General features: G+C 70.7%; 94 protein-coding genes, 3 tRNA genes and 1 pseudogene (2 of these 98 running past the window's edge). 38 read left to right on the top strand and 60 right to left on the bottom strand.

The features are described from left to right. Together ACZ601_RS06985 and ACZ601_RS06990 are read right to left on the bottom strand one after the other, a co-directional pair. Positions 1-1,990, bottom strand: partial view of a glycoside hydrolase family 99 protein gene (locus ACZ601_RS06985; RefSeq protein ID WP_469534024.1) — the 5' portion only. The gene continues 212 nt to the left of window position 1, outside the view; 1,990 of the gene's 2,202 nt are visible here — the first part of the coding sequence; its start codon is at positions 1,988-1,990; its stop codon lies beyond the left edge, outside the window. A gap of 6 nt (positions 1,991-1,996) precedes the next feature. Beyond that, a complete protein-coding gene (locus tag ACZ601_RS06990; protein ID WP_469534026.1) occupies positions 1,997-4,459 on the bottom strand; it encodes a PQQ-dependent sugar dehydrogenase in 2,463 nt (820 codons plus the stop codon). Positions 4,460-4,769: 310 nt separating this feature from the next. Between ACZ601_RS06990 and ACZ601_RS06995 the strand changes: the two genes are divergently transcribed. From ACZ601_RS06995 to ACZ601_RS07005, 3 genes are all read left to right on the top strand, one after another. Next, on the top strand, positions 4,770-6,242 hold the full coding sequence (locus ACZ601_RS06995; RefSeq protein ID WP_469534029.1) for an acyl-CoA synthetase: 1,473 nt from the start codon (positions 4,770-4,772) through the stop codon (positions 6,240-6,242). Further along, positions 6,235-7,677 carry a carboxyl transferase domain-containing protein gene (locus tag ACZ601_RS07000; protein ID WP_469534032.1) on the top strand — a complete coding sequence of 481 codons (1,443 nt, stop codon included), beginning with the start codon at positions 6,235-6,237 and terminating at the stop codon, positions 7,675-7,677. The genes ACZ601_RS06995 and ACZ601_RS07000 overlap by 8 nt, the downstream gene beginning before the upstream one ends. Before the next feature lie 64 nt (positions 7,678-7,741). Next, positions 7,742-8,539 carry a VOC family protein gene (locus tag ACZ601_RS07005; protein ID WP_469534035.1) on the top strand — a complete coding sequence of 266 codons (798 nt, stop codon included), beginning with the start codon at positions 7,742-7,744 and terminating at the stop codon, positions 8,537-8,539. A 14-nt stretch (positions 8,540-8,553) separates the two neighbouring features. Here the strand turns inward: ACZ601_RS07005 and ACZ601_RS07010 are convergent, their stop codons facing one another. The 6 genes from ACZ601_RS07010 to ACZ601_RS07035 form a co-directional block, all read right to left on the bottom strand. Then, positions 8,554-9,825 carry an MFS transporter gene (locus ACZ601_RS07010; RefSeq protein WP_469534037.1) on the bottom strand — a complete coding sequence of 424 codons (1,272 nt, stop codon included), beginning with the start codon at positions 9,823-9,825 and terminating at the stop codon, positions 8,554-8,556. Positions 9,826-9,874: 49 nt separating this feature from the next. Continuing rightward, a complete protein-coding gene (locus tag ACZ601_RS07015; protein ID WP_469534040.1) occupies positions 9,875-10,780 on the bottom strand; it encodes a Gfo/Idh/MocA family protein in 906 nt (301 codons plus the stop codon). Positions 10,781-10,836: 56 nt separating this feature from the next. Beyond that, positions 10,837-12,057, bottom strand: a complete 1,221-nt coding sequence (locus tag ACZ601_RS07020) for an ROK family protein (protein ID WP_469534043.1) — start codon at positions 12,055-12,057, stop codon at positions 10,837-10,839. Between the two features lie 87 nt (positions 12,058-12,144). Next, a complete protein-coding gene (locus ACZ601_RS07025; protein ID WP_440574663.1) occupies positions 12,145-13,011 on the bottom strand; it encodes a carbohydrate ABC transporter permease in 867 nt (288 codons plus the stop codon). A gap of 77 nt (positions 13,012-13,088) precedes the next feature. Continuing rightward, positions 13,089-14,069 carry a carbohydrate ABC transporter permease gene (locus tag ACZ601_RS07030; RefSeq protein ID WP_440574646.1) on the bottom strand — a complete coding sequence of 327 codons (981 nt, stop codon included), beginning with the start codon at positions 14,067-14,069 and terminating at the stop codon, positions 13,089-13,091. Positions 14,070-14,107: 38 nt separating this feature from the next. Continuing rightward, on the bottom strand, positions 14,108-15,511 hold the full coding sequence (locus ACZ601_RS07035; RefSeq protein ID WP_469534047.1) for an ABC transporter substrate-binding protein: 1,404 nt from the start codon (positions 15,509-15,511) through the stop codon (positions 14,108-14,110). A gap of 138 nt (positions 15,512-15,649) precedes the next feature. Between ACZ601_RS07035 and ACZ601_RS07040 the strand changes: the two genes are divergently transcribed. The 6 genes from ACZ601_RS07040 (at position 15,650) to ACZ601_RS07065 (ending at position 23,138) form a co-directional block, all read left to right on the top strand. Further along, on the top strand, positions 15,650-16,696 hold the full coding sequence (locus ACZ601_RS07040) for a zinc-dependent alcohol dehydrogenase (RefSeq protein ID WP_440574648.1): 1,047 nt from the start codon (positions 15,650-15,652) through the stop codon (positions 16,694-16,696). Positions 16,697-16,797: 101 nt separating this feature from the next. Further along, positions 16,798-17,598, top strand: a complete 801-nt coding sequence (locus ACZ601_RS07045) for a TIM barrel protein (protein WP_469534050.1) — start codon at positions 16,798-16,800, stop codon at positions 17,596-17,598. Next, positions 17,595-18,986 carry an MGH1-like glycoside hydrolase domain-containing protein gene (locus tag ACZ601_RS07050; RefSeq protein WP_469534053.1) on the top strand — a complete coding sequence of 464 codons (1,392 nt, stop codon included), beginning with the start codon at positions 17,595-17,597 and terminating at the stop codon, positions 18,984-18,986. Before ACZ601_RS07045 ends, ACZ601_RS07050 begins: the two co-directional genes overlap by 4 nt. Then, positions 18,983-20,989, top strand: a complete 2,007-nt coding sequence (locus ACZ601_RS07055; RefSeq protein ID WP_469534056.1) for an amylo-alpha-1,6-glucosidase — start codon at positions 18,983-18,985, stop codon at positions 20,987-20,989. Before ACZ601_RS07050 ends, ACZ601_RS07055 begins: the two co-directional genes overlap by 4 nt. A gap of 248 nt (positions 20,990-21,237) precedes the next feature. Further along, positions 21,238-22,257: a glycoside hydrolase family 16 protein gene (locus ACZ601_RS07060; protein ID WP_469534058.1), complete on the top strand. Its 1,020-nt coding sequence runs from the start codon at positions 21,238-21,240 to the stop codon at positions 22,255-22,257. A 74-nt stretch (positions 22,258-22,331) separates the two neighbouring features. Continuing rightward, the gene (locus ACZ601_RS07065; RefSeq protein WP_469534061.1) at positions 22,332-23,138 is read left to right on the top strand and encodes an SAM-dependent methyltransferase; all 807 of its coding nucleotides are present in this window, start codon (positions 22,332-22,334) and stop codon (positions 23,136-23,138) included. 38 nt (positions 23,139-23,176) lie between these two features. Here ACZ601_RS07065 and ACZ601_RS07070 read toward each other — a convergent pair whose 3' ends face one another. Together ACZ601_RS07070 and ACZ601_RS07075 are read right to left on the bottom strand one after the other, a co-directional pair. Further along, the gene (locus ACZ601_RS07070; protein ID WP_469534064.1) at positions 23,177-23,836 is read right to left on the bottom strand and encodes an NAD(P)-dependent oxidoreductase; all 660 of its coding nucleotides are present in this window, start codon (positions 23,834-23,836) and stop codon (positions 23,177-23,179) included. Between the two features lie 37 nt (positions 23,837-23,873). Continuing rightward, complete coding sequence (locus ACZ601_RS07075; protein WP_469534067.1) at positions 23,874-24,797, bottom strand: EamA family transporter; 924 nt, start codon at positions 24,795-24,797, stop codon at positions 23,874-23,876. Positions 24,798-24,876: 79 nt separating this feature from the next. On the opposite strand from ACZ601_RS07075, the gene ACZ601_RS07080 reads away from it, so the two are divergent. Next, positions 24,877-25,782 carry a LysR substrate-binding domain-containing protein gene (locus ACZ601_RS07080; protein ID WP_469534070.1) on the top strand — a complete coding sequence of 302 codons (906 nt, stop codon included), beginning with the start codon at positions 24,877-24,879 and terminating at the stop codon, positions 25,780-25,782. A 29-nt stretch (positions 25,783-25,811) separates the two neighbouring features. Here the strand turns inward: ACZ601_RS07080 and ACZ601_RS07085 are convergent, their stop codons facing one another. Then, a complete protein-coding gene (locus ACZ601_RS07085; RefSeq protein WP_469534073.1) occupies positions 25,812-26,489 on the bottom strand; it encodes a TetR/AcrR family transcriptional regulator in 678 nt (225 codons plus the stop codon). Positions 26,490-26,581: 92 nt separating this feature from the next. Here ACZ601_RS07085 and ACZ601_RS07090 point away from each other — a divergent pair, with 92 nt between their 5' ends. Continuing rightward, on the top strand, positions 26,582-27,718 hold the full coding sequence (locus ACZ601_RS07090) for an FAD-dependent oxidoreductase (protein WP_469534075.1): 1,137 nt from the start codon (positions 26,582-26,584) through the stop codon (positions 27,716-27,718). A 31-nt stretch (positions 27,719-27,749) separates the two neighbouring features. On the opposite strand, the gene ACZ601_RS07095 is transcribed toward ACZ601_RS07090, so the two are convergent. Together ACZ601_RS07095 and ACZ601_RS07100 are read right to left on the bottom strand one after the other, a co-directional pair. Continuing rightward, on the bottom strand, positions 27,750-28,745 hold the full coding sequence (locus ACZ601_RS07095; RefSeq protein ID WP_469534078.1) for an amidohydrolase family protein: 996 nt from the start codon (positions 28,743-28,745) through the stop codon (positions 27,750-27,752). A gap of 67 nt (positions 28,746-28,812) precedes the next feature. Beyond that, the gene (locus tag ACZ601_RS07100) at positions 28,813-29,406 is read right to left on the bottom strand and encodes a nuclear transport factor 2 family protein (RefSeq protein ID WP_469534081.1); all 594 of its coding nucleotides are present in this window, start codon (positions 29,404-29,406) and stop codon (positions 28,813-28,815) included. A 69-nt stretch (positions 29,407-29,475) separates the two neighbouring features. Here ACZ601_RS07100 and ACZ601_RS07105 point away from each other — a divergent pair, with 69 nt between their 5' ends. Further along, positions 29,476-30,396, top strand: a complete 921-nt coding sequence (locus ACZ601_RS07105; protein WP_469534084.1) for a LysR substrate-binding domain-containing protein — start codon at positions 29,476-29,478, stop codon at positions 30,394-30,396. Positions 30,397-30,629: 233 nt separating this feature from the next. Here ACZ601_RS07105 and ACZ601_RS07110 read toward each other — a convergent pair whose 3' ends face one another. Beyond that, complete coding sequence (locus tag ACZ601_RS07110; RefSeq protein ID WP_469534087.1) at positions 30,630-33,353, bottom strand: NPCBM/NEW2 domain-containing protein; 2,724 nt, start codon at positions 33,351-33,353, stop codon at positions 30,630-30,632. Positions 33,354-33,802: 449 nt separating this feature from the next. On the opposite strand from ACZ601_RS07110, the gene ACZ601_RS07115 reads away from it, so the two are divergent. Next, positions 33,803-36,520, top strand: coding sequence for an NPCBM/NEW2 domain-containing protein (locus ACZ601_RS07115; protein WP_469534090.1), 2,718 nt, complete (start codon positions 33,803-33,805; stop codon positions 36,518-36,520). 126 nt (positions 36,521-36,646) lie between these two features. Here ACZ601_RS07115 and ACZ601_RS07120 read toward each other — a convergent pair whose 3' ends face one another. The 12 genes from ACZ601_RS07120 to ACZ601_RS07175 form a co-directional block, all read right to left on the bottom strand. After that, positions 36,647-37,870, bottom strand: a complete 1,224-nt coding sequence (locus ACZ601_RS07120; RefSeq protein ID WP_469534093.1) for an NAD(P)/FAD-dependent oxidoreductase — start codon at positions 37,868-37,870, stop codon at positions 36,647-36,649. Positions 37,871-37,972: 102 nt separating this feature from the next. Next, the gene (locus ACZ601_RS07125; RefSeq protein WP_469534097.1) at positions 37,973-38,458 is read right to left on the bottom strand and encodes an RrF2 family transcriptional regulator; all 486 of its coding nucleotides are present in this window, start codon (positions 38,456-38,458) and stop codon (positions 37,973-37,975) included. 301 nt (positions 38,459-38,759) lie between these two features. After that, positions 38,760-40,472 carry a glycoside hydrolase family 13 protein gene (locus ACZ601_RS07130; protein WP_469534099.1) on the bottom strand — a complete coding sequence of 571 codons (1,713 nt, stop codon included), beginning with the start codon at positions 40,470-40,472 and terminating at the stop codon, positions 38,760-38,762. Positions 40,473-40,727: 255 nt separating this feature from the next. Beyond that, positions 40,728-42,281, bottom strand: a complete 1,554-nt coding sequence (locus ACZ601_RS07135; protein ID WP_469534102.1) for a glycoside hydrolase family 76 protein — start codon at positions 42,279-42,281, stop codon at positions 40,728-40,730. A 75-nt stretch (positions 42,282-42,356) separates the two neighbouring features. Continuing rightward, on the bottom strand, positions 42,357-43,253 hold the full coding sequence (locus ACZ601_RS07140) for a carbohydrate ABC transporter permease (protein WP_469534105.1): 897 nt from the start codon (positions 43,251-43,253) through the stop codon (positions 42,357-42,359). A gap of 1 nt (position 43,254) precedes the next feature. Further along, entirely contained in the window at positions 43,255-44,277 is a 1,023-nt protein-coding gene (locus ACZ601_RS07145) for a carbohydrate ABC transporter permease (RefSeq protein ID WP_469534107.1), read from the bottom strand. 100 nt (positions 44,278-44,377) lie between these two features. After that, on the bottom strand, positions 44,378-45,655 hold the full coding sequence (locus ACZ601_RS07150) for an ABC transporter substrate-binding protein (RefSeq protein ID WP_469534110.1): 1,278 nt from the start codon (positions 45,653-45,655) through the stop codon (positions 44,378-44,380). 120 nt (positions 45,656-45,775) lie between these two features. Then, a complete protein-coding gene (locus ACZ601_RS07155) occupies positions 45,776-46,792 on the bottom strand; it encodes a LacI family DNA-binding transcriptional regulator (RefSeq protein ID WP_469534113.1) in 1,017 nt (338 codons plus the stop codon). A 187-nt stretch (positions 46,793-46,979) separates the two neighbouring features. After that, on the bottom strand, positions 46,980-47,432 hold the full coding sequence (locus ACZ601_RS07160; RefSeq protein WP_469534116.1) for a hypothetical protein: 453 nt from the start codon (positions 47,430-47,432) through the stop codon (positions 46,980-46,982). Positions 47,433-47,530: 98 nt separating this feature from the next. Next, positions 47,531-47,604: transfer RNA gene (locus tag ACZ601_RS07165), tRNA-Ile, on the bottom strand. A gap of 245 nt (positions 47,605-47,849) precedes the next feature. After that, positions 47,850-47,922 (bottom strand) — tRNA-Asn (locus tag ACZ601_RS07170). A 5-nt stretch (positions 47,923-47,927) separates the two neighbouring features. Further along, a tRNA-Asn gene (locus ACZ601_RS07175) sits at positions 47,928-48,000 on the bottom strand. Between the two features lie 181 nt (positions 48,001-48,181). Between ACZ601_RS07175 and ACZ601_RS07180 the strand changes: the two genes are divergently transcribed. From ACZ601_RS07180 to ACZ601_RS07195, 4 genes are all read left to right on the top strand, one after another. After that, the gene (locus ACZ601_RS07180) at positions 48,182-48,490 is read left to right on the top strand and encodes a YtxH domain-containing protein (protein WP_440576112.1); all 309 of its coding nucleotides are present in this window, start codon (positions 48,182-48,184) and stop codon (positions 48,488-48,490) included. A 93-nt stretch (positions 48,491-48,583) separates the two neighbouring features. Continuing rightward, on the top strand, positions 48,584-50,029 hold the full coding sequence (locus ACZ601_RS07185; RefSeq protein WP_469534120.1) for an FGGY family carbohydrate kinase: 1,446 nt from the start codon (positions 48,584-48,586) through the stop codon (positions 50,027-50,029). Between the two features lie 168 nt (positions 50,030-50,197). Then, positions 50,198-51,931, top strand: a complete 1,734-nt coding sequence (locus ACZ601_RS07190) for an ABC transporter ATP-binding protein (RefSeq protein WP_440576114.1) — start codon at positions 50,198-50,200, stop codon at positions 51,929-51,931. Further along, the gene (locus ACZ601_RS07195; protein ID WP_469534123.1) at positions 51,931-53,862 is read left to right on the top strand and encodes an ABC transporter ATP-binding protein; all 1,932 of its coding nucleotides are present in this window, start codon (positions 51,931-51,933) and stop codon (positions 53,860-53,862) included. Before ACZ601_RS07190 ends, ACZ601_RS07195 begins: the two co-directional genes overlap by 1 nt. Positions 53,863-53,909: 47 nt before the next feature. Here ACZ601_RS07195 and ACZ601_RS07200 read toward each other — a convergent pair whose 3' ends face one another. The 6 genes from ACZ601_RS07200 to ACZ601_RS07225 form a co-directional block, all read right to left on the bottom strand. Next, positions 53,910-55,004, bottom strand: a complete 1,095-nt coding sequence (locus tag ACZ601_RS07200; protein ID WP_469534126.1) for an RNA polymerase sigma factor — start codon at positions 55,002-55,004, stop codon at positions 53,910-53,912. A 193-nt stretch (positions 55,005-55,197) separates the two neighbouring features. Then, on the bottom strand, positions 55,198-57,117 hold the full coding sequence (gene dnaG / locus ACZ601_RS07205) for a DNA primase (protein ID WP_469534130.1): 1,920 nt from the start codon (positions 57,115-57,117) through the stop codon (positions 55,198-55,200). 541 nt (positions 57,118-57,658) lie between these two features. Next, positions 57,659-58,918: an NAD(P)/FAD-dependent oxidoreductase gene (locus ACZ601_RS07210; RefSeq protein ID WP_469534133.1), complete on the bottom strand. Its 1,260-nt coding sequence runs from the start codon at positions 58,916-58,918 to the stop codon at positions 57,659-57,661. A gap of 244 nt (positions 58,919-59,162) precedes the next feature. Next, a complete protein-coding gene (locus tag ACZ601_RS07215; protein WP_469534136.1) occupies positions 59,163-60,491 on the bottom strand; it encodes a deoxyguanosinetriphosphate triphosphohydrolase in 1,329 nt (442 codons plus the stop codon). 36 nt (positions 60,492-60,527) lie between these two features. Then, positions 60,528-61,469: a sirohydrochlorin chelatase gene (locus ACZ601_RS07220; RefSeq protein WP_469534139.1), complete on the bottom strand. Its 942-nt coding sequence runs from the start codon at positions 61,467-61,469 to the stop codon at positions 60,528-60,530. 89 nt (positions 61,470-61,558) lie between these two features. After that, entirely contained in the window at positions 61,559-62,392 is an 834-nt protein-coding gene (locus tag ACZ601_RS07225) for a Cof-type HAD-IIB family hydrolase (protein ID WP_469535241.1), read from the bottom strand. 131 nt (positions 62,393-62,523) lie between these two features. Here ACZ601_RS07225 and ACZ601_RS07230 point away from each other — a divergent pair, with 131 nt between their 5' ends. Continuing rightward, positions 62,524-63,261 (top strand): SanA/YdcF family protein, encoded by a 738-nt coding sequence (locus ACZ601_RS07230; protein WP_469534142.1) that lies wholly within the window; start codon positions 62,524-62,526, stop codon positions 63,259-63,261. 31 nt (positions 63,262-63,292) lie between these two features. Here ACZ601_RS07230 and cutA read toward each other — a convergent pair whose 3' ends face one another. Then, positions 63,293-63,682 carry a divalent-cation tolerance protein CutA gene (gene cutA, locus ACZ601_RS07235; protein WP_469534144.1) on the bottom strand — a complete coding sequence of 130 codons (390 nt, stop codon included), beginning with the start codon at positions 63,680-63,682 and terminating at the stop codon, positions 63,293-63,295. A gap of 68 nt (positions 63,683-63,750) precedes the next feature. Next, on the bottom strand, positions 63,751-64,407 hold the full coding sequence (locus tag ACZ601_RS07240) for an NADPH-dependent FMN reductase (protein ID WP_469534147.1): 657 nt from the start codon (positions 64,405-64,407) through the stop codon (positions 63,751-63,753). 87 nt (positions 64,408-64,494) lie between these two features. Here ACZ601_RS07240 and ACZ601_RS07245 point away from each other — a divergent pair, with 87 nt between their 5' ends. The 4 genes from ACZ601_RS07245 (at position 64,495) to ACZ601_RS07260 (ending at position 67,933) form a co-directional block, all read left to right on the top strand. After that, positions 64,495-65,295 (top strand): aminotransferase class IV family protein, encoded by an 801-nt coding sequence (locus ACZ601_RS07245; RefSeq protein ID WP_469534150.1) that lies wholly within the window; start codon positions 64,495-64,497, stop codon positions 65,293-65,295. 57 nt (positions 65,296-65,352) lie between these two features. Beyond that, the gene (locus ACZ601_RS07250; RefSeq protein ID WP_469534152.1) at positions 65,353-65,847 is read left to right on the top strand and encodes a DUF5990 family protein; all 495 of its coding nucleotides are present in this window, start codon (positions 65,353-65,355) and stop codon (positions 65,845-65,847) included. A 391-nt stretch (positions 65,848-66,238) separates the two neighbouring features. Next, positions 66,239-67,210, top strand: coding sequence for a hypothetical protein (locus ACZ601_RS07255; RefSeq protein WP_469534155.1), 972 nt, complete (start codon positions 66,239-66,241; stop codon positions 67,208-67,210). Between the two features lie 99 nt (positions 67,211-67,309). Next, the gene (locus tag ACZ601_RS07260) at positions 67,310-67,933 is read left to right on the top strand and encodes a class F sortase (protein WP_469534158.1); all 624 of its coding nucleotides are present in this window, start codon (positions 67,310-67,312) and stop codon (positions 67,931-67,933) included. 21 nt (positions 67,934-67,954) lie between these two features. On the opposite strand, the gene ACZ601_RS07265 is transcribed toward ACZ601_RS07260, so the two are convergent. Then, positions 67,955-68,743 (bottom strand): sulfite exporter TauE/SafE family protein, encoded by a 789-nt coding sequence (locus ACZ601_RS07265; protein ID WP_440578362.1) that lies wholly within the window; start codon positions 68,741-68,743, stop codon positions 67,955-67,957. 212 nt (positions 68,744-68,955) lie between these two features. On the opposite strand from ACZ601_RS07265, the gene nirB reads away from it, so the two are divergent. The 3 genes from nirB (at position 68,956) to ACZ601_RS07280 (ending at position 72,979) form a co-directional block, all read left to right on the top strand. Further along, the gene (gene nirB, locus ACZ601_RS07270; RefSeq protein ID WP_469535244.1) at positions 68,956-71,550 is read left to right on the top strand and encodes a nitrite reductase large subunit NirB; all 2,595 of its coding nucleotides are present in this window, start codon (positions 68,956-68,958) and stop codon (positions 71,548-71,550) included. 71 nt (positions 71,551-71,621) lie between these two features. Beyond that, positions 71,622-71,966, top strand: coding sequence for a nitrite reductase small subunit NirD (gene nirD / locus ACZ601_RS07275; RefSeq protein ID WP_469535247.1), 345 nt, complete (start codon positions 71,622-71,624; stop codon positions 71,964-71,966). Between the two features lie 83 nt (positions 71,967-72,049). Then, complete coding sequence (locus ACZ601_RS07280; protein WP_469534161.1) at positions 72,050-72,979, top strand: oxidoreductase; 930 nt, start codon at positions 72,050-72,052, stop codon at positions 72,977-72,979. Positions 72,980-72,997: 18 nt separating this feature from the next. Here ACZ601_RS07280 and ACZ601_RS07285 read toward each other — a convergent pair whose 3' ends face one another. The 3 genes from ACZ601_RS07285 to ppdK form a co-directional block, all read right to left on the bottom strand. Continuing rightward, a complete protein-coding gene (locus tag ACZ601_RS07285; RefSeq protein WP_440578360.1) occupies positions 72,998-73,408 on the bottom strand; it encodes a VOC family protein in 411 nt (136 codons plus the stop codon). Positions 73,409-73,527: 119 nt separating this feature from the next. Then, the gene (locus tag ACZ601_RS07290; RefSeq protein ID WP_469534165.1) at positions 73,528-74,547 is read right to left on the bottom strand and encodes an ArsR/SmtB family transcription factor; all 1,020 of its coding nucleotides are present in this window, start codon (positions 74,545-74,547) and stop codon (positions 73,528-73,530) included. 510 nt (positions 74,548-75,057) lie between these two features. Next, the gene (ppdK, locus tag ACZ601_RS07295) at positions 75,058-77,769 is read right to left on the bottom strand and encodes a pyruvate, phosphate dikinase (RefSeq protein ID WP_469534168.1); all 2,712 of its coding nucleotides are present in this window, start codon (positions 77,767-77,769) and stop codon (positions 75,058-75,060) included. Positions 77,770-78,343: 574 nt separating this feature from the next. Here ppdK and ACZ601_RS07300 point away from each other — a divergent pair. After that, a pseudogene (locus ACZ601_RS07300) lies at positions 78,344-78,493 on the top strand (GntR family transcriptional regulator); the annotation flags it as partial. A gap of 52 nt (positions 78,494-78,545) precedes the next feature. Here the strand turns inward: ACZ601_RS07300 and dusB are convergent. Beyond that, a complete protein-coding gene (gene dusB, locus ACZ601_RS07305) occupies positions 78,546-79,694 on the bottom strand; it encodes a tRNA dihydrouridine synthase DusB (protein WP_469534170.1) in 1,149 nt (382 codons plus the stop codon). A gap of 178 nt (positions 79,695-79,872) precedes the next feature. Here dusB and ACZ601_RS07310 point away from each other — a divergent pair, with 178 nt between their 5' ends. Continuing rightward, positions 79,873-81,417 (top strand): MFS transporter, encoded by a 1,545-nt coding sequence (locus ACZ601_RS07310; RefSeq protein WP_469534174.1) that lies wholly within the window; start codon positions 79,873-79,875, stop codon positions 81,415-81,417. On the opposite strand, the gene ACZ601_RS07315 is transcribed toward ACZ601_RS07310, so the two are convergent. Beyond that, the gene (locus tag ACZ601_RS07315; protein ID WP_469534177.1) at positions 81,351-82,388 is read right to left on the bottom strand and encodes an MmyB family transcriptional regulator; all 1,038 of its coding nucleotides are present in this window, start codon (positions 82,386-82,388) and stop codon (positions 81,351-81,353) included. The two genes, ACZ601_RS07310 and ACZ601_RS07315, sit on opposite strands and share 67 nt — an antisense overlap. Positions 82,389-82,552: 164 nt before the next feature. On the opposite strand from ACZ601_RS07315, the gene ACZ601_RS07320 reads away from it, so the two are divergent. After that, entirely contained in the window at positions 82,553-83,974 is a 1,422-nt protein-coding gene (locus tag ACZ601_RS07320) for an MFS transporter (protein ID WP_469535249.1), read from the top strand. 96 nt (positions 83,975-84,070) lie between these two features. Here the strand turns inward: ACZ601_RS07320 and ACZ601_RS07325 are convergent, their stop codons facing one another. Next, entirely contained in the window at positions 84,071-84,331 is a 261-nt protein-coding gene (locus tag ACZ601_RS07325) for a DUF6243 family protein (protein ID WP_469534180.1), read from the bottom strand. 333 nt (positions 84,332-84,664) lie between these two features. On the opposite strand from ACZ601_RS07325, the gene ACZ601_RS07330 reads away from it, so the two are divergent. Together ACZ601_RS07330 and ACZ601_RS07335 are read left to right on the top strand one after the other, a co-directional pair. Further along, a complete protein-coding gene (locus ACZ601_RS07330) occupies positions 84,665-85,678 on the top strand; it encodes an aldo/keto reductase (RefSeq protein WP_469534184.1) in 1,014 nt (337 codons plus the stop codon). Positions 85,679-85,756: 78 nt separating this feature from the next. Continuing rightward, positions 85,757-86,344, top strand: a complete 588-nt coding sequence (locus ACZ601_RS07335) for a TetR/AcrR family transcriptional regulator (protein ID WP_469534187.1) — start codon at positions 85,757-85,759, stop codon at positions 86,342-86,344. A gap of 36 nt (positions 86,345-86,380) precedes the next feature. Here the strand turns inward: ACZ601_RS07335 and ACZ601_RS07340 are convergent, their stop codons facing one another. Together ACZ601_RS07340 and ACZ601_RS07345 are read right to left on the bottom strand one after the other, a co-directional pair. Continuing rightward, complete coding sequence (locus ACZ601_RS07340) at positions 86,381-86,587, bottom strand: hypothetical protein (protein ID WP_469534190.1); 207 nt, start codon at positions 86,585-86,587, stop codon at positions 86,381-86,383. A 91-nt stretch (positions 86,588-86,678) separates the two neighbouring features. Continuing rightward, positions 86,679-88,061, bottom strand: a complete 1,383-nt coding sequence (locus tag ACZ601_RS07345; protein WP_311305783.1) for a glycine--tRNA ligase — start codon at positions 88,059-88,061, stop codon at positions 86,679-86,681. 155 nt (positions 88,062-88,216) lie between these two features. Between ACZ601_RS07345 and ACZ601_RS07350 the strand changes: the two genes are divergently transcribed. The 4 genes from ACZ601_RS07350 (at position 88,217) to ACZ601_RS07365 (ending at position 91,405) form a co-directional block, all read left to right on the top strand. Further along, positions 88,217-89,170, top strand: a complete 954-nt coding sequence (locus tag ACZ601_RS07350; RefSeq protein ID WP_469534195.1) for a metal ABC transporter substrate-binding protein — start codon at positions 88,217-88,219, stop codon at positions 89,168-89,170. 56 nt (positions 89,171-89,226) lie between these two features. After that, positions 89,227-90,009 carry a metal ABC transporter ATP-binding protein gene (locus tag ACZ601_RS07355; protein ID WP_469534198.1) on the top strand — a complete coding sequence of 261 codons (783 nt, stop codon included), beginning with the start codon at positions 89,227-89,229 and terminating at the stop codon, positions 90,007-90,009. 2 nt (positions 90,010-90,011) lie between these two features. Further along, complete coding sequence (locus ACZ601_RS07360; RefSeq protein WP_469534201.1) at positions 90,012-90,905, top strand: metal ABC transporter permease; 894 nt, start codon at positions 90,012-90,014, stop codon at positions 90,903-90,905. A 65-nt stretch (positions 90,906-90,970) separates the two neighbouring features. Next, positions 90,971-91,405: a Fur family transcriptional regulator gene (locus ACZ601_RS07365; protein WP_469534203.1), complete on the top strand. Its 435-nt coding sequence runs from the start codon at positions 90,971-90,973 to the stop codon at positions 91,403-91,405. A gap of 40 nt (positions 91,406-91,445) precedes the next feature. Here ACZ601_RS07365 and ACZ601_RS07370 read toward each other — a convergent pair whose 3' ends face one another. The 7 genes from ACZ601_RS07370 to leuA all read right to left on the bottom strand — a co-directional run bounded on the left by ACZ601_RS07370 (position 91,446) and on the right by leuA (position 100,042). Continuing rightward, a complete protein-coding gene (locus ACZ601_RS07370; RefSeq protein ID WP_401921395.1) occupies positions 91,446-92,264 on the bottom strand; it encodes an isoprenyl transferase in 819 nt (272 codons plus the stop codon). A 22-nt stretch (positions 92,265-92,286) separates the two neighbouring features. Then, positions 92,287-93,033: a DNA repair protein RecO gene (gene recO, locus ACZ601_RS07375; protein ID WP_024491646.1), complete on the bottom strand. Its 747-nt coding sequence runs from the start codon at positions 93,031-93,033 to the stop codon at positions 92,287-92,289. A gap of 58 nt (positions 93,034-93,091) precedes the next feature. Next, positions 93,092-93,775: a response regulator transcription factor gene (locus ACZ601_RS07380; RefSeq protein WP_469534206.1), complete on the bottom strand. Its 684-nt coding sequence runs from the start codon at positions 93,773-93,775 to the stop codon at positions 93,092-93,094. Then, positions 93,772-94,941, bottom strand: a complete 1,170-nt coding sequence (locus ACZ601_RS07385; protein WP_469535252.1) for a sensor histidine kinase — start codon at positions 94,939-94,941, stop codon at positions 93,772-93,774. Before ACZ601_RS07385 ends, ACZ601_RS07380 begins: the two co-directional genes overlap by 4 nt. A gap of 89 nt (positions 94,942-95,030) precedes the next feature. Next, positions 95,031-97,157 carry an MMPL family transporter gene (locus ACZ601_RS07390; protein WP_469534209.1) on the bottom strand — a complete coding sequence of 709 codons (2,127 nt, stop codon included), beginning with the start codon at positions 97,155-97,157 and terminating at the stop codon, positions 95,031-95,033. A gap of 169 nt (positions 97,158-97,326) precedes the next feature. Then, positions 97,327-98,004, bottom strand: a complete 678-nt coding sequence (locus ACZ601_RS07395; RefSeq protein ID WP_469535254.1) for a tellurite resistance TerB family protein — start codon at positions 98,002-98,004, stop codon at positions 97,327-97,329. Positions 98,005-98,245: 241 nt separating this feature from the next. After that, a complete protein-coding gene (gene leuA, locus ACZ601_RS07400) occupies positions 98,246-100,042 on the bottom strand; it encodes a 2-isopropylmalate synthase (RefSeq protein WP_469534212.1) in 1,797 nt (598 codons plus the stop codon). A gap of 322 nt (positions 100,043-100,364) precedes the next feature. On the opposite strand from leuA, the gene ACZ601_RS07405 reads away from it, so the two are divergent. Both ACZ601_RS07405 and ACZ601_RS07410 read left to right on the top strand, forming a co-directional pair. Further along, positions 100,365-101,441 (top strand): M4 family metallopeptidase, encoded by a 1,077-nt coding sequence (locus ACZ601_RS07405; protein ID WP_469534215.1) that lies wholly within the window; start codon positions 100,365-100,367, stop codon positions 101,439-101,441. A gap of 38 nt (positions 101,442-101,479) precedes the next feature. After that, entirely contained in the window at positions 101,480-101,746 is a 267-nt protein-coding gene (locus ACZ601_RS07410; protein ID WP_440576091.1) for a protealysin inhibitor emfourin, read from the top strand. 35 nt (positions 101,747-101,781) lie between these two features. On the opposite strand, the gene era is transcribed toward ACZ601_RS07410, so the two are convergent. From era to ACZ601_RS07435, 5 genes are all read right to left on the bottom strand, one after another. Next, entirely contained in the window at positions 101,782-102,756 is a 975-nt protein-coding gene (era, locus tag ACZ601_RS07415; RefSeq protein WP_199884410.1) for a GTPase Era, read from the bottom strand. A gap of 63 nt (positions 102,757-102,819) precedes the next feature. Continuing rightward, on the bottom strand, positions 102,820-103,773 hold the full coding sequence (locus ACZ601_RS07420) for a WxL protein peptidoglycan domain-containing protein (protein ID WP_469534219.1): 954 nt from the start codon (positions 103,771-103,773) through the stop codon (positions 102,820-102,822). Positions 103,774-103,910: 137 nt separating this feature from the next. Then, on the bottom strand, positions 103,911-105,275 hold the full coding sequence (locus ACZ601_RS07425) for a WxL domain-containing protein (RefSeq protein WP_469534222.1): 1,365 nt from the start codon (positions 105,273-105,275) through the stop codon (positions 103,911-103,913). 217 nt (positions 105,276-105,492) lie between these two features. Next, the gene (locus ACZ601_RS07430) at positions 105,493-105,846 is read right to left on the bottom strand and encodes a cytidine deaminase (protein WP_024491636.1); all 354 of its coding nucleotides are present in this window, start codon (positions 105,844-105,846) and stop codon (positions 105,493-105,495) included. A gap of 54 nt (positions 105,847-105,900) precedes the next feature. Next, on the bottom strand, positions 105,901-106,794 hold the full coding sequence (locus ACZ601_RS07435) for a helix-turn-helix transcriptional regulator (protein WP_469534225.1): 894 nt from the start codon (positions 106,792-106,794) through the stop codon (positions 105,901-105,903). 95 nt (positions 106,795-106,889) lie between these two features. Between ACZ601_RS07435 and ACZ601_RS07440 the strand changes: the two genes are divergently transcribed. After that, on the top strand, positions 106,890-108,383 hold the full coding sequence (locus ACZ601_RS07440; RefSeq protein ID WP_469534228.1) for an MFS transporter: 1,494 nt from the start codon (positions 106,890-106,892) through the stop codon (positions 108,381-108,383). 48 nt (positions 108,384-108,431) lie between these two features. Here ACZ601_RS07440 and ACZ601_RS07445 read toward each other — a convergent pair whose 3' ends face one another. The 5 genes from ACZ601_RS07445 to ACZ601_RS07465 form a co-directional block, all read right to left on the bottom strand. Then, positions 108,432-108,785, bottom strand: coding sequence for an MmcQ/YjbR family DNA-binding protein (locus tag ACZ601_RS07445; protein WP_440576096.1), 354 nt, complete (start codon positions 108,783-108,785; stop codon positions 108,432-108,434). Next, positions 108,782-110,077, bottom strand: a complete 1,296-nt coding sequence (locus ACZ601_RS07450) for a hemolysin family protein (protein WP_469534231.1) — start codon at positions 110,075-110,077, stop codon at positions 108,782-108,784. The genes ACZ601_RS07445 and ACZ601_RS07450 overlap by 4 nt, the downstream gene beginning before the upstream one ends. After that, positions 110,074-110,571, bottom strand: coding sequence for an rRNA maturation RNase YbeY (ybeY, locus tag ACZ601_RS07455; protein ID WP_073735968.1), 498 nt, complete (start codon positions 110,569-110,571; stop codon positions 110,074-110,076). Before ybeY ends, ACZ601_RS07450 begins: the two co-directional genes overlap by 4 nt. Positions 110,572-110,580: 9 nt before the next feature. Next, positions 110,581-111,630, bottom strand: a complete 1,050-nt coding sequence (locus ACZ601_RS07460) for a PhoH family protein (RefSeq protein ID WP_469534235.1) — start codon at positions 111,628-111,630, stop codon at positions 110,581-110,583. Between the two features lie 133 nt (positions 111,631-111,763). Then, positions 111,764-112,864 (bottom strand): carbohydrate kinase family protein, encoded by a 1,101-nt coding sequence (locus ACZ601_RS07465; protein ID WP_469534238.1) that lies wholly within the window; start codon positions 112,862-112,864, stop codon positions 111,764-111,766. 334 nt (positions 112,865-113,198) lie between these two features. Between ACZ601_RS07465 and ACZ601_RS07470 the strand changes: the two genes are divergently transcribed. Then, positions 113,199-114,216: the 5' portion of an MFS transporter gene (locus ACZ601_RS07470; RefSeq protein ID WP_440578978.1), read on the top strand. Its footprint extends 332 nt past the window's final position; 1,018 of the gene's 1,350 nt are visible here — the first part of the coding sequence; its start codon is at positions 113,199-113,201; its stop codon lies beyond the right edge, outside the window.

Here is a 114,216-nt window from a genome sequence, read left to right on the forward strand (position 1 = left end):
AGGGCGATCCGCCGATGGCCGGGTCGAGCGCGTTGCTCCACTCCAGGTCGTAGGAGGCGCCGTCCTCGCGTCCCAGGGTGGGGGTGGTGTTGCCGGGGACGGCCCGGTCGTCGATGTAGCCGGGGGCCACCGAGGGCGCCCAGACCAGGTTGTTGGCCGCCGCGTACTCCCCCGCCTGCTTCCAGCCGGGGGCGGTGGCACCGGCGATGCCGTCGTAGGTGTAGATCCCGCCGAAGTGCGCGACCTTGGTGGTGTCGGTGGTCTGGGCGAGGACGATGGCGCTGTCGCTCACCGCGTCCAGGGCCGACCAGTCCTGGATCTTCAGGCTCTCGAAGACGTAGAACGCCGGGCGGTTGCCGTGCTCGGCGTCCCGGTAGTAGGCGGGGCTGTCGCCGTACGTGTCGTTCAGATAGGCGATGTCGTCGACCACGGAGGCCGCCGTCCGGTCGCCGTACGGTTCGATGTGCCAGGCGACCTTGATGCCGTGCCGGGCGGCGGCCTCCAGGACGACCGGGGCGAGCTTGTCCTCGTAGCCGCCCTGTCCCCACCAGCTGTAGACGATGACTCCGGCGCCCGACTGCTCGATCCACTTCATGTGCTGCTCGACGGCCCCGGCGGCGTCACCGGAGTCGTACGGGCCGAGCTTCGGGTAGAGGTCGGCGCCGATGTCGTCGGGCGGGGTGTGGCCGCCCTGCTCCCAGTGGCGCCAGCTGCCGTTGGTCTCCGGGGTGCCGTACCACGGGTAGTAGAAGAGGTGCACGTTGGAGGAGCCGGCGGCCTTGGTGTCCTGCTCCCTGGCCAGAGTGAAGCTGTCGATGTCGAAGAGGGAGCCCGCTCCCCCGGTGAACCGGAGGAACAGCGGGCCGGAACCGGCTCCGGGCAGGGCGCCGGTCACCTCCGTGAAGGTCTCCCAGCCGCCGGTCGGGGCGACGTCCACCGAGCCGAGCAGCGGCCCGGTGGCCGAGCCGGAGTGCACCTCGATGGTGCCGCCCGCCCCGGCGGAGGAGACCTTCGCGGTGAAGGAGGTGGCCCCGGCGGTGTCGACGGAGGCGTAGCCCGTCCAGTCGCCGTTGTCGATGTAGCCGAGGGTGGCCCCGCCGCCCGCCCCGGCGTGCGCGGCGCTCTGCACACCGGAGGAGGAGGTGTACGACTCCGCCTCCACGGGGTCGTCACCACCGGGCTCCGTGGTGCCGGATCCGCAGTCGGCCGACACCGTGCCGGCCGCGTACTGGATGCCGCCGAGCAGCAGTTGACGGAAGTCCGGATCGCTGTACGACTCGATGGTGTGGCCGAGTCCGGTGTAGAACGACCGTCCCTCCTGCTGCGGGTGGCACCAGGTGATCGGGTGGTCGTCGCCCATCTCGCCGCCGGTGTAGCTGCTTTCGTCCAGGGTCTGGAGCACGTGGACGTCGGCGCGCGGGTTGCTGCGGTAGTTGTACAGCTCGTCGGTCCGGGTCCACTCGTCGTCCAGGTGCGAGGTCGCCGGGTGGGCGTGGTCCTCGGTGACGACCTTCGCCTCCTGGATCGCCGGGTGGCTCTTGAACCAGGCGCCGACGAGGTGCTCGTAGGATGGCCAGTCGTACTCGGTGTCGGCGGCCGCGTGGACACCGACGAATCCGCCGCCGCCGTCCACGTACGCGGACAGCGCGTCCTGCTGCGCGTCGTCCAGTACGTCGCCGGTGGTGGAGAGGAAGACCACCGCCTCGTACCCGGCGAGGTTCGCGGGGGTGAAGGCGGCGGCGTCCTCCGTGGCGGTGACGTCGAAGCCGTCCGCCGCGCCCAGTTCCTGGATCGCGGTGATGCCGGCCGGGATGGAGTCGTGCCGGAATCCGGCGGTCTTGGAGAAGACCAGCACGTGGTACGGGTCAGCGGCCGGGGCGGCTCCCGCAGGGGCGGCTCCCGCCGGGGCAGGGGCCAGGACGGCGGCGCCCAGGGCCAGGGCGGCTGCGCACGCGATATCGCGTGCGCGCCGGGCGAGTCGGCGTCTCATGTGCGCTCACTCCCCCGTCTCGAAGGTGAAGGCGTCCAGGTCGAACAGGTTCCCCTGGCCCGTGGGCCCCTTGAAGACGAGGAAGAGTTCGGTGGTGCCCGCGGGCGCGTTGCTCACGTCCGCCGAGACGTCGGTGAAGGTCTCCCAGTCTCCGGTGGGTGCGACGGTCAGGGTCGAGAGCAGGGTGCCGGTGGGGGAACCCGCGCGGACCTCAAGGGTGCCGCCGGGACCGGCGGAGGAGACCCGGGCCGAGATGCCGGTGGCGTTGGCCAGGGCGTACGGCTCGAAGGAGATCCAGTCGCCGTTGTCGGTGAAGCCGACGGTGGCGCCGCCCTCGGCCGATCCGTGCTGGGCGGGCTCGATGCCGGACTGGGCCGCGAAGTGCTCGGCCTGCCGGTGCCGGGGCTGGAGGATGTTGGCACCGTGGCCGGTGAGCCCGCCCGCGTCGGTGTACTCGGCGTCGAAGACCCCGTAGATGTTGGCGGCGCTGTCGTGCTCGCCGTCGACGGGTACGTCGATGGTGCCGGTGCAGCCGTTCTTCGAGGTGATCTGGTGGCGGTGGCTGTCGTGGCCCAGGAGGTAGGTCACCTTGACCTTCGAGCAGTCGACGGTGCCGTCCTCCGGGTCGGTGACCGTGACGGTGAAAGGCACGGAGTCACCGAAGGAGAAGAGCCCCCCGTTGGCCGGGGTGGTCAGGGTGACCGTGGGGGCGGTGTTGCCGGCCGTCACGACGAGGCTGGCGGTGCCGGTGAGCCCCTCGGGGTCGGTGACCGTGAGGGTCGGGTTGAAGGTACCGGCGGTGGTGTAGGTGTGCTTCGGGTTGGCGTCGGTGGAGGTGGCGCCGTCACCGAAGTCCCAGGCGTAGCTGAGCGCCCCGCCCTCGGGGTCCGCGCTGCCGTCCGCCGAGAAGGCGACGTCGAGCGGGGTGGGTCCGGAGGTGCGGTCCGCGGCGGCCTTGGCGACCGGGGAGCGGTTGCTGCCCGCCAGGTACTCGACGCGGTACAGCGCCTGGTTGCCGGAGCCGGTGCCGTAGTCCAGGACGTACAGCGCGCCGTCCGGGCCGAACGCGGAGTCCATCACCTGGGTCCCGGTCCACGGGAAGGAGTCGATGGTTCCGGGTGATCCGTCGGCCTTCACCTCGATCGGCTTGATCCACTTGCGGCCGTACTCGGTGGCGAAGAAGCGGCCGTCCAGGGACTCGGGGAACTTCACGCCCGAGTCGAGGTCCGCGTCGTAGTGGTAGACCGGTCCGGCCATCGGCGATTCGGAGCCGCCGCCGAACTCGGGCGGGGTGCCCGAGTCACCGCCGTACTTGATCCAGGCGGACTTCACGGAGGGCAGCTTCGGCTGGCCGGTGTTGCGGAAGGAGTTGTTGGCCGGGCCGCCCGCGCAGTCGTACTTCGCACCGGACGGGCCGTCGGGGAAGGTGTACTCGTTGTACGCCTCAGAGGTGGTGTTGGTGCCCGTGCAGTACGGCCAGCCGAAGTTGCCGGGCCCGGTGACGCGGTCGAACTCGACCTGGCCGCCGGGGCCCCGGTTGGCGTCGGTGGTCCCGGCGTCGGGGCCGTAGTCGCCCACGTAGACGGTGCCGGTCTGCTTGTCGACGGACATCCGGAACGGGTTGCGGAAGCCCATCGCGTAGATCTCCGGCCGGGTCTTCTCCGTGCCGGGGGCGAAGAGGTTGCCGGCCGGGACGGTGTAGCCGCCGTCGGCGGTCGGCTTGATCCGCAGCAGCTTGCCGCGCAGGTCGTTGGTGTTGCCGGAGGAGCGCTGGGCGTCGAACTGCGGGTTGCGCTCGGTGCGTTCGTCGATCGGCGCGTATCCGGCCGACTCGAAGGGGTTGGTGTCGTCGCCGGTGGTCAGGTAGAGGTTCCCGGCGGCGTCGAAGTCGATGTCACCGCCGACGTGGCAGCACTGGCCCCGGTCGTTGCCGACTTCGAGCAGGACCTTCTCGCTCGCGGTGTCGAGGGTGCCGTCGGCCTTCATCGTGAACCGGGAGAGGTTCAGGTGACCTTTCCACGCCTCGAAGTCGGCGGCGGTCCCGGTCACCGGGGCGTCGCCGGCCGGGGTGTCCAGTACGGGTGAGTAATAGAGGTAGAGGTAGCGGTTGGTGGCGAAGTCCGGGTCGGCCGCGACGCCCTGCAACCCCTCCTCGTCATGCGTGTAGACATTCAGCTTGGCGGCCGTCTTCGTCGTCCCGGCGGCGTCGGTCAGCCGGACCGTGCCGTCCCGGGCGGTGTGGACGACGGACTTGTCCGGGAGGACGGCGAGGGACATCGCCTCGCCCAGCTCGTCCGGGCCCAGGGCCAGTTGGACCTGCTGGTAGTCGGCGGCCGGTATATCGGCCCGGATGTGCTGCGCGGTGGGTGTGACGGGTGCGGCCACGGCGGTACCGGCGGCGAGAGAGCCGGCGGCCACCAGGGTGAGGGCCGTGAGGGCCCTGGACCACAGGGGTGGGGACAGAGGCATGAACGCTTCCTTCCTGACGGTGCGTGGGGTTGTCAGGCAAGGCGCTGTGTCGCGCTTTGCGACGTGCGTGTGCTGCCGGAGGGGCGGCGATGCGGCCAGGTTCTTACTTCGCGTTCTTACTCAGCGTTCTTACTTTGCGCCGCGCCGAGGTGCCCTGCCGGAGTGAACTTTTTGCATGCTGGCAACGCAAAATTAATTTGTCAAGGTCGTATCCAAATCCCCGCCGGATGCCCCGTACAGCCATCCGGCACGGATTCCGGATCACATTCCGAGGACGGAAGCGCTTCGCTTCTCTAGGGTTCGCAGGGTGATGCCACTCTTGCCTGCACTCCAGGACCCCGCCGGTTCGCCGGCCGCCGGTGAAGCCGACCGCGAAGCTCTCAGGTTCGGCGAACAGTCCATCGGCTACGCACAGTTGGCCGCCGCGGCGGACTCGCTCGCCACCCGGATCGCGGAGGCCGGGCGGGTAGCCGTCTGGGCCACCGCGACCCCGGAGACCGTGGTCGCGGTGGTCGCCGCGCTACGGGCCGGCGTGCCCGCCGTGCCGCTCAACCCGAAGACGGGCGAGCGGGAGCTGGCCCACATCGTCTCCGACAGCGCGCCCACGACGGTGCTGGCGGCGGCCGGTGACGTACTGCCTCCCGCCCTGGCCGCGCTGGTCCGGGTGGACGTGGACACGGCCGCCGCACCGCGGACGCGCTCCACCGGGTTCCCCGAGCCCTCCCCCGAGTCCCCCGCCCTGATCGTGTACACCTCCGGCACCACAGGGCCGCCCAAGGGCGCGGTCCTGCCGCGCCGGGCCGTCGCCGCCACCCTGGACGCGCTGGAGGACGCCTGGCAGTGGACCGGCGACGACGTCCTCGTCCACGCGCTGCCGCTGTTCCACGTGCACGGACTGATCCTCGGCGTCCTGGGCCCGCTGCGGCGGGGCGGCTCGGTCCGCCATCTCGGCCGGTTCTCCACCGAGGGCGTGGCCCGGGAGCTGGAGTCGGGCGGCACGATGCTGTTCGGCGTGCCGACGATGTACCACCGCATCGCGGAAGCGCTTGACGGGCCGGCCGCGTCCGGCGGGCTCGCGAAGGCCCTCGCGGGCGCCCGGCTGCTGGTCTCCGGCTCCGCGGCGCTGCCGGTCCACGACCACGAGCGGATCGCGGCGGCGACCGGCCGCCGGGTCATCGAGCGGTACGGCATGACGGAGACGCTCATGAACACGGGCGTACGGGCCGACGGCGAAGCCCGCCCCGGCACCGTCGGCGCCCCGCTGCGCGGCGTCGAACTCCGCCTGGTCGAGGAGGACGGCAGCGCGCTCGCGGACCCCGCGTCCATCGGTGAGATCCAGGTGCGCGGCCCGAACCTGTTCACCGGCTACCTCAACCGCCCCGAGGCAACGGCCGCCGCGCTCACCGCCGACGGCTGGTTCCGCACCGGGGACATGGCCACCCTCGACCCCGACGGTTACGTACGGATCGTCGGCCGCAAGGCCACCGACCTGATCAAGAGCGGCGGCTACAAGATCGGCGCGGGCGAGATCGAGAACGCCCTGCTGGACCACCCGGGCGTCCGCGAGGCCGCCGTCACCGGAGAACCCGACCCGGACCTGGGCGAGCGGATCGTCGCCTGGGTGGTGCCGGCGGACCCCGACTCCCCGCCCCCGGCCGACGAACTCGCCGCCCATGTCGCGGCGCAGCTCTCCCCTCACAAGCGGCCGCGCACCGTCCGCTACCTGGACGCGCTGCCGCGCAACGACCTGGGCAAGATCATGAAGCGGTCGCTCCATGGCTGACCGGCTCTCGGCCCGCGCCGCGATCGCCGCCGTCACCGCCGACTTCACCGAGTCCACCGCGCCGCGCGAGGACACCTCGGCCGACGGCCCCCTCGGCTGGACGGGATACGCGGACTCCCGGGCACGGGCCACCGCCCGTACCGGCGAGCGGGAGTCCGTGGTGCACGGCCTCGCCACCGTCGGGGGCCACCGCTGCGTGCTGGTCTCGTTCGAGTTCGGGTTCCTCGGCGGCTCGCTCGGTCAGCGCACCGGGGACCGGCTGGAGGCCGCGTACGAGGAGGCCGTGGCCCGGCGCCTCCCGCTCGTCTCGCTGATCGCCACGGGCGGCAGCCGGATGCAGGAGGGCATGATCGCGCTCACCCAGCTGCACCGGGTGGCCGCCGCCTCCGCCCGGCTGCGCGCGGCCGGCCCGGCGCAGCTCGCGGTCCTGCGCGACCCGACGACCGGCGGCGGCTGGGCGACCCTCGGCGCGGGCGCCGATGTGATCCTGGCGCTGCCCGGGGCCCAGGTCGGCTTCGCCGGCTCCCGGGTACGGCCGCCCGGCGCGGACCCGGCGGCGTATACAGCGGAGGGACAGTTGGCGGCCGGCCAGATCGACGCGATCGTGCCGCCGGAGGAGCTGGCCGCGACGGTGGGCCACTGGCTGGGGGCGCTGGCGTACCGGGGGGCGGGGGTTACGGCGGGGGCGGGGGCGACTCACCCGGCTCACCCGGCTACGGCGGGGGCGGAGGCCGCCCACCCCGCACCCGCACCCGCCCCCGTCCCGGAGGCCCTCTCCGCGAGCGGGCTGCCCCGGACCGGCTGGGACGCGGTGCTCCGGGCCAGGTCTGCGGCGCGGCCGCGCGCCGAGGCGTATCTGGACGCCTACTTCGGGATGCGGCTCCCGCTCCACGGCGACCGCTGCGGGGGCACCGACCCCGGGCTGCTCTGCGGCTTCGGGCTGCGCGAGGGGCGGCCCATCGCGTACGTCGCCCAGTGCGGCACCCCGACCCGCCCGGCCGGCTACCGCACGGCGGCCCGGGTGATCAGGCTGGCCGACCGGCTCGGCGTCCCGGTCCTCACCCTGGTCGACACCCCGGGCGCCGCCAACGACGCGGAGGCGGAACGGGCCGGTGCGGGCGCGGCCATCGCGGACGCGTTCGCGGCGATCGCGGCCGCCCGGGTCCCCGTCACGACCCTGGTGATCGGTGAGGGCGGTTCGGGCGGCGCGCTGGCCCTGGCCGCTCCGGGCCGTACCCATGTCACCGCCGACAGCTACTTCTCGGTCATCGCCCCCGAGCTCGCGGCGGCGATCCTGAAGCGCTCCCCGGACCAGGCGCACGCCACGGCGGACCAGTTGCGGCTGCGCCCGCAGGACTTGGTGGACCTGGGCGTGGCCCGCTCGGTCGTAGGGCCCGGCTCGGCGCGCAGAGGAGGCAACAGGTCGATAGCGTAATAAGGGGGACAGATCCACAGAGCTGCATCGGGATACGTCTTCGAGTGAAGAGAGAGGCCAGGTCATGGCCGCAGAATCAGAGGGCACTCCGTGCTGGGCCGACGCGACGTTCGGTGACATCGAGGGTGCGAAGCGCTTCTACGGTGAGCTGCTGGGCTGGACCTACGGCGACTCGCTGTCCGAGTACGGCAACTACACCCAGGCGTACGTGGACGGGCAGGCGGTCGCCGCCCTGATGCCTCCCCTCCCCGGCCAGGAGGTACCGGCCGCCTGGACGCTCTACCTCGCCTCGCCGGACGCGGCGGCCACCGCTGCGAAGATCCGCGAGAACAACGGCGAGCTGCTGGTGGAGCCCATGCGGGTCGGGGAGTTCGGCACGATGGTGCTGGCCCGCGACCCGGGCGGGACGGCGTTCGGCGTGTGGCAGTCCGGCAGCCACGAGGGGTTCGGCGCGCGCAACGTGCCCGGCGCCTACAGCTGGGCCGAGGTCTTCACCCGGGAACCGGAGAAGGCGGACCCCTTCTTCCGCGCCGTGTTCGGGTACGGGCTCAAGCGCATGGAGGACGACGCGGTCGACTTCGCGCTGTACGACCTGGGCGCGGACCCGGTGCTCGGCCGGATGAAGATGACGGAGGACTTCCCGCCGGAGGTGCCGCCGTACATGAACGTGTACTTCACCGTCGCGGACTGCGACGCGGCCGTGGAGAAGGCCAAGGCGCTCGGGGCGCAGCTCCGGTTCGGCCCGCTCACCATCCCGTTCGGCCGGTTCGCGGCGCTGACCGACCCGCAGGGCGCGCCGTTCTCGCTGATCGACGGGACGACGACGGGCGGCGAGCTGCCGACGCTCAAGGATGTCGCCTGACCCCGTTGTCCCTCTTACGCCTCGGGGGCGTGTGCGTCGTAGCGCGCGAACCGGGGCCACCGCAGGGCCAGCAGCAGCACGGCGGCCACGCACACGATCCCGCCCCCGGTGACGGCCGCGGTGGGCGAGGCGAGGTCGGCGACCGATCCGGCCAGGAAGTCCCCGAGCCGGGGGCCGCCCGCGACGACGACGATGAACACGCCCTGGAGCCGCCCGCGCATCTCGTCCGGCACCGCGGCCTGGAGCATCGTGTTGCGGAATACCATCGAGGTGGTGTCGGCAGCCCCCGCGAGCGCCAGGAAGACGAGCCCGAGCCAGAGCTGCCGGGTCAGCCCGAACACCGCCACGGCGGTGCCCCAGCTCGCGACCGCGAAGAGCACGGCGAGCCCGTGGCGCCGGATCCGCCCCAGCCAGCCGGAGAACACCCCGCCCAGCAGCGCGCCCAGGGCCGGGGCCGCGACCAGCAGTCCGGTGGTCTTCGCGTCGCCCCCGTACCAGAGGACGGCGACGACGGGGAAGAGTGCGCGGGGGTTGGCCAGCACCATGGCGCACATGTCGGTGAAGAAGGTCATCCGGAGGTTGGGCCGGGTCCCCAGGAACCGCAGCCCGTCCATGACGGAGGCCCGCTTCGCGGCCCCGGCGGCGCCCTCGCCCCGGTCCGGCAGCATGGCGGGCAGCCGCCACATCGCGTAGAGCGAGGCGGTGAAGGTGACGGCGTCGACGCCGTACGCGGCCCGGTAGCCCCACCAGCCGACGATGAGCCCGCCGAGCATCGGCCCGACGAGCCCGCCCGTGGTGCTGGTCATGGAGTTCAGCGCGTTGGCGGCGGGCAGCTGTTCGGCCGGCAGGAGACGGGCGATCATCGAGCTGCGGGCCGGGGAGTTGAGCGCGAAGCAGACGGCCTGGAGCGCGACGACCCCGTACAGCAGGCCCACCTGCTCCACTCCGGCGACGGTGATCGCCACCAGGGCGACGGAGAGCGCGAACGAGCCGAAGGCGCTGACCAGTCCCAGCTTGCGCCGGTCCACGGTGTCCGCGATGGCCCCGCCGTACAGTCCGAAGACGACCAGCGGGACGAACGAGCAGAACCCGATCAGTCCGACGGAGAACGCCGACCCGGTGAGGTCGTACACCTGGAGCGAGACGGCGAGTGCCGTCATGCCCTGCCCGACCCAGGAGACCGTGTTCCCGAACCAGAGCCGCCGGTAGTCGGGGGAGGTCCGCAGCGGGGTCAGGTCGGCGAGTATTCGGGTGCGGGGTACATCGGGTTCGGTCGTTTCGGTCACAGCGGATGGTAGCCAGTCGGCGGGTGAGCCGGTCCGGGGGCCCGGCTGATCAGGCCTTTCCCGCCTGGTCGAGCAGTTCCTGAAGACGCAGGCCCCGGGCCGCGTCGATGCCGGTCCCGGTCCCGGTCCGGACGGCGTCGGCGAACTCGCGCCGGAGCACCGGCCAGCACTCCTCGTGGTCGAGGTCCGCCGTGTCGTAGACGAGTTCTTCGCCGGGGCCGAAGAGTTCGATGCGGGTCCGGGCGCGCGGGAGGCTGACGCTGCCCGAGAGGGACGCCTGGCTGACCGCCCCGTTCTCGTGCTCGCAGGTCAGCTCGGTCCAGCGGCGCGGGTCGCCGGTGCCGCGTACCGAGACGATCGGTGCGACGGCGCTGTCCAGCAGATCCAGCAGATGGGGTCCGAGGTCGAGCAGCGCACCGTGCTCCAGTCGCCAGCCCGTCGCGAACTCGCCGCCGAGGAAGGCACCGTGCAGATAGCAGGACCGGGCTCCGAAAACCTCACGGGTGGCCGCCTCGGCCAGGAAGGCCCGGGTGGCCGGGTGGTAGCGCTTGGTGAGGACGAGCTGTGAGACGACGCCGTGTTCGGCGACGGCGTCCGCGACGGCACGGGCCGCCGCGAGGTCGGCGCCCAGCGGCTTCTCCATCAGCAGTGCCCGGCCGGCGGCGGCCGCCTGTACGGCCAGCCCCGCCTGGACGGCGGGCGGCACGGCGAAGGCGACCGCCTCGCAGTGGTCGAGGAGTTCCTCGAACGAACCGGCGGCCCGTGCCCCGTGGGCCCGCGCGAGCTCGGCGGCCGCTTCCGGGCGTCGGGCCCAGACCCCGGTCAGAGCCGTCTCGGGCCCTGCGGCCAGCATCCGGGCGTGCATGGCACGGGCCCAGGGGCCGGCGCCGACCAGCCCGACGCGGACCGGCGGATGGGACAGGCCGTCCGGGACAGGGGCAACGACGTGGGACATGGTGCTTCTCCGTGGATGGGGGCGGGGGCCGGTACGGGTGCGGGTACGGGTACGGCTCAGCCGGTCCCGGTGCTGCGGGCGAGTGCGAGTGCGGCGAGCCGGGCGTCGGCCCGGTCGGGCGCGTAGAGATGGTCGACGACCATGACGGCCGCCCCGAGCAGGGCGGCCCGGTCACCGAGGGTGGAGGTGGTGACCTGGAGGTGGGCGGTGGTGCGGGGCAGGGCCCGCTGGTAGAGGAGTTCGCGTACGCCGGTGAGGAAGGGTGTTCCCGCCAGGTCGCCGCCGAGCATCAGGACTCCGGGGTTGAGGAGAGTGACGACCGTGACGAGTACCTCTCCGATGCGCTGTCCTGCCTCGCGGGCGAGCCGGACCGCGTCCGGGTGTCCCGCCGCGAGGTGTTCGCGCACGTCGGAGCCGGACGCGGTGGGCACCCCGGCTGCGGTGAGCTGTTCCGCGATGGCCCGTCCGCTGGCGACGGCCGCCAGACAGCCGTAGGAGCCGCACATGCACAGGGCGTCGGGGCGGTCGTGGAGCCGGATGTGGCCGATGTCGCCGGCCCCTCCGTCGATCCCCCGGTACACCTCGCCGCCCACGACCACTCCGGCGCCGATTCCGGTGGAGGCCTTGATCAGTACGAAGGCCGAGCAGTCGGGGTGGTTCTCGCGCTGCTCGGCCAGCGCCATCAGGTTGGCGTCGTTGTCGACGAACACGGGGAGCGGGCCGCTGTCGAGGGGCGTCCCGACGTGCTCCGCGAAGGCGTCCCGCAGTCGCTCACGTACCGGGAAGCCGTCCCAGCCGGGCATGATCGGGGGCTGCACGATCCGGGCGGACTCCCAGTCGACGGGGCCCGGCACGGACAGGCCGATCCCGCAGACCCGGTCCGGTGTGGTGCCCGCCCGGTCCAGGAGCGGGCCGAACCAGCGGGCGAGCCGGTCCAGTACCGGCTCGGGGCCGTCGGCGATGACCAGTTCACCGGTGTGCTCGGCCAGCACCGTGCCGGACAGGTCCAGGACGGCGGCGCGGCCGTGCCGGGTTTCGAGGTCGGCGACGAGGACCACGGCGTGGGTGGGGTCGAACTCCAGCCGGGCGGAGGGGCGTCCGCCGGTGGACGTGCCGGTCGCGCCGCGCAGCCAGCCGGCTCCGAAGAGCTGGTCGAGGCGGTTGCCGACGGTCGACCTCGAAAGCCCGGTGGCCTGCTGCAACTCGCCGCGTGTGGTGGCCGCGCCGCTGCGGATGAGCCGTAGCAGATGCCCCGCGCTCGCCTGATTTCCTGTCATCCCCGCCGCCCTCGTCCTGTTCTCGTTCCGTGCCCGAGGCCCGTTGTGCCGCCTCCGCGCCGCCCCCGTACCGTCCCTGACCTGTGTTCAGCCCTTGTCGGCGCCGCTGGTCAGCCCTTCGGTGAGAAGCCGCTCGGCGGCGAAGAACAGCAGTACCACGGGGATGGTGAGGACCACAGACCCGGCCATGAGTACGGTCTTGGACACCTCGATGCCGTTGGCCAGCTGCTGGAGTCCCAGGGAGACGGTCCACTTGTCCGGATCGGCCGCCAGGAAGAGCAGCGCGAAGAGGAATTCGTTCCAGGCGATCATGAAGACGTAGAGCCCGGTGGCCATGAGGGTCGGCAGCGCGAGCGGCAGGATGATCCTGCGGACGGTCTGGAGGCGGGAGGCGCCGTCGATCGCGGCGGCTTCCTCGATGCTGAACGGGATGGTGACGAAGTAGTTCTTCAGCATGTAGATCGAGACGGGCACGGTCTGGGCGATGTAGACGATGGCCAGTCCCACCAGGCTGCCGGAGAGGCCCATCTTCGCGAACATCACGAAGAGTGGCACCGCCAGCAGGGTGGCCGGGAAGAGGTAGACGGCCAGGAAGAGCGCGCTGACGTGCCGGTTGCCGAAGAACTTCAGCCGGCTGACGGCGTAGGCGCCGGGCACCGCTGCGGCGAGCGTGAGCAGGACCGTCGCCACGGCGACGAGCGCCGAGTTGAGCAGCATGCCGAGGAAGCCCTGACCGCCCTCGGAGGTCGGCTTGAGGACGCTCTCGTAGGTGGCGAGGGTGAAGTCCTTCGCGGAGACCCAGAGGTTGCCGGGGTCCAGGAGGAGGGCGTCGATGGGCTTCACCGACAGCATCAGCATGTAGTAGAAGGGCACGATCGTGATCGCCGCGAGGAAGGCGATCACGACCCAGCGGAGGGTTCCGAAGAGCCGTTCCTCGAACTGGGCGCGGCTCATGGTCCGGCGGGGCCGCGCGGGCGGAGCGGTCCGGGCGGGCTCGGTCGTCCGCTCACGGGTCGCGGACGGTGCGGGGGTCATGCCGACTCCTCCTGAACCTTCTTGCCGAAGAACTTGAAGTAGATGCCCAGCAGCGCCATCAGGACGACGGCGAGCACCAGGGCCTGCGCCGACGCCGCTCCGACGTCGAAGCGCGAGGTGAGGAAGTCGTAGACGCGGACGGCGACGACGTCCGTGCCCGATCCGCCGCCGGTGAGCAGGTAGATGTCGTCGAACTTGTTGAACGTCATGATGAAGCGCAGGACGGACAGCAGGGCGATGACGGGCATCATCTGCGGCAGCAGGATGTGCCGGAAGCGCTGGGAGAGGGTCGCTCCGTCGACCTCCGCGGCCTCTTCGAGGCTGCCGGGGACGGCCTGGAGACGGGCCAGCATGAAGAGGAACGCGAACGGGAAGTAGCGCCAGGTCTCGAAGGCGATGACGGTCAGCAGCGCCAGCGGGATGTCGAAGTGGACCCCGAACAGGCCGACTTCGTAGGAGCGGGTGGACAGGAAGGCGATCGGGTCGTCCCAGCCGAAGAGCTTCTGGCCCCATTCGTTGACGATCCCGTACTGCGGGCTGAGCGCGACCTCCCAGACGAAGGAGACCGCCACGACGGGCGCGACGTACGGCAGGAGCATCGCGGCCCGCAGGACGCCCCGGCCCCGGAAGGGCTTGCGCAGGGCGAGGGCGGCGATCAGCCCGAGGATCACGGAGCCCGCGGTGGCGCCGATCGTGTAGAGCAGCGTGGTGCCGAGGCTGCTCCAGAATCCGGGCGAGCCGAAGACCTGCTCGAAGTTGTCCAGGGTCCAGCGGCCGAAGAGGCCGTTCTCCTGGATGTCGACGAGCTTGGCGTTCTGGAAGGCGAGCAGGACGGTCCACAGGATCGGCAGGATCACCACGACCAGGACGACCAGGAAGGTGGGGGTCACGAAGGCGAGGCCCGCGCGGTTCTCCCGCCTGCTGGCGGTCTGTGGCCGGCTGCGGCGCTTCGTCGCGCCGCTCTGGATTGTGCTCATGGGATCGGTTACCTCGGTGACGGATCGGCCGGGTGCGGCTACTGGAGGGACTTCTGGAGGGCGGCCACTTCGTCGTTGGCCTCCTTGGCGGCCTCGTCCGGTGAGAGCTGTCCGCTCGTCATCGCCCCGATGGCCTTGGCGACGGGCAGTTCGCCGTTGGTGGCACCGACGAGGGCGCCCTGCCCCTGGGTCAGGCCCCATCGCTTCATGTCGCTGACGCCCTTGACGAGCTGGTCGAGGAGCTCGGACGGGTAGGCCTTCTGCAGGGACTCGCGGTGGTCGACGCCCATGACGCCGGCCCGCCAGGCCCGCTGGAAGGAGCCGGGGTCCTGCGGGGTGCCGGTGCGGACCGGGATCTTGCCCTCGGGGGCCATGCCGAACCAGTCCTGGTAGCCCTTGCCCATCATGTACTCGATGAACTTCTGCGAGGCCCCGGTCTCGGCGGTCCTGGTGACGGCCCAGGAGGTGATCTCGCCGAACTGTGCGGGCTCCTTGCCGTCGGGGCCCTGGAGTGAGGTGACGACGCCGGTGTTGCGGGCGAGGAACTTCGGGTCCTTCTTGCACTCCGGGCAGCTCGGCAGCGCGTCGGAGCGCAGCCCGGCCAGCTCGTCGAGGAGGAAGGCGGACCAGACCATCATCGAGGACTTGCCCGAGAAGTAGGTGGCCCGGGTGGTGTCCACGCTCTGGGTGCCCGGGGCGCCGTGCTTGCGCGCCAGGTCGTCGTAGGCGGTGAAGGCCGCGCGGCAGGCGGGCGAGTCGAGAGCCGGTTCGCCCTTCTCGTCGACGAGCTGGCAGTCGTTGGCCAGGGCGAGGTCCTCGAAGCTCTGCTGGGTGAAGACGTCCGAGGGGTCGGTGGCCAGGGAGATGCCGTCCCGGCCGTCCTTGTCCAGGGCCGCGGCGGCCTTCAGCGCGCTGCCGTAACTCTTCGGCGGCTCAAGTCCGGCCTTCGCGAACAGGTCCTTGCGGTAGACGAGGAGCTGGAGCCAGGCGTCGGAGGGCACGGCGAGCCGTGCCCCGTGGTCCTGGGTGAGGGACAGCGCGTTGGCGTTGAACGTGCCGGGGTCGAGGTCCTTCACGATCTTGTCCGCGACCTCGGTGTTGAGCAGGCCGTTGCCGTACATCTGCCAGACCTGTCCCATCGGGACGGCGCCGATGACGTCCGGGAGCTTGCCGGCCGCGGCGGCGGACATGATCAGCTGCGGGAGCTGTGCCTCGTCGACGCCGACCAGGTCGACCTTGACGCCGGTCTCCCGTTCGAACCGGCTGATGACCTTCTTGGTCGCCGCCACGCGTGGTGGCAGGTTCTCCTGCGACCACACCGTGATCCGGTTGTCGGGCTTCTGCTCGGCACCGGAGCTGCCGCAGCCCGCGAGCAGGCCTGCGGCCAGGGTCGCGGCGAGCCCGAACAGGGTCGCCCTCGACCGGCGGGTCCTCATCACCATGCCTCTTCCTCACGCCACTTACGCACTTTCAGTACGCATCTCAGCATCACTTTTGCTTGTTGACAAGACATAACTCTGAGATATCTTCGACTTAAGTAAGCGAGCAACGCTCTTCCTCCACCAGATCCGGAGCTTCCCGTGGAACGCGTCGTCCAGTTCGTCGGCCCTCGTCAGGTCGAAGTCGCCGAGCACGAGAGCGCCCCGCTGCCGGCCGGTCATCTGCGGGTCCGCACCCGCTACTCCGGCATCTCGGCGGGCACCGAACTCACCGCCTACCGAGGCACGAACCCGTATCTGACCCGCACCTGGGACGCCGAGGCCCGGATCTTCCGCGACGGCGCCGCCGGCATCGAATATCCGGTGGCCGGCTGGGGCTACTCCGAGGTCGGTGAGGTCACCGAGGTCTCCCCCGAACTCGTCGGGACGCCGGGGATGCCGGTCACCGGCGATCTGGTGTGGGGCATCTGGGGCCACCGCAGCGAGGGCATCGTGCCGGCCGAGCGCATGGTGGGCCACACCCTGCCCGCCGGTCTTGAGCCGCTGGCCGGGGCCTTCGCCCGGGTCGGCGCCATCGCGTACAACGCCGTCCTGGCGGCGGACATCCACCTCGGGGAGGACGTCGCCGTCTTCGGGCAGGGCGTCATCGGCCTGCTCACCACGCGGCTGGCCCAGCTCAACGGCGCCCGGGTCACCGCCGTGGACGCGCTCGACGGACGCCTGACCACCGCCCGCGCGTACGGCGCGCGCCACACGCTCAACGCCCGCACCGACACCGTCGCGGAGCGCATCCGCGAGGCCACGGGCGGCACCGGCGCGGACGTCGCCATCGAGATCAGCGGGGTGTACCCGGCGCTGCACGAGGCCCTGCGCTCGGTCACCGTCGGCGGCAGGGTCGTCGCCTCCGGCTTCTACCAGGGCGACGGGGCGGGCCTGCGCCTGGGCGATGAGTTCCACCACAACCGCGTCCAGCTCATCTGCTCGCAGATCGGCGGCGTCCCCCCGCAGCTCGCCGGACGGTGGACCGTCGAACGCCTCCAGCAGACCTTCCTCTCCCTGGTCGCAGAGGGCCAGGTCGATGTGGAGTCCCTGGTCAGCCATGTCGTGCCGGTGGCGGAGGCCGCCGACGCCTATGTGCTCCTGGACGAGCGGCCCGCAGAGGCGCTCCAGATCGTCCTGGAGTTCTGAGCCTCCCCGGGGACAGCCGCCCCGCGCACCCCCCGTCCGCCGCCGTAACCCGCCCGACGACACCACCCCGAGCGCTGCCCGTCAGCGCCGAAAGGCCCCCCATGCTGAAGTCCGCCTGCCAGGAACAGCTGCTCCCCGGCGACACCCTCCAGAAGAAGTGGGCGTTCGCCCAGGACGCCGGTTACGACGCCATCGAACTGCGCTCCGCGGGCGATTTCCGCTTCCGCGACCGGCTGCCAGAACTGAAGCAGGCACACGCCGACGGTGTCGTCATGCCGACCGTGTGCGTCGAGATGCTGCACTTCTTCGCGGCCTTCGACGACGACCTCCGCCGGGACGCGCTGGAGCAGCTGAAGTCGCAGCTCAGCGTGGCGGCCGAGATCGGGGCCCTCGGTGTGCAGACCCCGGCCTCCTACGGGATGTTCTCGCGGCGGCTGCCGCCCTTCGAGCCGCCGCGCACCGAGGAGCAGGACCGCGAGGTGCTGCTCGCCGGGCTCTCCGAACTGGGCGAGCACGCCCGGCGGGAGGGCGTCACCCTCTATCTGGAACCGCTGAACCGGTACGAGGACCACATGGTCAACCGGCTGGACCAGGCCGCGGAGCTGATCCGCACCGTCGGTCTGGACTCGGTCCGCATCGGCATCGACAGCTACCACATGAACATCGAGGAGGCCGACCCCGCCGCCTCGATCCTCGCCGCGGCCCCCTACATCGGCCACGCCCAGGTCAGCGACTCCAACCGGTTCCAGCCGGGCGCCGGCCACCTGGACTGGCCGGCCTGGCTCGGCGCGCTGCACAGCATCGGCTACGAGGGCTACCTCGCCGTCGAGTGCCGGCTGACCGGCGACCCCGTCGCGGCCGTCCGCTCCATCCCCGCGTTCCTGCGGAGGTCCGGCGCATGACCTCGCTGCTCGAAACCCCCGTGCCCGCCGCCGCCGAAGCCCTGACCCTTCGGCGCGGCGCGGCACGGGTCCTGCTGGCGAACTGGACGGGCGGTTCGACGGTCCCGTCCCGCGGCCTGTATCCGCACCAGTGGAGCTGGGACTCCGCGTTCATCGCCATCGGCCTGCGCCACCTCTCGGTGCGGCGGGCCCAGCGCGAACTGGAGACCCTGCTCGGCGCCCAGTGGGCCGACGGGCGCGTCCCGCACATCGTGTTCAGTCCGGCGGTCTCGCTCGACGCCTACTTCCCCAGCCCCGACTTCTGGCGCTCCTCCCGCGCCGGCGCGGCGGCCGGCGCCCCGGCGGGCACCGAGACCTCCGGAATCGTGCAGCCGCCGGTGCACGCGCTCGCCGCCTGGCTGGTGCACTGCGCCGACCCCGAGACCTCGCGCCGTCGCGGCTTCCTCCCCCGGGTGTACGGCCGCCTCGCCGCCTGGCACGACTACCTCACCGGCCCGCGCGACCTGGGCGGCGGCGGCCTCGCGGCGATGGTGCACCCGTGGGAACCGGGGATGGACAACAGCCCGTGCTGGGACGGCCCCCTGGAGCGCGTCGAACCGGCCGCCCCCGGCTCCTACCGGCGCGCCGACCTCAATCACGGGCAGCCGGCCGAGCGCCCCACGGACCTGGACTACGGGCGCTACGTCCGCCTCGCCGCCGACTACCGCGACAGCGGGTACGCCGACGCGGGCGGCGGCCACGCCTTCGCCGTCGAGGACCCCTGCGTCAACGCCCTGCTCATCGCCTCCGAACACGCGCTCGCCCGGATCGCCGCAGAGACCGGAGGTGATCCCGCACCGCACGAGGAGCGGGCGGCACGGCTGACCGGGGCGCTCGTGGAGCGGCTGTGGTCGCCCGCCGAGGGGATGTTCCTCAGCCGCGACCTGGTCGGCGGCGACCTCATCGCCGAACGCAGTGTCGCCGGGATCATCCCGCTCATCGTTCCCGGGCTCCCCCCGGAGATCGTCGAAGCGCTGGTCGCCACGACCGGGGGCGACGCCTTCCGGCTCGGCAGGATCCCGATGGCGCCCTCGTACGACGTCACCGGCCATGCCTTCGATCCTTCCCGCTACTGGCGCGGACCGGCCTGGTTCAACACCAACTGGCTGCTGGAGCGCGGACTGCGGCAGTACGGCCGGACGGCCGCGGCGGACAGTCTGCGCGCCGCGATGCTGGCGGCCGCACAGGCCGGCGACTTCGCCGAGTACATGGACCCGTTCACCGAGCAGGCCCGGGGCGCCCGGGAGTTCGGGTGGACAGCGGCCCTCACCCTCGACCTGCTGGCCGCCGGCCGGCCGGAGGAGGACCCCGCCCGCACCGACGGCCCTTCGAACGGGGTACAGGCATGAACGGCACAGCAGGCACCACGCTGGTCCGGGACGGCATGTTCGCCGTCGTCGGTGCCGACGGCGGCATCACCGGCAGCCACGGCACCTCACCCGACGGACTGTTCCTGCGGGACGCCCGCCACCTGAGCCTGTGGTCCCTGACCGTCGGCGGCGCGGCACCCGGTGTGCTCGTCCCGTCGGCCGGCGAGGACTCCGCGCGCTGCGTGCTGACCCCGCCGGGCACCCGCGACGAGCCCCCCGCGTACACCGTCTTCCGCGAGCAGGCGCTCGTTCCCGGCGGACTCACGGAGCGGCTTCTGCTGGTCAGCAACCTTTCGGAGGCCACCACCGCGCACGTGGCCCTGAGCGTGGACTGCGACTTCGCCGATCAGTTCGAACTGCGCTCCGACGGGCGGCGGTACGGCAAGGACGGCGCCCGCCGCACCGCCCTGCTCCGGGCCGACGGAGTCGACTTCGCCTACGCGCGGGGCGACTGGCTCTCCCGTACGACGGTCGCCGCGGTGCCGCCTCCGTCGGCGGCCGGGCCGGTCGAGGCTCGGGAAACGGCGCACCGGCTGGAGTGGCGGCTGGAACTGCCCGCGCACGGCATGGCCGAACTCCTGCTGACCGCCACCGCCCACCCGCACGGCGCACCCGCCGGCCCGGCATCCGCTCCCCTGCCGTCGCAAGCCGCCGCGGACCATGCCGCCGGCTCTCGACTGCCGTCGCGAGCCGCCGCAGACCGTGCCGCGTCCATCGCGGACTTCGTCGGTGACGAACCCCTGCCCCTGCCGGTGGGCGCTCCCGAAGGACTGGCCGCCGCCTGTGCCCGGGGGCTGAGCGACCTCGCGGCGCTGCGGGTGCCCGCCGTCGGGCCGGACGGCGGGGATCTGACGGTCCCGGGCGCCGGAGTGCCGTGGTTCCTCACGCTCTTCGGCCGCGACTCCCTGCTCACCTCCCTCTTCGCGCTGCCCTACCGGCCCGAGCTCGCGGCCGGCACACTCGGCGCCCTCGCGGCGACGCAGGGCAGTCGGTACGACGGGTACAGCGGTGAGCAGCCGGGCCGTATCGTCCACGAGATCCGGCACGGCGAACTGGCCCACTTCCGCCAGGTCCCGTACGGCCGTTACTACGGGTCCGTGGACGCGACTCCCCTCTTCCTGGTGCTCCTGGACAGCTACACCCGCAGCACCGGGGACCCCGCCCTCGCCGAGGGACTGGAAACGCAGGCGCGTGCGGCCGTGGCGTGGATGTTCCGGGACGGCGGCCTGGGCGACGGCGGGTATCTGGTCTACTCGCCCGACGCCGAAGGGCTGGTCAACCAGAACTGGAAGGACTCCGCCGGAGCGATCTGCTTCCTCGACGGCACCCAGGCCGAAGGGCCGATCGCGGTGGCCGAGGCACAGGGTTACGCCTACGACGCGCTCGTGCGCACCGCGCGGCTGGCCCGCACGGTCTGGGACGACCCCGACTGGGCCGGCGAACTGGACACGGCGGCAGCCGCGTTGCGGGAGCGCTTCCTGCGGGACTTCTGGATGCCGGGGCCCGGCTTCCCGGCGCTCGCGCTGGACGGCCGGGGCCGGCAGGTCGACTCCCTGGCCTCCGACGCGGGACACCTGCTGTGGTCGGGAATCCTCGACCGTGAACACGCCCACAGGGTGGGTCGGCGCCTGCTCGAACCCGACTTCTTCTCCGGCTGGGCCATCCGCACCCTGGCCGCCGGGCAGCCGGGCTACCATCCGCTCTCGTACCACCGGGGCAGCTGCTGGCCGCACGACAACGCCGTGATCGTGCTGGGCCTCGCCCGCTGCGGGCTGATGGACGAGGCCCGCACGGTCGCCCGGGGCCTGCTGGACGCGGCTGCGCACCACGGGGACCGGCTGCCGGAGGTGATGGCGGGGTACGACCGTGCCGACCACCCGCGCCCCGTGCCCTATCCCCACTCCTGTTCCCCGCAGGCCTGGGCGGCAGCGACGCCTCTGGCCATCCTCACGGCGCTGGGGAGGGACCCGCTGGACGGCTGAGCGGGGCCTCGCGTGGACGGCTGAGCGGGGCCTCGTGGCTTGAACGCACTTCACCCACACAGGACCCTCACGGCATCGGCAGCTGAAAGACCTTGCCCCAACTGGGCTTTTTCGAGGTCCAGTTGGCTTCAGGAAGTGAACGCCGTAGGCACCTTGACGGGGTCAACCGCTGTGCCCGACAGTCGTTGGCACAGCGGTTGAGAGCGCTCTCAACCGCGTCTCCCCCCACCCCACGAAAGCAGCCCGCAATGAAGAGGATCGCTCTGCTCGGCGGATCTCCAGGCGTCTCCCCCGACACCGGAAGCCGCGCCCGACGGCGGCTGCCGGTCGCCCTCGCCGCACTCGCTCTCTGCCTGCCCCTGGCCGGCCTCATGGGTCCGGCGGGCCCCGCCGGGCTCTCCGGCACCGCCGCGGCCGCCGAACCGGACGCGACCGCCCGTACGGCCGACGCCGACTGGACCACCATGTTCAGGGACGACTTCGACGGCGCGAGCGGAACAGGCCTCAACACGGCCGACTGGCTCTACGACATCGGCACCAGCTACCCCGGCGGCGCCGCCAACTGGGGCACCGGCGAGATCGAGACGTCCACGGACTCGACGGAGAACGTCTACCAGGACGGCTCCGGCCACCTGGTGATCAAGCCCATCCGGGACGCCTCCGGCCACTGGACGTCCGGCCGGGTGGAGACCCAGCGCACCGACTTCGCCGCCCCGGCGGGCGGACAGATGCAGCTCAGCGCCTCCCTGAAACAGCCCGACCCGGCGAGCGGGCTCGGCTACTGGCCGGCCTTCTGGGCGATGGGGGCCGACGCCCGCCCGGCCGGGGCGACCAACTGGCCCCGCATCGGCGAGCTCGACATCATGGAGAACGTCAACGCCCTCAGCCAGCACTCCACCACGTTCCACTGCGGCGAGTGGGCCGGTGAGTGCCACGATCCCGACGGGATCAGCAGCGGGCTGCAGGCCTGCGACGGCTGCCAGTCCGGCTACCACACGTACTCGGTGACCGTCGACCGCCGCGACGCGGCGGCCGAGCAGCTGCGTTTCTACCTGGACGGCGTCCAGACCTTCGCGGTGAACCAGAACGAGGTGTCCGACGCGACCTGGAAGGCCGCCGTCGACCACGGGTTCTTCGCCATCTTCGATGTGGCGATCGGCGGTTCGTATCCGGACAAGGTCTGCGGCTGCACCTCGCCGGGGGCCGACATCACCTCGGGCGTGGGAATGAGCGTGGACTGGTTCTCGGCCGAGGTGAGTCAGTCATGAGCCGCTGAGCGCCCCGGCCGACGGCGGTGATCGAAGTCGTGCGGCAACACGGTGCCGTATGTGAGGCTCTGGCCATGAGTACACCTCAACAGCCCTCGGCCGAACGGCTCCAGACCGACCGGCCCCACTCGGCGCGCGTCTGGAACTACCTCCTCGGCGGCAAGGACAACTACACGGTCGACCACCGGACGGGCGACCTGATCCTGGAGATGTTCCCGGACATCGCGGACATCGCCCGGCTCCAACGGGCCTTCCTCGCCCGTTCGGTGCGCTTCCTGGCGGCGGAGGCGGGGATACGCCAGTTCCTGGACATCGGCGCCGGACTGCCCACCGCGGACAACACGCACGAGGTCGCCCAGCGGACGGCGCCGGAGTCCCGGATCGTCTATGTGGACAACGACCCGCTCGTGCTGGCCCATGCCCGCGCCCTGCTCACCAGCACCCCGGAGGGCGCCTGCGCGTACATCGACGCCGATGTGAAGAACGTCGACATGATCCTCGAAGAGGCCGCCAGGACGCTGGACTTCAGCCAACCGGTCGGCCTGACCATGCTGGGGATCATGGGTCAGCTGCCGGACGAGGACGATCCGTGGACACTCGTCGACCGGCTGACGGCACCGCTCGCACCGGGCAGCCACCTCGCCCTGAGCGACGGCACCGACACGAGCGACACGCTGAACCAGGCCATCTCGGCGTACAACGCCAACTCGGCCGGCTCGTACCACCTGCGGAGCCCGGACCGGATCGCGGACTTCTTCCACGGTCTGGAGATCCTCGAACCGGGCATCGTCAGAACATCGGCCTGGCGCCCGGACCCCGGCGTCGAAGGTGCGGACATCCTGCGGGGCCACGCGGTCTGCGGAGTGGGCCGCAAGCCCTGAGGCGGTGTGCCGCCATGACGACAGCCGGGGCGCGGCCGCTACCGCCCTAGGCTCCGCGCCACGGTGAAGTGCCGTTCCCCGCCGGGGTGTTCGATCTCATCGAGGGCGGCCACGGCGAGATCCTCCGCGCTGATGCGCGAGGTGCCGTCGGGGTCTGTGAGCAGCGTGGTCGTGCCGCGGCGGTAGGTGCCGGTGCGGGTGCCGGGTTCGAGGAGGGCCGGCGGGCTGAGGTAGGTCCAGTCGCCGTATCCGTGCTCGTGGCAGGTCCGCAACTGGGTCGTACTGGCCTCCGCGACGGCCCGCCAGTCGGCGGGGACGTGGTCCGGGTCGTCGATCACCAGCAGCCCGGGATCGCGTGGTGACCGCAGGGGGCCCGCTCCGCCGATGACCAGCAACCGGACGCCCGCCCGGCCGGCCGCGTCCAGCACGGCCGAGGTGAGCGGGGCGATCGAGTCCTCCTGACCCGGGGCGGGCCGGATGGCGAGGAGGGCGGCACCGGCCGTACCGAGAGCCGCGTCGAGAGCCGCGTCGCGCCGGGCGGCCGGGGCGCCCGCGTCAACGGTCACGGGTATGACGGCGGCGGACCGGGCCGCGTGCGGGTGTCTGGACGCGGCGGTCACCCGGTGGCCGCGCGAGAAGGCTTCGCTGACGAGACGTGAGCCGACCATTCCGGTGGCGCCGAAGACGGTGATGTTCATGAGGCGGGCCCTTTCCGGGTGCCGAAGACGGTGATGTTCACGAGGCGGGCCCTTTCCGGGTGCCGAGTGCGGGGGTGAACTGCCCGGCTGCCAGTGCCGCGAGGGCTAGGGCGAAGCCGAGGAGCTGGAGTGCGTCGAGGCTTTCGCCGGCGAGCAGCACACCGAGGGCTGCGGCGACCAGCGGCGAGAGCAGCCCGAGGAGGGCCGTCGCGGTGACCGGGAGGGCGCGCAGGCCCCTGAACCAGAGGGTGTACGCGATCAGTCCGCCGAACGTGCCCAGCCACAGGTATCCGGCCACGGCCCGGCCGTCCACCCCGCCCGGCACGCCCTCGATGAGCAGCGCGGGAGCCAGCAGCACCAGTCCGCCCGCGGTGAGCTGCCAGCCGGCGAACCCGACCGCGCTGACGCCTTCGGGCCGGCCCCAGCGTTTCGTGAGCACGACGCCTCCGGCCATCGCCGCGGCTCCGGCGAGTCCGGCGAGGATCCCGAGGGGGTCGAGGGCCGCACCGGGGCCGAGCACGACGAGCCCGACGCCCGCGACGCCGACGACGCCCCAGACCAGGCGCCAGGGGGACGGCCGTTCGGAGAGGACCGGGAGGGCGAGGACGGCCACCAGGATCGGCTGACTGGCCCCGAGGGTCGCCGCGACCCCGCCGGGGAGCCGTTCGGCGGCGATGAACAGCAGCGGGAAGAAGGCCCCGATGTTCAGGGTGCCCAGGAGCGCGGCCTTCCACCACCACACCCCGCGCGGCAGGGTGCGCGCGATGAGGAGCCCGAGCAGCCCGGCCGGGAGTGCGCGCATGAGCGCGGCGAAGAGCGGCGAGCCGGGCGGCAGCAGCCGGGTCGTGACGATGTAGGTCGTACCCCACACCGCGGGGGCGAACGCCGTGACGATCGTGAGCCCGGCCCGGCGGACCGGTGGCGCGGACGCCGTACGCGGAAGAGCTGTCGTTGTGGTCACTCGCCCACTCTCGGCCCCGGATCATTCATGAGTCCAACACATGGTTTTCATGGCAACGATCGCGGGAGAAGATAGCTGGATGGAACTCCGTCAACTGCGATACGTGCTGGCCGTGGTAGAGACCCGGAACTTCACGCGCGCCGCCGAGCGGTGCTACGTCGTCCAGTCGGCACTGAGCCACCAGATCAAGGCCCTGGAGGACGAACTAGGGGTGCGCCTGTTCGCGCGGACCAGCAGACGGGTCGAGCTGACCCCGGCGGGCGAGGCGTTCCTGCCCTCCGCCCGGATCAGCGTGGAGGCCGCCGGGCGGGCGGCCGCCGACGCCACGGCGGCCGTCGGGGAGTTGCGCGGCCCGGTCGCCCTCGGCGTCATCCCGACCGTCACCGCCCTCGACATCCCACGGGCGCTGCGGACCTTCCACCACGCCCACCCCGCCGTGCGCGTCACCCTGCGCACCGCGGGCAGCGACGAACTCGTCTCCGCCGTGGAAGCGGGCACGGTGGACCTCGCCGTGCTTGGCCTGCCGGCTTCGAGCGCCGCCCCGGCCGGTATCCGGACGCTGGAACTGGCCAGGGAACGGCTCGTCGCGGTCGTCCCCGCCGGACACCGGCTGGCCGGGCGGCGCCGGCTGCGCCTGGCCGATCTGGCTGCGGAGACGTTCGTCGACTTTCCGGCCGGCACTCCCGGGCGCGCGCAGAGCGACCTCGCGTTCGAGGCGGCGGGCATCCGGCGCGACGTGACCTTCGAGTCGATGTCCGCCGGCCTGATCCTCGACCTCGTCGGGCAGCACCTCGCGGTCGCCCTGCTGCCGCCCGCGATCCTGACCCCGGACGCGTCCACGGTGGCCGTCCCCGTGACGGACGGGCCGACGCGGATCGAGTACCTGGCCTGGAGCGCGTTCAACCCGACACCCGCCGCGACCGCGCTGCTGACGGTGCTGCGCCCCACCCCGGCCTCCGATGCCGCCGGCGGCCGGGGGCAGTGACTGCTACCCGGGCGCGACCGCCACCGCGGTCACGGTGCCGGCGCTGCGGCGCCGGCCAGGATGAGGTCGATACCGGCGAGGAACTGTTCGCGGTCGTCGTGTTCGGGCAGCTGGGGCGCGACCTTGTGCACGAAGGGGTACCGGGCCGGGTCGAGCCGCGTCCAGCGTGCGGCGGCCTGGCCGAGGAAGGCCGCCCGGTCGGTGACGCCGGGCGGGAACAGCTGGGCGTTCGCCGCGTTCTGGCCTGCGACGCCGAGGGTGTAGCTCACCAGCGCGGACGCGGAGTCGAACTGTGCGTACTCGGGGACGCCGAGCGCCTGGAGGGGTCCGCCGAACCCCTCGAACAACTGCGGCATCGCGACCAGTGACGGGGTGCGGGAGAGATGGGCGCCCAGCCACGGGTGCGCGTCGATCGCGTCGAACACCCCCAGGGCGACCGCCCGGATCGCCTCACGGGGGCCCGCGTCGGCGGCTGCCTCGGTCACGACATGGGCGATGACGTCATTGGTGGCCGCGGCGAGCAGGTCGTCCTTGTTGTCCACATGGTGGTAGATGGCCCCGCTGCCGGTGGCCAGGTGCGCCGCGAGGGCGCGGAAGGTCAACGCGCCCTCGCCGCCGGCGTCCAGGAGTTCGATCGCCGCATCGACGATGCGCCGCTTGGAGAGCGCGTCGGTGCGCCGAACGGCTCGTTGTGCCCTGGTCGCCATGCCCACCAGTTTGACATCAATGGAACGGTGTTCCAACCTGGGCGCATGGAACACCGTTCCAATCATGCTCGGAAACTCGGAAAGGAGTCGTCATGACGACCCCCGTCACGATCGTCGGGGCAGGTCTCGGCGGTCTCACCCTCGCCCGCGTCCTGCACGTCCACGGCATCCCCGCGACGGTCTACGAGGCCGACGTCTCGGCCGCGACCCGCACCCAGGGCGGCCAGCTCGACATCCACGAGGACGACGGCCAGCGCGCGCTCGCCGACGCCGGCCTGACCGACGAGTTCCACGCGATCATCCACCGGGGCGCCGACGCGGCGCGTGTGCTCGACAGGGACGGCGAGGTGCTGCTCGAAGTCCCCGGTGACTCGATGACCCGCCCCGAGGTGCTGCGCGGAGACCTGCGCCGGATCCTGCTCGACTCCCTGCCCCCGGGCACGGTCCGGTGGGGAAGCAAGGTGTCCGGCGTCCGCGCCCTGTCCGGGGGGCGGCACGAGCTGTCCTTCACCGACGGTTCGACCGTGACCGCCGACCTGTTGGTGGGGGCCGACGGCGCCTGGTCCAAGGTCCGGCCGCTGGTGTCCGACGCCACGCCCGAGTACGTCGGCACGACATTCGTCGAGACGTATCTGCACGACGTCGACGAGCGGCACGCCGCGACGGCGGAGGCGGTCGGCGCCGGCGCGATGTACGCGCTGGCCCCCGGCAAGGCGATCGTCGCGCACCGCGAGGCGGGCGACGTCCTGCACACCTACGTCGAACTGACGCGCCCCGCCGAGTGGTTCGCCGGCATCGACTTCACCGACGCAGCCGCGGCGAGCGCCCGGATCGCGGCCGAGTTCGACGGGTGGGCCCCCCACCTCACCGCGCTGATCACCGAGGGCGAGACTGCCCCGGTCGCGCGCATGCTCCACACGCTCCCCACCGGCCACCACTGGGAACGCGTGCCCGGCGTGACGCTCCTGGGCGATGCCGCGCACCTGATGCCGCCGTCCGGCGACGGGGCCAACCTGGCGATGTTCGACGGCGCCGAACTCGCCAAGGCGATCGCCACCCACCCCGGTGACACGGAAGCCGCGCTCACCGCCTACGAAGAGGCACTGTTCCCCCGCAGCGAGGCGTTCTACGCCGACGCGCACGAGATGCTGGACGTGGTCCTGGGCGACCGCACGCCGTTCGGGTTCATCGACCTCTTCACCAGCGGCCCCCAGGACGAGACGCGGTAGGGCGCCCTCAGCCCTTCGACGCGCGGGGCGGTCAGAGGCGCAGGAGACGTTCGGCGTTGCGGTGGGCGATGTCGTGCTGGGCGTCCTCGGAGAGACCGGAGCCGGTCAGGAAGGCACGAGATCCGGCATTGCCGACGAAGGGGTAGTCGACCGAGTACATCATGCGGTCGGTGCCGAGGAGATCGGTGCAGAAGCGCAGGTGGGGGGCGGTGAACATGCCGCTGGGGGTGTAGTAGGTGTTCTGCCGGACGTACTCGCCGATGGTGCGGTCCAGGCCGGTGGCCTTGCGCGGCAGGGCTTCGTCGAGACGGTCCAGGTACCAGGGGACGGCCTCGCCCCAGTGACCGAGGATGAACTGCAGCTCGGGGTAGCGGTCGAAGACGCCGCTGAGCACCAGGTGGATGAAGTGGACGCCGGACTCGTTGTGCCAGCCCCATGCCGCCGTCGCGAACCGGGTGGCGACGACCTCTTCCAGGCCCGCCTCGTAGTTGTCGGCAGCGGTGACGCGGGTCGGCGGGGCGGGGTGGAGGTAGACGGGAACGCCCAGCTCGGCGGCGGTGCCCAGGATCGGGTCGAACCGCTCGGCGGAGAGGAACTCGTCGTCGGTGCGGCCGTGGATGAGGGTGCCGACGAAGCCCAGTTCCTCCACCGCGCGCCGGAGCTCGTCCGGGGCGTGCTGGGGAGCGGTGGTGGGCAGTGACGCGAAGGCGGCGAACCGCTCCGGGTGGCGTACACAGGCCGCGGCGAGGCGGTCGTTGACGTTCCGGACCAGCTCCGGCGCCACGTCGGCGGGCAGGTACTGGGTGGTGAGGTTGGAGAGCACCTGCATGTCGATGCCGTCGGCGTCCATGGCCGCGAGCCGGCCCTCGTCCAAGTCCTCCAGCACCTCGGCCGACGGGCTGTAGGGCAGACCGCTCGCCGGGTCGTAGGACGCCCCGAAGCCGGGGCTGACCCCGGCGGTCCGGGCGGCGGACGCCCTGGCCACACCGGCGTGCAGCGTGTGTTCCTCGATCGTGATCAGTTTCATCGTGTCCTCTGCACTTCTCGTTCGCCGCACTGCTCGTTGGCCGCACTGCTCGTTGGCCGCGGGGGCATCACTTGTCGGTCTGCTCACCCAGCCAGGCGAAGGCGGACTCCTTGATGTCGCGCTCCAGGTCGCTGCCCTTGGTCGCGAAGACCCGGCTCACCGGAAATCCGCTGGCCTCCAGGAGATAGGCGAGGGCGGCGTACTCCCGCGGGTACCGGGCGACGATCTCCGCGTCGATTTCGACGATCCCGGCGGGGAAGGTGAAGGTGCCGAAGTCGTAGACGCTCTTGCGGTCGCTGATGCGCCACACCCCGTCCCGCTTCTCCAGACGGTCGATGAACCGGTTGTGGCCGTTGCAGCCGAGGCGCAGGTCGACGTTCTCGCCGATGATGACGGCATTGGTCTCGCTGACAGCGCGGTCTCCGTCGGCGGAGAAGGTCACCACGGGAGCGGTGATCAGGTGCTTGGTCCGGAAGGCGGAGGCCCCCATCCGGGCGGAGGCGTCCACGAACTCGTGCGCCCGCCCCTCGAACCAGGTGATCTCGATCCGGCCGTCGGGGTGGAAGAGGCCCTTCAGCCGGTCCCACTCGCCCAGGTCCCGGTGGATCCATCCGGTCATGAGGTCTGCGATGTCCTGTCGATCCTGAGATGTCACGTTCATGCGTCCAGCGTGCGGCCGCCTCAGCGATAGGTCCAACCGAAAGATACGATCAACCAATCGGCTGGAACGATGGACGACGGGGGGTGGACGGTGGAGCTACGGCACCTGCGCTATTTCGTCGCGGTCGCCGACGAACGGCACTTCGGCCGGGCCTCGGCCCTGCTGCACGTCACCCAGTCCACGCTCAGCGCCCAGGTCCAGGCTCTGGAGCGGGAGGTGGGCGGCCGCCTGTTCTCCCGTACCAGCCGACGCGTCGAGCTGACCGAGGCCGGTGAACTGCTGCTGCCCGAGGCCCGCAGAGCCCTGGCGCAGGCCGACCGCGCCCTCCAAGTGGCCCGGGAGTCGGTGCACGGCGAGACGGGCACGATCAGGATCGGCTTCGCCGGCGTGGCCGTCCTCCAGGGCGTCCTCTCCGCAGACCTGCGGGACTTCGGCCAGGCGCACCCACGGGTCGGCCTCGCCCTGACCGAGCTTCCGCCGGCCGCCCAGATCCAGGCGGTACGCGACGGCGCGCTCGACCTCGGCTACTGCCCCGACCTGGGCCTGGGCGACACCCACGGCCTGCATGTCATACGCCGCGCGCCCACTCCGCTGTCCGTCGCCCTGCGCTCCGACCACGCACTGGCGTCCGCGCCCTCAGTGACAACCTCCACCCTGGGCACCCACGACCTCATCGTGTACGCGAGCAGCGAGGAGGACGAGACCGTACTCTCCCGGCTCTGGCCGGGTGCCGAGGAGGACCGGTCCCGGGTCCGGCTGGTCGGCAGCACCCTCGGCGCCCTCGCCCTCGCCCTGGCCGGCGCGGGGATAGCCCTCGTCCCCACCGCCACGGAACGCATCGCTCTGCCGGGCCTCGCCTACCGCCCCCTGCACGGAGCGCCGCCGGGACCGGACCTGCTGATCCTCGGCCGGCACGACGAGACCTCAGGAGCGGTCCGCGCCTACCTCGGCGGCGTCCCCACACCCCTTGGCGGCGCCCCCGTGCCATGATCCCGCCGGCACCAGGAACACGTCGCTCCCCTCCCGCTCCCCGCCGGAGCCAGAGGAAGTCGGCCCGGCTGTCGGGCGGGACCCAGCCCCGGCCGGCGGGACACCGCGGAGGCGGAGTGCGAGCTCCGCCCCGCTGCCCCGTCACCGTCGCACAGGTGACGGGACAGCGTGCAGAGGTGTGTTCCGTCTACCGCCTCCGCGTACTGCCTGCGCGTGCCTCTGTGTCAGTTGTGTCAGTCCGCGCAGGTGATCTGAGCCAGTCCCCAGTCCGCGTGGTCGTAGTTCTTGCCGTCGCCGCCGTCACCGGCGACCAGGGTGAGGGCGTGCACACCGGTGAGGTCGGCGGTCACATCGGTCGCGCTCTCGCCGCCGCGGATCACACCAGTGGCCGCGAGCTGACGGCCATCGTCGCCGAGGACGGTGAATGTGACGCTCCCGTGCCCGGTGGCATCGTCGTCGACGCCGACATGGGCCTCGAAGCGGGTGCAGCGGCCCTGGACGTCGATCTGCACCCGGGCCGGGGCGTTCGTGCCGAGCCCCTTGGCGTACACGGTCCCGGCAATCGTCAGCGGCTTTCCGTCCTGTCCGCCGGCCTCGCCGTTGGACTGATCACGCTCGACGGGCCCGTAGCCGTTGGCCGCGATGAGGAACGGCTGGTCACTGGCGTAGATCGTGCCGTGCAGGGGGACGGAGACCTTCACGACCGCCTCGACGTGGACGGTCGGGGCCCTGCTTCCGGCCGGGTTGGCGTAGGTGACCACCACGGGTACCTCCACCTGGCCGCCCGGCTGGTCCTTGCCGACCGTCACCGTCCAGTGGCCGTTGAGCACCTTGCCCGCCTTGAGCGAGCCGGCCGTGACGTCCCGGCCGGTGGCGGTCCAGCCTGCGGGCAGCCGGTCACGGTCGAGCGCCATCCGCACGCCGTGCAGAGCGGGGCCCTCCGGAAGCACGAACGCCGCGTCGATCCCCGCGTCCTGTCCGGGGCCCGCGGTCGCGGACGCCGGAGTGAGGGCCAGCGAGGTGGCGGGCGCCGTGACGATGGGCTGGTCGCAGTCGGCGCGGCCCCTGGTAGCGGCGCAGGCCACCGCGACGAAGCCGCCGTTGGCCACCGCGGGGACGGTGAGGGTGTCCTTGGCGGTCACCGTGCGTACGGTGCGCCGCAGTTGGCCACCGTCGTCCCCGATGATCTCCACCAGCCACTTGCCCTTGCCGAGGAAAGTGAGGGGCGCCTTCATCGTGTCGCTCGCACCCGCCAGGATTCCGCCGACGAACCAGCGGTCCCCGCTGCGGCGGGCGATGACTGCCTGCCGGTCACCGGCCGGCTGCTGACCGGGTCCGCCGGAGACCAGATGCGTCTCGTCCCAGATGGTGGGGAGCTGGTCGATGTAGCGCTCGGCCACCGGCTGAGCGGCGAAACCCTCGGGGTTGTCGCCGAGACTGGTCCAGCCGGATTCGTAGACCACGGGAAGCGCCAGCTCGTGCGCCGGCGAGTTCTGACGGTCCGGGCGGGAGAACCATGTCGGGGTGTAGTCCATCGAGCCGACGATGTTGCGGGTGAACGCGAGGAAGATGTCGCGGGTCGGGTTCTGACCGTTCTCCTCGCCGCGGACCGCCTCGACGCTCATGATCTGCGGCCACGTGCGCTGCAGGCCGCGGGGGATCGTCGCACCGTGGAAATCGATCATGAGTTTGTACTTCGCGGTGTCTTTCAGGATCGCGTCGTACCACTGGAAGGTGGACTGGGAGTCGGAGTCCATGTAGTCGACCTTGACGCCCGCCACGCCCCACGCCTTGAGCTTCGTCATCCAGGTGTCACGCTGCACCTGGGTCTTCAGGTCGCTCCAGGCGAACCACAGGAGCACGTCGACGCCTTTGGCCCGTGCGTAGCGGACCAGTTCCGGGACCCAGCTCTCCTGCCATCCGGCGTCCACCAGCGTGTACTCAAGCCCGTGGCCGGCTGCGTAGTCGACGAAGTCCTTCTGCCGGTCGAAGTCACTGGGGCTGGAACCGTCGCTCAGCCAGGACCAATCGTCCATGCCAGGTCGTATCCAGGAAGTGTCCTTGATCTTCGAGGGCGGCGCGAGGTCGTCCACGAGCGTGGAGCCGACCAGCGTGTCCAGGCTGCCGATGATCGCCGTGCGCCACGGTGTCGCCAATGGTCCCTGCGAAGTGACCGGCGCGTTCTCCGCCAGCGCGACGGAGTAGCCGGAGGCGCCGTCCGCGTGGTCGAGATGGCTGCCGGAGTACTGGCCGTCGACGTCCGCCTCCGTCAGAAGCACATAGCTGCTCCCCACCTCGAACAGCGTCGGGTAGCCGAAGGAGCAGGTGTCGCCGGTGCACTTCTTGGGCGTCGCCGCGTTGGCCGTGCCCGCGGTGGCCTCGGTCCGCTCGGTCTCGTAGCTCGACGTGTACGGCTGGACCCATGCCCTGGCATCCGTGGGTACCTCGAACGTGGAGGCCTCACCCTTCACGGTCAACGGCCCGTGCTCGTTCAGCAGGTACCGGTAGGCGACGCCGTCGTCCGACACCCTTACCACCACGCCGAGTTGGGCGCCGTCCGTGCCACGGAAGGTAAACGTCGCCTCCCGCATCGTGGCCGAACGCCGCAACTGCTTGCCCGTAGTCGTCCGGTAGGACTCGTGGACTGTGTGCTCCCGCATCCTGACCAGCCGCAGACCCGTCGTCAGGTCATGTCGGTCGGTGCGGATTCCGAGCCGGCCCGGCAGCAGCACCGGCGCGTCGCCGCTGTCGACCGCGAGGTGCAGTTCGCCCGCGGAGTCGAGGCCGAGCTCCGCGTCGAGCGCCGACCGGCCGGGACCGTTCACCGTCCAGGTACCCGCGGGGTTCTGCGCTGCGGGGGACGGCGCGGCGGTCGCCACGACCATTCCGCTGCCCAGTAGCGCCGACAGGGCCACGCCGGTCACCGCCCGCCGGAGTCTTTCACGTGCTTGTCGCATGTGCGTCCTTTGCCTTGGGTCACCGAACTCCGCCGGAGCTGACCGGACCGGGCTTTCATCGCGGGCTCGGCGGCCGCCAGTGAACAGCGACGAACTTTTTCAAAGGATTTCCATCACATAGCACCGGATCTCCACATGCGCGTCAAGAACCTGGTCCGATCTCGTTGTGGTGACCTCCTGAGGTCCGTTGCCCGTCAACTCCGTTACTTGATTGGCGTTCTGGGGCGCGGACGCGCGGATACGGTCACGCAAAGAGGAGGGCCCGCAAGTGGGGCTCGGGCCCGCAGGAGCCGAGGGTCGTGCGTATTTATTTTCATAGCGCACGCATATTGACGCTCGAACAGACATCAACCAACACTGTGCAACAAAAAGTCCCAGCGAAGGGTTGACTCATGCCCAATTTGCGCAGACTCACACCGTTGTGGGTGGTTGTACTACTTGCCGCTCTCATGTCCGCAGGCACCACCCAGGCCAGTGCCGCTCCTGACACGTCCATCACCGTGGACGGGTCCCAGGGCGGACGGACATTCGACGGGATCGGTGCGATCAGCGGCGGCGGGGGCAACTCCCGTCTGCTGACCGACTATCCCGCCGCGCAGCAGAAGCAGATCCTGGACTACATGTTCAAGCCCGGCTACGGGGCGAACCTGCAGCTGCTGAAACTGGAGATCGGAGGCGACGCCAACTCCACCGACGGCTCCGAGCCCTCCATCGAGCATTCCCGCTCCACGGTCAACTGCGACGCCGGTTACGAGTTCTGGCTGGCCGAGCAGGCCAGGGCCCGCAACCCGGAGATCGGGCTGTACGGGCTGGCATGGGCTGCGCCGGGCTGGATCAAAGACGGCTTCTGGTCCACCGACACCATCAACTACCTGATCTCCTGGCTCGGCTGCGCCAAGCAGCACGGGCTGGACATCAGCTACCTCGGCGGCTGGAACGAGCGCGGGCACGACGCCGACTGGTTCGTACAATTGCGTGCGGCGCTGGACAAGGCCGGCTACGGAAAGATCAAACTCGTGGCCGACGACTCAGGGTGGGGCGTCGCCGACGACATGGCGAACGACCCGGCATTCGACGACGCCGTCTCCATCATCGGCACCCACTACTCGTGCGAGGGCGGGGACGGCGGCAACGCCCACACCTGTCAGAGCACCGCCACGGCCAGGGACAACGGGAAACCGCTCTGGGACAGCGAGAACGGCTCCCAGGACATGGACACCGGAGCGCCCGCCCTGATCCGCGCCATCACCCGCGGCTACACCGACGCGAAAATGACCAGCTTCTTCAACTGGCCGCTCATCGCGTCGGTCTATTCGAACCTGCCCTACAACACTGTGGGTCTGGCCACCGCGAACTCCCCCTGGTCGGGCAACTACAGCATCGGTGAGAACACCTGGGCCACCGCCCACGTCACCCAGTTCGCCCAGCCCGGCTGGCAGTTCATCGACAAGGCGTCCGGCTACCTCGGCGGCAGCGAGTCCAACGGCAGCTACATCACGATGAAGTCGCCGCAGGGCCACGACTACTCCACCGTGGTGGAGACGACCACGGCCACAAAGAAGCAGACCGTGAACTTCGCCGTCAAGGGCGGCCTGTCCACAGGTGCGGTCCACGTCTGGGCGACCAACGTCAACAACCCCAGCCACTCGACCGACTTCATTCACACCCAGGACATCACCCCGGGCGCCGACGGAACGTACTCCCTGTCGGCCGAGCCCGGCTGGATCTACACGGTGACCACCACCAGCGGTCAGGGCAAGGGCACCGCGACCGCGCCGTCCGCCCACCCGCTCGCTCTTCCCTACGCGGACGACTTCGACCGCTACCCGGCCGGCACCGAAGCGAAATACGTGTCGGACATGCAGGGCTCCTTCGAGGTACAGAAGTGCGCCGCCGGACGCCGGGGCTCGTGCCTTCAGCAGATGGCCCCCGTCAAGCCCATCGAATGGCAGGACGACAGCGACGCCTTCACCCTGGTCGGTGACCCCACCTGGACGGACTACTCGATGCAGTCCGACGTGGAACTGGCCAAGCCCGGAACCGTCGAGCTGATCGGACGCGCGGGCACCCAGAACCGGCCGCAGTCCCACCAGCAGGGCTACTACTTCCAGATCAGCGACACCGGCGCATGGACGCTCCTCAAGAGCGATGCCGACGGGCACCGCACCGTCCTCACCCGGTCCACCACCACCGCGCTCGGCACCGGCAGGTGGCACAGGCTGGGGCTGTCCTTCAGCGGTTCGACGATCACCGCCTCGGTCGACGGCAAGGACATCGGTGTGGCCGTCGACAGCACCTACACCACGGGCCAGGGCGGACTCGGACTCACGTCGTACGACACCGACCAGTTCGACAACCTCTCCTTCAGGACCACCCGCGCGTCCAGCCCCTCGGCATCGCTGGCGGTGGACACGTCGGCACCGAAAGTGGAGCGCGGCAAGTCCGTGACCGTCACCACGACGGTTTCGGTGCCCAAGCACGCCAAGGCCGCGGAGGGTGTCAACCTCACCCTGGCCGCACCCGGGTTCACCTTCGACACCCAGCCGCAGGTCTTCGGCGAGGTCAAGCCCGGTCAGAGCCTGTCCGCGCACTGGACGCTGACCGCACCCACCGACAAGGAGTCCGAGGTAACCCTCACCGCCACAGCCACATTCGCCCAGAAGGGAGTCGCTCAATGGCTGCGCCGGGACACCCGGCTGAGCGTCACGAACCCGCCTCCACCGACGGGGGCCAACAACGTCAGCGATCTCGACTTCGTCTCCGCCACCAACGGCTGGGGGCCAGTCGAACGCAACCAGTCCGTCGGCGGAACCAACGCCGGTGACGGTGCCCCGCTCACCATCGGTAAGACCGTCTATCCCAAGGGCCTGGGCACCAACTCGGTCAGCGACGCCGCCATCTACCTCGGCGGCAACTGCTCGAAATTCAGCGCCACCGTCGGCAACGACGCCGACGCCGGCGAATCGGGCACGATGACCTTCAGCGTGCTCGGCGACGGCAAGACGCTCGCCACCACCGAGACCGTCAAGGGCGGCGATCCGGCCCAGCAGATCAGCGCCGACGTCACGGGCGTACAGATGCTCGACCTCGTCGTGGGCGACGCCGGGGACGGCAACGCCTACGACCACGGAGACTGGGCCATGCCCGAGCTCACCTGCTCCAGCTGATCACAGCCCTGGCTTCGGTGCGGCCGCGGCAGTCGAGGCCGCACCGAAGCCAGGAGGCCCCGCAGAACCGGCAGATCGCGCAAACCATCGGCGCTCGGGACCGGGTGCGCTCCAGGGCGGGGCGGCTCAGGCGTTGACGGCCTCCGGCGGCCAGGGGGTGCGGTGGTCGGCAACCTTCAGGATGGTCTCCGCATCGTCCACCGGCGGGTAGATCCAGTCGGTGTTGATCTGCTGCTTCAGCTGCTTCCCGTCCTCGCCGGTCATCTGGACCTGGCGCTCCCATCCTGCGGTCACGACGGCGCCCGCCGGGCCGAGGTCGAGGCAGGTGACGTACGGGTTCGGGGTGAACGGCGCCTGCTCCAGGCCGAGCAGGTCGGCGGCCACGTTGTACCCGGCGAACTTGCCGAGCGGTACTGCGTGCTGGCAGCTCTGCATGACCAAGTGCCCCGGCTCCGCCTCGGCCGCCGCGGTGTCGCCCGCCGCGTACACCTCGGGGGCGCCCACGACGCGCAGGTACGGATCGACCTCCAGACGGCCGATCCGGTCCCGCGTGCCGGGAATGGCCGCGGTCAGCGGGCTGGCCGACATGCCGGCGGTCCAGATGACCGTGGCGGCCGGGATCACCTCGCCGTCCGACAGAGTGACCGCGTCCTCAGTGATCCGCTCGACCGTACGACCGAGGCGCTGCTCGATGCCCAGGCCCTCGACCACGCCCGCGATGTGCGGCCTCGGACCCTCGCCCAGCTCAGGCCCGAGGGCATCGGCACGCTCCACCAGGACCACGCGTGCCTCGCCGGACCGGTCGGCGGGTGCCGACTCGGCGATTCGTGCGGTCAGTTCGGTCGCGATCTCCAGGCCGGTGAACCCGGCGCCGATCACCACGGCCGTGAACCGGCCCTCGGTGGCGGGGCGTTGCGCGAGACGGCGGATGTGGTGGTCGAGTTCCGCCGCGGCCGTCATGGTGTCGATGTCGAACAGACGCTCCGCGCCGGGCAGTCCGGGGCGCACGACCTGGCTTCCGGCGGCCAGGACCAGACGGTCGTACTCCAGGGACAGCGGCCGGCTGTCGCGGCCGATCGCGGTCACCTGCCGCGCCTCGGTGTCGATGCCCGTCACCGTCGCGGCGACGCGCCGGACCCCGATCGGGCCCAGCACCCGGTCCAGGGCGACCCGCATGCCCTCCGGGTCGGCCTCGTAGAGCCGGGGACGGATGACGAGGTCGTCACCGGCGCTGACCACGGTCACGCGCAGTTCGGACTCCGGTATGCCGTGCTCGCGAGCCGTCCGGACGGCTCCCGCGGCGCTCCACACTCCGGCGAAGCCACCACCAATAACCAGGATATTTTTCATCCAGATTCATCTCCTGAAACAGGCGCGGTATCACCGCGCGTCATATGTGTCGAACAACGGGCGACGGCCGACGGCCGTCCACCCCGGGGCAGGGAGCCGTGGTCAGTCGCGCCCGTAGGCGTGGCGGACCGCCGACGCCATGCCTGGCGCGTGCGCGAGCGCCTCCGCCTGAATGGCGGCGATGGTCTGGCCGGCCAATGTCTCCCGCCACATCCGCTCGGCCAGGCCGATGGAACTCTTCACAGCGCACGCCACGGAGAAGTCCCCGCCAGCGCCGCGCGCGCCGATGGTGCCGCACTGGCGGATCTCGGTGCACCGGAAAAGCGCGCCACCCCCCTCGATCGCATCCACCGCGTCCAAGAGGGTGATCGCCTCCGGAGGCCGAGCCAGGCGGAATCCGCCACGCGCTCCGGGGACGGATTCCAGCAGGCCCGCCTTCACAAGCTGCTGAAGCTGCTTGTTGAGATAGGCGCGCGGCAGGTCGTGTCCTGACGCCAGGCGAGTCGTGGAGACCGGCTCGTCGTCATCGAGACACCCGAGATTGATGAGGGTGTGTACCGCCCACTCGACACCTTGACTCATCCGCATAACCAGGACACTAGACGTCCAGATTGCACCAGGTCAAACGCGGCGCCCCGTGCGGACGAGCGCACCCCCCGTGATTGCGACTGCGACATCCACCCGCACATGGCCGGCATTCGGGAGCTGCCCGCTGCCGAACGGTCCGCCGCGCGGCCTCCCGGCCACACGGCGGACTCACATCTGCGAGGCACCCCGGCCGATCCGCCCGGCGGGCGCCGTCATCAACGGGCCGGGGAAGCCGATGCCCCTGCGCAGGCGCAGGATCGGCCGCGCGCAGAGTCCGACGCCGTCCTCTGCGTCGCTCGTCTCATGACTGGCTCCAGTGAGGGACCGTGCGGCGGTAGATCACTGCCTGCCAGGGTGCCAAGGTGAGATCGGCCGGCGGGTTGGGGAGATTCGTCAGCAGCAGTTCGGCCGACGACCACGTGGCGTCATGGATCTCTGCCTTTACTGTCTGATCGGTGAAGTTTCCGATGACCAGGAGTTCGGTGGCGTCCAGGCGGCGGGTGAAAGCATAAAGACGCTCATCCTCCGGCAAGAGCATGGTGAAGTCTCCGTTGACCACTGCCGGCTCAGTGTGCCGAAGCTCGATCAGCCGACGATAGTATCGGTAAACCGAATCGGCGTCGTCGTGCTGGGCGGCGGCGTTGATATGCACGTAGTTGGGGTTGACGGGCAACCATGGCTTCCCGGTGGTGAATCCGCCCTGCGCCGAGGAATCCCATTGCATCGGCGTTCGGGCGTTGTCCCGGCCCCTGGAGCGGAGTACCGCCAGTACCTCCTCGGGGGAGCGACCGTCCTGCTCGACCGCCTCCGCGTATTGTCCGATCGACTCGATGTCCCTGAAGTCGTCGATTTCTCCGAAGGGATAGTTCGTCATCCCGATCTCTTCACCCTGGTACACGTAAGGCGTACCGCGGTGCAGGTGCAGAACGGTGCCGAGCATCTTCGCCGAGGCCACGCGATGGGCGGGGCTGTCGTCGCCGTACCGCGAGACGGCTCGGGGCTGGTCGTGATTGTTCCAGTAGAGGCTGTTCCACCCCTGCTCGGCCAGCCCTGCCTGCCAGCGGCCGAGTATGGCCTTGAGGTTGGTGAGCTGCAGGGGGATGAGCTTCCAGGGGTCGTGACCGCGGTCGGCCCATACGTGGTCGAACTGGAAGACCATGTCAATCTCCCGCCGCCGGGGATCGGTGAACCGGATGGCCTCCTCAACGGTCACCCCGGGCATCTCGCCGACGGTCAGAACCGTGTCGTCGCGGCCGGAGAAGACTTCACTGTGCATCTCGTTGAGGAACTCGTGGACGCGCGGTCCGTTGACGTATCCGGCCGCGCTGTCCGGAAAGACCTTGGTGCTCGCCACGGGGCTGTCCGGCAATGACGTGTCCTTCGAGATCAGATTGATCACGTCCATGCGGAACCCGTCCACACCTCGGTCCAGCCACCACCGCATCATCGTGTATATCGCGTTCCTGACCTCCACGTTCTCCCAGTTGAGATCGGGTTGCTTGCGGGAGAAGAGATGCAGGTAGTACTCGCCGGTCTCCTCATCGAATTCCCACGCCGATCCGCCGAACGCCGCTGTCCAGTTGGTCGGTTCGGCGCCGGGCGTTCCGGGCTCCATTCCTGCGCGGGCCGGCCGCCACCAGTACCAGTCCCGCTTCGGACCTGCTTTTTCTGCCCGGCTGTCGAGAAACCACGGATGTTCGTCGGAGCTGTGATTGACCACCAAGTCCATGATCAGCTTCATGCCACGCTCGTGCACGCCCTCGATGAGTTCGTCAAAAGTGGCAAGATCACCGAAAAGCGGATCGATATTCTGGTAGTCACTGATGTCATAACCGTTGTCGTCCTGCGGGGACGGATATATGGGTGACAACCACAGGACATCCACGCCGAGGCCGGCCAGGTGGTCGAGGTGGTTGATAATTCCGCGCAGATCACCCACACCATCACCGTTGGCGTCCGCGAAACTGCGTGGGTAGATCTGATAAACGACAGCGCTCTTCCACCAGGGGTCCATCGGGGTCCTTTCGTGGCTCCGCCGCCACGTACTGAAAATGACGACAGTGCAGCACGTTTATGGCAGAGCGTGATTTTCTGTGGGAACACGTTCATGGGGCCGGGGCGGGCTCGGCCGAACGTCAGGAGATTCTGGGACAGGCCTCGTATGTGGGGCCCGCGGTCGGCCCGCCGTCACGCCTGTCGACGGCGGGCCGACCGCCTGCTGAACGACGCTCCTGGCGTATGCGGCATCCGAGAAGGACGTAGTGCCGCTCTACGAGCCGGACAGCGTCACGCTGTCGATGTTCGCGGCGCTGTCACCGGGGTTGAACTGGAGCTTGATCGTTGCTCCGTCGGGAACGGAGACCGGCACCGTGGTGCGGGAAAAGCTGGAGTTCCAGTTCCCGGTGTCCGGGAACCTGACCTTGCGGACGAAGCGGCCGTTGACGTAGAGACTCAGCTGGGGCCGGGTATCGGCACTGGCCGTCCTGAACGTGAGCGAGCGGGCTGCCGAGAGGTTGCGGAGCTCGATGCCCGCTCCGGGCTTGTCGAGACTGCCGACCAGCTGGCCGTTCGATGCGTGCGAAGCCGACTCGTTCCTTCCGGTGCCGTACTTCTGGCCCGTCTCCGCTTCGATCCTGCCTGAGAGCTTGTGGGCCGCGAGGGTGTACGTCATCGCCGCGAGCCCCGAGGCCACTCCGGTGGAGCGTCCGTTCGTCAGAGTCTGGTCGAACGTGGCCGAGGGCAGGTCGCCGTTGCGGTGGTCGTAGGACGACTGCGCGTTGTCACGGAGCCAGTCGATGTACTCGGTCTGCTTGCCCAGTGTGATGAACCTGGACAGTCCGCGCAGGAAGATGCCCTTGAAGACGATCTCGTAGTTGTCGACCGGGTCGGGCCGGTAGAGGCCCTTGCCGCCGGCGTCGTCCTCGTTGACGATGATCTGCTTGCTGCCGGTCGTGAAGTGGCTCTTCGCGAAGTCGGCAACCTTCCTGCCATCGGTGAGGTAGGTCTTGTCCTTGGTCAGATCGTAGAGATTGGCACCCAACTCCAGGAACACACCTGCGTTGTAGGTGTAGAGGTTGTCATCCCAGTCCCGGCCGGAGAAGGAGTTCTCCATGCCGCCGTCCGGCCGGAGGAAGCTGCTCTTCAGCCAGTTGTAGGTGTCCTGGGCGATCTGCAGGTAGGTCTTGTCCGTGTTCATCGGGATGTTGTGGACCTTGGCGTGCGGGTAGTAGCGCGCCAGTTCGGCTGCCGCTATCCCGAAGCCGTTCGAGGGGACGTCCTTCTGGTCCTGGGTAGCGCGCTCTCGCCAGAATCCGCCGCCGTGGACGTCGTCGTAGAAGTTCTTGTAGAAGAACTCCAGGTGCCACTTGGCCTGGTCGAGCATGTGCTGATCGCCCGTGGCCTCATAGGCGTCGAGGGCGAACTGAGTCGCCCAGGAGTAGTCGTCGTTCCAGTCGGTATCGTTGCCGATCCAGGACTTGGGATTGCCGAAGCGATCAGCCGAGTGGGTGCTCTCGTACCGGTAGTAGGCCTCGCTGATCTTGTCCTTCCACTGACCGGTCAGTCGTGAGGCGTCGGTCAGAGTCTGGCGGTCGAAGGATGCCTCCCAGAAGTGGATGGCGGTTTCGTTGGAGAGATCGGTCTTGAAGTCACCCCCGTTGATGTAGTAGTTGCCGAGGTAGGAGTTCATGCTCCGGATCAGATCGGGCTGTTGGAACGTCGATGCCGTGCCGGCTGTCGCGGTACCGGCGAGAAGACCAGTGGTGAGCAGGCTGAACGCGGCGACGACACCCGTCGCGCGTACGGTGCGGGTTCGGTTCCTCATGGACTGTGGCTCCCTGTGTTCGTAGGTGCAGGGTGTGGAAGAGACGAGATGTCAGGGTCGTCGGGTGCGGGCCGGTCAGCCCTTGACGCCGCCTGCGGTCAGGCCGCTGACGATGCGCCGCTGGAGCAGCAGTACGACCGCTATCAGCGGGACCGTCACGATGAGTCCCGCGGCCATCGTCTGGGTGTACGGGACGATGTGGGGTCCGGCTGTGAAGTTCGCGATCGCCACTGTCGACGGCGCCACCGAGGCCGATCCGTTGGACAGCACGCTGGACAGCAGGTACTCGTTCCAGGATGCGAGGAAGACCAGAATGGCCGTCGTGAACAGGGCAGGGGCGGCCAGCGGCAGGATGACCAGTCGAAATGCCTGTCCGGGCGTGGCACCGTCGATCCGGGCTGCCTCTTCGAGGTTCCAGGGCATGTCCGCGAAGAAACTGCTCAGTGTGTAGACGGCCAGCGGCAGCGAGAAGGAGATCTGCGGGAGGACCAGCGCCTGGTAGCTCCCCAGCCAGTGCCAGCTGCTGAAGAGCTGGAACAGCGGCGTGAGAATCGCGACGCCGGGAAACATCGAGGCTCCGAGGATCGCCGCCAGCACCAGACCCTTGCCGCGGAAGGACAGCCGGGCGAGCGCGTACGCCGCGAAGACGCCGATCACCATCGACAGGGTGGTGACCACGCTTGCGATGATGAGGCTGTTGAGCAGGGACTGCGCGAAAGGGTTGTAGTCCGCGTTGAACGCGTATCTGAAGTTGTCCAGCGTGACGTGGCTGAACCACAGATCCGTCGAGAAGGTGTAGGCGCTGTCCCGGAACGAGAGCACGAGCATCCAGTAGAACGGTGCCAGACACCACACCAGAATGATCACTGTGGTCGCAACGGTGACGAAGGTGCCCCAGTTGGCCCTACCCCGCCGTCGCGACAGTACGGAAGGTCCGGCCGTGCGCGCCGCGGCGGCGGTGGTGCTCGCCATCTCACCTCACCCCCTTTGCCTGTGTTCCGAGCAGGTTGGCGTTGAACAGTCGGACCAGTCCGAACGCGATGACGAAGATGAACACGAAGGTGATCGTGGACAGCGCGGAAGCCGAGTTGACGCCCTTGGTGAGCTGATTGACCACAAGGACGGAACTCGTCGTCGTACCGTTGGCGCCACCGGTGAGGATCTTCGGCAGGTCGTACATCCGCAGCGTGTCCAGTACGCGGAAGATGACCGCGACCGCCAGGGCCGGCTTGACCAGCGGCAAGGTCACACTGGTGAAGCGCCGCCACGCGTTGGCCCCGTCGATCTTCGCAGCCTCATAGGTCTCGTCCGGGATGTTCTGCAGACCGGCCAGAATCAGCAGGGCGATGAACGGTGTCGTCTTCCAGGTGTCCGCGATGACGATCGCCGACCGGGCCGGCCACAGGGAGGACGTCCAGGCGTAGTGGGTGCCAAGGATCGTGTTGACGATGCCTTGCGGGTCGAACATCACCTGCCACAGCTTGGAGGTGACGGCGGTGGGGATCGCCCAGGGGATGAGAATCGCGACACGGACCATCGCGCGTCCCCGGAAGGCCCGGTGCATCACGAGGGCGAACACCATGCCGATCACGGTTTCCAGGGTGCAAGCCGCAGCCGTGAAGCCGACGGTGACCCCGACCGAACTCCAGAACTGCGCACCCAGGGACCCACTCGGGCAGGCGGTGTAGCCGCCTCCGGAGGTGGCGCACCGCTCCAGAAGCCAGTGCGTGTAGTTGTGGAGTCCGAACCACGCGTTGCCGCTGTTGAACATCCCGGTCGCCTGATCCAGGCCCGGGTCGGTCAGGAACGACTGGTAGACGGCCTTGACGACGGGGTAGCCGACGATGAGAGCCAGCAGAAGCAGTGTGGGCGCGATGAGCATGTACGCACGTTGCGTCTCGCGGCGGTTGAGGGCGCTTCGACGGGTCTTGGTACGGCTGCTGTCGCCTCTGTGGTCTTTGACGACCTGTTGTTCTCCCTGACCGGTTAGGGTCATGGCTTCTCCTTGCGGTATTGCGCCGTTCGATGTGTGATCGCGGCCGGATGCCGGCCGGTGTTCCTGTCCGGGCGCGCCGGCCTGTCGGCCCCTGCCGGGCTCAGCCTCCGGCAGTCGCGGACTTGATCGCCGCCTGCATGCTCTTCAGCGCCTGCTGAGTGGACATCTGCCCTTGCAGTGCCGCGTATGTATTGGTCTCGATCGCCTCAGTGACGCCCGGGTAGAACGGCGTGATGGGGCGCGGCACGGCGGTTTGAATGCTCTTGAGCAGGTCGGGCAGGTAGGTGAACTCGGCGGTGAGTGCCGGGTCGCTGTACATCGCGGTGAGGACCGGCGCCAGCGTGCCGACGGTGAGGTTGTTGCGCTGGACCGTGTCGGACTCGATGAACTTCAGGAAGTCCAGGGCGGTCGCCTTGTGCTTGGAGTACGCGCTGATGCCCAGGTTGTGGCCGCCCAGAGTGGACGCGCCGTGCCCCGACGGGCCCGGCAGCGGGGCGACCGCGAACTTGCCCTTCACCTTGGAGCCCTTGCCGTTGAGGACGGCGACGCCGTACGGCCAGTTACGCATGAACATCAGCTGGCCCGACTCGAAGGCGTTCAGGCTCTGGGTCTCCTGGAAGCCCAGCGCCTCCTTCGGGATGTATCCGTCCTTGAAGCCCTTGACGAGGAAGTCGAGGCCTGCGGAGGACTGCGCGGAGTCGACTGTGGCGCTGCGCCCGTCCCGGCCGACGATCGAACCGCCGGCGGCGTTGATCGCCTCGGCGGCGTTCACGCTCAAGCCCTCGTACTTCGCGAACTGACCGGCGTAGCAGGCTGGTTTGGCGCCGGTGATGGTGCCGGCGGTGGTCTTGCCCTTGCAGGCGCCGGTCAGCTGGTCCCACGTGGTGGGTGCCTTCTTCGTCAAGTCGGTCCGGTAGTAGAGCAGTCCGCCGTCTGCTCCGTAGGGCGCCGCGTACAGCTTGCCGTTGTACGTCGCCGAGGTGACCGTCGCCGGCAGCAGCTTGCTGGTGTCCAGCTTGTGCTGACCGGTGAGCGGGATGATCCAGCCCCTGGCCGCGAACTCGGCCGTCCACACGACGTCCACCGTGATCACGTCGTAGCCGGGATCCTTCGCCTGGAAGTGCTGCTCGAAATCGGACAGTTGCTGGTCGGCCTGGTCGCTCTGCTGCTTGATCGTCACCTTCTCGCCGGGGTGCGCCTTGTTCCACTTGTCGGCGATGAACGGCAGGACGCCGCTGTTGTCCTTCTGCGTGACGAACGTGATCGGGCCACGGGCGTCCACTTCGTGCGTCGAGCTGCTGCCGTCGTTCCCACAGCCGGCCACGGCCAACATCGCGCTGAGCAGGCCTGCTACGGCTGCCCTCCTCCGCACTCCCATGAACGCTCCCTTTCCTCACGGTCATCGATACGATTCGACGGCGTTTCGAGCACGTTAAGACGCTCTCAGGAGAGGTGTCAATGGTCAGAAACTCGGCGTGCGTTGCGGGTCGGTAACGGCTCAGCGCCCGACGGGAGCAGGCCCGGAACTGGACCGCGTCACCAGTTCGCCGTCGAACAGCTTCTGCGAGGGGGTCCCGAGCTGCTGTCCCTCGATGCGGCGGATCAGCGTTTCCGCTGCCGCCCTGCCCATGGCGGCAGCGCATGGGCCCACGGTCGTCATCGTCGGCGTCATCATCAGGGCCGCCTGCTCGGGCACGTCTATGGACACCACGGAGAAGTCCAGGGGGATGCGCAAGCCACGTTCGACAGCGGCGGCCATGATGCCCGGGACGGCCTGCTCGTTGAACGCGATCACGGCGGTCGTCCGCGGATCAGCGGCGAGCAGCTCGGCGAAGGCCTGCCGACCGCCGGCCAGGTGGCTTTGACACGTCAGCGCTGTCAGCGCGATGCCCGCGTCCTGCGCCGCCCGGCGCATGCCGTCGCGCAACCGGATCGCGTTGCCGCGTCCGGACTCGATGGTCGCCGCGTCCTGGTGCACAAAGCCGACGTTCCGGTGACCCTGCTGCACAAGGTGCTCGACGGCCAGCCGCGCGCACTGGTCGAAATTGGTGTCGACGTAGTCCAATTCGCCGGGGTCCACGTTCTGTCCCAGCATGGCGAAGGCCACTTCCGAAGTCTTGAGGACCTCGATGCGGGGATCCTCCAGGCGCACCTCCATGAGCAGCACTCCGTCCACCAGCCCCTGTTGCGCGAGTCCGGCGAGGTCGTCGAGCTCATCCACCCTGGATGTCCACAACAGGACGTGATACCCACGGTTCTGGGCGTGATCGGAGGCACCGAAGATGTACTCCATGGAGCCGAGGTTCATCCCCCGCTCGTCCTTGGGGAACAGCACCGCGATGATGTGGCTGCGTTTGCTCTTCAGCCCGCGCGCGAAGACGTTGCGCCGATACCCCATGTCGACCATCGCCTGTTGAATCCGCTCCCGCGTGGCCTCCGAGATGGGCCGGGCGCCCGTCAGAGCGTAGGAGACCGTGCTGGGCGAGACACCGGCGCGACGTGCCACATCCACCATGGTGGGAGACTTGGCACCCGAGCTGCGGGACATGGTTCCCCTTCCATCCCGAGCCCCGCACCATGACCACCGGCAAGAGGCCGGTCCGGTCGGCACGCCTCGTGGCGCCGTCAGTGGGGCAAGTGTAGCCAGGCACTACCGGTGTCCGCGGTCCCTGGCTCGTGGCATCGCGCCGCGAAGGTCCCTCTCAGGCCGGGGGACGCCGCGACTCGATCCGACGTGCGGCATCCCGGAGAAGGCGCTTGGCGGCGGGCTTGCCAACCGGACGGGACGGCTGCAGCAGCGAGGGCGGCACATCGACGCACGTTCCGTCGGCGCGGACAAACCGAATGGTGTCCGAACCCCGGACACCGCCGACGACATCGACCTGCTGGACGGAGGACCACGGCAGCCAGTGCTCACGACGCATGAAACGGACGGCGATACCCTCGTCGTCCACAGCGAGGTACATCCGCACAGCCACGAACGCCGTCACCATGGCCGCCGCGCCGACAACCAGTGTCACCACCCGAAGCACCGCGGACGGATGCCCGTAGACATTGACCGCGGCACAGGGGCAGGCGAGGAGGATCAGCAAGGCGATCTGCACGGGCGGGATCCGCCATACCGACGGAGCAGTCGATGCCTCGTCCACGTCCACCTTCACAACCCTTTTGAACCACCCCGGCGGCCATTGCTGTCCGTGACCGTTGACGGGATCGCGGAACTGCCTCGCAGGTCACGACGTTTCTGCTGGAGTGGGGCGGGTGGGACTCGAACCCACGGCCGACGGATTATGAGTCCGCTGCTCTAACCGGCTGAGCTACCGCCCCTTTTCGGCGTGGCGCGTACATGTGTACGCGTCGTCTGCCGCAGCATAGCCGGTCATACGATCTCTCGCTCCGGGTGCCCGGGTACTCGTGACCATGAAGACCGCGCTGCTCGCTGCCCGGTTCCGGGTGACGTGAAGTTGACGCGAAAGAGTCACGCCGGCCCCACGTGCACCACGGGTCCGGACCTTCGGGGGACCGGATTCGGGCACACGAAAAAGGACCCCGCAGGGCCCTCTTCCGTTCCGCTCCCCCGACTGGACTCGAACCAGTAACCCTCCGGTTAACAGCCGAATGCTCTGCCAATTGAGCTACAGGGGATCGCGCTCCCCCGACTGGACTCGAACCAGTAACCTGCCGGTTAACAGCCGGCTGCTCTGCCAATTGAGCTACAGGGGATTGCTGCGTTGCCTCGGACGGCACCTGCCTGGCGGATGCCGGGCGGCGGACGTTCGCTGCGACACATACATTAGCGCAAGCAGGGGGGTGCTTTGCCAATCGGTATCGGCCGGGGTGATCTCCGACGCCCGCGGGTAGGCGAGCAGCACACGTCGCACGGAGTGAAGGAAGGGTGGCAGCCATGCGGTACCGGCTCACGTTCATCGCCGGAGTGGCCCTCGGTTACGTGCTCGGCACGCGTGCCGGGCGGGAGCGTTACGAGCAGCTGAAGAAGTCCGCACGCCAGTTCGCCGAGAACCCGGCCGTGCGCAACACCTGCGAATCGGCGGCCCAGAGCGGCCGCGAGTTCGCCGGTAAGGCGGCCCACGCGGTGGGCGAGAAGGTCGGCGACAAGGTGCCGGCCTCGGTGGCGGACCGGGTGCGTTCGCTGCGCGGGCGCGGTGCGAACGGTGCCAACGGTGCGGACGACTGGGGTACGACCAACACCTGAGGCCGGCACCCGGGGCAGGCACCCGATGCCTCGTCTCTCACCTCTGCCGCACCGCCGTGCGGGAATGCTCCGGCGGTGCGGCAGAATCTGCGTATGGGCATAGTCGCAGGCTTGGACAGTTCTTCCGCCTTCACGCACATCGTGGTCTGCGATACGGACACGGGTGCCGTACTGCGCCAGGGGTACGCCGCACACCCCGTGGAGGCGAAGGCCACCGAGGTCGACCCGCAGGCATGGCTGCTCTCACTCGGTGAGGCGGCGGGCGGTGGGCTGCTCGAAGGCGTGCAGGCCATCGGTGTGTCCGCGCAGCAGCACGGGCTCGTGCCGCTGGACCACCAGGGCAACCTCGTACGTCCCGCGCTGCTCGGCAACGACAAGCGGGCGCAGGTCGCCGCGGCCGATCTGGTCGACGGGCTGGGCGGGCGGCAGGCCTGGGCCGAGGCGGTCGGGGCGGTGCCGCAGGCCGCGCAGCCGGTGTCGAAGCTGCGCTGGCTGGCGCGGGCCGAGCCGGAGATGGCGCAGCGGGTCGCCGCCGTGCTCCAGCCGCACGACTGGCTGGTGTGGCAGCTGCTGGGGCGCCCGGCGCGGCGGACCACCGACCGGGGCGCGGCTTCCGGGACCGGTTACTGGTCGGCGGGCAGCGAGTCCTACCGGCCGGATCTGGTCGAGCTGGCCCTTGGCCGGCAGGCGGCGCTGCCCGAGGTGCTCGGGCCCTGCGAGGCGGCCGGGACGACGCCGGAGGGGCTGCTGATCTCCGCAGGTACCGGCGAGACGATGGCGGCGGCGTTCGGGCTGGGGGTCGGGGTCGGTGACGCCGCGGTGTCGCTGGGGGCCTCGGGCTCCGTGATGGCGGTGCACCACGAGGCGCTGGCCGATCCGACCGGGATGATCACCTCGTTCGCGGATGCGACCGGGATGCACCTGCCGGTGGTGCACACGTCGAACGCGGTACGGGCGCTGCGCGGGACCGCCGAGATGCTGGACGTGGAGGGGCTGGAGGAGTTGTCCGCGCTGGCCCTCAAGTCGACGCCGGGCGCCTCCGGGCTGGTGCTCCTGCCGTATCTGGAGGGTGAGCGGACTCCGCACCTGCCGCACACCGCGGGGACCCTGAGCGGGCTGCGGCGCGAGTCGATGAAGCCGGAGCACCTCGCGCGCGCCGCGTTCGAGGGGATGCTCTGCTCGCTGGCCGACGCGCTGAACGTGCTGCGCGACCGCGGGGTCGAGGTGCGGCGGGTGTTCCTGCTGGGCGCCGCGGCCGAGTTGCCGGCCGTGCGGGCGCTCGCACCGATGCTGCTGGGGACGCAGGTGGTCGTGCCGGAGCCCGCGCAGTACGCGGCGCTGGGTGCGGCCCGGCAGGCGGCCTGGGCGCTCGGCGTCTCGCAGGGGGCGCTCGATCCGCGCACTCCCCCGGTCTGGCAGGACGCGGCGGCGCAGGTGCTGGATCCCGGTGAGGAGCTGCCGGTCGGCAAGGCGGTGCGCCAGCAGTACGCGGCGACGCGGGACCAGATCCACCCCGGGGCGTTCGACGCGGCGCGCTGAGTGGACTGCCTTCGGCGACCCTGCCGGACTTCGGAAGGATGTTCGACAGAGGAATTATGGACCGGGTCTGTTTTTTGACCTGGACTTGAATAAAAACGTTCGCGGTCGCGGTGCGCGGTGCCGGAAAATGGGTCGACTCCCGACCTACGCCGACTCCGAGAGACACGCGTGCTCATAAAACTCCTGCGGACCTATCTCGGTCCGTACAAGAAGCCGATCGCGCTGCTGGTCGTCTTCCAGCTGCTCCAGACCTCCGCCGCCCTCTATCTGCCCACCCTCAACGCCGACATCATTGACAACGGTGTCGTCAAGGGCGACACGGGCTACATCCTTCAGTACGGCGGCGCCATGATCGTCGTCAGCATCGCCCAGGTGGTCTGCAACATCGGGGCCGTCTACATCGGCGCCCGTACCGCTTCCGCGCTCGGCCGCGATGTCCGGGCGTCGGTCTTCGACCGGGTGCAGTCGTTCTCCGCGCGTGAGCTCGGCCGGTTCGGCGCGCCTTCGCTGATCACCCGTACGACCAATGACGTCCAGCAGGTCCAGATGCTGATCCTGATGACGTTCACGCTGATGGTCTCGGCACCGATCATGTGCGTCGGCGGCATCATCATGGCGCTCGGCCAGGACGTCCCGCTGTCCGCGGTGCTCCTCGCGGTGGTGCCGGTCCTCGGGATCTCGGTGAGCCTGATCGTGAAGCGGATGCGTCCGCTGTTCCGGACGATGCAGGAGCGGCTCGACACGGTGAACCGGGTGCTGCGCGAGCAGATCACCGGCAACCGGGTCATCCGCGCCTTCGTCCGCGACGGCTACGAGGAGAAGCGTTTCCGGGGCGCCAACACCGAGCTGACCGATGTGGCGCTGTCCACGGGCCGGCTGATGGCACTGATGTTCCCGACCGTGATGACGGTCGTGAACGTGTCGTCGATCGCCGTCGTCTGGTTCGGTGCGCACCGAATCGACAGCGGCGGGATGCAGATCGGCGCGCTGACCGCGTTCCTCTCGTACCTCATGCAGATCGTCATGGCGGTGATGATGGCCACCTTCATGTTCATGATGGTGCCGCGCGCCGAGGTGTGCGCCGAGCGCATCCAGGAGGTCCTGGAGACCGATTCCAGCGTGGTGCCGCCGGTCGATCCGGTGACCGAACTGCGCGCCCACGGGCATCTGGAGATCCGGGGCGCCGACTTCCGCTACCCCGGTGCGGAGGCGTCGGTGCTGCGGTCCGTGGATCTGGTGGCCCGGCCCGGCGAGACGACCGCGATCATCGGGTCCACGGGCAGCGGCAAGTCCACGCTGCTCGGTCTCGTACCCCGGCTGTTCGATGTGACGGACGGCCAGGTGCTGGTCGACGGGACGGACGTACGGACGCTGGCTCCGGCGCTGCTGGCGAAGACCGTGAGCCTGGTCCCGCAGAAGCCGTACCTGTTCTCCGGGACGGTCGCGACCAACCTGCGGTACGGGAACCCGGACGCGACCGACGAGGAACTGTGGCACGCGCTGGAGGTCGCCCAGGCCAAGGAGTTCGTCGAGGGTCTGGAACACGGTCTGGACGCGCCGATCGCGCAGGGCGGCACCAATGTCTCCGGCGGACAGCGGCAGCGGCTCTCGATCGCCCGGACGCTGGTCCAGCAACCGGAGATCTACCTCTTCGACGACTCGTTCTCCGCGCTGGACTACACCACGGACGCGGCGCTGCGCGCGGCGCTGCTGCGGGAGACCTCGGCCGCGACCGTGGTGATCGTCGCGCAGCGGGTGTCCACCATCCGCGACGCCGACCGGATCCTGGTGATGGACGAGGGCCGGGTGGTCGGCTCCGGCAGCCATCACGAGCTGATGGAAGGCAATGAAACATACCGGGAGATCGTGCTCTCCCAGCTGACGGAAGCGGAGGCCGCGTAATGGCCGGGCCTGGCGGACGGATGATGGCGGGCGGGGCGCCGACCGAGCGGTCCATGGACTTCAAGGGCTCCACGAAGCGGCTGCTCAAGCGTTTCGCCAAGGAGCGGACCACGCTGTACGTGATGCTGGCGGCCGGCGCGCTGAGCGTGGCGCTCTCGGTGGTCGGCCCGAAGATCCTCGGCAAGGCCACCGACCTGGTGTTCGCCGGGGTCATCGGCCGGCAGATGCCGGAGGGGACGAGCAAGGAGCAGGCCCTCGCGGGCCTGCACAAGACCAACAGCGGCCTGGCCGACATGCTCTCCAAGGTGGACTTCACCCCGGGCAAGGGCATGGACTTCGACGCGATCGGCCATGTGCTGCTGGCCGCGCTGATCACGTACGTCGGTGCCGGGCTGCTGATGCTGGTGTCGACGCGGCTGTCGATCCGGGTGATCAACCGGGTCGTGTTCCAGCTGCGCGAGGACATCCAGACGAAGCTGTCGCGGCTCCCGCTGTCGTACTTCGACCGCGCCAAGCGCGGCGAGGTGCTCAGCCGGGCGACGAACGACATCGACAACATCTCGCAGACGATGCAGCAGACGATGGGCCAGCTCATCAACTCGGTGCTGACCATCATCGGCGTGCTGATCATGATGTTCTGGATCTCGCCGCTGCTGGCGCTCGTCGCGCTGGTGACGGTGCCGCTGTCGGTGGTCGTGGCGACCAAGGTGGGCAAGCGCTCGCAGCCGCAGTTCGTCCAGCAGTGGAAGGTCACGGGCAAGCTCAACGCCCACATCGAGGAGATGTACACCGGACACAACCTGGTGAAGGTCTTCGGCCGGCAGGAGGAGTCCGCGCGGGACTTCGCCGAGCAGAACGACGCACTGTACGAGGCCGGGTTCAAGGCGCAGTTCAACAGCGGGATCATGCAGCCGCTGATGATGTTCGTGTCGAACCTGAACTACGTGCTGATCGCCGTCATCGGCGGGCTGCGGGTGGCCTCCGGCGCGCTGTCGATCGGTGATGTGCAGGCCTTCATCCAGTACTCCCGGCAGTTCTCCATGCCGCTGACCCAGGTCGCCTCGATGGCGAACCTGGTGCAGTCCGGGGTGGCGTCGGCCGAGCGGATCTTCGAGCTGCTGGACGCGGAGGAGCAGGACGCCGACCCGGCGAAGGGCGAGGGCGCGCACCCGGAGGAGCTGCGCGGCAGCGTCTCGCTGGAGCACGTCTCGTTCCGCTACGACCCGGAGAAGCCGCTCATCGAGGACCTGTCGCTGAGTGTCGAGCCGGGTCACACGGTCGCGATCGTCGGCCCGACCGGTGCGGGCAAGACGACCCTGGTCAACCTGCTGATGCGGTTCTACGAGGTGACGGGCGGCCGGATCGCCCTGGACGGGGTGGACATCGCGACGATGTCCCGCGCCGACCTGCGGTCCGGAATCGGCATGGTCCTCCAGGACACCTGGCTGTTCGGCGGGACCATCGCGGAGAACATCGCCTACGGCGCCTCCGGCGAGGTCGGCCGGGAGCAGATCGAGGAGGCGGCGCGGGCGGCCCACGCCGACCGCTTCATCCGCACCCTGCCGGACGGCTACGACACCGTGATCGACGACGAGGGCACCGGCGTCAGCGCGGGCGAGAAGCAGCTGATCACCATCGCGCGGGCGTTCCTGTCCGACCCGGTGATACTCGTGCTGGACGAGGCGACCAGCTCCGTCGACACCCGTACGGAGGTGCTGATCCAGAAGGCGATGGCGCAGCTCGCGCACGGCCGTACGAGCTTCGTGATCGCGCACCGGCTCTCCACCATCCGGGACGCCGACGTGATCCTGGTGATGGAGAACGGCTCGATCGTCGAGCAGGGCACGCACGACGAGCTGCTGGCGGCGGACGGCGCGTACGCGCGGCTGTACGCGGCCCAGTTCGCGCAGGCGGTCGCCGAGGTCGACTAGTCCTGAGCCGCTCTGCGGCTGCCCCGGCCCGTACGTGCGTGTGCGCGTCAGTCGAGGTAGCCGCGGAGCTGGTCGGCGAAGGCGTGGTCCCGGAGCTTGTTGAGGGTCTTGGACTCGATCTGGCGGATGCGTTCGCGGGTCACGCCGAAGATCCGGCCGATCTCCTCAAGCGTGCGGGGCCGGCCGTCGGCCAGCCCGTACCGCAGCTGGACCACCTTCCGCTCGCGCTCGTTGAGCGTGGAGAGCACCACTTCCAGGTGTTCGCGCAGCAGCAGGAACGCGGCGGACTCGACGGGGGACGCGGCGTCGCCGTCCTCGATCAGATCGCCCAGCGAGACGTCGTCCTCCTCCCCGACCGGGGCATGCAGGGAGACGGGTTCCTGGGCCAGCCGCAGCACCTCGCCCACCCGCTCCGGGGTCAGGTCGAGCTGGGCGGCGACCTCCTCGTGCGTCGGTTCGTAGCCCCGTTCCTGGAGCATCCGGCGCTGGACCCGTACGACGCGGTTGATCAGTTCGACGACATGGACCGGGACCCTTATGGTCCGCGCCTGGTCGGCCAGCGCGCGGGACATGGCCTGCCGGATCCACCACGTCGCGTACGTCGAGAACTTGTAGCCGCGGGCGTAGTCGAACTTCTCGACGGCCCGGATCAGTCCGAGGTTTCCCTCCTGGACCAGGTCGAGCATGGTCAGTCCACGACCCACGAAGCGCTTGGCCACGGAGACGACCAGGCGCAGGTTGGCCTCTATGAGACGGCGTTTGGCCATCCGGCCCATGACGACGAGACGGTCCAGATCAACGGCGAGGCGGGTGTCGGGGTCCGGGGTGCGGGCGAGGCGCTCCTCCGCGAACAGCCCGGCCTCGACGCTGCGCGCGAGCTCCACCTCGTCGGCGGCGGTGAGCAGCGGGATGCGGCCGATCTCCCGCAGGTACTGGCGGAACAGGTCGGAGGACGGCCCTCCCGTGTCCGGCCGTCCGCGCGGCGGCGGCGGGGGCTCGGGCAGCTCCGCCGACTCCTCCATGACCGCCTCGGACGGCTCGGACGGCGGCGGGTCCGCCGCGGCCTCCGGATGACGTACGGCCCGGTGCTGCGCGGGGACAGCCGCGACATGCTCGGTCTCGCTCACGGTCCGGGTCTGCACGGGGGCGACCTCCAGGTGATCGCTGCCGGACCGCGGGGATGGAGGACCACCGGTCGGTGGGCCGGCCGCGCTCCGATGACTCAGGCACCGCCACCCAGTGTGGGGTACGACACACAGCTGCCACGAGGGGCGTGCGGGGACTTTCTGAGACCGGGCGGTTACCGAGGGGTTGCCCGGGACGCTCGCGGCGCGGTCAGAGCGCGTCGGCTCCACTGTTGCGCAGGGACTGGGCGTACTGCTGGAGGACCCAGACCTCGTTCTGCGCGGCGGCCAGATGGTCCGGGGCGACATTGCTGCCGAGCCGGGCAAGGCTGCCCTGGACGTCGTCGATCCGGCGGTCGACGGCCCGCAGCCGGACCTTGACCAGGTGTTCGCCCGCGTAGGCCTCGTCGATGGACTTGCCGTGGAAGACCTCGACCGCCAGCTCGGTGACCAGCTTGCGCACCGTTTCGTTGGGGGTCGCGTCGAGCACCTGGACGAGGTACTCGCGGGTCTCGGGGACGCCGAGCTCGGCGCCGCCCGCCTCCGCGATGCACTGGCGGACCGCGGCGTACGGCGGGGCGGTGAACTCGTCCACCCCGTAGGCGTCGAAGGCCGGGGAGACCAGGGCGGGCTTCTGCAGGGCGAGCTTGAGCAGCTCGCGCTCGGTGCGGTGGGCCGGGCTGCGGAGGTTGAGCGCGGGGCCGGAGGGTCCGGACGGTCCGGCGGGGGGCTGGGGCTGCTGGTGCTGCGATCCGGCGCGGGAGGAGGGGCGCGTGGGTCCGCGCTGGTCGCCGCCCCGGCTCCGGGCCCACTGGGCGAGCTGATTGACCCGGTGCACGACGTACTCCTGGTCCAGGATGCCGACGAAGCCGGCCAGCTGGACGGCGACCTCGCGCTGCACGCTGCCCGTCTTGATCTTGGCGACGACGGGGGCGGCCTCGTCGAGCGCGGCGGCGCGGCCGGCCGGCGTCTCCAGGTCGTAGCGGCCGACGATCTGGCGGAGCGCGAACTCGAAGAGCGGAGTGCGGGGTTCCACCAGGTCGCGGACAGCTTCGTCACCCTTGGCGAGGCGCAGATCGCAGGGGTCCATGTTGTCCGGGGCGATCGCGATGTAGGTCTCCGCGGCGAATTTCTGGTCGTCCTCGAAGGCGCGCAGCGCGGCCTTCTGACCTGCCGCGTCCCCGTCGAAGGTGAAGATCACCCGGGCGCTGCCGTTGTCCATCAGGAGGCGGCGGAGGATCTTGATGTGGTCGCCGCCGAACGCGGTGCCGCAGGTGGCGATGGCGGTGGTGATCCCGGCGAGGTGGCAGGCCATCACGTCGGTGTAGCCCTCGACGACGACCGCCCGGCTGGCCTTCGCGATGTCCTTCTTGGCCAGGTCGATGCCGTACAGCACCTGGGACTTCTTGTAGATCGCGGTCTCTGGGGTGTTGAGGTACTTCGGGCCGTTGTCGTCGTCGCGCAGTTTGCGGGCGCCGAAGCCGACGATGTCCCCGGCGGTGTCGCTGATCGGCCACATCAGCCGGCCCCGGAAGCGGTCGATGGGGCCGCGCCTGCCGTCCTGGGAGATGCCGGAGGCGATCAGCTCCTTGTCGCTGAAGCCCTTGCCGCGCAGGTAACGGGTGAGGTGGTCCCAGCCGGCCGGGCTGTAGCCGACGCCGAAGTGGGCGGCGGCGGCCTGGTCGAAGCCGCGCTCGGCGAGGAACTTGCGGCCGATCTCGGCCTCGGGGCCGTCGAGCTGCTCGACGTAGAACTGGGCGGCCGCCTTGTGCGCCTCGACCAGCCTGATCCGCTCGCCACGCTGGTGGGAGGGGTTGTACCCGCCCTCCTCGTACCGCAGCGTGATGCCGGCCTTGGCGGCGAGCCGCTCGACGACCTCGGCGAAGGTCAGGTGGTCGATCTTCTGCACGAAGGCGATCGTGTCGCCGCCCTCCTGGCAGCCGAAGCAGTGGAAGAGACCCTTGCTCGGACTGACCTGGAAGGAGGGGGACTTCTCGTCGTGGAAGGGGCACAGGCCCTTGAGGTTTCCACCGCCCGCGTTGCGGAGCTGGAGGTACTCGGAAACGACGGCGTCGATCGGGACCGCGTCCCGTACCGCCTTCACGTCGTCGTCATTGATCCTGCCTGCCACGAGTGAAGTCTACGGGTGGGATACGACAGCCCTCGGCCGGGCGGGCGCGCGGGGTCTTGGGGTGCGGGGTCTTGGGGTGCGGGGTTCCGTGGGGTGCGGGCCCGCCCGGCGCTCCGGTTCCGTCCTCAATCGCCGGACGGGCTTGATTTTGTGCGGGTACCCCGTGGAGTGCGCCTGCCCTCGTGGGTGGGGGGCGGTGCCCCTCCGGGGCGTCTCCTCAAAAATGGCGTGTTCACCCGGGTACGTGAGGGACCCGGGTCGTACGCCATTTTCTGCGGGGACTCCCCTGCACGTCCCCACCCCAGGCCCAGTCGCGTCTGCACACCGGCCCAGCTGCTGTCGCAGACGCGCGACGGAGCGGGTTCGGGGGCGTGCAGGGGAGTCCCCGCAGGACGACGAACACAGACCCGGGTACTCATTGCGGACCCCCCGCACGTTCGTCGTTTGAGGAGACGCCCCGGAGGGACACCGAACCCCCACCCACCGGGCAGGCGCACCCCGCACCCGGCGGAGCACCCGCACCCCGGCAAGGGGTAACCGCTCAGATCAGGGACTCCAGCGGCACCGACGGGTCGGCCAGCGCGTCCGGGTCGACCGGCTGGCCGGTCTTGATCAGCTCCTGCACGGTGTCGGTGACGTCCCACACGTTGACGTTCATCCCGGCGAGCACCTTGCCGTCCTTCAGCCAGAACGCGATGAACTCGCGCTTGCCGGCGTCGCCGCGGATCACCACCTGGTCGTAGCTGCCGGGCGGGGCCCAGCCCGAGTACTCCAGGCCGAGGTCGTACTGGTCGGAGAAGAAGTACGGCACCCGGTCGTAGGAGACCTCCTGGCCGAGCATGGCGCGGGCCGCCGCCGGACCGCTGTTCAGCGCGTTGGCCCAGTGCTCCACCCGCAGCCGGGCGCCGAGCCCCGGGTGGGCGACGTTGGCGACGTCACCCGCGGCGTAGATGTGCGGGTCGCTGGTGCGCAGCGAGGCGTCCACGGCGATGCCGCCGCCCTCGGCGCGCGGGGCGATGTCGAGTCCGGCGGCCTCCGCGAGGGCGGCGCGCGGGGCGGCCCCGATCGCGGCGAGGACGTCGTGGGCGGGGTGCTCCTCGCCGTCGTCGGTGCGGACCGCGAGCACCATGCCGTCCTGGCCGACGATCTCGGTGAGCCGGCCGCCGAAGTGGAAGCGGACGCCGTGGTCGCTGTGCAGGTCGGTGAAGAGCTGGCCCAGCTCGGGGCCGATGACCTTCAGCAGCGGGGTCGACTCCGGTTCGACGACGGTGACCTCCGCGCCGTATCCACGGGCCGCCGCCGCGACCTCCAGGCCGATCCAGCCGGCTCCGGCGATCACCAGATGGCCGTTGTCGCGGCCGAGCGCGGCCAGTACGTTGCGCAGCCGGTCGGAGTGGGCGAGGCGGCGCAGGTGGTGGACGCCCGCCAGGTCCGTACCGGGGATTTCGAGGCGGCGCGGCTCGGCGCCGGTGGCCAGGAGCAGCTTGTCGTAGTGGATGACGGTGCCGTCGCCGAGCTCCACGGAGCGGGCGTCCCGGTTCAGTACGGTGACGGGCTGGCCGAGGTGGAGCTCGATGTCGGCCCCCGCGTACCAGGCCGTCTCGTGGACGAAGACGCTGTCGCGTTCCTCCTTGCCGGCCAGGTACCCCTTGGAGAGCGGCGGGCGTTCGTAGGGATGGTCGCGCTCATCGCCGACCAGGATGACCCGGCCGCTGAATCCCGCCGAGCGAAGCGTCTCCGCCGCCTTCGCTCCGGCCAGTCCTCCGCCGACAATGACGAACGTCCGATGTGCGTCGACCACTTGATGCCTCCTCGGTGCTTGCTGCGCGGCGCCAACTGCGAGCGTCCCGCACGCAGCGTGATGGCGAAAGAGGGTGGGACCCGATCAGGTCACACCCAGTGGTCATGGGCCGGTCCGCGAACCGGTACCGCACCACGGGGAACAGGGTGGCAGGTACGCAGCGGGCCACGCGGTACGCGCCCCCCAGCACACCATCTGTCACATCGTCGGCGGCGCAGCCGCGCGGGAGGGGTGCGGTGCGGGGTCATCGGCCGGGCGTGCCGAGCGACTGGTGCAGGGTGCGGGCCGACGCGTCGGTCAGGGCGGCGATCTGGTCGACCAGGACGCGCTTGCGGGCGCGGTCGTCGGGCGCGGCCTCGTACAGCGCCCGCAGTTGCGGTTCAAGGCCCTCGGGCGCGCGGGCGGTCAGGGCCGCGGCCAGTTCCGCGATGACGATCCGCTGGTCGGCGCGGATCGCCTCCTGTTCGGCGCGCTGCATGACGTAGCGGTCGGCGACCGCCTTGAGCACCGCGCATTCGTTGCGGGCCTCGCGGGGCACGACGAGCTCGGCGCCGTATCTGCCGAGCCGGCCGGTGCCGTACGCCTTGCGGGTGCCGGTCTCCGCGGCGAGGCAGAACCGGCCGATCAGCTGGCTCGTGGCGTCCTTCAGCCGGGCCTGGGCGACGGCGGAGCCGTCGTAGCCGTGCGGCCACCAGTCCTGGCCCATGAGCCGGTCCAGCGCGTCGGACAGTTCCTGCGGGTCGGTGTCCGCCGGGACGTAGCGTCCGATGGCGACCTGCCAGATCTCCTGGCGTTCCGGCTCTGCGTCCAGGCAGTTGGGGTCGATGTGCCCGGCGTGCAGGCCGTCCTCGAAGTCGTGGACGGAGTACGCCACGTCGTCGGACCAGTCCATCACCTGGGCCTCGAAGCACTTGCGGTCCTGCGGGGCGCCCTTGCGGAACCAGTCGAAGACCGGCAGGTCGTCCTCGTAGACGCCGAACTTCGGTGAGCCCGGGTCCGTGGGGTGGGCGCCCCGGGGCCAGGGGTATTTGGTGGCGGCGTCGAGGGCGGCGCGGGTCAGGTTGAGCCCGACGCTGGCCGGCTCGCCGGTACGCGGGTCGGGGACGAACCGCTTCGGTTCGAGCCGGGTCAGCAGCCGCAGCGACTGGGCGTTCCCCTCGAATCCGCCGCAGTCGGAGGCGAAGTCGTTGAGCGCCTGTTCGCCGTTGTGCCCGAAGGGCGGGTGGCCCATGTCGTGGGAGAGGCAGGCCGCCTCGACGAGGTCCGGGTCGCAGCCGAGTGCGGCGCCGAGTTCGCGGCCGACCTGGGCGCACTCCAGGGAGTGGGTGAGACGGGTGCGGGGGCTGGCGTCCCAGGCGAAGCTGCGGGTGCCCGGGGTGACCACCTGGGTCTTCCCGGCGAGCCTGCGCAGCGCGGCGGAGTGGAGCACCCGGGCGCGGTCGCGCTGGAAGGCGGTGCGGCCGGGCCTCTTGTCCTCCTCGGTGTCCCAGCGCTCGGTGTCGGCGGCGCTGTAGGGCGCCGTGTCCGATGCGTGCGTGCTGTGCGCGTGGGTCGTGCCGTGCGTGCCGTCCATGACGACGACACTAATCGGCCGGACCGACAAGAGGGCTCAGGCGGATGCCAGGAAATGTATGTTCATCGGAGTTTCCTGTGCCGGGACCCCGGCGGCCCGTGCCTGGTCGTAGCGGTGCAGCAGCAGCCGGGCCATCGCCGGGTGCGCACCGAGCGGGGCGGCGGCGATCCACGGCGCGTCCCTGGCCGCGGCCGAGGCGAAGCGTCCGGGGGCGGTGAAGTACCCGGCGACGGCGACCCGCCGGCGGCCCCGGGCGGCCAGCGCGCGCAGGGCGGCCGGGACGGTGGGCGTCGCGGCTGAGGCGTACGCCGGGACGACGGGCACCCCGCCGAGCCGTTCGCTGAGCAGGCGCGCGGTGCGGCGGGTGTCGGCGGCCGATTCGGGATCGCGCGAACCGGCGGCGGCGAGGACCACCGCGCTGCCGCGGCTCCCGTCGTCCTCCGGCCGCCACCCCGCCTCGGTGAGCCGGCCGTGCAGCGCCTCGACCAGCAACGGGTGCGGGCCGAGCGGCGCGGCGGTCCGGGTGCGCAGGGCCGGGGCGCCGGCGACGGCTTCCGGGATGTCCTGCTTGACGTGGTACCCGCGCCCCAGCAGCAGCGGCACCAGGACCGCCTCGCCGTCGCCCAGGGCCTCCAGGGTCTCCGGCAGGAGGGGTGCGTTGAGCTCGATGTGCCCGAGCCGGACGTCGAGCCCCGGCCGCAGCTCCCGCACCCGGTCGAGCAGCCGCGTCACCGTGTGCAGCGCCTGCGGGTCCCGGCTGCCGTGCGCGACGGCGACCAGGGCGGGGGCGGCGGGTGTCAGTGGGCTCGCGCCGCCCGGTGCGGGCTGGGGCCGGGTGCGGTGCATGGGCCGTCGGGTTCCGTTCAGGGAGACAAGGCTGAGCTGGGTGTCGAGCTGTGCGGTGATGCGGCTCAGCAGTTGCGCCGTGCTGTCGAGGGGCAGGGGTTCCTGCGGGCGTTCCGGTGCCGGCTCCGTCATGAGCCGATGGTGCCGGGTGCAGGTTGCCGCGTCGTTGCGCGCCGGTCACGGGTGTTTTCCGGCTCCTCACCGCACGGCCGGGGTTGTTGTCAGACGGCCTCTGCCGCGGCGGCGGCCGCTCCATGAAGGGCGTTGGCCTCGGCCAGCAGCCGTTCGATGACGTGGGCCACGCCGTCCTCCTCGTTGCTGACGGTGTGCGCCGGGACGGCGGCCAGCACGGCCGGGTGGGCGTTGGCCATCGCGTAGCCGGTGCCGGCCCAGTCGAGGACGGTGAGGTCGTTGGGCATGTCCCCGAAGGCGATGACCTCGGCCGCTTCGATGCCCCGTCCGGCGCACAGCATCGCCAGGGTGCCGGCCTTGGTGACGCCCTGCGCGCTGATCTCCAGCAGCCCGCGCCCGCCGGAGTGGGTCAGCTGTACGTCGCTGCCCGCGCCCGGCCGGGCCGCCGCCATCAGGGTGTCCGCGTCGAGCCGGTCCGACCAGGCGAGCAGCTTGGTGATGGGGGCCTCGGTGAGCCACAGGTCGGCGAGGGAGGGTACGGGGATCTCGGCGCCGTCCTCGGCGAACCGCATCCGGAAGGCCGGTTCGTACCGCACCTGGTCGCCGGTCTCCAGGGCGAAGCCCACCTCGGGCAGGGCGGCGGCCAGCGCGGTGACCACCCGCCGGGCGGTGACCAGGGAGAGGAGGCGGGAGGAGACGACGGTGCGGGTGGCGATGTCGTACACCATGGCGCCGTTGCTGCACACCGCCGTACCGATGAGGCCGGTGGCCTCCGCGAGCCGGTCGACGAACCGGGGCGGGCGGGCGGTGACGATGACGATCTCCGCCCCGGCGCCCTCGGCCGCGCGCAGGGCGCGCAGGGTGCGGGGCGACAGCGTGCCGTCGTCGCGCAGCAGGGTGCCGTCGAGGTCAGAGGCGATCAGTCGTGGGAGCAGCATCGGCCGATGCTACCGACGGCCTTTCGCGGAGAACCCTTTGGGCCGTCCTGTCGTCAAGTCACAGAGGGACACTTCGGCACGGTACGACACAGGACAGACAGGAACGGGGGCGCTCCATGCGGCTGAAGCGACGGGGAGCAGCGGCGGACGGCCGGGGCGGGCTCGCGAGGACGGCCGCCCGGCTGCGGTCCTGGCTGCCGAGGACCCGGCGCGGGAGGCGGCGGGCGGTCCAGGGGCTGATGGTTGCCTGTGTGCTGGGCCTGGCGCCCGCCACCTGGATGTACTCGGTCGCGGACGCCCGGGTCAGGACGGCGGCGGACGCGCCCGCGCAGCAGGTTGCCGTGGTGTTCGGGGCGGGGCTGTGGGACGGGAAGCCGTCCCCGTATCTGGCGAACCGGCTGCGGGCCGCGGCGGAGCTGTACCGGGACAAGAAGGTGAAGGTCGTGCTGGTGACCGGTGACAACAGCCGGGTGGAGTACGACGAGCCGGACGCGATGCGTACGTTCCTGGTCCGGCACGGGGTGCCGGACAGCAGGATCGTCAGCGACTTCGCGGGCTTCGACACCTGGGACTCGTGCGTCCGGGCCAAGAAGATCTTCGGGGTGGACCGGGCCCTGCTGATCACCCAGGGCTTCCATGTCCGGCGGGCGATCGCGCTGTGCCGGGCGGCGGGCATCGACGCGTACGGCGTCGGGGTCGACGCCGTACACGATGTGACCTGGTACTACGGCGGGACGCGGGAGATCGCCGCAGCGGGGAAAGCGGCCCTGGACGCGCTGTTCAAGCCCGACCCGCACTTCCTGGGGCCCCGGGAGGAGGGGGTGGAAGCGGCCCTCGCGGCGGACGCGCGGTGAACGCGGGCCGTCGCTGGAGGCACGGGGGCCGTCAGCTCCCTCCCGAGGTGCCCGGTGCTCCCGGGTTCTGCGATGTGCCCGGGGAGGACGAGGTGACCGGGGCGGTCTCCGCCGAGACCCAGCCGAGGTAGCCGGCGCTGCCCCGTACCACCGGGATCGCGATGATCTCCGGGGTGTCGTAGTCGTGCGCCTCCTGGAGATGGGCCTCCAGCTCCTCGTACCGCTCGGCCGTCGTCTTGAGGAGCAGCTGCCACTCCTGCGTGGTCTCGACGGCGTTCTCCCACCGGTAGACGGAGATGACGGGCGCGGAGATCTGCACGCAGGCGGCGAGCCGCGCCTCCACCACGCCCCGCGCCAGCAGCCGGGCCTTCTCCTCGCTGTCCGTCGTGGTCAGAACGGTCAGCCATGCGGGCGAAGTCACCTTCGGTCTCCTCGGGCTCGGCGGCACTCCTGCACCGATTGTCGGGTACCGGTCCGGCCGGTGCCCGGTCAGCTGCCGTACGGCCGTACCTTCTTCGCCTCCCGCAGGGCCCGGCCCCACCACACCAGCTGATCGAGCAGCGACTTCGCGGCGGCGTCGGCACCGGCCGGGTCCTTGTGCCTGCCCTCGTCGTCGAACAGCGCGCCGGCGTTGTGGAAGGAGACGGTGTCGCGGATCGAGACGCTGTGCAGCTCGGCGAAGACCTGCCGCAGGTGCTCGACCGCGCGCAGTCCGCCGGAGACCCCGCCGTAGGAGACGAAGGCGACGGGCTTGGCCTGCCACTCGGCGCGGTGCCAGTCGATGAGGTTCTTGAGCGGGGCCGGGTAGGAGTGGTTGTACTCGGGGGTGACGACGACGAAGGCGTCGGCGTCCGCCAGCTGGGCCGAGACATCGGCCAACAGGGCCTGGTCCTCGGGTCCGGGGCGGTACGAGAGGGCGGTCGGCAGGTCGAGTGCGGCGATGTCGACCAGGTCGGTCTCGATGTCCGGGTGGCCGCTGGTGTGGGAGAGGAACCAGCGGGAGACGACGGGGGCGAAGCGGCCCTCGCGGTTGCTGGCGAGGATGACCGCGACCTTCAGCGGGGCATCGGCCGGGGCTCCATCGGTGGCGCGGTCCGCGCCGGCGGGTGTGGTGGCGGGTGTGGTGGCGGCTGTGGTGAGGTCCATGGGTCGAGACTCACACCTCAATCATGGTTGAGGTCAAGCGCCGGGCAGCCACCCGTCCGCCCGGCGCGTCGGCATACGGTGGCAGGCATGACGACGCCAGCAGCCGCACCGGTCCCGTACGCCGAGTTCGACGGACATCCGGCCACCGAGGACGATCTGCGGACCGCCGCCCTCTTCACCTACGGCCACTTCACCGCCATGCAGGTCAGGGAGGGCCGGGTACGCGGACTCGGTCTGCACCTGGACCGGCTGGACAGCGCGAACCGGGCACTCTTCGAACTCCCGCTGGACGGCGGGCGGGTACGTGAACTCATCCGGCACGCGCTACGGGGCGCGGGGGCCGCGGACGGCTCGGTGCGGGTGCACGGATTCCTGCCGCCGGGTGCGGACGCGACGACCGTCATGGTCACGGTGCGCGGACCCGCGAGGCTGCCCGCGGACCCGAAGAGCATGATGTCGGTGCCGTACGCCCGTGCCGTGCCGCACCTCAAGCGGCCCGGCGAGTTCGGCCAGACGTACTACGGGAATCTCGCCTCACGCGCGGGCTTCGACGATGCGCTGCTGACCCTGCCGGACGGCTCGGTGACCGAGGGGGCGTTCACCAACATCGGTTTCTGGGACGGCGATTCGGTCGTCTGGCCCCAGGCTCCCGCGCTGCTCGGCACCACCATGGCGCTGCTGGAGCGGGAGTTCCCCGGCGCCGGGATCCGGTCGCGGCGGAGCCCGGTGACGCTGGACGGACTGGCGGCCTACCGGTCGGCGTTCGTCACCAACTCGCAGGGCATCGCGCCGGTCCGGCGGATCGATGACACCGCGTTCGCGGTGGACGAGCGGCTGATGACGCGGCTGGCGGCGGCCTACGACAGGGCGCCCTGGGACACCGTCTGAGCCGCGCGGCCCGGACAGGGGGCGGGGGCGGGCCGCCGAGAGGGGACCATGGGACGCATGGAGATCCCCACCGAAGGCCCGCAGTCGCGCACGCAGATCCACATCGAGGGCTCACGCCTGCCCGGCCGCGCCTGCGGGCCCGGCGGCGACTTCGACGGGTACGAGAACATCCACGTGGGCGTCCAGCGCAAGGACCGGCCCGGCGAACTCCTCGGGCCGCTTCCGGGCGACGCCCCGTCGGCCTCCTGGACCCTGGACTGCACGGCCGCCGCCACCGCGGACGGGGTCGAGATCAGCGGGCCGTACGTGCAGAACAGGCTCGGCGGGCGGTTCGTCTACCTGTCCTGGGGCACGGTCGACGAGAGCGGCCTCTTCTCGATGTTCCGGCGGGCCAAGCTGATGTTCGCCGACATCGACGCGGACATCCTGCGGGCAGCCGCGCGCTCCGGGCACCTCACCGCCCGTCTGCCGCTCTCCGACGCCAAGGGCGGGCCGCTGTGCGGCCGGGTCAGGCCCCCGGTCATCGAGTGGTCCGCCACCGCGCCGGAGTGAGCGCCTCGGCCCTGGCGCGGGACACCGGACAAGGAGCCGCCCCCGTCGGGCCCAGGGGGGGGCGGGCCCGACGAGGGCGACGGCCGGAGGCGGCGAGGGGACGCCGTCCCGTGGGGGGTGTGATGCGTGTGCCCCTCGACCACAGAGTCATGCATGTGATGTGCGCCACATCTACTACGGGCGCCATCACCCGATCGGCACCGGTCGCGGAAGGAGGCCGCGCCTCCCCCGCCACGACCGCCCTGACCTGCACGCATACCGCGTGGCAAGGAGGCTGCGCCGGTCCGGACGGGTGACAGCTGACTCGGTGTCAGCAGGCGTGGGCGGCCACCCGGCCGTTAGCTCGGAGCCAGGACACACCCGCCAGCGCCCCTTGCTCGGAGGAAACCCCATGCGCAGTCCTGCTCGCCTCGTGACCGGCACCGCCGCCTCGGCCCTCGCCGCCTCGGCCCTCGCCGCCGCCGCGCTCGGACTCTGCGCCGCCGCCCCTTCGGCGTACGCGGACGAACCGGGCTCGCTGGAGATCACCCCGGCGAGCGCGGCCCCGGGCACCACGGTCACCGTGAACACCAAGGCCTGCGGGAGCGACACCGGCGCGACGGGCGACGCGGGGTCTCTGGAGGCCTCGCGTTTCACGCTGGCACCGGCCACCCTCAAGGAGGTCCTGGCCGGTTCGTTCCGGGTACCGGGCAATGTCGAACCCGGCCCGTACAGCATCGATGTGGCCTGCGAGAACGGCAAGAAGGCCACCGGCGAGATCGAGGTGGAGGCCGCCGGCACCACAGGCGAGGACGGCGCCGCAACCCGGACGGCCCCGGCCCCGGACGGCTCGGACGACCGCTCCCCCGCGGACAGCGGCGACTCCTCGGCGTACGACTCCTCCGCGTACGACTCCCCGGCCGATTCCCCGGCCAGCTCCTCAGCCGATTCCCCGGCAGCCGATGCGGGCAGCGACCCCTCGGCCTACGACTCGACCGGGCTCGACGAGGCCGAGGCAGCCGGTTCGGCCCTCGTGCCGGACTCCCCCACGGCTCCGGGCCGGGGCACCTCCAGCGAGCGGCCGAGCCCGTCCGGGCACGAGAGCTCCGGCACGCACGACAGCTCCGCCGGACGCGACGACAGCTCCGCGTCCCACGACAGTTCCACCGGGCGCGATAACTCCTCGGACCACGAGACCCCCTCCGGCCACCGCACCTCGGCCGCCCCCACCGCCCCCACGGGGCACGTCAAGACCGGTGTCGGCGGCAGCGTCGGACCGGACACCACCCAGATCGCGGCGGGCGCCGGCGTTCTCGCCGCGACCGCCGTCGGCGGAGCCTGGCTCCTGCGTCGCCGGGCGAGCGGCACGCGGGACGACAGCTGACGGAGACTTCCACCTCTCCGTACCGCCTGGTTCCCGTCCCGGTGGCCCAGCGCCACCGGGACGGGACCGCACATCCGCCTCGTCACCCGGAGGACGACCGTGTCCCAGAAGGCCAAGGGCTGGCTGCTCGTCGTCGCGGCGCTGGCCGGTGTCTGGCTGATCCGGAACGGCGCCGACACCCGGCTGACCCCGCCGGGACCGGCCTCCGCCGAGGCCTTCGCCGCCGGACCGGAACTGCTGCCGGGATCGCCGGTCGCCGAACCCCTGCGCCCCTCGGCCCCCGTCCGCATCCGGATTCCCGCCATCCGGGTGGACGCCCCGATGATGCGGCTCGGGCTCGGCCCCGACGGCAGCCTCGACGTGCCTCCGGCCGGGAACACCGACATCGTCGGCTGGTACAAGGACGGCACCCCGCCGGGCGCCAAGGGCAGTGCGATCGTGGCCGGTCATGTCGACAACGCGCAGGGCCCGTCCGTCTTCTACGACCTCGGCTCACTGAAGAAGGGCAGCACCGTTGAAGTGGACCGGCAGGACGGCCGCACCGCCGTCTTCGCACTCGACGCCATCGAGGTCTACGAGAGCGAGGACTTCCCCGACAAGCGGGTCTACGGCTCCTCCGAACACGCCTCGCTGCGGCTCATCACCTGCGGCGGCGGATTCTCCGAATCCACGGGTTACGAGGGCAACGTGGTGGCGTACGCACACCTCACCTCGGTCCGCTGACCCCCGGCCGCGCTCCGGCGCTCAGGCGTTCCACTGGTCGAAGGCGAGCTTCGCGACCAGCGAGAACACCACGACCAGCAGCACCCCGCGGACGAACTCGCTGCCCCTGCTGAGCGCCATCCGCGCCCCCATCAGGCCGCCCGCCAGGTTGAACACCGCCATCAGACCGGCCAGCTGCCACATCACGTTGCCCTGGTAGGCGAACATCGCCAGCGCGCCGGCGTTGGTGCAGACGTTGACGATCTTCGCGGTGGCCGAGGCCGTCACCAGATCCAAGTGGAGCACCGCAGTCAGCGCCAGCACCAGGAAGGTGCCGGTGCCCGGCCCGAACAACCCGTCGTACAGGCCGATGCCGCCGCCGACCAGGACGATCGCGGTGACGGTACGGGCCCGGGTGACCTGCGGAGCCGTACCGTCCTCCGCCGCCCTGCCGAACCGGGGCCGCAGCATCACGAACGCCGCGACCGCCAGCAGCACCACCATGATCACCGGACGCAGCACCTCGCTGCTGATCCCGGCGGCGAAGAAGGCACCGGTCATCGATCCCGCCAGCGCCGCGAGGCCGATCCGCAACGCCGTACCGACCTTCACCGGCGCCTTGCGCGCGTAGGCGACGGCGGCGCCCGACGTGCCGACGATGGCGACCGCCTTGTTGGTGCCGAGGATGTGCGCGGCGGGGACGTGCGGCAGTCCCAGCAGCAGTGCGGGCAGCAGGAGCAGTCCGCCGCCGCCGACCACCGCGTCGATCCAGCCGGCCGCGCCCGCGGCGAGGCACAGCACGACGAGGGTGGTCACGGTTATGTCAGGCATGATCGCGACCTTAAGGAAACGGCACGTGTCGCGTCCAACCCGTTCCCCCCTCACAGGCCGCCGCCACCGGCGCTGAGCGCAAGGTTCCCGCCGGGAAACAGCGGAGAACCGGACGGGTAACACCCACCGGACACGCTTCCCTCATGAGCAGACAGGCCGGGCTCCCCCGCTCCGGCGGCTCCACCCGCTCACCAACGACGGAGGCTCCCGAGATGCCGGTGTCCACTTCCCCGACCGCCCGCGCCTCCCGCTCCGCGGCCGTGCCGACCCTGGTGGTCGTCGGACACGGGATGGTCGGCCAGCGGTTCCTGGAGGCCCTCGCGGAGCGCGGGCTGACCGGCGCGGCCGGCACCGCCAGGGTCGTCGTCCTCTGCGAGGAGCCGCGCGCCGCCTACGACCGGGTACAGCTGTCCTCGTACTTCTCGGGGCGCACCCCGGACGAGCTGTCGCTGGCCGAGCCCGGCTTCATGGAGCGGCACGGCTTCGAGCTGCGTCTCGGCGACCCGGCGGAGTCCGTGGACCGGGCGGCGCGCACCGTCACCGCGCGCTCCGGAGAGACCTTCGGCTACGACACCTTGGTCCTGGCCACCGGCTCCTACCCATTCGTCCCGCCGGTCCCCGGCAAGGACACCGAGGGCTGTTTCGTCTACCGCACCATCGAGGACCTGCTCGCGATCGAGGAGTACGCGAGGACGGCGACGACCGGCGCGGTCGTCGGCGGCGGACTGCTCGGCCTGGAGGCCGCGGGCGCGCTGAAGGGGCTCGGCCTCGACACGCACGTGGTGGAGTTCGCGCCCCGGCTGATGCCGGTACAGGTGGACGAGGGCGGGGGTGCGGCGCTGCTGCGCACCGTCGAGAACATGGGCCTCACCGTGCACACGGGTGTCGGCACCCAGGAGGTGACGGCTGGCGAGGACGGCTCGGTGAACGGGATGTCGCTCTCCGACGGCTCGACGCTGTCCACGGATCTGGTGGTCTTCTCCGCCGGGGTCCGCCCCCGCGACCAGCTGGCCCGGGAGTGCGGTCTGGCGGTCGGGCAGCGCGGCGGCATCGTCGTGGACGAGGAGTGCCGCACCTCGGACCCGGCGGTCTTCGCGATCGGTGAGTGCGCGCTCGCCCCGGACGGCCGGGTGTACGGACTGGTCGCGCCGGGCTACGAGATGGCGCAGACCGCGGCCGAGGTGGTCGCGGGCGGGAAGGCGTCGTTCACCGGTGCCGATATGTCGACGAAGCTGAAGCTGCTGGGGGTGGACGTCGCCTCCTTCGGTGACGCGCACGGCACCTCGGAGGGCTGCCTCGACGTGGTGTACGCGGACGCCCGCTCCGGCGTCTACAAGAAGCTGGTGATCGGGCGGGACGGCACGCTGCTCGGCGGGGTGCTCATCGGGGACGCGGACCAGTACGGCATGCTGCGGCCGATGACGGGCACCGTCCTGCCGGTCGCCCCCGAGCAGCTGGTGCTGCCCGCCGGTACGGGCGGTCCGGCCGTCCTCGGCCCGTCCGCGCTGCCCGACGACGCGGTGATCTGCTCCTGCCACAACGTCACCAAGGGCGCGGTCTGCCAGCACGGCACGCTGCCCGAGGTGAAGAAGTGCACCAAGGCCGGTACCGGCTGCGGCAGTTGCGTCAAGGTCATCGGGCAGCTGCTCCCGCAGAGCCAGGACAAGGGCCTGTGCGGCTGCTTCCCGTACACCCGCGGCGAGCTGTACGAGATCGTCCGCACCCTGGAGATCACCTCGTACGCCGAGCTGCTCGACTCGCACGGCCGGGAAGCGGCCCGGGGCGGCGACGGCTGCGAGGTCTGCAAGCCCACGGTGGGCTCGGTCATCGCCTCGCTGGCGCCCACGGTCGGCGCGAGCGGCTATGTGCTGGACGGCGAGCAGGCCGCGCTCCAGGACACCAACGACCACTTCCTCGCCAACCTCCAGCGCAACGGCTCGTACTCGATCGTGCCGCGCATCCCCGGCGGCGAGATCACTCCGGAGAAACTGATCGTGATCGGCGAGGTGGCACGGGACTTCGGCCTCTACACCAAGATCACCGGTGGCCAGCGCATCGACCTGTTCGGCGCCCGCGTCGAACAGCTGCCGCTGATCTGGACCCGGCTGGTCGACGCGGGCTTCGAGTCGGGTCACGCGTACGGGAAGTCGCTGCGGACGGTCAAGTCCTGTGTGGGGCAGACCTGGTGCCGCTACGGCGTGCAGGACTCGGTGAAGATGGCGATCGACCTGGAGCTGCGCTACCGGGGCCTGCGCTCCCCGCACAAGCTGAAGTCGGCGGTCTCGGGCTGCGCCCGGGAGTGCGCGGAGGCCCGCGGCAAGGACTTCGGGATCATCGCCACCGCCGGCGGCTGGAACCTGTACGTGGGCGGCAACGGCGGAGCCACCCCGCGCCACGCCGACCTGCTCGCCCAGGACCTGTCCGACGCCGAACTGGTGCGCCTGATCGACCGGTTCCTGATGTTCTACATCCGCACCGCGGACCGGCTGGAGCGCACCTCCACCTGGCTGGACCGCATCGAGGGCGGCCTGGACCACGTACGCGACGTCGTCGTGCACGACTCGCTCGGGCTCTGCGACGAGCTGGAGCGGCTGATGGCCGACCACGTCCGCGGCTACCGCGACGAATGGGCCGAGACCATCAACGACCCGGAGCGGCTGCGCCGCTTCGTCACCTTCGTCAACGCACCCGACGCACCCGACCCGTCGGTGAGGTTCGTCCCGGAACGCGACCAGGTCAAGCCCGACCTGGAGATCCTCGCCGGCCCGGTCCTCGCCGTCCGCACGCTCGAAGGGACCGCCTCATGACCGCCCGGACGATGACCGAAACGACTGCCGAGACGCCTACGGGGACGACCTCGGGGACGACTGCCGAGACGATGGAGACCGCTCGGGACACCCGGGTCGTGCGGCTCGCCGCCGGGGGCGACTGGCTTGCCGTCTGCGACCGTTCGCTGCTCACCCCCGGCCGGGGGGTCGCGGCGCTGCTCCCGGACGGCAGGCAGGCCGCGGTGTTCCTGGACCGTGCGGGACGTACGTACGCGATCGACAACCGCGACCCGTTCACCGGGGCTTATGTCCTGTCACGGGGCCTGGTCGGATCGGACGGCGGGCAGCCGTTCGTCGCCTCACCGCTGCTGAAGCAGCGCTTCGACCTGGCGACGGGGGCCTGCCTGGACGACGACGAGGTCACCGTCGCGGTCTTCGAGGTCCGCGCGGACTGAGCTGAGTGGGCGGGCGGGCGGGCGGGCGGGCGGGCGGAACGGCCCCTTCCGGCTATCGGTCCGTCCGGTCGTACGCTTGATCCATGACCCAGCGCCGGTACGCGAACGACATTCCCGACCAGAGCGGCCGCACGGCCGTGGTGACGGGAGCCAACAGCGGTCTCGGGCTGATCACCGCACGGGAGCTGGCACGGCACGGTGCCCGGGTGCTGCTCGCCTGTCGTGACGAGCGGCGCGGCAAGGAGGCGGCGGCCCGCATCCGCGGCGCGGTGCCGGACGCGGACGTGGAGTTCGCCCGGCTGGATCTGGCCGATCTTTCGTCGGTACGGGAGTTCGCCGCGGCGTACACCCCGGACCGGCTCGACCTGCTGATCAACAACGCCGGGGTGATGGCCCTCCCGTACCGGAGGACCGCCGACGGTTTCGAGACCCAGTTCGGCGTGAACCACCTCGGGCACTTCGCCCTCACCGGGCTGCTGCTGCCGAAGCTGCTCGCCACCCCGGGCGCACGGGTGGTGAGCGTGTCCAGCGGCCTCCACGTCCTGTCCAACATCGACATGGGCGACCTCAACAGCGAGCGGAACTACCGCCGCTGGATCGCCTACGGCCGCTCGAAGACGGCCAACCTGCTGTTCGTCCACGAGCTGGCCCGGCGGACCGCCGCCATCGGCAGCGGGCTGGTCGCCGCCGCCGCGCACCCGGGCTACGCGTCGACCAACCTGCAGACGGCGGGCGTCCGGATGGAGAACCGCAGGGCGGCGGAGCGGGTCATCGAGTTCGGCAACCGGATCATCGCCCAGCCCGCGGCCGCGGGCGCCCTGCCCACCCTGTACGCGGCCACCGCGCCGGGCGTCCGGCCCGACTCGTTCACCGGGCCGAGGGTGCTGGGGTGGCGCGGCGAACCCGCTCCCTCCTGGCGGGCGGGCTGGACGCTCAACGACGTGGCGAGCGAGCGGCTGTGGGTGGCGTCGGAGCAGCTGACCGGCGTCACCTTCGCGGGCCTCGGGGTCTGATTCCGCCCTGGGGCGGGCTCAGCTCTGGCCCTCGACGGCGGACGGGTCCATCCACACGACCTCCCAGTTGTGGTGGTCGGGGTCCTGGAAGGACCGGCCGTACATGAAGCCGAGGTCCTGCGTCTCACCGGAGGGGGATCCGCCGGAGGCGAGGGCGGTGTCGACCAGCTCGTCCACCTTCTCCCGGCTGTCGGCGCTGAGCGCGAGGATCACCTCGGTGGTCGTCGAGGCGTCCGCGATCTCCTTCTTGGTGAAGTCCTTGAAGCGCGGCTCCTCCAGCAGCATGGCGAAAATCGTGTCGCTGATGACGAGACAGGCGGTGCGGTCGTCGCTGAACTGCGGGTTGAACGAGTAGCCCAGTTTCCCGAAGAACCCCTTGGTCGTCTCCAGGTCCTTGACCGGCAGGTTCACGAAGATCATCTGAGGCATGGCCGTCTCACTCTCTCGGTGGTTCGATCCTGTGCGCGTGGTGTGAACGCGTTACGACAGGTAGACGCCGGGGCCGCCGGAAACTCATCGGTGCCGGGCGGGAAATGTACGCGCGCCGCTCACGGGACGGCGAGCGGCGCGCCGCCCCGGAGCAGCGAGCCGCCCAGCGGGGTCACCGTGTGCAGGACCGAGCTGCCGTGGCGCAGGGTGTGCACCAGGCCCGCCTCGCGCAGCACACAGGCGTGCTGGCTCGCCGACGCCAGGGAGACCCCGGCCCGGCGGGCGAGCTCACTGGTCGTGCAGCCGTCACCGATGGTCCGCAGGACCGTCGAGCGGGTGTGGCCGAGGAGCCGGCCGAGCCAGGGGCCGGGTTCCGCGAAGGCCGGGGCGCCGGCGTGGCCGACCGGGTAGACGAGCACCGGCGGCAGCAGCGGATCGCGCAGGACGACGGGGGCGCCCCGGCAGAAGAACGACGGCTGGAGGAGCAGCCCCCGGCCGTCCAGCCGCAGTTCGCGGTCGACCGGGTAGTCGGCCTCCAGCACCGGGGCCCGCCAGCGGATCACCGGCGGGAGCGAGGCGAGCAGCTCTTCCGGGCCGCCGTCCAGCAGCGCGCGTCCCCGGACCGCGCGGTCGGCCTCGACGCTCGCCTGGATGTGCGGCCAGTACGGTTCGACCGCGGCGCGGTGGTAGCCGCGCAGGGCCCCGATGAGACGGCCCAGGGGCTCGGAGCGCCCTTCCCGCAGCGCGTCCAGCCGTACCGGCCGGACCGTCCGCCGGGCCGTGCCGGTACGGCTGTCGGTGTGCCCCTCGGCGCCGAGCATCGACAGCTCGGCGCGCAGGCGCTCGGCCGGGGTATCGCGCAGCACCTCCACTCCGGTGCCGAAATCCAGCGGTTCCGAACCTTCCTGAGAAGGCGTCAGGAAGTCCGGGAAATAGCCGCGCGGTGGAACCACGGCGGACAGCAGACGTACTTCACCATTCAACCGGGGGCGGGTTTCCGTGCGCCATTTCCCGAACACCGTTGAAGCACGCCGGTCCCTCAGCCGGTGAAAACTGAGAATGGTCTCCCACAATGCGTCCGGCCCGGTGGCCATCCGCACCCTGGAAAGGTCCCACCCGGATATATGGATACGCAGCACCGAACCCCCACCCGCTTGCACCTGCAATTACCCCCACGCAAGGGTATGCGAACAGTCACACCACGTCACCACGGGGTTTCGGCCAGAGGTGAAACGTCTCGCCCCGACCTGGTGTCACCCGAAAAGCTGTACGACGTCGGGTTGCGATTCCAGAGCCACCGGAAGAGCGAGTGAAGGCCGTGGGGGGTTTCGCTCGTTCGGCGGCGGTCGGCAATGGTGCGGCTCCGTACCCGACGGGGGTAAGCGGGGTGCGGTTCATGGATGGGGATCCATGAACCGCACCCCGGTCTGTTCCGGACTATCTCTTTGCGCATTGAACGAAGCAATGGGTGGCGGACATTGCGCGGCGGACATGACGAGGCGGCGGCACCCCCGCACAGGGTGCCGCCGCCTCCGGGGAATTCCGCGCCGGACGCCGGTCCGGTGAGGGTCGCCCCGACCGGCGGCCCCTGCGGAATCAGTGGTTCAGGTGGTTCAGGTGGTTCAGGTGGTTCAGGTGGTTCAGGTGGTTCAGCGGCTGTCGCTGCCGCGCGACTCCGCCGCCGCCCGGCCCGCCTCAAGGCGGGCCACCGGAATGCGGAAGGGCGAGCAGGAGACGTAGTCCAGGCCCACCTCGTGGAAGAAGTGCACCGACTCCGGGTCGCCGCCGTGCTCGCCGCAGATCCCGAGCTTCAGGTCCGGCCGGGTCGCCCGCCCTGCCGCGACGGCGCTGCGCACCAGTGAGCCGACGCCGTCCTTGTCGATCGTCTCGAACGGCGACACACCGAAGATGCCCTTCTCCAGGTACGCGGTGAAGAACGAGGCCTCCACGTCGTCGCGGGAGAAGCCCCACACCGTCTGGGTCAGGTCGTTGGTGCCGAAGGAGAAGAACTCGGCCGCCTCCGCGATCTGACCGGCGGTCAGCGCGGCACGCGGCAGCTCGATCATCGTGCCGATCTTCAGCTTGAGGTTCGTGCCGGTGGCGGCCTGGACCTCCGCGATGACCCGGTCCGCCTCCTCGCGGACGATCTCCAGCTCCTGGACCGTGCCGACGAGCGGGATCATGATCTCGGCGCGCGGATCGCTCTTGGCGTTCTTGCGCTCGGCGGCGGCCTCCGCGATCGCCCGTACCTGCATGGCGAACAGTCCCGGGATGACGAGACCGAGCCGGACCCCGCGCAGACCGAGCATCGGGTTCTGCTCGTGCAGCTTGTGCACCGCCTGGAGGAGCCTGAGGTCGTTCTCGTTGGCGTCCTTGCGGGACTCCGCGAGCGCCACCCGGACCGACAGTTCAGTGATGTCGGGCAGGAACTCGTGCAGCGGCGGGTCGAGCAGCCGTACGGTGACGGGCAGTCCGTCCATCGCCTCGAACAGCTCGATGAAGTCGGCCTTCTGGAGCGGCAGCAGCTGTTCGAGGGCCGTCTCCCGCTCCTGGTCGGTGTCGGCCAGGATCAGCTTCTCGACCATCTCGCGGCGCTCACCGAGGAACATGTGCTCGGTGCGGCACAGCCCGATGCCCTGGGCGCCGAAGCGGCGGGCCCGCAGGGCGTCCTCCGCGTTGTCCGCGTTGGCCCGCACCCGCAGCCTGCGCACCCGGTCCGCATACGCCATGATCCGGTGCACGGCGGCGACCAGTTCGTCGGCGTCGTCGGCGCCCGCGTGCATCCGGCCCTCGAAGTACTCGACGACCGGCGACGGCACGACGGGTACCTCACCCAGGTAGACCTTGCCGGTCGAACCGTCGACGGAGACGAGGTCGCCCTCCTCCACGACGGTGGTCCCGGCCGTCAGCCGGCGCCGCTTGGTGTCGACCTCGATCTCCTCGGCGCCGCAGACACAGGTCTTGCCCATGCCCCGGGCGACGACGGCGGCGTGCGAGGTCTTGCCGCCGCGCGAGGTCAGGATGCCCTCTGCGGCGATCATGCCGTCCAGGTCGTCGGGGTTGGTCTCACGGCGGATCAGGATGACCTTCTCGCCGGACCGGGACCACTTGATCGCGGTGTACGAGTCGAAGACGGCCTTGCCCACCGCAGCGCCCGGCGACGCGGCGATGCCCCGGCCGAGCAGCCGCACCTCGGCCTCGTCGTCGAAGCGCGGGAACATCAGCTGCGCCAGCTGCGCGCCGTTGACCCGCTGGAGGGCCTCGGCCTCGTCGATGAGGCCCTGGTCGACGAGCTGGGTGGCGATCCGGAAGGCGGCACCGGCGGTGCGCTTGCCGACCCGTGTCTGGAGCATCCACAGCCGGCCGCGCTCGATGGTGAACTCGATGTCGCAGAGATCCTTGTAGTGGGTCTCCAGCGTCTCCATGATCGCGATCAGCTCGTCGTACGACTTCTTGTCGATGGACTCCAGATCGGCGAGCGCCACGGTGTTGCGGATACCGGCGACGACGTCCTCGCCCTGCGCGTTCTGCAGGTAGTCGCCGTAGACGCCCTGGTGGCCGCTGGCCGGGTCGCGGGTGAACGCGACGCCCGTACCGGAGTCGGGGCCGAGGTTGCCGAAGACCATCGAGCAGACGTTGACCGCGGTGCCGAGGTCGCCCGGGATGCGCTCCTGGCGGCGGTAGAGCTTGGCCCGGTCGGTGTTCCACGAGTCGAAGACGGCCTTTATGGCCAGGTCCATCTGCTCGCGCGGGTCCTGCGGGAAGTCGCGTCCGGCGTCCCGGGTGACGATCTTCTTGAACTGCTTGACCAGCTTCTTGAGGTCGGCCGCGTCGAGGTCGACGTCGACGCTGACACCCTTGGCCTCCTTGGCGGCCTCCAGCGCCTCCTCGAAGAGCTCGCCGTCGACACCGAGGACGGTCTTGCCGAACATCTGGATGAGGCGGCGGTAGGAGTCCCACGCGAACCGCTCGTCGCCGGACTGGGCGACGAGGCCGAGGACGGAGGCGTCGGAGAGGCCGATGTTGAGGACCGTGTCCATCATGCCCGGCATCGAGAACTTGGCGCCGGAGCGGACGGAGACCAGCAGCGGGTCGTCCGACTGGCCGAGCTTCTTGGCCATCCGCGTCTCAAGGGCGTCGAGGTGCGCACTCACCTCGTCGCGCAGGGCGGCCGGCTCCTCGCCGCTGTCGAGGTAGACCTTGCAGGCCTCGGTGGTGATCGTGAAGCCCGGAGGGACGGGAAGCCCGAGGTTGGTCATCTCGGCGAGGTTGGCACCCTTCCCGCCGAGCAGGTCCTTCAGATCCTTGTTGCCCTCGGTGAAGTCGTAGACGAACTTCTGCGGGTCTTCGTTTTCCGACACGGGTCTCGACTCCTCGACGACGCGGTGGACTGCCCTGACGGCGAGGAACATACCCAGATCAAAGGTGTCTGGGTACGTCCACTTGGCCGTCATGCGACCGCAACCACCTGTCCGCCAGCAGATCCAAAGAATCACTCCGACGATCAAGCCGAGGCTCTTCGTTCAGCTCTTTAAGGCGACATGGTCATTTCTTGAGGACTGACACTCATCTGAGCGACCATCTGCGCACCTGAGTACACTTCCCGAAGGCTAATGCATGGCACTGAGTGCCAGACCTTCCAGAAGTGCAGCCGTCGGCAATACGCTCGTTTGAGCGGGTGCCTCATCAAAGGTGGCGCGAATCACGCTGATTCCGGACCCCGGATTTCAGGATTCGGACGCCTCAGGCAGTCACTCAGCACCCCGAGGTCCACTTCGTCCAGGCTACGGGCGAACGTCCGCCCCCGCCCGGGGGCCACGGCCACCACCGCGTCCACCACACTCCTGGGTGAGGCGCTGAACAGGGCGAACGGCACTCCCACCGGTGACCCCGGTTCAGATGAGCGGCGGTGTCCGGGACGGCCCGGCCGACGACCTCCGGCAGCGGCACCTGACGTACACGGCGGCGGGCCGGGCCATCGAGTGGACGGACGACCGCTACCGGGCGGGGAGCATGGTCTTCAACGTGATGAACTCCGCGGCGGCCCCGCTGGAGCGGCGGGCCGGGCCGGGCGTCGGTGGCTGAGGCCTCCCGTACCGCCCGCCTCAGCCGCCCGACGTGTCCGGTTCCGCCCGTCTCAGCCGCCCGACGTGTCCAGTTCCGCGTCCGCGCTGACGCCCGAGCAGTCGTAGGGGTCCTTCAGCCAGCCGTCCGGGAGCACCACGCGGTTGTTGCCCGAGGTGCGGCCGCGCGGGCCGTCGGCACCGTCCGGCCACGGCTGGTCCAGCCGCAGCTCGTTCAGCTGCGAGCCCAGCTCCTCCAGCGAGGAGGTGACCGCGAGGTTCCTGCGCATCTCGGAGCCGACCGCGAAGCCCTTGAGGTACCAGGCCACGTGCTTACGGAAGTCGATCACGCCCCGGGTCTCGTCACCGATCCACTCCCCGAGCAGCGTCGCGTGCCGCAGCATGACGTCCGCGACGGTGCGCAGGGAGGGCGTCTGCCGCGTCGGCTCGTTCTCGAACGCGCTCACCAGGTCGCCGAAGAGCCAGGGGCGGCCGAGGCAGCCGCGTCCCACGACCACGCCGTCGCAGCCGGTCTCGCGCATCATCCGCAGGGCGTCGTCCGCGCACCAGATGTCGCCGTTGCCGAGGACGGGGATCTCCGGGACGTGCTCCTTGAGGCGGGCGATGGCGTCCCAGTCGGCGGTGCCGCCGTAGTGCTGGGCGGCGGTCCTGCCGTGCAGGGCCATCGCCGTGACGCCCTCCTCCACCGCGATCCGGCCGGCGTCGAGGTAGGTGAGGTGGTCGTCGTCGATGCCCTTGCGCATCTTGATGGTGACCGGCAGATCACCCGCGTTGGAGACGGCCTGGTTCAGGATCGCGCGCAGCAGCGGCCGCTTGTACGGGAGCGCGGAGCCGCCGCCCTTGCGGGTGACCTTGGGGACCGGGCAGCCGAAGTTCAGGTCGATGTGGTCGGCGAGGTCCTCGTCGACGATCATGCGGACGGCCTTGCCGACCGTGACCGGGTCCACTCCGTACAGCTGGATGGAGCGCGGGGTCTCGCTCGCGTCGAACCGGATGAGCTGCATGGTCTTCTCGTTGCGCTCGACCAGTGCCCGGGTCGTGATCATCTCGCTGACGAACAGCCCCTTGCCGCCCGAGAACTCCCGGCACAGGGTGCGGAAGGGCGCGTTGGTGATGCCCGCCATGGGGGCGAGGACCACCGGCGGCTGCACGGTGTGCGGGCCGATGCGGAGCAGCTGGGGCGCGGGGGCGAGCGTGGTCATTCCCCCATTGTCGCGCACGCGGGGAACTGCTCCGGGCGGGCGTCCACCCCTCCCCTTCCTCCGGCCGGGCCCGGCCGCCGCTGCGGCGGTCATGTCAGCGGTCATGTCAGTGGTCATGTCAGTGGTCATGTCAGCGGTCATGTCAGCGGGAGTCGTTAGTTAGTCGTACTATCCATGCATGCCCGAGCTCAGCCACCGGAGACGGATGCTGGTGCTGGCGATCTGCTGCATGAGTCTGCTGATCGTCAGCCTGGACAGCACCGTCCTGAACGTCGCCCTCCCGTCCATGCGCCAGGACCTGCACGCGAGCGTCGCGGGGATGCAGTGGACGATCGACGCGTACACACTCGTCCTCGCCTCCCTGCTCATGCTCGCGGGCTCCACCGCCGACCGGATCGGCCGGCGCAAGGTCTTCATGGCCGGACTCGTCCTCTTCACCCTGGGCTCGGCGCTCTGCTCGATCGCGCCCAGCCTGGAAACGCTGATCGTGTTCCGGATGGTGCAGGCCGTCGGCGGCTCCATGCTGAACCCGGTCGCGATGTCGATCATCACCAACACCTTCACAGAGCCGCGCGAACGCGCGCGGGCGATCGGCGTCTGGGGCGGTGTCGTCGGTATCTCGATGGCCGCGGGACCGGTGGTCGGCGGCGCCCTGGTCGATTCGGTCGGCTGGCGGTCGATCTTCTGGATCAATCTGCCGGTCGGTATCGCCGCACTGCTGCTGACCTTGAAGTACGTCCCCGAGTCGCGCGCCGCGAAGGCCCGCCGCCCCGACCCGGTGGGCCAGCTGCTGGTGATCGCGCTGCTGGGCTCGCTGACGTACGCGATCATCGAGGCGCCGCAGAAGGGGTGGACCTCCACCGAGATCCTGCTGTTCGCCGCGGTCGCGGCGGCCTCGCTGATCGGCCTGCTGGTGTACGAACCCCGGCGCGCCGATCCCCTGATCGACCTTCGGTTCTTCCACAGCGCCCCGTTCAGCGGAGCCACCGTCATCGCGGTCAGCGCCTTCGCCGCGCTCGGCGGCTTCCTCTTCGTCAACACGCTCTACCTCCAGGACGTACGGGGGATGAGCGCGCTGGGCGCCGGTCTGTACATGCTCCCGATGGCGGCGGTGGTCTGCGTGCTGCCGCCGGTCTCGGGGCGCGTGGTCGCCACCCGGGGGCCACGTGTCCCGCTCCTGGTCGCCGGAGTCGCGATGGCGGCGAGCGGTCTGATGTTCGCGCTGTTCGACGCGGAGACCGACAACGCGCTGATGTTCACCGGCTATGTGCTGTTCGGGCTGGGCTTCGGCGCGGTGAACGCGCCCATCACCAACACCGCCGTCTCCGGCATGCCCCGCTCCCAGGCGGGCGTGGCCGCGGCGGTCGCCTCGACCAGCCGTCAGATCGGGCAGACGCTGGGCGTCGCCGTGATCGGCGCCGTGCTGGCGGCCGGGGTCTCCGGCGCCGGCTCCTCGGGCGGCATCGGCCCCGCCGGTGACTTCGTGGCGGCGAGCAAGCCCGCCTGGTGGATCATCACCGGCTGCGGACTGTGCGTCCTGCTGGTCGGGGCGCTGACCAGTGGGCGCTGGGCGCTAGGCACCGCACGCCGGACCGCGGAACTGCTGGAGGGGGTGGCCCCGGCGGGACACGGTCCGGGCGGCGGCCGGCCCGGGGGTCACACCGGGGGCACGCCGGGCGACGGGTCAGGGGGGCACTCCTCGTCCGCGAGCACCAGGGCCTGAAGCCGCTGGAGCCGCTCCCGGGTCTCCTCGTCGCGCGGTACGTAGGTGACCACCCGGGGGCCGGCCGACGGGCCCAGCCACAGATCCGAGGTCTCCACCCGCAACAGCCCCACGTGCGCGTTCCGGAAGATCTTGGACCGGCCGCCGGAGCTGACGACCTCATGCCTCGCCCAGGTCTCCCGGAACTCCGGCGACTCCGTCTCCAGCCGCTTGAGCAGGGCCTTCCAGGCGGGCTCCGCCAGGTGCTCGGCCATCGCGGCACGGAACTTCGCCGTCAGGAAGCGGGTCACCTCCGCGATGTCCATGACGGTGGAACGCCACTGCTCGTTCGTGTAGGCCAGCAGCATGATGTTGCGGTCCTCCGGCGCCACCGCGTCCAGCTCGCAGAGCAGCCTGCCGTACGTCCGGTTGTGGGCGAGCACGTCGTAACGGCTGTTCTGGACGCAGGCGGGGATGGGCTCCAGCTGCCGCAGCAGCGCGCGCAGCGCCGGGGTGATGCTCGGGCACTCCGTACCGGGAGCCGGATCGATGGCCCCGGCGAGGGAGAAGAGGTGGCTGCGCTCGCTGTGGTCGAGCAGCAGTGCGCGGGCGAGCGCGTCCAGGACCTGGGGCGAGACCTGGATGTCACGGGCCTGTTCGAGCCAGGTGTACCAGGTGACGCCGACGGCGGAGAGCTGGGCCACCTCCTCCCGGCGCAGCCCCGGCGTGCGCCTGCGGCGGCCTCGGACCAGGCCCACCTGCTCGGGGGTGATCCGCTCCCGGCGGCTGCGCAGGAAGTCCGCGAGCTCGTGCCGCCGGACCTCGGTCGCGGTGACCTCCGGGGTTTCGTTGGCCTCCGGGACTTCGGTGACCTTCGGGGTTTCGGTGACCTTCGGAGCGTCGGTGGCCTCCGGGGCTTCGGTGGCCTCTGGGGATGCTGAAGCCGTCGGGGCTGCGACGCCCGTCCGGGCCGCGGTCGCCATCGTCGTCATTCCTCCAGCGTGCGGGACGGCCCGACACCATGCCGGGTGCTATTTGTACCAGGATAAAGACACTCTGGTACCAGGCTTCGAGAAGAGCGATCGTCGATGCCGTGAGTGATTCCTCTGTACGGCCGAATGTCCGGCCGAAGACATCCGCCACCACCGCCGCACCCGTGGCGCGGCACGACCACCCCACGCCGGTGCTCTGCGCACTGGGGCTGTTCACCGTGCTGCTGGGCGCGGCCCTCCCCCTGATCGACTTCTTCATCGTGAACGTCGCCCTGCCCACCATCGACCACGACCTGGACGCGGGCCCGGCCCTGCTGGAACTGGTCGTCGCGGGCTACGGACTCGCCTATGCCGTCCTGCTCGTACTCGGTGGCCGACTCGGTGACATGGCCGGCCGGCGCAGGCTCTTCCTGCTCGGCATCGCGGCCTTCGGGGTCACCTCGCTGGCCTGCGGCCTCGCCCCGGACGCCTGGACGCTGGTCGGCGCACGGGTGGCCCAGGGCGCCGCGGCTGCGCTGATGCTGCCGCAGGTCCTCGCCACCATCCAGGCGGCCACCTCGGGGCACCGCCGGGCCAGGGCGATGAGCCTCTACGGGGCGACTGCCGGGCTCTCGATGGTCGCGGGCCAGATCCTGGGCGGCGTACTGGTCGCCGCCGCGCCGCTCTCCTCGGTGTTCGGCGAGAGCGCGGGCTGGCGTTCGGTGTTCCTGGTCAACGTTCCGGTGGCGGCGGTGGGGCTGGTGCTGGCGGCCCGCTCGGTGCCCGAGACGCGTTCGGAGCGGCCCGCGCCGATCGACGTACCGGGCACGCTGCTGCTGGCCGCGTCACTGGTCACGCTGCTGGCCCCGCTGACCGAGGGGCGGGCAGCCGGCTGGCCGCTGTGGACCTGGGTCTCGCTGGCACTGTTCCCGTTCGCCGCGGCCGCCTTCTACCGGGTGGAGCGGCGGGCCGACCGGAACGGCCTGATCCCGCTGGTCCCGCCGAGCCTGCTGCGGCTCGACTCACTGCGGCGCGGGCTGTCGCTGGTGCTGCCGTTCTCGGTCGGCTTCGGCGGCTTCATGTTCGTCATCGCGGTGGCGCTCCAGCAGGGCCTGAAGCTGGGCCCGGCGGCGTCCGGCCTGTCGATGGCCCCGATGGCGGCGGCCTTCTTCGCCGCCTCACTGGCGGGGCCTGGGCTGGTCCGACGGTACGGCAGCCGGGTCGTGACGGCCGGCGGGATCATCCAGGCGCTCGGCGTGGTGGTGCTGGTGATCACCGTGTGGCGCGGCTGGTCGGGTCTCGGGATGCTCGGGCTGCTGCCCGGGATGGCGATCGCCGGTCTCGGGCAGGGGCTCCAGTTGCCCGTCCTGTTCCGCATCGTGCTCTCCGACGTACCGCCGGAGCGGGCCGGGGTCGGCGGCGGGGTCATGACGACGACTCAGCAGGCAGCGCTGGCACTGGGTGTGGCGACGCTCGGTTCGCTGTTCCTGTCGCTGGCCCCGGGCTCGGGGATGCGGGACGCGCTGGCCGTGACACTGCTGGTGCAGCTGGGTGCGGTGGTGCTGACGACGCTGCTGAGCCTGCGGCTGCCGCGCGCCGTGGCGTGAGGGCGGGGCTCCGGCACAGCCGTGGGCCCGGGACACCTGAGGTGTTCCGGGCCCACGGTCGTACGAGTGGTGCGGTCCGCGCTCGGCGGGAGGGCGTCAGCTCTGCGCCGGACCGTCCTGCTCCGAGGCATCCCGCTCCGCAGCGTTCCGCTCCGAGGCGTCCTGCCCGGCCGCCGCGTCGTCCGACGGCGCGGGGTGGCCGGCGCGCTCCCGCATCTTGCGCAGCAGCTCCTGCTTCTGCTCGACCGCCGTCTGCCGGTCGGTGTTGCGCTCGGGGCCTGCCCCCTGCTGCTCGGCGCGGGACAGCTTCTTCCGCTGTCCGCCGACGCCTAGGAGGTTATTACGACTCTTGGCCACGGGGTTCTCCCATTCGTGGTGAAAGTGAGGTCTGAAACGACCCTGGATCGATCCGGTGGGCGGCGGGTGCTCGTACCCGCCGCGCACTCACTCGTAGATCTGGAAGAACGAAGACATGCCGGAACCGTACCCCTCCCCGAGCGGCTCCGGCACCGGATTTTCGTCCGACCGAAAGCACCCCACCGACCGGAATCACCCCCCAGAGGGAACATGGACTGACAGATATTGAAATCTGTCATCCCCTATGTCATGGTCGGTATGTACGCACGCCGCCGATGCCTCTACCCCTCACTCTCCGCCTTCCGCCCGCCTCCGCCCACCCGGGAGTTCCTCATGACCGCCCTCCGCCCCCGCACCCTCGGCTCCACCGGCCCACAGGTCTCCATGCTCGGCCTCGGCTGCATGGGCATGTCCGCGCTGTACGGCGAGACCGACCGCGCCGAGTCGATCGCCACCATCCACGCCGCACTCGACGCCGGCATCAACCTGCTCGACACAGGCGACTTCTACGGCATGGGGCACAACGAGCTGCTGATCAACGAAGCCCTGCGCACCGCCCCCGCAGCCGCTCGGGAACAGGCCCTGACCAGCGTGAAGTTCGGCGCGCTACGGACCGTCGAGGGCGCCTTCAGCGGCTACGACGGCCGACCGGCGGCGGTCAAGAACTTCGTGGCCTACTCACTCCAGCGGCTGGGCCTCGACCACATCGACGTCTACCGGATCGCCCGGCTCGACCCCGACGTACCGATCGAGGAGACGGTCGGCGCCATCGCCGAGCTGGTCGAGGCCGGGCACGTCCGCCACATCGGGCTCTCCGAAGTCGGCGCGCAGACCATCAGGCGGGCGGCGTCCGTCGCACCGATCTCCGATCTGCAGATCGAGTACTCGCTGATCTCCCGCTCCATCGAGGCGGAGATCCTGCCGGTCTGCCGCGAGCTGGGCATCGGCGTCACGGCGTACGGGGTGCTCTCCCGGGGGCTGATCAGCGGCCACTTCACCCATGACCGCCAACTGGCCGCCGGGGACTTCCGGACCAGAAGCCCGCGCTTCCAGGACGAGAACCTCCGGCACAACCTCGACCTGGTCGAGGCGCTCCGCAAGATCGCCGAGCAGAAGGGCGTCACGGTCGCGCAGATCGCCATCGCCTGGGTCCTCGCCCAGGGTGCGGACATCGTGCCGCTGGTCGGCGCCCGCAGGCGCGACCGGCTGACCGAGGCCCTCGGCTCCCTGGACGTCGAGCTGACCCCGGCCGAACTCGCCGCGATCGAGGAGGCGGTCCCGGCCGGCGCGGCGGCGGGCGCCCGATACCCCGACAGCCAGATGGCACAGCTGGACAGCGAGCGCTGACGTCCGGGTACGGTCGGAGCCGCCCGAAGGCGCCCCGACCCGCTCGACGCCCCCGCCCCGAAAGGCAGCACACCCACCATGACGCCGCCGCCCGACCCGCTGACCCCCGAGCGCATCCTCGAAGCCACCGAGGACGTGCTGCGCCGCTACGGCCCCGCCAAGGCGACCGTGGTCGACGTGGCCCGAGCGCTCGGCGTCAGCCACGGCAGCGTGTACCGCCACTTCCGTACGAAGGCCGCCCTGCGCGAGGCCGTGACCGGCCGCTGGCTGACCCGCACGGAGCTGGCACTCACCGAGATCCTGCGCGCCCCGGCCCAGCCCGCCCCGGCGAAGCTGCGGCAGTGGCTGGAGACGCTGTTCGAGGCCAAGCGGCACAAGGCGGGCGACGATCCGGAGCTGTTCGCCACCTATGAGGTGCTCATGGGCGAGAGCACCGTGGTCGAGGAACACATCCGCGAACTGGTGGGCCAGCTGCGGGAGATGATCGAGGAGGGGGCGGCCGACGGGCAGTTCACGGTGGCCGACCCCGCCACGGCCGCCCAGGCGGTCTTCGACGCGACGGCCCGCTTCCACGACCCGGCGTATGCCGCCGAGTGGCGGAAACCCGCCATCGCCGCCGAGTTCACCGCCGTCACGGACCTGCTGCTGCGCGGACTGCGCAATTGATGACGGCCCCGGTGATGACGACCCCGGTGGCTACGACTACGACGCCGTCGGGTCGACCGTCGCCTGGTGTGCCTGCGCGAGGTGCTCCTCCGCCTTGAGCCAGGGCAGGAACTGCACACTCTTGCGCCAGTCGCAGGTGTCGCAGCTCAACGCCCGCTGCATCCCCGACTTCCTTACGTGGACTATGTGTTCACGGCCGTGCTGGTCCCATCTGCTGACCTTGCTCGTGGTCATGGACGGCATCCGAGCCTCCTGTGGACGATTGAGCCCAGTGTGCACGAAGCCCCCGGTTCCGTTCGGGGAACCGGGGGCTTCGTCCAGCGGATGCGAGGCGTCAGCAGCCGAGCAGCCGCGCGCCCAGGTACGCCTGGATCTGGTCCAGGGAGACGCGCTCCTGCTTCATGGTGTCGCGCTCGCGCACCGTCACCGCGTTGTCGTCGAGGGTGTCGAAGTCGACGGTGACGCAGAACGGCGTACCGATCTCGTCCTGACGACGGTAGCGGCGGCCGATGGCGCCCGCGTCGTCGAACTCGATGTTCCAGTTCTGCCGGAGGTCGGCCGCGAGGCCCTTGGCCTTCGGCGAGAGCTGCGGGTTGCGGGACAGCGGCAGGACCGCGACCTTGACCGGCGCCAGGCGCGGGTCGAGACGCATCACGGTGCGCTTCTCCATGACGCCCTTGGCGTTGGGCGCCTCGTCCTCGATGTAGGCGTCCAGCAGGAAGGCCAGCACCGAGCGGCCCACACCGGCCGCCGGCTCGATGACGTAGGGGGTCCAGCGCTCGCCGGCCTCCTGGTCGAAGAAGGACAGATCCGTGCCCGAGGCCTTGGAGTGCGCCTTGAGGTCGTAGTCCGTGCGGTTGGCGACGCCCTCCAGCTCGCCCCACTCGCTGCCGCCGAAGCGGAAGCGGTACTCGATGTCAGCGGTGCGCTTGGAGTAGTGGGAGAGCTTCTCCGCCGGGTGCTCGAACCACCGCATGTTCTCCTCGCGCAGGCCGAGGCCGGTGTACCAGTTCCAGCGCTGCTCCATCCAGTACTCCTGCCACTGCTCGTCCTCGCCCGGCTTGACGAAGAACTCCATCTCCATCTGCTCGAACTCGCGGGTCCGGAAGATGAAGTTGCCCGGAGTGATCTCGTTCCGGAAGGACTTGCCCATCTGCGCGATGCCGAACGGCGGCTTCTTGCGCGAGGTCTGCTGCACCTGGCCGAAGTTGGTGAAGATGCCCTGGGCGGTCTCGGGGCGCAGATAGGCGACCGAGCCGGAGTCCTGGGTCGGACCGAGGTGCGTGGAGAGCAGGCCGGAGAACTGCTTGGGCTCGGTGAACGTGCCCTTGTTGCCACAGTTGGGGCAGTTGAGGTCGGCGAGGCCGTTGACCGGCGGCTTGCCGTGCTTCTCCTCGTACGCCTCCTCCAGGTGGTCCGCGCGGTAGCGCTTGTGGCAGGAGGTGCACTCGGTCAGCGGGTCGGAGAACGTGGCGACGTGGCCGGAGGCCACCCACACCTCGGGGGCCAGGATGACCGACGAGTCGAGCCCGACCACGTCCTCGCGCGAAGTGACCATGTAGCGCCACCACTGGCGCTTGAGGTTCTCCTTGAGCTCAACGCCCAGCGGCCCGTAGTCCCAGGCGGCGCGCTGACCACCGTAGATCTCACTGCAGGGGAAAACGAAGCCACGGCGCTTGCTCAGGCTGACGATGGAGTCGATCTTGTCGGCGGCCACGGTGCTCTCTTCATTACGACGGCGACGAACGGAGAAGACCTCAGATTACCGGCGGGCACGCCCCTTCGATCAAATCGGTATCGGGACGGTCACTTCCGGAAGCATCCCATCAGCCTTGTTGACAATCGTTTCCACTTTTGTTGAAAATGACTGTCATGAACGAACGCCGCCTCATACCCACCGCCGCCGTCGCCGGAGCAGTCGTCCTCGGCCTCACCGCGCTCACCGCCTGCTCGTCGTCCGATGCCGCCGACCACAAGAGCGGCGACAAGCTCAACGTGGTGGCGTCGTTCTACCCGATGCAGTTCCTGGCGGAGCGAATAGGCGGCGGCCACGTCTCCGTCTCCACCCTCACCAAGCCGGGCGTGGAGCCGCACGACCTGGAGCTCAGCCCCCGGCAGATCGGCGGCCTCAGCGACGCCGACTACATCCTCTACCTCAAGGGCATCCAGCCCGCCGTGGACGACGCGATCAAGCTCTCCGAGTCCACGCACACGGTCGACGCCGCGAGCCTGACCACGCTGGAGGACCACGGCGCCGAGGTCGGCGGCGAGGAGCACGCCCACGAGCACGAGGGCGAGGAAGCCGGCGCCGACCCGCACATCTGGCTCGACCCGGTGAAGTACGCCGAGGTCGCCAAGGGGGTCGGGAAGTCCCTGGAGAAGACCGACCCGGACCACGCCGCGGACTACCGCAAGAACACGGACACCCTGGTCAAGGAGCTCGGCGCACTCAACACCGGGTACGAGAAGGGGCTGGCGAACACCGCCACCAAGACCTTCATCACCACCCACTCCGCCTTCGGATACCTGGCCGAGCGCTACGGCCTCACCCAGGAGGGCATCGCGGGCATCGACCCCGAGGCCGAGCCCAGCCCCGCCCGCATCAGCGCCCTGCACTCCATCGCGGAGAAGAAGAAGGTCACCACCGTCTTCTTCGAGACGCTGGCCAGCGACAAGACGGCCAGGACCGTCGCCCGGGACACCGGCCTGAAGACCGACGTCCTGGACCCGCTGGAGGGAATCACGGACAAGTCCAAGGGCGATGACTACATCGAGGTCATGAAGTCCAACCTCGCCGCGCTGCAGAAGGCGCTCGGCGCGAAGTGAGCGACGACCCCACGAAACCGGCCGGCCCGAACCCCGCAGCAGCACCGGAGGCGCTCATGCCAGAGCCCGCGAGCTCCACCCCAGAACCCGTGATCGTCCTGCGCGACGCCACGGCCACCCTCGGGGCACGCCCCGTACTGCGCGGCGTCGGCCTGACCGTGCACCGCGGCGAGGTCGTCGCGCTGCTCGGCGCCAACGGATCCGGCAAGTCGACCGCCGTACGCTCCGCCATCGGCCAGGTCCCGCTCACCGGCGGCTCCGTCGAGCTCTTCGGCACCCCGCTGCGCCGGTTCCGCGACTGGGCCCGGGTCGGCTACGTACCGCAGCGCACCACGGCGGCCGGCGGTGTACCGGCCACCATCCGCGAGGTCGTCTCCTCCGGGCGGCTCTCCCGCACCAGGCTGGGCCTGCCCCGCAAGGCCGACCGCGCCGCCGTCGACCGGGCCATCGAGCTCGTCGGGCTCACCGACCGCGCCAAGGACTCGGTGAACGCCCTCTCCGGCGGCCAGCACCAGCGCGTCCTGATCGCCCGCGCGCTCGCCGCGGAACCCGAACTGCTGATCATGGACGAGCCGATGGCCGGCGTCGACCTGGCCAGCCAGGAGATCCTCGCCGCGACCCTGCGCGACCAGGTCGCGGCCGGCACCACCGTGCTGCTCGTCCTGCACGAGCTGGGCCCGCTGGAGCCGCTGATCGACCGCGCGGTCGTCCTGCGCGACGGCTGCGTGATGCACGACGGACCGCCCCCGAAGGAGGTCGGGCAGCACGCACTGCCCGGCCACGACCACGTACACCCCCACGCGGCTTCCGAGCCCGTCCGGACGGGACTGCTGAGCTGATCATGGAATTCCTCACCCCTCCCTTCATGCAGCGGGCGCTGATCGCCGCCGTGCTGGTCGGCGTCATCGCCCCCGCCGTCGGCATTTACCTGGTGCAGCGCCGGCAGGCCCTGATGGGCGACGGCATCGGCCACATCGCGATGACCGGCGTCGGCCTCGGCTTCCTGCTCTCCACCAGCCCGGTCTGGATGGCCACCGCCGTCGCCGTCGTCGGCGCGGTCGTCATGGAACTGATCCGCTGGTACGGACGCACCCGGGGCGACATCGCGCTGGCGATGCTCTTCTACGGCGGCATGGCGGGCGGTGTCCTGCTGATCAACCTCTCCGACACCGGCTCCAACGCCAACCTCACCTCGTACCTCTTCGGCTCCCTCTCCACGGTCTCCTCCGAGGACATCACCGCGATCGGTCTGCTGGCGGCGTTCGTGCTGCTGGTGACGGTGGGGCTGCGCAGGCAGCTGTTCGCGGTCAGCCAGGACGAGGAGTTCGCCCGGGTCACCGGGCTGCCGGTGCGGGTGCTGAACCTGCTGATCGCGGTCACCGCGGCGGTCACCGTCACCGTCGCGATGCGGGTCGTCGGGCTGCTGCTGGTCAGCGCCCTGATGGTGGTCCCGGTCGCCGCCGCACAGCAGATCAGCCGGTCCTTCAAGGTGACCTTCGTGCTCTCGGTCGTCATCGGGGTGGCGGTGACCCTGGCCGGCACCATCACGTCGTACTACCAGGACGTGCCGCCCGGGGCGACGATCGTGCTGCTGGCCATCGGCGTCTTCATCGCGCTGACCCTGCTCGCCACCCCGCTGGGAAGAAGGCGCGCGCGCCTCGGTGAATCGGCCGCGGAACGGTGCACCCTGGAGGTACCGGCCACCCGCCGGGCCACGGACGACGTCCGCGTCTGACCCCGCGGCCGGGCCGGACTGGCACAATGGCCCGACAAACGTACGGGCGACACGAGGAGGCTCCTGTGGCGACGGCGCCGAGCAGCGGTACGAACGCGGCCCCGGTACGCGGCCGCTCGACCCGGCAGCGGACCGCGGTGGCCGCGGCGCTCGACGAGGTGGACGAGTTCCGTTCCGCGCAGGAGCTGCACGACGTGCTCAAGCACCGCGGCGACTCGGTCGGGCTGACCACGGTCTACCGCACCCTGCAGTCCCTCGCGGACGCGGGTGAGGTCGACGTACTGCGCACCACGGAGGGCGAGTCCGTCTACCGGCGGTGCTCGACCGGTGACCACCACCACCATCTGGTCTGCCGGGTGTGCGGCAAGGCCGTCGAGGTGGAGGGCCCGGCCGTGGAGCAGTGGGCGGAGACGATCGCGGCGCAGCACGGCTACGTCAACGTGGCGCACACGGTCGAGGTCTTCGGCACGTGCGCGGAGTGCGCGAGCGCCGGGAAGTGATCCGGGCCGGCGGGGGCGAGCCCCCGCCGGCCCGCCGTGCTCAGCTGCCGGATTCCGCCGCCTCCTCCGCACCGCCGAAGCGCCGGTCGCGCTGGGCGAATTCGAGGCAGGCGCGCCACAGGTCGCGGCGGTCGAAGTCCGGCCACAGCACGTCCTGGAAGACCATCTCGGCGTACGCGCTCTGCCAGATCAGGTAGTTGGACGTGCGCTGCTCGCCGCTCGGGCGGACGAAGAGGTCGACGTCCGGCATGTCCGGGTAGTAGGTGTACTTCGCGAAGGTCTTCTCGTTGACCTTCGACGGGTCGAGCTTCCCGGCCGCGACATCCTGGGCGATCCGCTGCGCGGCGTCGGCGATCTCGGCCCGGCCGCCGTAGTTGACGCAGAAGTACAGCGTCATCTTGTCGTTGTCCTTGGTCTGCTCCTGGGCGACCTGGAGCTCCTGGACGACGGACTTCCACAGCTTCGGCATGCGGCCGACCCAGCGGATCCGGATGCCGAGCTCGTCCATCTCGTCGCGGCGGCGGCGGATGACGTCCCGGTTGAAGTTCATCAGGAACTTCACCTCGTCCGGGGACCGCTTCCAGTTCTCGGTGGAGAAGGCGTACAGCGAGAGGTTCTTGACGCCCATCTCGATGCAGCCCTTGAGCACGTCCATGACGACGCCCTCGCCGACCTTGTGGCCCTCGGTGCGCGGCAGCCCGCGCTCCTTGGCCCAGCGGCCGTTGCCGTCCATCACCACGGCGACGTGCTTGGGCACCAGCTCACCGGGGATCTTCGGCGGCACGGCACCGGACGGGTGCGGCTCCGGGGTCTTGTGGTCGCGCCGGTTACGGCCGCCGAGGATTCCGCGTACTGCCATGAGCTTCTCAGTCTCCCTGTGTCTACTTTTCCACGTACCGCAGCGAGCGCAGCCCGCGCTCCAGATGCCAGTGCAGATAGGCGGACACCAGGCCGCTCCCCTCCCTGACGTGACGCGCCTCGCACGCGTCCGCCGTCTCCCAGTCGCCGGTGAGCAGTGCGCTCAGCAGGGTGACGGCCTCAGCCGAGGGTACGACGCTGCCCGGTACCCGGCAGTCGCCGCATATGACGCCGCCCGCCGCGACGGAGAAGAACCGGTTCGGTCCGGGCATTCCGCACCGGGCGCAGCCGTCGAAGCTGGGGGCGTAGCCGTTGACGGCGAGGGAGCGCAGCAGGAAGGCGTCCAGGATCAGGTGGGGATCGTGCTCGCCGCGGGAGAGGGTGCGCAGTCCGCCCACCAGGAGCAGGTACTGCTGGACGGCGGGTTCGCCCTCGTGGTCGGTGAACCGCTCGGCGGTCTCCAGCATCGCGGTGCCGGCGGTGTAGCGCCCGTAGTCGGTGACGATCCCGCCGCCGTAGGGGGCGATGGTCTCGCTCTGGGTGCAGAGCGGCAGTCCGCGTCCGATCAGCTCGCTGCCGCGGGCGAAGAACTGCACGTCGACGTGGGAGAAGGGCTCCAGCCTGGCCCCGAACTTCGACTTCGTGCGTCGCACGCCGCGCGCGACGGCCCGTACCCGGCCGTGGCCGCGGGTCAGGATCGTGATGATCCGGTCGGCCTCGCCCAGCTTCTGCGTGCGGAGCACCACGCCGTCGTCCCGGAACAAGCTCATGGCTCCATTGTCCGGTACGCGGGTGGCCCGGCGGCTCCGCCCCCTCGGGCCGGGCCGCTCAGCTTCCGGCCGCCCCGCCCCCGGCGGCCACGACCAGCCCGGATTCGTAGGCGATGATCACCAGCTGGGCGCGGTCGCGGGCACCGAGTCTGCCCATGATCCGGCTGACGTGGGTCTTGGCGGTGAGCGGGCTGAGGCCGAGGGTCTCGGCGATCTCGGTGTTGTTCAGGCCGCGTGCGACGAGGCCGAGGACCTGGCGTTCGCGGTCTGTGAGCGCCTCGGGCCCGCCGGGTCCGGGGGCGGGCGGGGCGCTGGGGGCGCTGAGGACCCGGGCGATCAGCCGGGCGGTCGGTCCGGGCGAGAGCAGGGCCTCGCCCGCGGCCACCGTCTTGATGGCGGCGAGCAGGTCGGCGGGCCGGGTGTCCTTGACCAGGAAGCCGGAGGCGCCCGCGCGCAGCGCCTCGACGACGTGCTCGTCGGTGTCGTACGTGGTCAGGACCAGCACCTTCACTCCGGCGAGGTCCTCGTCGGCAGCGATGCGGCGGGTCGCCCCGATGCCGTCGAGTTCGGGCATCCGGATGTCCATGACGACCAGGTCGGCCCGTTCGGAGCGGGCGAGGGCGACCGCTTCGAGGCCGTTGGCGGCCTGGCCGACGACCTCCATGTCCGGGTCGGAGCCGACGAGCATCGCGAACGCGGCCCGCACGAGCGTCTGGTCGTCGGCGAGCAGTACGCGGATCATGCGAGGGTCTCCGATTCCTGTTTCTGGACGGGCAGCAGCGCGGACACCTCGAAGCCGCCACCGGGGCGGGGACCGGCGTCCAGGGTGCCACCGGTGGAGCGGGCCCGTTCCCGCATGCCGACGATGCCGAACCCGGGCGCGGAGCCGTCGTCCACCGGGCCGGTGCCGTCGTCGGTGACGGTGACGCGCAGGGCGCCGGGGGCGGGCTCCACGACGACGCCGACGCGGACGCCGGTGCCCGCGTGCCGTACGGCGTTGGTGAGTGCCTCCTGCACGATCCGGTAGGCGGCCGCTCCGGTCGCCGGGGCGAGCCGGCCCCCGGGCTGGTGCACCCGCAGGTCCACGTGGGCCCCGGCCGCCTCCGCGGCGCGGACGAGGCCGGGCAGCGCGGCCAGGCCGGGCAGCGGCCCGTCCGCGTCGTCGCGGCCCGCGTTCCCGGTGTCGCGCAGTACCTGGAGGGTGGTGCGCAGTTCGGCGCGGGCCTCCCGGCAGGTGCCGGCGATGTCGTCCAGTGAGGCGGCGATCGCCTTCCGGTCCAGCCGGTCCGGGTCGACGGTGAGGATGTGCGAGGCCACCGAGGTCTGCACGCCGATGAGGGTGATGCTGTGGGCCAGCAGGTCGTGCAGGTCGCGGGCGATCCGCAGCCGCTCCTCCGCGACCCGCCGCCGGGCCTCCTCCTCGCGGGTCCGCTCGGCCCGTTCGGCGCGCTCCAGGACCGAGGCGACGTACTGGCGGTAGATGCGTACGTCCACCCCGCAGAACAGGACCGCGACGACCCAGCCGGAGATCCGCAGCAGTTCGAGCCCGCTGTGCGTGCTGATCCCGAGCACCACGGTCATCATCACGGCCATCACGGCGATGCCGGTGAGCAGGGTGCGCAGCGGGCGGCCGGTGACGGCGACGGTGTAGAGCGCGATCCAGGTCTGCGGCATCGTGGCCGTGTGGTCGTTGTCGAGGCCGTGGTAGAGCGCCAGCAGCGGGACCATGGCGGCCACCACGAGCACGGGGGCGCGCCGCCGCCAGCCGAGGGCGACCGCGCTCGCCCCCAGCAGCAGCCAGCCGAGCGCGTCGGGCGGCCGGCCGCCGAACAGGGCGAGGCCGGCGGAGAGCGCACCGGCGCCCCCGGCCACGAGGGCGTCGGTGCGCGCCCGGTGCGGCGCGTGCATGGGGTCGCGGTTGACGACGGCCAGGATGCGCTCGCGGCGGCTGGTGGTTCGGGACACGCGGCCATCCTCCGGTACGGGGCGGGGCACTGTCAGGGCGCCCGGAGGAGTTCCGGTTCCTGCGGCCCGGCGGGCGGGACGGGCGCTGCGGGCGTGGCGGGTGTCCGGCTGAGCGCCCCCGGCCACCACATCCGGCGTTGCAGGGCGACGGCGGCGGAGGTGACGAGGTAGGTGCGGACGAGGAAGGTGTCCAGGAGCACACCGACGGCGATGACGAAGCCCATCTCCACCAGGCCGGTCAGCGGCATGTTCGTCAGGACGGCGAAGGTGGCGGCGAGCACCAGTCCGGCCGAGGCGATCACACCGCCGGTGGTGCGCAGGGCGGTGAGCGCGGCGGCGGTCGGTCCGGCGCCGGCCAGGGCTTCCTCGCGTACCCGGTGCATCAGGAAGATGCCGTAGTCGACGCCGAGTGCCACCAGGAAGACGAAGGACAGCAGGGGCAGTCCGGGGTCGGTGCCCTTGAGGCCGAGGAGCGGTTCGAGGAGCAGTCCGCCGATGCCGAGCGCGGCGCCCCAGACGGCGACGACGGCGGCGACGAGCAGCAGCGGGGCGACGAGGCTGCGCAGCAGGACGATCAGGATGAGCAGGACGGAGAGCAGGACGAGCGGGACGACGGTGCGCAGGTCGCGGGCGCTGGACCGCTCCAGGTCCATCTGCTGGGCGCCGGGGCCGCCGACGTGGGCTCCGGGCAGGCCCGCGCGCAGGGCGTTGACGGTGTTCCGCTCCCCGGCGGACTCGGGTGCGTCCCTGGCGACGACGGACAGTTCGGTCCAGCCGCCGCCGCTGCGGCCGCGCTCCGCTGAGGCGACCCCCTCGGTGGCGCGGGCCCGGTCCAGGGCCTCGTCGGCCCGGCCGGTGGGGGCGAGGACGGTGATCGGCTGGCTGGAGCGGCCGGGGTAGGCGTCGGCGAGTGTCTCCATGACGGCGACGGAGTCGGGCTTGCTGGTGAAGGAGTCCTCCTGCTTGAGGTCGCCGGGCCGGCTGAACACCCCGAGCGACAGGGCGCCCAGCAGTACGACGCCGGTCACGAGTACCGCGACGGGACGGCGTCCGGCCGAACTGCCCATGGCGGCGAACAGCGAGCGCCGGCGCGCGGGTTCGCTGCCGTACGCCGGCACGAGCGGCCAGAACACCCGGCGGCCGAGCAGCACCAGGAGCGCGGGAAGCAGCGTCAGCATGGCCAGGAGCGCGCACAGCACCCCGACGGCGGCGATGGGTCCCATTCCCCGGCTGCTGGTGAGATCGGCCGCCAGAAGGCACAGGAGGCCCGCCGCGACGGTGGCGGAGGAGGCCACAACGGCGGGGCCGCAGCCGCGCAGGGCCGCCGCCATCGCGTCCAGCGGCCGGGCGTGACGGGTGAGCTCCTCCCGGTAGCGGGAGACCAGCAGCAGCGCGTAGTCGGTGCCCGCGCCGAAGACGAGGATGGTCATCACGGCGGAGCTCTGGCCGGTGACGGTGAGGCCGAAGCCTCGGTTGAGTCCGTAGACGACGGCCATCGAGAGGGCGTCGGCGACGCCCGCGACGGCGAGGGGCACCAGCCAGAGCAGCGGGCTGCGGTAGATGAGGATCAGCAGGATCGCGACGACGGCGACGGTGGTGTAGAGCAGCGGGCCGCCGAGGGAGCCGTATACCTTCTGCGCGTCGGTGTTCATCGCGCCAGGACCGCCGACCCGGACGCTCAGCCCGTCGCCGCCCTTCGCGGTCTCGCGCACCTGGTCGACGAACGCGGTCCGGGCATCGTCGTCCTGGCCGGGCCCTGTGGTGGAGACGGGGTACATCAGGGTCGTGCCGTCCTTGGAGGGGACGGCGTGCGGGGGCGCGGTGAGGGTGTGGTCGGCGGCCACCCTGGCGGTCTGCCGGGCCGCCTCCGCGCGGTCGGCCGGGGTCAGCGCGGCGTCGCGGTGGTAGACGAGGACGAGGTCGGTGGACTCGCCGCCGGGCAGCGCTTCCTGGATCTTCGCCACCTGCGTCGAATCCGCGCTCGCCGGCAGGTAGTCGACGGCGTGGTTGGCCTGTACGTCCGAGAGTCTCCCGGCGAGGGGCCCGGCTATCGCGATGACGGCGACCCAGAGCGCGACGACCGCCCAGGGCAGCTTCCGCCACCGGCTCCATGCCCGCGGCCGCGCCGGTCCGCCCCTGTCCTGCGTTGCGGCCCGCATACGGGCCCCCTTCCGTCCGGGTGTCTGGATTCATGTCCAGACTCCCGTCGGGCCGGGGCGGATTCGTCGCGCCGGAGACCGACATCCCCGTTACTGCCGGGGAGGGTGCCGTACGCCGGCGTACTCCCTCGGGAGTATCGGCCGGGTGGGGCGGAGATCGTTCAGTCGTTCAGGAGGGCGTACGCGCCGCCGCGGCGAGCAGCCGGGCCGTGTCCTCCGTGCGGAGCTGGAGCGCGCCGCCGACGGTGGTCAGCACCTCGCGTTCGGCCTGGCTGTACGGGCCGTCGGCGAGCGCGATCCTGGCGCCCTGGAGCAGAATCGATTCACGGCCGGTCTGGGCCAGGTGCGGGGCCAGGGGCTCCAGCGCCTCGTGGAGCTCGATGGCGAGGGCCGCGCCGCACGCCTCCGCGGCCGGGTCGAAGGCCGAGCCATGGCCGATGTCGACGGAGAGGACCTCGACGACGGTGGCGAGCTGCTCCTGCGTGCAGCCGTCGAAACCGGCGCCGCGCACGGTGGCGACGGCGGTCTCCAGGACCGTGCGGGAGGTGGTCCCGCCGGCCGCCAGGACGCCGAGCGCGACGGTGTGGACGCCGTCCTTGAGCATCGCGGAGAACCGGGTGGTGGTGGGGTGGTCGAGCGTCTCTGTGCCGAAGTGCTCGTGGCACGCGGCGCATTCGACGACCGGGCCCACGGTGCCGCGGCGCAGCAGCGGTACGCCGAGGAAGGTGAACCGGCGACGTCCGGTGAGGCGGCGGTAGTTGCGGTCGCCTCCGCAGCCGGTGCAGAAGAACTCGCCGTCCCCGACGGTGTCCCACATCGTACGGATGCCGCAGATACGCAGCTTCATGGCGCGTTGTCCCAGGGCTGACGGCACGTCGCACACCTCCGTAACTCCCCCGTAGCCCTGCGGACACGGGAGGTACCAACACGGCAACATTGCCGTGTTGGACGTGATGTTAACCACATCCGTGAAGCGGCGTCAGCACCTCGCCCGTCACAACCGCCCCGAGATGGCCGAACCCCGCCTCCCGGATGCGGGCGACGGGGTTCACGGACCGTACCGATTCATGCCCTTTCGGGCGGGCGGGTCAGCGGGTGGCGCGGTTGACCGCCGAGACGACCGCCTTCAGCGAGGCCCGGGTGGTGTTGGCGTCGATACCGATGCCCCACAGGACCTTTCCGTCGATCGCGCACTCGATGTACGAGGCGGCCTGGGCGCTCGCGCCCTCGCTCATCGTGTGCTCGGTGTAGTCCAGCAGCCGGGCATCGATGCCGATGGCCTGCAGCGCCTCGAAGAACGCCGAGATCGGGCCGTTCCCGGTGCCGGTGAGCACGGTGTCCGCGCCGTCCACCGTCGCCTCGACGGTGATCGTGTCCTGGCCGTCGGACCCGATGGTGCTCTGGCCGGTACGGATCTGGACGCGGCCCCACTGAGCCTCGGCGTTGTCCGGGTTGGGCAGGTACTCGTCCTGGAACGTGGTCCAGATCTGCGCCGGGGTGATCTCGCCGCCCTCGGCGTCGGTCTTGGCCTGAATGATCCGGGAGTACTCGATCTGCATCCGGCGCGGCAGGTCCAGCTTGTGGTCGTTCTTCAGGACGTACGCGATTCCGCCCTTGCCGGACTGCGAGTTGACCCGGATGACGGCCTCGTAGGAGCGGCCGACGTCCTTCGGGTCGATCGGCAGGTAGGGCACCGCCCACTCGATGTCGTCGACCGTCTTGCCCTGGGCGGCCGCGTCGGCCTCCATGGCGTCGAAGCCCTTCTTGATGGCGTCCTGATGGGAGCCGGAGAAGGCGGTGTAGACCAGGTCGCCCGCGTAGGGGTGGCGCGGGTGGACCTCCATCTGGTTGCAGTACTCGCTGGTGCGGCGGATCTCGTCGATCTGCGAGAAGTCGATCTGCGGGTCGACGCCCTGCGAGAAGAGGTTCATGCCCAGCGTGACCAGGTCGACGTTGCCGGTGCGCTCGCCCTGGCCGAACAGGCAGCCCTCGATCCGGTCGGCCCCGGCCATCAGCGCCAGTTCGGCGGCGGCGACGGCGGTGCCGCGGTCGTTGTGCGGGTGGACGGACAGGCAGACGAACTCGCGGCGCGACAGGTTGCGCGACATCCACTCGAACCGGTCGGCGTGCGTGGACGGCGTCGAACGCTCCACGGTGGCGGGCAGGTTGAGGATGATCTCGCGGCCGGCCTCGGGCTGCCAGACGTCACACACCGCCTCGCAGACCTCCAGGGCGAAGTCCAGCTCGGTGTCGGTGAAGATCTCCGGGCTGTACTGGTAGCCGAAGATCGTCTCCTCGCCCAGGATCTTCTCCGCGTACTCCATGACCAGCCGGGTGCCATCCACCGCGATCTGCTTGACCTGCTCCCTGGAGCCGCGGAAGACCACGCGGCGGAAGGTGGGGGCGGTCGCGTTGTACAGGTGGACGGTGGCGCGGTGGGCGCCGCGCAGCGATTCGACGGTGCGCTCGATCAGTTCCTCGCGGGCCTGCGTCAGGACGGAGATCGTCACGTCCTCGGGGATCGCGCCCTCTTCGATGATGGAGCGGACGAACGCGAAGTCGGTCTCGCCGGAGGACGGGAAGCCGACCTCGATCTCCTTGTAGCCCATGCGTACGAGCAGGTCGAACATCTCGCGCTTGCGGGCCGGCGACATCGGGTCGATCAGCGCCTGGTTGCCGTCGCGCAGGTCCGTGGAGAGCCAGCGGGGTGCGACCGTGATCCGCTTGTCCGGCCAGGTGCGGTCGGGGATCTCGACGGCCTCGTACTGCCCGTACTTGCCGATCGGCATCCCGGAGGACTTCTGGAGCCCGGTGGCGTTGGTGATCGGCGTGGGGCGGCCGACGGCGTTCGCGACGGGGTTCTGAGCGGGATTCACTGCGGTCATGGCGTGGGGCTCCTCGGAGTCCGGCAAGAAGGTTTCCCCTGCTCATCGAGAGCTGAGGGAAGGCCGACTGTGTCGCTGCAACACAAGACTCCGCGGGGAGGGGGTCGGCCTACGACTACAGACCCTCGCCGCGGCAGCTAAGAAGAAGCAGCCCGAAACGCATGATGCGAAGAGACTAGCCGAGCGACGCCCGAGACGTCTGTGCCGTATCAGTATGCGGGACCGGAGGCCGGTAACGGTTAAACAGTGACTGATCACTCTAATTCGTCAATCCTGGTGGCAACCAGTGACACAGCGATCACGCGCTGCCACAGTCGAGTGCATGCAGCCTCGAACTCAGCACAGGTCCCAGCCCGTCTTCTGCACCATCGTGCCGCCCCACGTCCTCGACAAGCTGTCCCAGTCCGACGATCCCGTCCTGGCGGACCCGGCCCGCCGCACCCTGGAGGCCGACGCCGCCCGGCGCACCCGCCGCCAGGTGACGACCCCCGTCCCGGCCCGCGTCGCCCCCGCCCCGGAGGACGAGCGCTCCGGCAAGCCCGACCGCACCCTCTACGACTGCCGGCACGGCACCGAGCTGCCCGGCACCAAGGTCCGCGCCGAGGGCGAGGACCCCACCTCCGACGCCAGCGTCAACCGCGCGTACGCGGGTCTCGGCGCCACCTTCGAACTGCTGCTCAAGGCCTATGGGCGGCGTTCGATCGACGGCAACGGGCTGCCGCTGATCGGCTCCGTGCACTACGACGAGAAGTACAACAACGCCTTCTTCGACGGCGAGCAGATGGTGTTCGGCGACGGGGACGGGGAGATCTTCCTCGACTTCACCGTCGCCATCGACGTCATCGCCCACGAACTGGCGCACGGCCTGACCCAGTACACGGCCAACCTGAGCTACTACGGCCAGTCCGGCGCGCTCAACGAGTCCGTCTCCGACGTGTTCGGCTCCCTGGTCAAGCAGTACTCGCTGGGCCAGACCGCGGAGCAGGCCGACTGGCTGATCGGCGCGGGCCTGCTGGCGCCGCGCGTCCAGGGGGTGGCACTGCGCTCGATGAAGGCGCCCGGCACCGCGTACGACGACGATGTGCTCGGCAAGGACCCGCAGCCCGCGTCCATGGACGACTACATCCGCACCGGCGACGACAACGGCGGTGTCCACCTCAACTCCGGCATCCCCAACCGGGCGTTCTACCTGCTGGCGACCGCGCTCGGCGGCAGTTCCTGGGAGAAGGCCGGACAGCTCTGGTTCGATGTGCTCACCGGTGGTGAACTGGCGGTGGACGCCGACTTCGCGGCCTTCGCCCGGCTGACCGTCGCGGCGGCACGCAGCCGCTTCGGTGCGGGCGACGAGGTGGAGGCGGTTCTCAAGGCCTGGTCGGAGGTGGGCGTACCGACCGCGTAGGCAGCAACCAGGGCGCGTCCGCAGGGGAAGGACACCGTATGCGGATCAAGGTGAGCAGGACCGGCGGCTTCGCCGGTATCGCACGCCACCGCGAGATCGACACCTCCGGGCTGGCCGACGCCCGCGAATGGGAGGCCCTGGCCGAATCGGCGCTCGCCGCCGGCCGGGACACCCCGCCGGCCGGCGTTCCGGACGGCTTCGGCTACCGGATCACGGTCGGCGACCGGACGGTGCACTGCGCGGACCCCCGGCTGACCGACGCCCAGCGCGCACTGGTCTCACGCGTCCTGAAGGAGGGCGCGTGAGACCGGCGGCGTGCTGCTGAAGAAACCGCGGAGGCTCAGAACCCCAGCTTGCGCAGCTGCTTCGGGTCGCGCTGCCAGTCCTTGGCGACCTTCACGTGGAGGTCCAGGAAGACCGGCGTGCCGAGCAGGGCCTCGATGTGCTTGCGGGACTTGGTGCCCACGTCCTTGAGCCGCTGGCCCTTCGGGCCGATGATGATGCCCTTCTGGCTGGGCCGCTCGATGTAGACATTGGCGTGGATGTCGAGCAGCGGCTTGTCCGCCGGCCGGTCCTCGCGCGGCAGCATCTCCTCGACGACGACCGCGATGGAATGCGGCAGCTCGTCGCGTACGCCTTCGAGCGCGGCCTCCCGGATCAGCTCCGCGACCATGACCATCTCGGGCTCGTCCGTGAGGTCGCCCTCCGGGTAGAGCGGCGGGCTCTCGGGGAGCAGCGGGGCGATCAGGTCGGCCAGCAGGCCGACCTGGTCGTCCTTGACGGCCGAGACCGGGATGATCTCCGCCCACTCGAAGCCGAGCTCCTCGCCGAGGCGGGAGACGGCCAGCAGCTGTTCGGCCAGCTGCTTGGACTCGACCAGGTCGGACTTGGTGATGATCGCGATCTTGGGCGTCTTCTTGATGCCCGCGAGTTCCTTGACGATGTACTTGTCGCCGGGGCCGAGCTTCTGGTCGGCGGGCAGGCAGAAGCCGATGACGTCGACCTCGGCCCAGGTGGTGCGTACGACGTCGTTGAGACGCTCGCCGAGCAGGGTGCGCGGCTTGTGGAGGCCGGGGGTGTCGACCAGGATCAGCTGCGCGTCCGGCCGGTGCACGATGCCGCGGACCGTGTGCCTGGTGGTCTGGGGCCGGTTGGACGTGATCGCCACCTTCTGGCCGACCAGAGCGTTCGTAAGGGTGGACTTGCCCGCGTTGGGACGGCCCACGAAGCAGGCGAAGCCGGCCCGGTGCGGGGCGGTGTTCTCAGCCTGCTGCGCAGCAGCTTCTGGGTTAGGTCGAGCGCTCATGGCGCCCATTGTCCCCGATCCCGGCGGCACTGCCGCACCAAGGCGGCCGGCGGCGTCGCCGGGTCGCTCGTCTCAGGCGGTCCGGCGACGGCTCCGGCGGGCCCGGATCCACAGCCCCGCGCCCCCGGCGAGCAGCGCCAGGAGCACCCCGGCGACCAGCCAGGGCAGCGCGAAGTACCCGGCGGCGGCGGACTCGCGGGTGTCGCGGGCGCTGGCGGTCAGCTTGACCTCGCCCCACTCCAGCTGCGGCGCGCCCTTCCACTCCTCGGTGAGCCGGACCTCCTGGCGGGGCAGCAGCTCGGACGGGATCCGTTTGAGGTCGCGGGCGAGCAGGGTGCGGCCGAAGAGCCCCTCCGCCTTGAGCGCGACCTTGGGGCTGAGGGTGACGTTGCCCCGGTTGTGGAGCGTGTACGAGATGACGGCGCGGGACTTTCCGGTGCCCGGGACGAGCGGCTGGGTGTGCTCGACCCTGATGTCGTCGACGGAGAGCGCGGGCATCGTCGGGCCGTTGACCCGCAGGTAGATCCGGGCGCCGACGGCCTTCTGGATGCCGACGGCCACCGCGCCAGCCTCTGCGGGGTCGACGCGTTCGTCCAGCGCGACGAGGGCGCCGGGGTGGTCGCCCGGTTCGGCGTCCTCGGGGACCTTGATCGTGACGGGCACGGTGACCGAGCCGTGCGGTTTCACGGTGATCCGGTCGCGGCCGGTCGTGGCCCAGGCGCCGACGGAGCGCTGCTTCTCGTTCCGCGCGCGGACCGCGAATCCGCCGTCGCGTTCGGTGTTGTACGCGTCGGCCGCGTACAGCCGGAAGGTCAGCGGGGCGGCGGTCTTGTTCTTGACGGTCACCTTGTCGGTGAGGGTGGCTCCGGGGTCGGCCGAGAGGTAGAAGTACGGCCGGGTGCCGGTGGCGGTGGTGGCCGGGAAGACCGACCAGCTGCCGTTGTCGGCGGCGCCCGCCACGGGCGCGCCCAGCAGGAGCAGTGCTGCGGACAGCAGGGACGACAGGAGTACGGACAGCTTGCGCACGGTGCGGGCCCCCAGGGTGCACGCGTTGGCGGGGTGGGTGGACCGGCCGGGTGCGCGCCCGGCCCACCGGGTTGATCAGTGCTCAGCTGCTCACGAGCCCGTGGAGTCGCGAGCTCACGGAGTCACGGGCTCCCGGCTCACGTCAGGGTGAGGGTGAGCACTCCGGAGTAGGTGCCGGCGGCCGCGTACGCCGGCACGTCCAGCGACAGTCCGGCGTCGACGGTGAACTCGCCTCCGGTGAAGGCGCCGTTCGGCGTGGCGGCCAGGGTGGCTCCCGCGCTGCCGACCGGACCCTGTGAACCCGCCGCGCAGGTGCTCGGGCTGCCGGCCTTCGTCGCACAGGCCGGGCTCCAGCCGAGCGCGGAGGCGCCGATCGTGGCACCGGCCGGTCCCTTGAAGTCGGTGACCTTGCCGGTCAGCGACCAGCCCGCGGGGCCGCCGCGGAAGTCCTTGACCGTCACCGTCCGCAGGGCGCCGGTGGAGGCGCCGCCCTTGCCGAAGTCGACCGCCGAGAGGGCGACGGAGTCCCCGGCCTGCGACATGGAGAGCGTGCCCGCCTTGACGGTCGAGGTCAGCTTCTGGCTGCCGTCCGGGGTCTCCCCGCCGCCGGTGACGGTGTAGGCCTGGGGGCCCGCACCCTTGGCGGCGTCCCAGGCGGCGCCCTCGTAGGCGACGATCGCGGTGGTCGCCGGATCGTTGACGGTGAGCTGCCCGGTGAAGCCGCCCGAACCGTCCGCGGTGGCCGTCGCGGTGTCACCGGTCTGGGCGTCCCCGGCCCGGCTGGCGAGGGTGACGGAGGCGCCCGCGGTGAACTTCGAACCGACCACGCCGACCTGGTCACCGGCCGCGCCGGAGGCCGCACCGAGTTGGATGGCGCGCTCGTTGACCTGGCCGCCGCCGTCCGTCGCGATGACCGTCTGGGAGACGGGCGCGGGCGGATCCGTGACCGTGCAGGGGGTGTCCAGCTCCATGATGTAGCTGGTGTGGATGTTGTAGTCGCCGGGCGAGAGGGTGATCTCGCCGGGCGCGGTGACCGTGAACGTGCCGGTCATGGAGAACGACGGGAACTCGCCCTTGCCGGGCACCGGATCGTTCTTCTTCGGACCCGCCACCGTGATGTCGGCGGACTGCGCCCCGGCGACGGTGACCTTGCCGGTCGGCGTCATGATGTCGGCGGGCAGCGCCAGATCGACCGGGTTGCTCGCGGCCGGTTTGACGACGGTGTACGTCACCGTGACCGTGTCGCCGACCTTCGGGGCCGCGTTGTCGACGCTGATCTGCGCCGACGTCGTCCCGTCGATCGGCGGGATCCCGGCGATCGCGGGCGGGATGCAGTGGGTCGGGAAGTCCACCGCTACGGACGCCGCCGCCATGGCCTGGGCAGGTCCGGCGAGCAGCCCTCCCCCGGTGACGACGAGCGCGCCCACCCCGAGCGCGGCGGCCCAGCGGCGGCTTCGACGCCGCGTTCCCGGGCTGTCGGATCTTCGAACGGCTGGACTCATGGAGCCCCCTCCTGCGGAATGTGCGGCGCGGCGGCTCTTCCGCGCCGGCAGGGGGCCATTGATGACTCCGGCCGAAAAGAAGTCAATGGAAGCGAAATGCGCTGACTGATGGTCCATCAGATACTGTCAAGATCCATGCTTCCCGCACATCGTGTGCGAACGCCCGGCACCGATGGGGCGCCGGGCGTTCGCACACGATGTGCCGGTCCCGCGAAGGTCAGCCCGCCGTCACGGTGAGCCGCAGCACCCCGTCGGGACCGGCGAGCAGCACCGGGGTGTCCGCCCCTCCCAGGTCCCGTACGGCCGCTCGGTCCTCCGGCGAAGGCGTCTCGGCCTCCGAGACGACCGCGGCCGCCTCCAGCGAGGTGGCGCCGCTCGCCACGGCCATGGCGACGGCCGTCCGCAGCGCGCTCAGGCGCAGCGACTCCAGCTCCACCGTGCCCGCCACATACGTACGTCCGGTCTCGTCCCGTACGGCCGCGCCCTCAGGCACCCCGTTGCGGGCGCGGGCGCTGCGCGCCAGCGTGACGATCTTGCGGTCCTCGGCGCCGAGGTCGGTGCTATCGCTCATGTGCCGAGCATACGAACCGTGCGGACCCGCGCGGCATCCGGGCGCCCGGCCGTCTCATCCCTGGACCTGGCGCATCATGCCCCGGCGCCCCTCCGGGGAGGCCAGCAGGCGGAACTTCTCCTCCGTGCCGGTGCCCGGCCACGGGTTGTGCAGCACGATCACCAGGTCCGGGCGGGCCGGGATGCGCAGCTGGGTGGCCTCCACGACCAGGGTGCCCACCACCGGGTGGTTCAGCTCCTTGCGCATCTGGCCGCCGGGCGCGATGTCCCGCCGCTCCCAGAGCTCGGCGAACTCGGGGCTGCGCTCCCGCGCCTCGGCCACGATCGCCCGGAATCCCTCGTCGTCGGGGCATTCCGAGCAGGCGGCCCGGAACTGGGCGACGACCTGGGCCGCGATCTCGTTCCAGTCCTTGCGCCGGGCGCGGTGGACCGGGTCGGTGAAGAAGTCGATCACGCAGTTCTGCGTCCGGCCCGGCCCCATCCCCATCACCGTCGCGGCCGCGTCGTTGTACAGGATGACGTTCCAGTAGGCGTCCATGATGTGCGCGGGGAAGGGCATCCAGCGGTCCAGCAGCCGCCGCAGGCCGTCGCACATGTCCGCGTGGGCCGGATCGACCTGAGCGGCGGGCGGGTTGAGCCCGGCGAGCACGTAGAGGTGGCGGCGTTCGGCGCTGCTGAGCCGCAGCACCCGGGCCACCGCGTCCAGCACCTGCGGCGACACGGTGATGTCCCGGCCCTGCTCCAGCCACTGGTACCAGGAGACGCCCACCCCGGCGAGGACGGCGACCTCCTCGCGGCGCAGCCCCGGAGTGCGCCGCCGGGCGCCTCCGTCGGGAAGACCAGCCTCCGACGGGGTGACCCGCGCCCGCCTGCTCATCAGGAATTCCCGCAGCTCGCCGAGCCGGTGCGCCTTGCCCGCGTCCGCCGCGATCCGGGCCGGTGTGCCCACGTACTCCCCCTGGTGTCCGGGCCCGCGCCTGCCTGGTGGTGCGGCCAACAGGATAAGTTCCCGCTCCCCACGGATATTCCGGTGGCCGCAGGCTCATGGACATGGCGATCCATCCCCCGGCTCAAGAAGCTCTCACCCCTCCCGCACCCCCTGCCCCGGACCGGCTCACCGGCCGGGCCCGGCTGGTGCTCCTCGTTCTGTGCGCCGCCCAGTTCATGGTGTCGCTCGACTTTTCGGTACTGAACGTGGCGCTGCCCGTCCTCGGTGACGACCTCGGCCTCAGCCGGTCCGGTCTGCAGTGGGCGATCACGGCGTTCGCGCTGCCGTCCGGCGGATTCCTGCTCCTCTTCGGCCGGATCGCGGACCTCTACGGGCGCCGCCGGATGTTCCTCGCCGGCCTCGCCGTCTTCGGGGCCGCGTCACTGCTGGCCACCCTCGCCTGGAACCCGGCCGCGTTCCTCACCGGGCGGGCGCTCCAGGGGCTCGGCGCCGCGGTGATCGTGCCGACCGGGATGTCCCTGCTCACCACGACGTTCCCGGAGGGTCCGCTGCGCGACCGCGCGCTCGGCATCAGCGGCACGCTGCTCTCCCTCGGCTTCACCGTCGGCATGGTGGCCGGCGGGACGCTCACCGACACCCTGGGCTGGCGCTCCACGATGGGGCTGCTGACGGTGGCCGCGGTGGCGGTGCTCGCGACGGCCCCCGCACTGCTCACGGAGTCCCGCACACCGGACCGGCCGAGGCTCGACATCCCCGGTGCCGCCACGGTCACCGGCGGGCTCCTCGCCCTGATCTACGCCCTCTCCACGGCGGCCGAGCACGGCTTCGGGCGCGGGGACGTACAGATCGCCCTCGTCCTCGGGGTCGCGCTGCTCATCGCCTTCGCGGCCGTCGAGTCGCGTGCGAGGACCCCGCTGGTCTCGCTGCCGATGATGCGCCGCCGCACGGTGGCCTTCGGCAACCTGGGCGGGCTGCTCACCTTCTCGATGATGACCACCGTCGTCTTCGTCCTGACCCTGTACCTCCAGGAGGTGCTGAGCCTGTCCGCGTTCGGGACCGGGCTGGTCTTCGGGGTGCAGGGCCTCGCCTCTGTGGCGGCCGGGGTGTACGCCCCGAAGGTGATCGGCCGGATCGGCGCCCGGCGGACCCTGTCCTTCTCGCTGCTCGGCCAGGGACTGTTCATCGCGGCGCTGCTGGGCCTCGGCGCGGACTCGGGCGTCTGGCTGGCGACCGCCGCGGTCTCGCTGGCCAGCGTCTGCCACCTGGGCGCGATCATCGCGTACGGGCTGACCGTCACCTCCGGCGTGCCGAACGAGGAGCAGGGCCTGGCGACGGGTCTCGTCACCACCACCCAGCAGGTGGGCCTCACGGTCGGCATCCCGCTGCTCGGCGTGATCGCGACGGCCGACAGCTCGCTGTACGACGGAGTCAGGACCGTGGTCGCGGTGGCCGCGGCCCTGCTGATCGTCGCGGCGGGAGTGGTGGCAACGGGCCTGAGAACCGTCTCCAGCCCCGCCGGGGCAAAACCAAGCCCCGCCGCGGCAGAATCAAGCCCGGCTGCGGCAAAATCAAGCCCCTCCGGCGATTGAGGAGCGGGGGCCCGGGGGCGGAGCCCCCGAACCCACCTGGACCACCACCTACCCCCGGTCCAGCCGCAACCGCTCCGCCCGGGGCAGCCCCGCCACCACCAGGTCGTAACTGTCCTCGATCAGCTCACGCAGCTTCGCCGCCGGCAGCCCCGACACCGTCACGGTGTTCCAGTGCCGCTTGTTCATGTGCCACCCCGGCGCCACGGCCTCGTACTTCTCCCGGAGCCGCACCGCGTCGTCGGGGTCGCACTTGAGGTTCACCGTCAGCGGCCGCCCGTCCAGCGCGCTCAGCGCGAACATCTTGCCGAGCACCTTGAAGACGGACGCCTCCGGCCCGAACGGGAACTCCTCGGTGCTCGCGTTGAACTCCAGGCAGAACGCCCTCAGCTCCTTGGGAGTCATGCGGCCGCCTCCTCCTCCGGCGGAGCCAGCGGCTCCACCAGCACCGTGACGATCTTGTTCCGGCGGCCCGCCGGGGACTCGGCGGTGAGTCGCAGCCGTCGCCCGTCGGGCAGCTCCACCTCCGAGGACGCGCCGGCGATCGGGACCCGGCCCAGCGCCTTCGCGAGCAGCCCGCCGACCGTCTCCACGTCCTCGTCGTCGTACTCGTCGAGGCCGAACAGCTCACCGAGGTCCCCGATGTCCAGGCGTGCGGTGACCCGGAAGCAGCCCTTCTCCAGCTCCTGGACCGGCGGGAGTTCGCGGTCGTACTCGTCGGTGATCTCGCCGACGATCTCCTCCAGGATGTCCTCGATGGTGACGATGCCCGCCGTGCCGCCGTACTCGTCGATCACGACGGCGACGTGGCTGCGGTCCTGCTGCATCTCGCGCAGCAGGTCCCCGGCGTTCTTCGTGTCGGGCACGAACGCCGCCGGGCGCATCGCGGTGGAGACCAGATCGGCCTCCGACTCCCGGTTGATGTGCGTCTTGCGGACCAGGTCCTTGAGGTAGACGATCCCGACGATGTCGTCCTCGTTCTCCCCGGTGACCGGGATCCGCGAGAAGCCGGAGCGCAGCGCGAGGGTGAGCGCCTGCCGGATCGTCTTGTAGCGCTCGATGCAGACCAGGTCGGTGCGCGGCACCATCACCTCGCGGACGAGCGTGTCACCGAGCTCGAAGACGGAGTGCACCATGCGGCGCTCCTCGTCCTCGATCAGCGACTCCTGCTCCGCGAGGTCGACCATGGCCCGCAGTTCCGCCTCGCTGGCGAACGGGCCCTTGCGGAACCCCTTGCCCGGCGTCAGCGCGTTGCCGAGGAGGATCAGCAGCTGCGGGATCGGGCCCATGATCCTGGCCAGCGGCAGCAGTACGTACGCGGCCGCCGTGGCGGTGTTCAGCGGGTGCTGGCGGCCGATGGTGCGCGGCGAGACCCCGATGGCCACGTAGGAGACGAGGACCATGACGCCCATGGCGACGGCCAGCGCCTCCCAGGTCTCCGGGAGTTCCTTGAGACAGGCGTAGGTGACCAGCACTCCGGCGGCCATCTCGCAGGCGACCCGCACCAGCAGGGCGACATTGAGATAGCGGGTGGGGTCGGCCGCGACCTGTTCCAGCTTGTCGCCGCCGCGCCGGCCCGAGCGGACCGCCTCGGCCGCCCGGAAGCTGGACGTACGCGCGATACCGGCCTCGGCACACGCCGCCAGCCAGCCGGCGACGACCAGCAGGACAACGCCGAGGACGAGCGGCAGGCTCACGAGACGGTGGGGGCGGGCGACGGGCCGGTCATACCGCGCTCACCGCGCCAGCCGTCCACGATCGCCGCCTGGAGGCCGAACATCTCGGCCTTCTCGTCCGGCTCCTCGTGGTCGTAACCGAGCAGGTGCAGCACTCCGTGCACGGTGAGGAGCTGGAGCTCCTCGTCCATGGAGTGCTGCGTCTCGGCGTCCTCGCCCTGCTTCTTGGCGACCTCCGGGCAGAGCACGATGTCGCCGAGGAGCCCTTGCGGGGGCTCCTCCTCGTCCTTGGCCGGCGGACGCAGCTCGTCCATCGGGAAGGACATGACATCGGTCGGACCCGTCAGGTCCATCCACTGGATGTGGAGCTGTTCCATGGCGTCGGTGTCCACCACGATCACCGAGAGCTCGGAGAGCGGGTGGATCCGCATCCGGGCGAGTGCGTAGCGGGCGATGTCGAGGATCGCCTGCTCGTCGACCTCGGTTCCGGACTCGTTGTTGACGTCGATCGACATGGTGCGCTGCTACTGCTTCCCGTTGTGACGGCCCTGGCCCTTGCCGGCCTGGCCGTGCTGCTCGCCTTGGCTGTCGTACTTCTCGTACGCGTCGACGATACGGCCGACCAGCTTGTGCCGGACGACATCCTGGGACGTGAGCCGGGAGAAGTGCACGTCGTCGATGCCCTCCAGGATGTCCTGCACCTGGCGCAGACCGCTCTTGGTCCCGTTCGGCAGGTCGACCTGGGTGACGTCACCGGTGACGACGATCTTCGAGTCGAAGCCGAGCCGGGTGAGGAACATCTTCATCTGCTCGGCGCTGGTGTTCTGCGCCTCGTCCAGGATGATGAAGGCGTCATTCAGGGTCCTGCCCCGCATGTAGGCCAGCGGCGCGACCTCGATCGTGCCCGCCGCCATCAGCCGCGGGATCGAGTCGGGGTCGAGCATGTCGTGCAGCGCGTCGTAGAGCGGGCGCAGATACGGGTCGATCTTGTCGAAGAGGGTGCCGGGCAGGAAGCCGAGCCGCTCGCCCGCCTCGACCGCAGGCCGGGTCAGGATGATCCGGCTGACCTGCTTGGACTGCAGGGCCTGGACCGCCTTGGCCATGGCGAGGTAGGTCTTGCCGGTACCGGCGGGGCCGATGCCGAACACGATCGTGTGCTTGTCGATCGCGTCGACGTACCGCTTCTGGTTCAGGGTCTTCGGGCGGATCGTGCGGCCGCGGCTGGAGAGGATGTTCTGGGTGAGCACCTCTGCCGGGGTCTCCGCGCCGTCCGCCTGGCCGTTGTCGGTGGCCCTGAGCATCGCGATCGAACGTTCCACAGCGTCCTCCGTCATCGGCTGACCGGTGCGGAGCACCAGCACCATCTCGTCGAACAGGCGCTGGATCAGGGCGATTTCCGCCGTGTTCCCCGTCGCGCTTATCTCATTGCCCCGGACGTGGATATCGGCTTCCGGGAACGCCGCTTCGATCACGCGCAGCAGCGAGTCACCCGATCCCAGGAGCATCACCATGGGGTGTGCGGCCGGGATTTTGATGTGGGCACGCGCCTGCGGCTGTGTTGGTGTCTGAGTCATGGGCCGGCCCTCGGGCCTGCGCATACCTCCCGTTGCAGGGTTCTCGCTGCTCGACAACCTCTGGAGTACCAAGCCTACGACTCTGTACTGACAACACCGAGAGGTTTTCCCGGGCGGGGCGCGGCCCGGCCGGTCACGGCCGGAAGCCGATCGTCGGAACGGCCCTGCGCAGCGGCCAGTGGCGGGCCGTGGCCGGGAGCAGGTCCTGGAGGAACGCGTACCGCTGGAGCGCCGCCGGGTCCTGCCCCGCACAGGTGCGGACCTGCTGCCACCAGGCTGCGATCTCCGCCCAGCCAGGGGCGGAGAGCGAGCCGCCGAACTCCTGGACGGAGAGGGCGGCGGTGAGTCCGGCGAAGGCGAGCCGGTCGGCGAGCGGCCAGTTGGCCAGGGTGCCGGTGACGAACCCGGCGACGAAGACGTCGCCCGCGCCGGTCGGGTCGAGCGCCTCGACCGCGATCGCGGGGACCTCGGCGGCGGTACCGGTGGCCGAGTCGACCGCGTAGGCGCCCTCCGCACCGAGGGTGACGACGGCGAGCGGTACGTGCTCCGCGAGGGCGTGCGCGGCGGCGCGGGGGCAGTCGGTACGGGTGTAGCGCATGGCCTCCTGCGCGTTGGGCAGGAAGGCCTGGCAGTGTGCCAGGTCCGTCAGCCCCGCCAGGTCCCAGCGGCCGGTCTCGTCCCAGCCGACGTCCGCGAAGACCATGGCGCCGCTGCGGGCTGCCGACGCCACCCACGGCTCGCTGCGGCCCGGGACGAGCGAGGCGACGGCGGCGCGGGCCCGGGGCGGGCACTGGGGGAAGGGGGCGGCCGGTCCTGGCGCGGCGGGCGGCGGGGCCTCGTGGCCGTGGGAGACCATCGTCCGCTCGCCCTCGTACGCCATGGAGACGGTCACCGGGGAGTGCCAGCCGCGCACGGTGTGCGACATCGAGAGGTCGATGCCCTCGCCCTGCTCCAGGGCGTCCCAGCAGTACTCGCCGTAGTGGTCGTCGCCGAAGGCCGCGGCCAGTGAGGTGTGCAGGCCGAGCCGGGCCAGGGCGGTGGCCATGTTGGCGACCCCACCGGGGCTGGAGCCCATGCCGCGCGCCCAGGACTCGGTGCCGCGCACGGGGGCGCTGTCCAGGCCGGTGAAGATGATGTCGAGGAAGACCGTGCCGGTGAGGAAGACGTCGCAGTCCGGGTCCTGCGGTGCGCGCAGTCCGTCCAGTGGGTCGATTCCTGGCATCCCAGTGCTCACCTTGCACTCCCCGGTCGTGGCAGTTCCGGCCAGTGTGCCCGATGCACTCCGCCGTTCGGGGGGTCCACGCCGAGTCTGTTCACACAGAGCCTGACCTGCATAAACATGCGTAGCTACCCGCATATAAGCATGACAAACACATAAGTGGCTCAGATCACAGCGAGGCGACTTTCGGTCGGGCGGGGGCGCTTGATACAAATTGGCCCGCGAGCACCGTTGGAGGCGTTTTCCGACGAGTGCGTCGACTTCTTCGCATTTCCTTCACTTTCTGCGTTTTCGCCTTACCCCCTCTCTGTCTTCTCCCGCCTCTTCTGGCATGTCTTCAGGAACGCCCATGTCCTCGCGCCCTCGCGCCGCGTGGCCGCTGGTCGCCGTGTTCACCGCCGGCTACCTCGCCTCATATCTGCTCCCCACCATCGTGGGGAGGCTCTCCGTCTATCTGGGCCTCAGCCCGGCCCAGGGCGGTCTGGTCGGCAGTGCTCTGCTGCTGAGTTCGGCCTGTGCCGGGTTCTGCCTGGCGGGCCGGGTCGAGACGTACGGGCCGCGCGGACCCGCGCGGATCGGACTGACGCTGGCCGCGCTCGGCTACGGCTGCGCGGCGCTGGCGAGTTCGGTACCGCTGGTGGTCATGGGCGTGGTCGTCGGCGGCTTCGGCTCCGGTGCGGCGACCGCGGTCGCCGCGGCGGGCATCGCCGCGCAGCGCGATCCGCACCGGACCTCGTCCCTGGGGCTGCTCAGCGTCTCGGCGACCGCCGGCGTGCTCTACCTGACGATCCCTCACCTGGGCGGCGGGCACCGGCTGCCGTTCGCCTCGATCGCCCTGGCCGCGCTCCTCGTCTGGCCCGCCACGTCCCGGCTGGGCGGCGCGGTGCCCGCGGGTCCCGCCGTCCCCGCCGCCGGCCGGCTGCCGCACCGCCGCTCCGGACTGGTACTGGCGGGCGGCATGCTCATCTGGTCGATGGCGCAGAACGCGCTGTGGGGCGTCAGCAGCCGCATCGGGATAGTGCAGGTCGGGCTCTCCGAAGTCTCCATAGGAGCGGTCTTCGCCGCCGCGCTCGGCGCCGGGCTGCTCGGTGTGATGGGCGCCGGGCTGCTGGGCGCACGGCTCGGACGCGCGGTCCCGATCGGGCTGGGCACCGTGATCATCGCGGCGATGATCGTGGTCAGCTCCTCCGCGAACGGCCTCCGCTCGTTCGCGACCGGCGAGATCGTGTGGAACACCTTCTACCCGGTGGTCCTGTCCTACCTGATCGGTCTGGCCGCGTCACTGGACGTACGCGGCCGCTGGGCGGTCCTCGCGGGCTCGGCCTCCTCGGTGGGCGTGGCCTGTGGGCCGCTGCTGGGCAGCGTGC

Source organism: Streptomyces sp. NPDC104307 (genome assembly GCF_055584045.1).

Bases quoted from the DNA above. Each gene is read 5' to 3' on its own strand.
- ACZ601_RS07185 (WP_469534120.1), top strand. From the start codon at position 48,584: ATGGGCATAGTCGCAGGCTTGGACAGTTCTTCCGCCTTCACGCACATC.
- ACZ601_RS07100 (WP_469534081.1), bottom strand. From the start codon at position 29,406: ATGAACGTGACATCTCAGGATCGACAGGACATCGCAGACCTCATGACC.
- ACZ601_RS07370 (WP_401921395.1), bottom strand. From the start codon at position 92,264: ATGGCAGTACGCGGAATCCTCGGCGGCCGTAACCGGCGCGACCACAAG.
- ACZ601_RS07350 (WP_469534195.1), top strand. From the start codon at position 88,217: ATGAACGAACGCCGCCTCATACCCACCGCCGCCGTCGCCGGAGCAGTC.
- ACZ601_RS07445 (WP_440576096.1), bottom strand. From the start codon at position 108,785: ATGACTCCCAAGGAGCTGAGGGCGTTCTGCCTGGAGTTCAACGCGAGC.
- ACZ601_RS07430 (WP_024491636.1), bottom strand. From the start codon at position 105,846: ATGAGCGATAGCACCGACCTCGGCGCCGAGGACCGCAAGATCGTCACG.
- ACZ601_RS07000 (WP_469534032.1), top strand. From the start codon at position 6,235: ATGGCTGACCGGCTCTCGGCCCGCGCCGCGATCGCCGCCGTCACCGCC.
- ACZ601_RS07025 (WP_440574663.1), bottom strand. From the start codon at position 13,011: ATGAGCCGCGCCCAGTTCGAGGAACGGCTCTTCGGAACCCTCCGCTGG.
- dusB (WP_469534170.1), bottom strand. From the start codon at position 79,694: ATGACCACGCTCGCCCCCGCGCCCCAGCTGCTCCGCATCGGCCCGCAC.
- ACZ601_RS07255 (WP_469534155.1), top strand. From the start codon at position 66,239: ATGCGCAGTCCTGCTCGCCTCGTGACCGGCACCGCCGCCTCGGCCCTC.
- ACZ601_RS07250 (WP_469534152.1), top strand. From the start codon at position 65,353: ATGGAGATCCCCACCGAAGGCCCGCAGTCGCGCACGCAGATCCACATC.
- ACZ601_RS06995 (WP_469534029.1), top strand. From the start codon at position 4,770: ATGCCACTCTTGCCTGCACTCCAGGACCCCGCCGGTTCGCCGGCCGCC.
- ACZ601_RS07115 (WP_469534090.1), top strand. From the start codon at position 33,803: ATGTCCGCAGGCACCACCCAGGCCAGTGCCGCTCCTGACACGTCCATC.
- ACZ601_RS07440 (WP_469534228.1), top strand. From the start codon at position 106,890: ATGGACATGGCGATCCATCCCCCGGCTCAAGAAGCTCTCACCCCTCCC.
- ACZ601_RS07460 (WP_469534235.1), bottom strand. From the start codon at position 111,630: ATGACTCAGACACCAACACAGCCGCAGGCGCGTGCCCACATCAAAATC.
- ACZ601_RS07245 (WP_469534150.1), top strand. From the start codon at position 64,495: ATGACGACGCCAGCAGCCGCACCGGTCCCGTACGCCGAGTTCGACGGA.
- ACZ601_RS07315 (WP_469534177.1), bottom strand. From the start codon at position 82,388: ATGACGACGATGGCGACCGCGGCCCGGACGGGCGTCGCAGCCCCGACG.
- ACZ601_RS07145 (WP_469534107.1), bottom strand. From the start codon at position 44,277: ATGACCCTAACCGGTCAGGGAGAACAACAGGTCGTCAAAGACCACAGA.
- ACZ601_RS07155 (WP_469534113.1), bottom strand. From the start codon at position 46,792: ATGGTGGATGTGGCACGTCGCGCCGGTGTCTCGCCCAGCACGGTCTCC.
- ACZ601_RS07425 (WP_469534222.1), bottom strand. From the start codon at position 105,275: ATGAGTCCAGCCGTTCGAAGATCCGACAGCCCGGGAACGCGGCGTCGA.
- ACZ601_RS06990 (WP_469534026.1), bottom strand. From the start codon at position 4,459: ATGCCTCTGTCCCCACCCCTGTGGTCCAGGGCCCTCACGGCCCTCACC.
- ACZ601_RS07030 (WP_440574646.1), bottom strand. From the start codon at position 14,069: ATGAGCACAATCCAGAGCGGCGCGACGAAGCGCCGCAGCCGGCCACAG.
- ACZ601_RS07410 (WP_440576091.1), top strand. From the start codon at position 101,480: ATGCGGATCAAGGTGAGCAGGACCGGCGGCTTCGCCGGTATCGCACGC.
- ACZ601_RS07015 (WP_469534040.1), bottom strand. From the start codon at position 10,780: ATGTCCCACGTCGTTGCCCCTGTCCCGGACGGCCTGTCCCATCCGCCG.
- ACZ601_RS07230 (WP_469534142.1), top strand. From the start codon at position 62,524: ATGCGGCTGAAGCGACGGGGAGCAGCGGCGGACGGCCGGGGCGGGCTC.
- ACZ601_RS07340 (WP_469534190.1), bottom strand. From the start codon at position 86,587: ATGCCGTCCATGACCACGAGCAAGGTCAGCAGATGGGACCAGCACGGC.
- ACZ601_RS07405 (WP_469534215.1), top strand. From the start codon at position 100,365: ATGCAGCCTCGAACTCAGCACAGGTCCCAGCCCGTCTTCTGCACCATC.
- ACZ601_RS07005 (WP_469534035.1), top strand. From the start codon at position 7,742: ATGGCCGCAGAATCAGAGGGCACTCCGTGCTGGGCCGACGCGACGTTC.
- ACZ601_RS07385 (WP_469535252.1), bottom strand. From the start codon at position 94,941: ATGCACGCGCCGCACCGGGCGCGCACCGACGCCCTCGTGGCCGGGGGC.
- ACZ601_RS07330 (WP_469534184.1), top strand. From the start codon at position 84,665: ATGACCGCCCTCCGCCCCCGCACCCTCGGCTCCACCGGCCCACAGGTC.
- ACZ601_RS07195 (WP_469534123.1), top strand. From the start codon at position 51,931: ATGGCCGGGCCTGGCGGACGGATGATGGCGGGCGGGGCGCCGACCGAG.
- recO (WP_024491646.1), bottom strand. From the start codon at position 93,033: ATGAGCTTGTTCCGGGACGACGGCGTGGTGCTCCGCACGCAGAAGCTG.
- ACZ601_RS07065 (WP_469534061.1), top strand. From the start codon at position 22,332: ATGAGTACACCTCAACAGCCCTCGGCCGAACGGCTCCAGACCGACCGG.
- ybeY (WP_073735968.1), bottom strand. From the start codon at position 110,571: ATGTCGATCGACGTCAACAACGAGTCCGGAACCGAGGTCGACGAGCAG.
- leuA (WP_469534212.1), bottom strand. From the start codon at position 100,042: ATGACCGCAGTGAATCCCGCTCAGAACCCCGTCGCGAACGCCGTCGGC.
- ACZ601_RS07080 (WP_469534070.1), top strand. From the start codon at position 24,877: ATGGAACTCCGTCAACTGCGATACGTGCTGGCCGTGGTAGAGACCCGG.
- ACZ601_RS07390 (WP_469534209.1), bottom strand. From the start codon at position 97,157: ATGCGGGCCGCAACGCAGGACAGGGGCGGACCGGCGCGGCCGCGGGCA.
- ACZ601_RS07280 (WP_469534161.1), top strand. From the start codon at position 72,050: ATGACCCAGCGCCGGTACGCGAACGACATTCCCGACCAGAGCGGCCGC.
- era (WP_199884410.1), bottom strand. From the start codon at position 102,756: ATGGGCGCCATGAGCGCTCGACCTAACCCAGAAGCTGCTGCGCAGCAG.
- ACZ601_RS07150 (WP_469534110.1), bottom strand. From the start codon at position 45,655: ATGGGAGTGCGGAGGAGGGCAGCCGTAGCAGGCCTGCTCAGCGCGATG.
- ACZ601_RS07360 (WP_469534201.1), top strand. From the start codon at position 90,012: ATGGAATTCCTCACCCCTCCCTTCATGCAGCGGGCGCTGATCGCCGCC.
- ACZ601_RS07120 (WP_469534093.1), bottom strand. From the start codon at position 37,870: ATGAAAAATATCCTGGTTATTGGTGGTGGCTTCGCCGGAGTGTGGAGC.
- ACZ601_RS07335 (WP_469534187.1), top strand. From the start codon at position 85,757: ATGACGCCGCCGCCCGACCCGCTGACCCCCGAGCGCATCCTCGAAGCC.
- ACZ601_RS07140 (WP_469534105.1), bottom strand. From the start codon at position 43,253: ATGGCGAGCACCACCGCCGCCGCGGCGCGCACGGCCGGACCTTCCGTA.
- ACZ601_RS07085 (WP_469534073.1), bottom strand. From the start codon at position 26,489: ATGGCGACCAGGGCACAACGAGCCGTTCGGCGCACCGACGCGCTCTCC.
- ACZ601_RS07240 (WP_469534147.1), bottom strand. From the start codon at position 64,407: ATGGACCTCACCACAGCCGCCACCACACCCGCCACCACACCCGCCGGC.
- ACZ601_RS07070 (WP_469534064.1), bottom strand. From the start codon at position 23,836: ATGAACATCACCGTCTTCGGCGCCACCGGAATGGTCGGCTCACGTCTC.
- ACZ601_RS07180 (WP_440576112.1), top strand. From the start codon at position 48,182: ATGCGGTACCGGCTCACGTTCATCGCCGGAGTGGCCCTCGGTTACGTG.
- ACZ601_RS07220 (WP_469534139.1), bottom strand. From the start codon at position 61,469: ATGACGGAGCCGGCACCGGAACGCCCGCAGGAACCCCTGCCCCTCGAC.
- ACZ601_RS07045 (WP_469534050.1), top strand. From the start codon at position 16,798: ATGCTGAAGTCCGCCTGCCAGGAACAGCTGCTCCCCGGCGACACCCTC.
- ACZ601_RS07310 (WP_469534174.1), top strand. From the start codon at position 79,873: ATGCCCGAGCTCAGCCACCGGAGACGGATGCTGGTGCTGGCGATCTGC.
- ACZ601_RS07130 (WP_469534099.1), bottom strand. From the start codon at position 40,472: ATGGACCCCTGGTGGAAGAGCGCTGTCGTTTATCAGATCTACCCACGC.
- ACZ601_RS07020 (WP_469534043.1), bottom strand. From the start codon at position 12,057: ATGACAGGAAATCAGGCGAGCGCGGGGCATCTGCTACGGCTCATCCGC.
- ACZ601_RS07060 (WP_469534058.1), top strand. From the start codon at position 21,238: ATGAAGAGGATCGCTCTGCTCGGCGGATCTCCAGGCGTCTCCCCCGAC.
- ACZ601_RS07380 (WP_469534206.1), bottom strand. From the start codon at position 93,775: ATGATCCGCGTACTGCTCGCCGACGACCAGACGCTCGTGCGGGCCGCG.
- ACZ601_RS07215 (WP_469534136.1), bottom strand. From the start codon at position 60,491: ATGGACGGCACGCACGGCACGACCCACGCGCACAGCACGCACGCATCG.
- ACZ601_RS07095 (WP_469534078.1), bottom strand. From the start codon at position 28,745: ATGAAACTGATCACGATCGAGGAACACACGCTGCACGCCGGTGTGGCC.
- ACZ601_RS07090 (WP_469534075.1), top strand. From the start codon at position 26,582: ATGACGACCCCCGTCACGATCGTCGGGGCAGGTCTCGGCGGTCTCACC.
- ACZ601_RS07050 (WP_469534053.1), top strand. From the start codon at position 17,595: ATGACCTCGCTGCTCGAAACCCCCGTGCCCGCCGCCGCCGAAGCCCTG.
- nirD (WP_469535247.1), top strand. From the start codon at position 71,622: ATGGAGACCGCTCGGGACACCCGGGTCGTGCGGCTCGCCGCCGGGGGC.
- ACZ601_RS07135 (WP_469534102.1), bottom strand. From the start codon at position 42,281: ATGAGGAACCGAACCCGCACCGTACGCGCGACGGGTGTCGTCGCCGCG.
- ACZ601_RS07110 (WP_469534087.1), bottom strand. From the start codon at position 33,353: ATGCGACAAGCACGTGAAAGACTCCGGCGGGCGGTGACCGGCGTGGCC.
- ACZ601_RS07055 (WP_469534056.1), top strand. From the start codon at position 18,983: ATGAACGGCACAGCAGGCACCACGCTGGTCCGGGACGGCATGTTCGCC.
- ACZ601_RS07265 (WP_440578362.1), bottom strand. From the start codon at position 68,743: ATGCCTGACATAACCGTGACCACCCTCGTCGTGCTGTGCCTCGCCGCG.
- ACZ601_RS07355 (WP_469534198.1), top strand. From the start codon at position 89,227: ATGCCAGAGCCCGCGAGCTCCACCCCAGAACCCGTGATCGTCCTGCGC.
- ACZ601_RS07105 (WP_469534084.1), top strand. From the start codon at position 29,476: ATGGACGACGGGGGGTGGACGGTGGAGCTACGGCACCTGCGCTATTTC.
- ACZ601_RS07035 (WP_469534047.1), bottom strand. From the start codon at position 15,511: ATGGTGATGAGGACCCGCCGGTCGAGGGCGACCCTGTTCGGGCTCGCC.
- ACZ601_RS07125 (WP_469534097.1), bottom strand. From the start codon at position 38,458: ATGCGGATGAGTCAAGGTGTCGAGTGGGCGGTACACACCCTCATCAAT.
- ACZ601_RS07395 (WP_469535254.1), bottom strand. From the start codon at position 98,004: ATGAAGCTGCGTATCTGCGGCATCCGTACGATGTGGGACACCGTCGGG.
- nirB (WP_469535244.1), top strand. From the start codon at position 68,956: ATGCCGGTGTCCACTTCCCCGACCGCCCGCGCCTCCCGCTCCGCGGCC.
- ACZ601_RS07285 (WP_440578360.1), bottom strand. From the start codon at position 73,408: ATGCCTCAGATGATCTTCGTGAACCTGCCGGTCAAGGACCTGGAGACG.